We start from the raw sequence: 115,343 nt of genomic DNA, 5'->3' as shown, positions 1-115,343 counted from the left end.
TTAGTCGCTGAGGTACCAGGTCACAGTGTTCATGTGTGGGTCAGAGACGCAAAAGTCATGAACGAGTCCCTCAACGCGGAATTAGCGCGATTAATGGCGTTTAAATGATCCGTATTAGCAGCCATTTCAACGGCGCTGGCAACTATGGTTTGCTAGGCGCCGCTTGACTGGCGAATAACTAAGTCAACGGGCATTAAGTAATGCTCAACTTTTTCACCTTCGATTAATTTAAGTAAGCTGTCGACTAATATCTCGCCCGCTAAAATGGTGTCTTGCTTGACGGTAGTCAAGGCAGGTGTCGCAAAACCGGCCACAGGGACATTGTCAAAACCTACGACGGCGATTTGGTGAGGGATAGGTATATTGCTATCTCTTAATGCTCTTAACACCCCAATCGCAATAAGATCGCTAGCACATACAATCGCGTCGATATCAGGATGCTGTTTGAGTAGTGCAAGTGTCGCACTGTACCCTGAATCTTCAGTCGAAATAGCGTCTTGTTGCACTGCGCTTTGAGCGACGTCTGCCAGTGTCAGCGCCTTTTGATAACCTTGGTAGCGCGCAAAAAATTCAGGGGCGCGGGTGTCTGCTCCGCCGATAAACGCGAATTGATGACGACCCAAGCCGAGCAAATGTTGAGTCACATCAAAGCCACCTTGAAAATTATCACAACCAATGGACACACCGGGGTGTTCATCGTCTAATGCTCCCCAGCGTACAAAGTGTGTGTTTTGTGCCTCTAATTGGCTCAGCTTCGTGCGGTATTCGGTGTAGTCACCGTAGCCTAGTAAGATGATGCCATCAGCTTTATTAGAATCTTCATATTCCGCATGCCAATCATCACTAAGATTTTGAAATGAAATAAGTAAATCATAACCAGCTTTTGCCGATGCGCGTGTGATGCTGCCAAGCATAGATAAAAAAAATGGGTTTATCAGCGAGTTATCAGAGGTTGGGTCTTCAAACAATAAAAGCGCTAGGGTTTTACTGTGTTGGCGCCTCAAGTTACTGGCATTTTTATCGACTTTATAATTAAGCTCTAGGGCTATAGCTTGCACTTTTTCACGGGTTTCTTTATTGACCAATGGACTATCACGAAGAGCACGGGAAACGGTCGACTGCGATACACCAGCTTGATGAGCGATATCAAACGATGTTGCTTTTGCTTTCATTACTTCAAACCTTATTCTACAAAATTAGTACGATAGACCCTTTGTTATTAAGGTTTATACACTAGCCTGCCATTGAAATCCCTCATTTTATCAAAAGATGTTACGTTTGCCTCACTTAAAGCTACTGAAACTTAAGTAACTGATTTTCAGTATTTAAAAAGCCCAAAGGTCGAAAGTGATAAGACGGATAGATCGTTAAAATTGGCAATAAAAGAACTTTTCGGGGGCTGAATACTGGTATAATATCCGCTGTTTTCTACGTATAAGTGTTAGGGGTAAGTATTAATGGCCGAGACCGAGAGTCGTCCGACCAATTTCATTCGTCAAATCATCGATAAAGATCTGCAATCAGGTTTGCATAAGCAGATTCATACGCGTTTCCCACCTGAGCCAAATGGTTATTTGCATATAGGTCATGCTAAGTCTATCTGTTTAAACTTTGGCATTGCGCAGGATTACCAAGGTCAGTGCAACTTACGGTTTGATGACACCAACCCTGATAAAGAAGACATTGATTACGTTAATGCGATTAAAAATGACGTAACCTGGCTAGGTTTTGAATGGCAGGGTGAGGCACGATACTCGTCTAACTATTTTGATCAACTGCACGCCTATGCCGTTGAGCTAATAGAGAAAGGCTTAGCCTATGTGGACTTTTCGAACCAAGAACAAGTACGAGAAATGCGTGGTACTTTGACAACTCCAGGTACCAATAGCCCTTATCGTGATACGTCAATCGAAGAAAATATTGCTCAGTTTGCGAAAATGCGCAACGGAGAATATAAAGAAGGCGAGTGTTTGCTGCGGGCTAAAATCGATATGTCATCGCCGTTCATGTGTATGCGCGACCCAGCGTTGTATCGCGTTAAGTTTGCGCATCACCATCAGACTGGCGATAAGTGGTGCATATATCCTATGTACGATTTTACCCATTGCATTTCTGATGCGATTGAAGGCATAACCCATTCATTGTGCACGTTGGAATTTCAAGACAACCGTCGATTATATGACTGGGTGTTAGCAAACGTCACTATTGATGTGGTACCGCGCCAATATGAATTTTCTCGGCTCAACCTTGAATACACAGTGCTTAGTAAGCGCAAGCTCATCCAATTAGTGGATGAAGAATTTGTGAGTGGTTGGGATGACCCGCGTATGCCTACCATTGCGGGTCTTCGTCGCCGAGGCTTTACTGCTGCTTCGATTCGTGAATTTTGTAAACGTATTGGCGTGACCAAAATGGATAACATGGTTGAAATGAGCATGCTAGAGGCCCCTCTGCGAGACGAACTGAATGAAAATGCTCCGCGCGCTATGGCCGTGCTCGAGCCAGTTAAAATAGTGATAGAAAACTATCCACAGGATGGTGTTGAATTACTTGCGGCGCCTAATCATCCCAACCGCCCCGAATTGGGCAGTCGCGAAGTGCCCTTCGCACGGGAAATTTATATTGAAGCTGAAGACTTCAGAGAAGAAGCCAATAAGAAATTTAAACGCTTGGTACTAGGTAAAGAAGTGCGTTTACGTAATGCCTATGTCATCAAAGCGCAGCGTGTTGAAAAAGACGAGCAGGGGAACGTGACCACCATATTTTGTGAATACGATGGTGACACGTTAGGAAAAGATCCTGCAGATGGCCGCAAAGTAAAAGGGGTTATCCACTGGGTGTCAGCTGCTCATGCGGTTGCCGCTGAAATTCGCCTGTATGACAGTCTTTTTACTGTGCCTAACCCAGCAGCCGAAGACGATTTTGTGGCGTGTATTAATCCTGAATCATTAACAGTCAAACAAGGTTGGGTTGAACCCAGTCTGGCCAAAGTTGATATTGATGAAGCAAATATTCAAGCATTTCAGTTTGAGCGTACTGGGTATTTTTGTTTCGATAAAGACAGTACAACAAGTAAGTTGGTCTTTAATCGCACCGTCGGTTTGCGAGACACATGGGCTAAAATAGGTGACTAATTAGCCAAGCCATGCGCTTTTATCCGAGCGAAATAGAAAAGCCCCTGTTAATGATGATTAACAGGGGCTTTCTTTGTGATTGCTAAGATAGTTCGAGGACAATAAAGTTAGCTACTTAGGCTGCGCATGAAAGGTTTGACCTGTCTCGTGCCTGCTTTCGTCACTCATTAAATACAAGTACAGTGGCATGATGTCCGCCGGCGTTTTCAAGGTTTCAGGATCTTCACCAGGAAAGGCCTGAGCACGCATATTGGTGCGTGTTCCACCTGGATTAATGCAATTGGCGCGTATTGATGTGTTCTCATTTTCATCCGCAATGACTTCCATCATCCCTTGGGTCGCAAATTTAGAAATTGCATAGCTGCCCCAGTAAGCACGGCCTTTTAGCCCCACACTTGAGGTGGTAAAAACAATCGAAGCATTGTCTGATTTTTTTAAGACTGGGATCAACGCCTGTGTCATAAAAAATTGGCTATTCACATTCACCTGCATGACTTTGTTCCAGTCTTCTTCGCTTATCTGCTGCAAAGGCTCTAAATGCCCTAGCAGGCTAGCATTATGCAATACGCCGTCTAGGCTAGGAAACTGAGCATCAATGGTGCTAGCCATATCGCGATAATGTTGCGCCGTTGCACCCTGTAAGTCCAAAGGAATAATGGCCGGTTCCGGGCCTCCATTTTCGACTATTTTATCGTATACCGCTTCGAGCTTACTCACTGTTCTGCCCAACAGAATAACGGTAGCGCCGTACTTTGCGAATTGTAGGGCTGCTTCTTTACCTATGCCGTCGCCAGCACCCGTAACGAGAATGGTTTTTGAGGCTAATAAACCAGATATTGGTTGAAAATCGAGCATATATGTCTAATTCAAGTAAATTTTGCTGATTTTATCATTTAGATGTGAAAATATCCTACCGAATTAGTCTTGGAAGACGAGATTGTTTTACGTTACAAGTGATTAACAAACCTTTGCAAATCAATATCAAACTACATAAGATGGGTCAGGGAGTAACTGGTCTAACGTGTTATTTATACTGATAATAAATGTGCATAGGTCTAATTGATTCCGAGAACATGCAAAGCCAATTGAATAATAAAGAGGTAGGGAAATACAATGAATAAACTTTTGCTTAGTGCGAGTATCGCAGCTGTGCTGGGACTTACAGGCTGTAATGGAGACTCCGTAGCAGATATAGAGACCAATACCCCCGTCGAAAAACCATTCGCCCGGGTAGTATTTGACCCTGCAAACAGCGATCTTAATTTGCCCAACGATTTGTTAATGTTACCAAGTGGTAACTTTTTCGACTTTACATTAAATACCGAAGGCGATGCCGTATTTGATGGCGGCAACCCAGAACACGCACTAAGCGCGCTAGATGGATGGTCAACACAAAATCCATTTTCAATCAGAGTAACCCTACCTACTGGACTTGATATTGACGCAAGCAGTGTAAATGGCGCGTCCATCAAACTATTTAAAGCCACCCAAGCCCTAGAAGGCTCCTCGGCAACGTGTCAGGCCATAGCCGCAGTAGCCGCAGCACCAGGGGTACCCTGTGAACTAGGTGAAGAACTGGTGTATGGAGTCGACTTTGTCGCTTCCTACACCAATGAAGGTTCAGGCTCAATTGCTGTTATACCTCTTAAGCCGTTGGCATCTAGCCAAGGCCATATGTTGGTGGTAACTGATGCTTTGCTTGATACCGATGGTAAGAGCGTTAAAGGCTCAAGTTCGTGGGAGCTCGCACGTCAAGATATTAATACCTTACCCCTTGCCACCGAAGAGCAGCTGCAATTACAAACATTAGTTAATAGTTTGGTGGATGTGGTGATCCCCTCTGGTATAGAGCGTGAAGCGATTTCTTATGCAGCATATTTTTCTACGGTCTCTGCAGGCACCGTGATGGATTCTGTTAAAAAACTGCAAATTGCCGGTTATGCCACTGCGTTTGGCGCGACGATGGCAGCGACAGGCGGTAACGTTGCAACGGCAGCAACCGTTGCTCGTGATTACTTACCACAACTGAATGTATCGGCTGAGGGTATTACAAAAGCATTTGACGTCTTGGCTCCAGCATTGCTATCTGAAGCCGAGTTAGCACAACTAACGGCTGTGGGTTTAAATACCTGTGCCGGCCTTGTAACGAATATCATGGATACCAGCTCTGCTTTAAACGAGGTGGCTACGCAAACGTTTGAAACAGCCGGTCCTTTCTGTGCAGCCACTCGCATCGAAGGTGAGGTAAAATTACCTTATTATTTGAGCTCCACCAATCCGTTAGGTGACTGGTGGCGCGCAATGTGTACCAGTGGCGCTACGATGCAGCTAATGGGCGCTGAAACAGTGGGCTCATTAATCCAAGCTGGGGCTGTCGGGCCAAATGATGAGCTGTGCCAAGTCGCATCTCAAGGGCAATTGCGGGATTTAGATTTATCGTCTTTAGGTATCGACGACCCACGCAATTTGACCAAGTTTAATCCTTTGCCTATGGCGCAGGGAACGAATGATGATGATGAGTCAACACCATTCAACGAAGCGGGTACTGAAACGTTAGGCGTGCAGTTTACCGTACCTGATGAGTCAGTGATTGCCATGCTATCGGCGGCAACGGGGGGCGCAATTAACGTACCGACGAAACCTGAAGCTGGCTGGCCAGTCATTATCGTTCAGCACGGTATTACTGGTCAAAAAGAAAATGCGTTGGTCGTCGCAGCCGCGTTTTCTCTTGCGGGCTTTGCAACGGTAGCTATTGATCACCCATTACACGGAGCACGCGGTTTTACCTTAGCCGATGGAACGAACGTAAATGCGTCTACCAATTCGCCTACGGATTACATGAACCTTGCAAGTTTAATTACTGCTCGTGATAATTTACGTCAAAGCGCGACTGATACCCTAGGTTTGCGCCTGGCGTTGAATGCCATAAATGATGCTTCAGGGATAGTGGATGTTGATACATCTAAAGTTCATTTCATCTCTCAAAGCTTAGGCTCTATCTCTGGTATGAACACACTCGCTAACGCTAATACGCCGTTCGAGGGGGATTTTGCTCCCTTTAGCGATATGTATAATGTAGACACCGCCGTGTTAAACGTGCCATCAGGCGGCGTGGCAAATTTCTTATTTGAGTCACCTGACTTTGGGCCACTGATTAAAGGCTCTTTATTAGCCGCTTCATCAGAAGACTTTGCCGCCTTTTTAGGCCAATATGCGGCGGCCAACGGACTTACCGCAGAAGCGGCTATTCGCCCTGCCTTTACCGCATTTTATGGTGCATTAGAAGATGCACCTAAAGCAGAGATTGATGCTACTTTCAGTCAGTTTGTATTCGCGGCGCAGACAATATTAGATGCAGGTGACCCCATTAATTATGCTCAACAAATGGCGGGCAATACACCAACGCTAATGCAACTTGTCGTCGGTGGTGGAGTGAATGATGATGGCACAACGGCGTTGACAGATCAGGTTAACCCTGTTGTTACCTCATTGCCATTATCCGGCGGTATTCCCTTATCTAAAGTGATGGGCTTAGAGCAAGTGTCGGCCACAAAACAGAGTGATACTACGCAAAATGGCGTTGTGTATTTCTCGGCTGGGGCGCACCAATCTTTGTTTGTGCCAACCCCGAGTGTTGCTGCAACGGTAGAGATGCAGAATCAAGCAGCCAAATACTTCGATTCAGAAGGAAAAGATATTGTTATTTCAGATGAGTCTGTTGTGGCGAACTAAATTTCCACTGAAAGACAAAAGCTAGGCCTCGCCTAGCTTTTTTTTGCGATTTAGTCCCAATATCGCTTAAGTCAGTTATTAAGGAGTAAACAGAATTGGAATTTTTGTACGAATACGGCTTATTTATAGCCAAAGCAGTGACCATAGTAATCGCTATATTGTTAGTCGTTGGAGGCGTAGTAGGGTTGATCAGTAAACAGAAGCAACCCAAGGGAAACCTTGAAATTGACTCAATTTCAGAGCGCTTAGATGACATTAAAGACAATGTTAATCATCTCATTTGCAGCAAAGACGAGTTAAAGAAGAAAAACAAAGAGCAGAAAAAAGCGGACAAAGCCGCTAAAAAAGAGGCAAAAAACAAAGGCGACGATGATGAAAAGGGTAATCTTTATGTGATTGACTTTAACGGCTCGATGGATGCCCATGAAGTCGATAACTTAAGGGAAGAAGTAACCGCCATCATTTGCATTGCGAAGCCTAAAGATGAAGTGCTCGTTCGACTTGAAAGCGGTGGCGGGGTTGTGCATGGCTATGGTCTTGCAGCATCGCAATTACAACGCCTAAAAGACAAAGATATACCGTTAACCGTTGCTGTTGATAAAGTGGCGGCAAGTGGTGGTTATATGATGGCCTGTGTTGCAGATAACGTGTTAGCCGCAAAATTCGCCATTATTGGCTCTATTGGGGTTATTGCCCAAATTCCTAACTTTAATAAATTATTAAAGAAAAACGATATTGAGTTTGAGCAACACACAGCCGGGCAATTCAAACGCACGTTGACCATGTTTGGCGAAAACAGTGATGAAGGACGTGAAAAATTCCGTGATGAATTAGAAGACGTGCATCAAATGTTCAAAGGCTTTGTGCAAGAGCACAGACCTGCGCTGGCGATTGATACTGTCGCTACGGGTGAATATTGGTACGGCAGTAAAGCGTTAGATCTTGGATTGGTTGATACCATACAAACATCTGATGACTTTTTGCTCGACGCGAACAACGTTAAGAAAATTTATTCAGTGAAATATTCGGTCAAAAAGAATCTAGCTGAAAAATTTGGCATATCAGTCACCAAAGGCGTGGTGCAATCGTTGATTAAGGTATTGAGTAAGACCCAAGTTATTGCCAAATAGGCAATTAGACTTATGATTAATTTTTGCTTAAAAATACCGGTTTAATGCCGGTATTTTTTTGTTTAAGAAAAATCATTGTGCAATTTTTATCTATAGAATATATCGCAAAAATCAAAAAGCCTGCTTGATTACGCTGTTAAATAATATTTTAGAGTGTAAATCACTGTTAGTGACGACTAACACTATTGGACCATTTAATCTGTTTGTAAGTTCAACTTTTTATCGTTATAAATAATATGTAATTCAATGCAAACCGGACAGTTTCTACTGAGTTATTAACCGTGCAGCGCCTATCAGTTCACACTGAAAAATAATAATAAAACAGGGGCATGCATAATTAAAAAAACAAATAAAGTTGGAAATAAAATGAACACGTCATTAAACAAATTAACGAAAAGTATTCGCTACGTTATTGCTACATCGACAGCTGTTGCGGTTACCGCAATAAGCCCTGTCTATGCTCAACAAGTAAAAGACGATAGTGCGGAGGTAGAAAAAATTGCGGTGGTAGGGAGCCGCTCAGCACCTCGTTCAGTTGCAGATTCTCCAGTGCCTATCGATATCATCGGCGGCGATGAGCTCGGTAAGTCAGCCTCCACTGACATGCTTGATATGTTAGTAAGTACGGTTCCGTCGTTTACTGCTCGCGCACAGCCTATTTCTGATGCCGCAACCCTTATTCGCCCTGTTAACCTACGTGGTTTGTCTTCAGACAGTACTCTCGTATTAGTTAACGGTAAGCGGCGCCATCGTGCGTCTGTTATTGCATTCCAAGGTGGTGGCATTAATGATGGCGCTCAAGGCCCAGATATTTCAGTTATCCCTAGTTCAGCGTTAAAACAGGTCGAAGTATTACGCGACGGCGCAGCTGCTCAGTATGGCTCTGATGCCATAGCAGGTGTAATGAACTTTGTTTTAAAGGATGACGCTGACGGTGGCTCTCTATCGGTTAAACGCGGTGAGTACTACGAAGGTGACGGCGCAACAACCACTGTAGAAGGTAATGTTGGTTTACCGTTCACTAAAGATGGTTACGCTAACCTGAGTTTTCAGCTTAAAAACGCCGACGCAACCAGTCGCAGTGTACAGCGCCCCGATGCGGCTAATCTAATTGCTCAAGGTAATACTGCTGTTGGTGATCCTGCACAAATTTGGGGTAACCCTGAGATCAACGACGACATTAGCCTATTTGGTAACGTAGGGCTTGATCTTGGCGATGACAAGAAATTCTACATGTTCGGTAACTATTCTGAGCGTGATATTGTCGGCGGCTTTTACTACCGAAACCCCCACAACCGTGGTCAAGTCTATTCAAATGATGAAGGCGAAACGCTATTAGTCGGTGATGTGGCTGAGGCCGCAGGGGCAGAGCGCACTTGTGCAACAGTTGCTATTCCTAAAGTGACGCTAGCTGACGGAACGGTTGTTGACGGAAATGTGTTAGATACCGCTGCCTATCAACAGATGGTTGCCGATCCTAATTGCTTCTCAATGAATCAAATTTTCCCTGGTGGTTATACACCCGCGTTCGGCGGAAACATCACTGATACCTCTTTGGTTATTGGTGTTGAAGGCGAATTGAAAAATGGTTTCTTATCTGGCGCGTTCTTCGATTTGAGTGGTTCTGTCGGTCGCAGTGAATCATCGTTTAACTTAACAAATACCCTTAATCCTTCGCTAGGTCTTGATACCCCAACTGAGTTCGATACGGGTAAATATATCCAGTTGGAGAAAATGTTCAATTTAGATTTATCTAAGCAAATTGACGTTGACAGCATTGATTCACTTAACTTAGCAGGTGGTCTTGAATGGCGTGAAGAGTCATTTGAAATTGTTGCGGGTGAAGAGGCCTCTTGGAAAGCTGGTGATTATGCATCACAAGGGTTCAACATTGGCTCTCATGGTTTTAAAGGGTTCGGCCCTGAAGCACAAGGCACTAATACTCGTCGCAGTGTAGCGGCCTATATTGACGTAGAAGCGTATATTACCGAAGACTTGTTGCTCGGTGCTGCGGTTCGTTACGAGGACTTTACGACCTTTGGCGATACCACTAACTATAAGTTGACGGCCCAGTATTCCGTCACTGATGAGCTTTCTTTGCGTACATCAACCAGCACTGGTTTTAGAGCTCCTACTGTAGGGCAAGCGAATGTGGTTAATACACAAACGTCTATCGTTGGTGGTGATTTGATTCAAAGCTTCTTGGCGCCACCGACTGATACATTGTCAGCGTTTTATGGCGGTAAAGAGTTGTCTCCTGAAGACTCTCAAAGTTACGCAATTGGTGCGGTTTATCAAAGTGGGGACTTCTTCATGAGTGCTGACTTATACAGCATTACCGTTGAAGATCGTATTGCCCAGTCTAGTAAAATTGACGTAAACCCAGATGACTACGAAGAACTAAGAACACTAGGTGTACAAAATCCTGAGCTTATTTCTGCTGTTACGTATTTCGCTAATGACTTTGATACTAAAACCCAAGGTTTGGATTTAGTGGCTAACTACACGCATCCAATCTTTGAATCTGGTGATACCAAGTTCTCGTTAGCGTACAACTGGAATGAAACTGAAGTCGAAAAATTCAATCCTGATACAACGAGCGTAGGCAAAGTAAAATTACTTGAAGAAGGAATTCCTCACCATAGAGCGACATTCACTGTATCGCAAAGCTGGGATACAGTTAGTGCCTTTATTCGCGTTAATTATTTTGGAGAGTACTTCGCCGTTCACGCTGATGATGCTGAACCAGGTGGCTGGAATGAGGACGCCGGCAGCAGCGCAACTGTTGACGCAGAAGTAAGTTACTTTGTAACCGACCAAATTACCTTATCAGCAGGTGCTAGCAACTTGTTCGATAATGATGCTCAGGAGCTTCCAGCTAGCTCGTTTGCGGCAGTAGGTGGTCAATATTATGAAAGTGGACCTTTCGATTACAATGGCGGTTTCTACTACGTAAAAGCAAAGTATAACTTCTAGACATACAGTAGCTTATAAAAAGCCTTGTTACGATAATCCGTAACAAGGTTTTTTTTTGCATTTTTTACGAGCATATTTCACTCAAATCGTTTTTATGATGTGATGGAAAATATAGTAGGTACTATACGATAATAGAATTCTGCTATTTGAAGTGATCGTGTTTTGATCAAGTTTCGTATGTCCGTTAGAGAAATCGTTTAATTTGAATTAGAAAGGGACGGACGTGAGTGCACTAGTTTGGTTAAGAACTGATTTAAGAAGTAAGTGGAATAGCGCGATAGATTATGCAGTTGATAATCACGATAATGTGACGGCGGTTTACTTTACCACCAAGGAGCAATGGGACACTTATAATCTGTCCAGCCACAAGGTAGCCCTCATATATCAGCGTTTAGTCAATCTGCATAAAGAGTTGGCCGAACGTAACATAGAATTGCAGGTTATTGAGGGGAGTCTTTACCAAGCGATCCCCGATCGCCTCAAGGATATTTGCACCAAGAATGGCGTCACTCATGTTTATTGCAACGCTGAATATGAATGGGATGAACGCCAGCGTGACTTGGCTGTTAAGAATATTCTTAAAAAGATTGATATCCCCCTCGCCATGTTTCATGACACTTGTTTAGTGAAACCCACTGAAATAATGAACCTTAAAAATGAGCCGTATAAAGTTTTCACGCCCTATTTTAAGCGTTGGTTAGACACGACCTTACAGCAATTACCCGGTGTACCAGATAATCATAAAGCCAGTGATACTGGCCTGAGCCAATCAGCAAACGACAGCATCACAATTGATTCATTATTAAAAGCAAATGAGATAGAAATCAGTAAGGAGTTTTCGACCAATTGGCCAACCACCGCTGCTAAAATAACCAAAAAACTGAATGCATTTATCATCGAATTTTCCCCAGTATACCCAAAAAATCGGGATATTCCGTCAGTAGACGGTACCAGTAAAATTTCACCATACCTGTCTATCGGGGCCCTGAGTCCAGTGCAGTGTTTATTTCATGTATTACAAGAGTACGGAGATGATGCTTTGTCACCAGAACACGGGGCCTACACTTGGATAAAAGAAATTGCTTGGCGCGATTTCTATCGCTACGTAATGTATCACTTCCCCCATGTCAGCCGTGGGTTACCTTTTCAAAAGCATTATCAACACTTTAAATGGGAAAGTAACCAACACCATTTCGACGCATGGAAAGCAGGCAAGACAGGTTATCCGATTGTCGATGCAGCAATGATCGCGTTGCGAGAAACCGGTTGGATGCATAATCGTTTACGTATGATAGTAGCGAGCTTTTATTGTAAGCACCTTTTATTACCTTGGAAGTGGGCTGAAGACTATTTCATGAGTCAGTTGATTGACGGTGATTATGCTTCGAATAATGGTGGCTGGCAGTGGAGCGCATCGGTTGGCACTGATGCAGCGCCGTACTTTAGAATTTTCAACCCTACTACCCAAAGCGAACGATTTGACCCCAAAGGGGAGTTTATTAAAACGTGGTTGCCTGAACTTGAACATTTAAGTCCTAAGCAAATACATGAACCCAGTAAACACTGTGACGTCCAACGGATAGGCTATGCATTACCTATTGTTGAGCATAAAGCATCTGTTATGCGTACAAAAGAACAATTTAAAGGCTTTTTAGCCGCCTTAAAGTGATCTGTGTATTTGTTATTATTTCGTATTTCAAGCCCGTTACGATTACTGTTTCTTTGGGGAAATTACCCTATAATGCGCCACATTCGTACAGCACTCAGTGACTCACTAAGTCATTGAGTGCTGTCATAGTCGAACGCAATTTTGTATAGGTTTGTGATTTATGAGCATGACTAATGTGGCGTTACTTAGCTACTTAAATGAACTTTTAAAGCCCGAAAGAGTGCAAGATTTTTGTCCAAACGGATTACAAGTCGAAGGCAAAACGCAGATTCAAAAAGTAGTGTGTGGTGTGACTGCTTCACAAGCACTCATTGATAAAGCAATACAATTAAATGCCGATGCGATTTTTGTACATCATGGTTTCTTTTGGAAAGGTGAAGCGGCAAATATCTGTGGGATGAAGAAAAAGCGCATAGCAGCGTTAATTAAGAACGATATCAACCTATATGCCTACCACTTACCTCTCGATATACACGACGTATTGGGCAACAACGCTCAACTAGGAAAACTGCTGAATATGGCACACATCAGTCCGTTACTGTCTGAGTCTCCAGAGGGGATCGTTATGCAGGGACGGCTCGAACCCGCTATGTCGGCGCGAGCCTTATCCGACAAGTTGGTCAGTGTATTAGGGCGCGCACCGCTACATGAAGGTGCTGACTCTGACCTGATTAATAGTGTTGCCTGGTGCACGGGCGGTGGGCAAGGGTACATTGAAGCGGTAGCAAGTGCGGGCATTGATGCATTTATTACCGGAGAAGTCTCTGAGCAAACTATCCATAGCGCCAGAGAAATGAATATTCATTTTTATGCCGCTGGGCACCATGCCACAGAGCGCTATGGCGCAAAGGCGATAGCTGAGTATCTCGACGCCAAAACACAACTGAACGCAGAGTTTATTGATATACCCAATCCCGCTTAGCACCTAATAGATTGACCACATTTTAACGAGAATACGGATGCACAGCGAAAAGCGTGATCAAAATTTTGATGCCATTGCAGATAAGTTTGAAAAGAACATTTATGGAACAAGCAAAGGGCGCTTGCGCCACGAGTTACTTCAATATCATTTACGCAAAAATATTGATTTTTCAACATTAAGCACCGCCCTTGACGCTGGTGGTGGCACAGGTGAAATGTCACGGGTACTGCTTCAGTCGGGGGTGAATGTAACCTTGAGTGACATTTCAAATGAGGCACTAGCCATCGCTAAGCAAAAATGCAGTGAGTCTAGCGCGCTTTCAGTGATCCATAGCGATATATTAGGCTTACCTGATTGTGAATATGATTTAGTCATTTGCCATGCTGTACTCGAATGGTTAAATGATCCTTATGTTAATGTTCGAAAACTAATTTCGATGACGAAAATTGGCGGCTATTTCTCGCTAACGTTCTTTAACAAAGATGCGCAAATGCTTGGCAACTTACTCTATGGAAATTTTGATTACGTTAAACAAGGCATGAAGGTGAGGAATCGGGTACGCCTGAGTCCGAACAAACCGCTTCAACCCAGAGTTGTGATTGATTTTTTGCAGAAACAACCCATTTCGATTATATCTACGGCGGGGATCCGCTGCTTTCACGACTACTTAAAAGACCCCACAATGCAACAAAGTCACTATGAACAACTCAAAGAAGCCGAGATGGCATTCGGTGATAAAGAGCCTTATATGTGGTTAGGCAAATACTTCCACATTCTTATGCGCAGAGACGCCTGAAGAGTAAGTTACTGTTATGCGCTTAATAGCGCTTCAATGTCCTTTTTAATCTGTTCCGGCTTGGTTTTAGGCGAATAGCGCTTAACCACGTTACCGTGTGAATCGACTAAGAATTTGGTGAAATTCCATTTGATGCGGGTCGATCCAAAAATACCTGGGGCATGTTTCTTTAAGTACATGAATAAGGGGTGTGCATTAATGCCATTCACTTCAACCTTGGCAAATAGCGGAAAAGAAACAGAAAACTGAGTTGTACAAAATTGTTCAATTTCCTCATCATTACCTGGCTCTTGATGCCCAAATTGATCACACGGAAAGCCCAGCACCTCGAACCCTTGCGTGGCATAGGTTTCCTGCAATGATTGCAATCCATCATATTGCGGCGTAAATCCACACTTACTTGCTGTATTCACAATCAAGAGCACCTTACCGTGATATATATCCATTGAAAGGGCATGGCCGTTGTTGTGTTTGGCAGCAAATTGGTAAATGTTATTCACGGTTTAATTCCGGTTTTTAAAGCGATGTAATATAGTGGCATTTTTACGAAAACTATCAAGGATTTAAAGCATCATTATGACAACAAAAATAGCGTTTATTGGACTCGGTGTAATGGGCTTTCCAATGGCTGGACATCTTGCTAAAGCCGGTTATGAAGTCACGGTATACAATCGTACTCAATCAAAAGCACAGGAGTGGTTAGCGCGTTTTGATGGTCTATCACAAAGTACCCCAGCAAAAGCGGCGAAAGACGCTGACATCATATTTATATGTGTTGGTAATGACGATGATTTGCGTTCGGTAGTTTGTGGAGAAAGCGGGATTTTAGCAACCGCAAAAGAGGGGGCTATTATCGTAGATCATACAACGGCTTCAGCGGATGTGGCGCGTGAAATTGCAACATTATCGGCACACCAAGGGGTGGCATTTTTAGATGCCCCCGTTTCTGGCGGGCAAGCTGGGGCTGAAAACGGACAATTAACAATCATGCTAGGTGGTGACGAATCGAGTTTTACTCAAGTGGAGCCTATCATTGCATCCTATGCTAAATTCAGTCGATTACTCGGTTCAATAGGCAGTGGTCAACTTGCAAAAATGATGAATCAAATTTGTATCGCTGGTGTGGTACAAGGGTTAGCTGAAGCGCTTCACTTTGGTCAAAATGCCGGGCTCGATTGTGAGTCGGTCATCGATGTTATCTCTCAGGGAGCAGCTCAATCATGGCAGATGGATAATCGCTCAAAAACCATGTTAGCGGGCGAGTACGACTTTGGTTTCGCAGTAGATTGGATGCGTAAGGATTTAGGGATTGCTCTTGATGAGTCTAGAAAAAACGGAAGCACACTGCCGCTGACAGCGCTAGTTGACCAGTTTTATGCTGACGTGCAACGCCAGGGCGGGAGTCGGTTTGATACTTCGAGTTTACTGACTCGTTTGAAAAGCCATTGATAAGCTTCAACGCCAGATGATGTCGTTTTATTGTTTATCGTTAGTTAAGTCTTTTTATGGTTAGCACTCTTAACGAACACCAGCGACCGAAAGGTTAAGAAACCTAATAAAATACAAGGAATCGTTATGAAAATAAGAACTCTATTGATACTTTTGACCATTAGCGGGTTAACCGCTTGTTCGTATCCCTATGGCTATCATGCTCCTGCACCGGATACATGCGATGGGGCACCCGGATGTGCAGCTTCTGCCATCTTTTCAGGCGTAGTCAAAACAAAACCTAGAGAAGGCCAAAAGTGCGCGGATATGTTAGGTGAAAATAAACGTGAATGTGAAGCTCAGGTTGAATCTATTAAGCGCTCTATCGAAAATGCCAAGAAGCAGTCCTAATAACGTGTTTTAGTCATAAAATTATCGAAAAACGGCGCGTATAGCGCCGTTGTTTGTTAATCGCATTAGGTGGAACTGGCACAACTCATCGCTCGTTAAGTAGTGACCGCTTCACAATGCCACTGGTGTCCATGAAAACTTACATTCGCTTTTCCATACTCTCTGTCTGCTCGCCAAGTTCGATTGTTTAGCTTAACCACAACACCTGGGTAAATACGTTTATTTGCCGATACCATGATCCGTTGCTGGTAGTCGTCTTTATTTGCTGCAAGCTCAACTGCCTTACGTTCAAGCCATTGCATTAACTGGTGTTCGTTTTCGAATAGTTCTTGAGCTGCACTGACTTTGTCTCTCAGGTCATCAGGAATAAATTTGCTGTGGATAAGCTTCATGCGATCTTCGTGACGACTACAGTTTTGGCGAATTTGCCTAACCAATTCGTCCAGCGAGTCTTTACGCGCTAAAAGTGAATTAAACCCATCGCTGAAATCTAACGTTAGATTACTACCAGAAACAGCGCCAAACGTACCTGCTTGAACTCGGTTTTGACTGAAGATAGAACACGCAAATAAATTTCCATTAGGTTTATCAATCGGACCAACAAACATTTCCTGTCGACACACGACTTTACTAAACGCTAATTGACGACCAATGGTTACACCACCGTCACATTTTATATCCAGCCCTTGACCATGTTGAATATGAATACTGCCTTTTGCGCGTAACGTGGTACTGTACTCGGTTCCAGCATCATTCACTTTGCCCATTGCGCCTTCGGTAATTATGATATCGCCACCAGCACGAATAGTGGCAGACTCAACAAAACCGTTAACGGTTACATCGCCGGTTGCAATAATTTCCATTTTTTCTGTGATATCGCCATTGACCAAGACCGCACCGTCATAGTTGACATTACCTGTACCGACGTTAACGCCTTTACAGATATAGGTATCGTCTACCCACATCTTTTGATCTTTAAATTTAGGCATGCCTGAAATTTCTGCGATAAGTAGATTCTCGTCCTTATCGCTTATCATAGTGCCATCACCTGGCCTGAATGTTATCCATTCCCCCGCTTTAGGGCGGATAGTTTCACCCGTAACGGTATATCCTGAACGACCATCAGAGGGAGGCATTCTGCGCAATAATTCGGTGCCGACTTTTACACATATAATGTCGCCTAAATTGCGCATATCAACACGACCGTGATGAGATGATTGAGGACGCAATATGCGATCTAATGCATTTTGTACTAGCGGTTTTAGCTTTGATGAACGGCCTGTTTTAGGCGGCAAACCTTTGGCGATTGTCGCACTGACAGATTCTCCCGAGGCTGAGGATAGATAAGATTGATGCAATGCCTGCAGACGTTTAGTGCTCAACCCGCGTACGATATTACTTTTGTTTGCAAGTGCGACTAAGTCAGTTAGGGTTAAAAGAGGTGCACCGTAGCCTTTTGTGATCGTCATACTAGCGCTTAATTGGCCTTCTTCAACCTTACATCTAATCTCGTTATCTTGCCGTTCGCCTACGCGCTCCACGAGCGTTCCGCTGGCTTCTGTTTTAATTGCTGTTTGCGTATCGGCTAATAACGTTTGGATAGCATCATCATTCAGATAAAACTCGGCGTACTCGCTTTTCTTTATAACCTGCAACACGCTTTTAAAATCAATTTTACCGTCCAACTCTTGTGGGTTAATGTGCGCACTAAGGTGCGTATTTGTTTCATCAACCGTTAGGGTTATTCCATCCATTTTAATCACCTACATTATAAATATTGAAACACTTCATCATTACAACCCACAATCTCAAATACTTAGATAAAGTCGACATCACTGTGTTTATTATCGGTCATAATCCACAATGCATGATTATTTAGAAATATACAGTGATTAATAGCTTGCTTAAAGTTGTTCAGCGTATGTATATAACGCTTTAAGTATGGCTAATTTGTCGTTATTAGATTGATACTGTTCGCTGAGTAACTCTAAGGTTTGTACGTAATCCGTCATCGTAATACTGGACGGTGACGTATCATCCAACAAGCGGAACTTACGGTGGTTTTGCCAGCGTTGCAGTTCTTGCTCATTCAACGATGTGGGGAAATTTCGAGCTTTATAATAAAACAGCAGATTGTCTAATCTAGGATCTTCAAAGGGGAGTGTAAGGTCGGCCAATTGTTCAGGGCTACTGTGTAACACTTGATCCATCAAAGCCCGATCTTTTGGACTAAAGAATGCGCCGCTATAAAGAGCATGGTCAGCGTCCTGTTCTTTGTTATCTCTAGTCGTGCTGTGAACCGCAATCAGTTTAGCAACCAACTCAGGGTGTTGTTTGAGTACTTTTAGATTGCTTAGGCACACTTCTCGGTCAATACCGAGTCTAGCCGCGTTAGATTCATCTAACGTTTTAGCCGGAGCAATTACAGGGCTTTTGTTAACATGAATTAATTTGATTGGTAAACGTTGTTCACCTTCTTCAAGCATATTGGATGGGGTGTAGAGCTTTTCAATAATCTCGTCCACCGACAAATCAATTAAGGGCTGAATGTCTAACGCTAGATTTACCACTATAAAGGCATTTTTATTGGTAGGATGTTGAGCAACAGGGGCTATCCACGTACAACACCCGTTTATGGCTGGTAGCTTTGAGGATATATGTACCAAAGGAGTATGTGCATTGATATCGAAAAGGGCAATAACGTTTTTCTTAAACCGTAAATTAAACAAATAATCGTATAATTTTGGCTGCGCCGTTTTGACGAGTTTAGCCATACCAATCGTGGCGTGTACATCCGACATGGCATCATGGGCTGCAGCATGCTCAATGTTATTCGCTTTGCTTAAATCTTCTAATTTAAAACTAGGAGAACCATCGTCTTTTAATGGCCACTCTATACCCTCAGGTCGAAGTGCGTAACAGGCTCTAACAACATCGATAATATCCCAACGACTATTACCATTGCGCCATTCGCGGCCGTAGGGGTCGTAAAAGTTTCGATACAAAGTGTATCGTGTCACTTCGTCATCAAAACGGATATTATTGTAGCCAGCAACACAGGTTTCAGGCGCCGAAAATTCTTGATGTATCTTTTGGATAAAGTCGGGCTCTACCATGCCGTCACGCAAGCTATGTTGTGGTGTTATACCTGTGATCAAACATGCCTGTGGGTTAGGTAAATAATCATTTGGAATTTGGTTGAAAATCATCAAAGGCTGGGAAATGATGTTCAGATCCAAGTCGGTTCGAATACCAGCAAACTGACATGCAGGATCTTTTTGAGGATTAACGCCCCATGTTTCGTAATCGTGCCAATATATCGATGGTGTAGACACAGTATTCCTTATCGTTTTGATTCTCAGGGGATCTCAACAGAATTACGTTGCAAACTCAAATTAAACCCCGTTTTTTGTTCATAACTATGTAATTTAATTGAACATTGTATTTATTTATCTCGCACAAACTAAAGTACTACCTATAAAGCCTATTAAAACCGACAATTTGTGCTTAACTCTAAGTGTGTTAACAATTTGTTGTTCAAATGGTAGCTCACCTTTGGAGTATTTATGCAATCATTACGAGTTAGCGATTATATGAATTGTCGCCCTGTTACCTTTTCCTTAGAAATGTCTGTAGCCGAAGCCGTCGAACGTTTACTACAAAGTGGCCAAACGGGTGGTCCGGTTGTTGACGAAAAGAATAAAGTCGTTGGTTTCCTATCGGAGCAAGACTGTTTGGTAAGAATGATCGAATCAAGTTATTACCGAGAGCAAGTTTGTCGGGTAAAAGACATTATGCAAACGGAGGTTATCTCAATTCGTCCTTACGTCTCTGTGATTGAACAAGCGCAGAAAATGTTAGTCGCTAAACCTAAGGTTTACCCAATCGTTGACGATGACGGTTATTTATTGGGAACAATCAATCGCTCTCAACTTTTGAACGCAATAGATATGCAGCTAAGAGATGGATACCGTATAGCCGGTTAGGCTTTTTTAGGGTTTTACCCAATCGGTACTAGTATTTAAATTCTCATTCTTCTAGGATCAACACCCATTGTGGTTGTCCCTAGTATGAGCAAATTTTATTGTCTTCACATTTATCAGAAACGCAAAGCGCTCCGTTAACTTATTCCCAATTAAACGAACTGACGTCAGTGTGTATGGCGTCGGATCGGTTTCGTTTTCAACGCCGCTTTAAACAGATTCAACGATTCGATAACAAAAAGAAAAACGAAGCCCTCGCTAAGTTGAGTAAAGATATCGATAGGTCGGTGTTATTAAAAGAGCAAAGGCAAGCTAACCTTCCGAAGGTAGAATACCCAGACTTACCCGTTACTGAACAAAAACAGAAAATTTCAGATGCGATCCGCGATAATCAAGTGGTGATTATTGCAGGTGAAACGGGCTCGGGTAAAACAACTCAAATTCCGAAAATTTGTTTAGAGTTAGGGCGAGGTGTAAGTGGTTTAATCGGCCATACTCAGCCACGAAGACTCGCCGCTAGAAGCGTCGCTAACCGCATAGCAGAAGAACTACATAGCGAACTAGGAAATGAAGTCGGGTTTAAAATTCGTTTCTCAGATCAAGTGAGTGACCGTACCTATGTAAAGTTAATGACAGATGGTATTTTGCTCGCGGAAATTCAACAAGATAGATTTTTAAATCAGTATGACACCATTATTATTGATGAGGCACATGAGCGAAGCCTCAATATTGATTTTATCCTCGGTATACTGAAACAACTACTGCCTAAAAGACCGGATTTAAAGTTGATCATCACCTCAGCGACGATCGACCCTGAGCGCTTTTCAAAGCATTTTGATGATGCTCCGATTATTCAAGTGAGCGGCCGAACTTTCCCAGTCGAAATGCGTTACAGACCATTACTAGATGACGACTGTGAGAACGACAGGGACCAAGCGCAAGCGATAATTGATGCGGTGAATGAACTGGGTAACCATAGCCAAGGAGACATTTTAGTCTTTCTGAGTGGTGAGAGAGACATTCGCGACATGGCAGATGCACTGACACGTCAACAATTCCGGCACACTGAAGTAGTGCCACTTTACGCTAGGCTGTCTGCAGCAGAACAAAACAAGATATTTCAATCTCACTCGGGTCGACGCATCGTGCTTGCCACCAACGTCGCTGAAACATCATTAACAGTGCCTGGGATTAAATACGTTATTGACCCAGGTACGGCCCGTATCTCACGGTACAGTGTGCGCAGTAAAGTACAGCGATTACCAATTGAGCCGATTTCTCAAGCTTCCGCCAATCAAAGGGCAGGGCGTTGTGGTCGCGTATCAGATGGTATCTGTATTCGTTTGTACAGTGAAGATGACTATAACAATCGCAATGAGTTTACTGATCCTGAAATACTAAGAACGAATTTAGCCTCTGTCATCTTACAGATGATGGCGCTAGGCCTTGGCAAAATTGACGAGTTCCCCTTTGTGCAGATGCCAGACTCACGCAGTATCAATGATGGTTTTAATCTGCTCGAAGAGCTTGGTGGAGTCGAGAAAAATACAGGGCGGTTAAACTTAACCACCATCGGCCGGCAAATGGCGCGTTTACCCATTGATCCTCGCTATGCACGGATGATTGTCGAAGCAGAAAAACTCAATAGTATGCGAGACGTATCTATTATTACTGCTGGTTTAAGCATTCAAGACCCGCGAGAGCGCCCACAAGATAAACGGCAAGCGGCTGATGAGAAACACCAAGCATTTGCCAATAAAGAGTCTGACTTTTTAGCCTTATTAACGCTTTGGTTAGAATTTAAAGCAAAACAAGTCGAGCTGACCAACAATCAATTACGCAAGTGGTGCAAGCAAAACTTCATTAACTATTTACGCATGCGAGAGTGGCAAGACATTGTAAGCCAGTTGAAAAAATCTATCGCAGAGCTTGGGTTTAGTATCAGCCAGGCAGATGCGGATTATCAAGCTATTCACCAAGCGATGGCTGCTGGATTGCTATCTCATATCGGCAATAAAGATAAAGACAAGGAATACCTTGGCGCACGTAACGGCAAGTTCATGTTATTTCCTGGGTCAGGAATTGCCAAAGCGAGTCCTAAATGGGTGATGGTTGCTGAGCTTGTGGATACATCCCGACTATTTGGTCGAATGGGCGCAAAAATTGAACCTCAATGGCTGGAGTCACTCGCGCCTCATTTAATTAAACGTAATTACAGTGAGCCACATTGGTCGAAGAAGCAAGGAGTTGTCCAAGCGTTTGAAAGTGTGACTTTGTACGGCTTACCTTTAGTTTCTAAACGTCGCGTTGTTTACAGCCAAATAGACCCAGTTATCAGTCGTGAAATATTCATACGAGAGGCCTTGGTTAATCAAGATACTAAGTTAAATGACGATTTTTTAACTGAAAACCAGTTAGAAGTGGATGAAATTAAAGGGTTAGAGGATAAGACACGCCGCCGCGACTTGTTGGTGGATGAAGAGGCGTTGGTTGATTTTTATGCTCAGCTTATTCCTACACATGTATGCAGCGAGGCCAGTTTTAAGAAATGGTGGGGCAAAACTAAAAACACCCAGCCCGACTTGCTAACCTATTCAAAGCAAATGCTGCTTAAGAACTCACCGACAAAGTCACATGCATATGATTTCCCTGAAACGTGGCAGCAAGGCAATTTAACTCTGCGTCTAGATTATCACTTCAACCCCACGGATATAGATGATGGTGTCAATTTATTGGTGCCGCTTTCCCTATTAAACCAGTTGTCTGTTGTGGGGTTTGATTGGTTAGTGCCTGGGCTACGTCACGAGCTTATCGTCACTCTTATTAAATCATTACCAAAACGTCTTCGACGAAACTTTGTACCCGCACCTAACTACGCGGATGCTTGTTTGTCCGATATCTCTGCGATAGATAAGAAAGGCCAACCTATCGCTTTTCTAAGTGCAATCAGCCAAAAGTTAAAGCGCATGACTGGCGTAGAAGTTGAATTAGAAGAATGGCAGGTAGATAGCCTACCTTCTCATCTGCGGTTTAATTTTAAAGTGCTAGACGATAATAACAAGGTCGTGCAACAAGGTAGGGATCTGCAAGCGTTACAGCACCAGTTACAGGGAAAAGTTAAGCAGAGCCTGAGTAAAATGGCGAAACCTGGTTTAGAAAGGTCAGGCATAACCCAGTGGGATTTTGAGCAGTTACCCACCGAATATGTCAGTAAGCAAAGTGGTTTTAATGTAAAAGCGTACCCCGCATTGGTGTCTGAAAAAAATGCAGTAGCGATAAAACTGTTTGATAAGCCGCATATGGCACTCGAAGCGCATCAGCTAGGATTACGACAGTTAATTTTGTTATCGATTCCATCTCCTATTAAATATCTGCATGAAAAACTGCCTAATAAAGCTAAGCTCGGTTTGTACTTTAACCCATTCGGGAAGGTTGCTGCCCTGATTGATGATGTCATCGCGGCCGCAACAGACGAGCTGATAGAAAGCTACCGTGACCTTCACGGTGACATTCGCACGCCAGAAGCCTTTCACGCCTGTAGCGAGCATGTTCGCAGCGAAATAAATGATAGCGTGTTAACCATCGCCCAGAAAGTTGAAACCGGCCTAACCAAAGCGCACCAAATCAAGAAGAAAATGAAGGGTAATGTGCCGATGGCGATGATCAATGCTTATGGGGATATAAAGCAGCATTTAGACAGCCTAGTATTCAACGGGTTTGTAAGTGATATCGGTGCTCGACGTTTGAGCGATTGGCAACGCTACATTGAAGGGATCGCCAGACGAATCGAAAAACTACCTATCGACCCAACAAAAGACCGCTTGCATCAATTGAACGTAGAAAAAGTGCACGGTGAGTATACAAAGCGGTTGCAGAAAATCCCTGCCGGCGTACCTATACCTGATGAATTAAAAGAAGTTCGCTGGATGATAGAAGAGCTTAGAGTGTCATTCTTTGCCCAGCAATTAGGCACAGCTATGCCGATATCAACCAAACGGATTATCAGCCAATTAGACGCTAATTAGCTCATTTAGAGGCAATCTATATATTTAACTGAGTGGATTAAGAAAAGTCCGTTGACATTGCTTAATCCGCACCCTATAAACACAGAGTAGGCAATAAACTAGGACGGAATTTTTGATGTTAGGCTACAACGACAAACGTAATTTTTTTCGCATGATGGTCAATTCAGCTTGCGAGATTGTGGTTAACGACGATGAGTCGAGTCGTACGTTGCACGCAGTATGTAAGGATATAAGTGCTACAGGCATGTCATTTGAAGTGGAAGAGCAATCCGTAGAAATCGGTACCGCTGTTGACGTTTATATTGAATCAACAAACAGCCAAATCCCTTCCTTGTCAGCCAAAGCACGCGTGGTGCGCTCTGAGTGCAATGAAGACAGCACCTGCGTAATTGGCGTCGAAATTACTGAGATGAATTAGCCTTAGACATAACGGGCTGTTAATCTCAGTTATAAAGGTCTAGGACGCTGAGCAAAGCGTAGGAAAATAAACAAGCGCTAACCTTAGAAGTAGCGCTTGTTAAGTATTTCTATAACGCCTCACAATAGTACCTCACAGCACTTTGCAGATTAATCCCTTCAAGTAAAACCCCTCAGGGTAGTTTGTTGAGACCGGATGATCAGGCGCTTGTGATAAGCGCTGGATTATTTGTACTTCTCGGCCAGCATCTAATGCAGCATCCGCTACGACTTTTTGAAACAAATCGAAGGGCATTAAACCTGAACAGCTAAATGTGGCTAGAATGCCGCCAGGGGCCATGATCTGCATTGCCAGCATGTTGATATCTTTGTATCCACGACAGGCTCTATTTAGCGAAGCCTTAGAGTCTACGAATTTAGGTGGGTCGAGTATAATTTGGGAAAACTGTTTAGACTGTGCTTTGTAATCACGTAATGCTTGAAATACATCATGATTAATAAACTCACATTTTGAACTATCTAGCTGGTTAATATCCACGTTGCGTTTAGCCGTTTCAAGGGCAAGGTCAGATACATCTAAACTAGTAACGCTACACGCACCAGCAGCAAGTGCATAACTACCGAATGTGCCTGTGTAGCAAAAGCAGTTTAATACGTCACGATCTTTGGCATATTGAGCGGCGATAGCGCGGTTATCGCGCTGATCTAAATAGAAACCCGTTTTATGACCTTGTTTCACATTGACGATGATTTTTACACCATTTTCTTCAATGATGACTTCATCCGGTATGTCGCCAGCAAGCACTTGGGTGATTTCTTCTAATCCCTCTTTTTTGCGCACTGCTACATCACTTCGCTCATATATGCCATGCTCAGGAAATTGTGCTTTTAGCGCCCAAACTATTTTTTCTCTATGTTTATCAGCCCCTGCTGAGAGCAGTTGGCAGACGATAACATTGGCATAAACATCGATGGTCACCCCTGGTAGGCCATCTGATTCAGCGGCAATCAAACGGTATCCGGTTAAACCATGTCGCTCAATTAGCTCTTCTCTGGATTGTTGGGCTCTAGCGATACGACGTTGAAAAAAACCGTTGTCGACACTTTCATTTTGCGTAAACGTCCATATTCTAACTTGTATCTGAGAATGTGGTGAGTAGGCTCCGCGGCCTAGCCATACGTCTTCGTGACTATAAACATCGACGGTATCGCCGAGATTCATTCGGCCTTTAGTGCTCTCAATTGCACTGGCAAATATCCAAGGGTGACGACGTAATAAAGACTTTTCTCGACCGGGGTGAAGTGTAACGCGTGATGACATAGTGTGGTGGTTTCCAGCATACAAATTGAAAGTAGATGAGCGTGGCGCAAAATCACATTATCAATGGTACAAATTAAACAAAAAATTCAATGGAGAATTCATGCAATTTATCGATTATGAAGAAGGGACGGCAACGGACACGCTTTTTGTTAATGATACTACAAAACCTACCCTCAAACAGGGGCAAGTGTTAGTTAAGGTACACAGCTTTGGTATTAACCGCGCTGATACATTACAGCGCCAAGGTAAATACCCAGCACCAAGAGGGGAAAGTCCAATTCTTGGTCTTGAGGTATCAGGGGAAATTGTAAGTCTTGGTATGTCTGCTGATAACGAGTCTTCCCGTTGGCAAATAGGCGATGAAGTCTTTGCGCTTGTGGCTGGCGGCGGTTATGCCCAATATGTGGCGGTCAATTCTGAACACTTAATGCCTAAGCCTAAAAACGTGGATATGCCGAGTGCCGCTGGTATCGCCGAGGTTTTCTTAACGGCATACCAAAGTTTGTTTCAAGTGGGCGGATTAAAAACTGGGCAGCGGGTTCTTATACATGCTGGAGCGAGTGCTGTGGGTCTTGCCGCGATTCAATTAGCAAAAGCGGATGGTTGTCATGTCAGTGTTACCGCATCAACTGAGAAAAAACTTGCGGTATGCGAAAAGTATGGCGCCGATCGACTGATAAATTACAAAACTCAAAATTTTGCTGAATGTTTCGAGCAAGGCGGAGTCGACGTTATTATTGATTTTGTTGCAGGGGATTATTTGAATCGAAACTTAAAAATCCTCAACGCTGATGGAACGATAGTGTACTTAGCTATGTTGGCCGGTCGCTATGCCGACAAAGTAGACATGGCCCTGATGCTTGCGAAACGCGCCACCATCACAGGCTCTACGCTGCGAAGCCGGAGCGACGAATACAAAAGCGTTTTAATACATGACTTTTGTCACAGGTTTTTGGCTGATTTTGACAATGGTGCTTTAAGACCTGTTATCGACACCCAATATAACGTAAAAGATATTGCATTGACGCACGAACGCCTCGAACGAAATGACACCATGGGTAAATTGGTTGTTAGTTGGAATTAATCTATCTCGCTACAAGGTTGCTTACTTGGCGCGATGTTAAATGTCTTAAAAGAGGTCTGGCGCACGTCTCGTGACGAACTGTTTGGAAGGTAGGTCACAGATTTATCATCGATTGTTTGAAAATATAGACTATGAAATGGAAGGTTAGAGACAATAAACAGCCTCTAACCTCATTTTATCGATTACAACGTCGATAAGAATTATTGCTGTTGAAGCACACTGAACTCCTCTTTAGAGACAAATCCATCCTTGTTGCTATCTAATTCGTTGAATATAGTGGCCAAAGTAGTATCAATACTGGCTTCTTTTGCACTTAACATATTGTCTTCGTTTACATCTAAAGCAGCAAAAATATCCGTTGCGGCAAATGCGCCTACTGACGTTAGGGCGAGAACACCCGCTGTAATAATTTTTTTCATTCGTTTCTCCACGTTATTTAAGAATGTCGTTTACTTTGTAAGGCGCTAGGACTGTTTTAACGTTACGCTGATTTCAATAGGCTACAATCTTGCGACCAAGGCAATAAGGGTTTAGTTCTCTAACTCACTGGCGCTAAGGTAACCATCTTTGTTCACATCTAACTCGGTAAAAACCGAAGACAGGGCCGCATCTGAGGAGGCTTCTTCTAGGCTAATGCGACCGTCATTATCCGTGTCTAACGCGTCCATTATATCGTCTTGTGCCAATACACAGTTTGAGGCGAAAAGTAGGCTAGTAATAACAATTAACTTTTTCATCTTATCGATTCCTTATGGCTAAACATTTAGCTAGGTTTTCGTAGCTATACCTGATTCTATTGAATCCGGTCTGACAAATTTAAAGAGCGGACTTGCTCGGCGGTTCAGATCGGGTAGAAGCATTTATATATATGCCGAACTCGCTCCTAAACTCAGCTAAACGGTTACACGCTTCATGCCAACTAAGAATAGTGCATAATTTTCAATGAGTTATAAGGGGGTGAGCGGCCTAGATACAAAGCGGACGTTGATAATTTAATGTTATAGTGCTAAAACAGTTACACAAATTCCGAGTTGAAACAAAAATTGTTAAATATCAATTATTTAAATGGAGTTAAATTGGTTACGCGTAGCGAAAAAGCAACAAAATAAAGGAAACATATAGTGCGCATTGCCTCATTTATTTTGCCGCCAAAGGTAAGAAGGATTTGGCTATTTAACGTTTAGGTAAGTTGCTGATCCACATCGTTTGATATGGTGCTAGTTCAATGAAACTGTCTGCAGCATAAATGGGTTGCTGCGTCATTAAGTCTATCCACTCGTCGGTACCTACTAAGTTAATATCACTTAAGTGTATTTCTTGTATCTCATCACAAATATTACTGATACAAAATATGCTTTGTCTTCTATCGATACTCTGACGCCAGAAACCAAATACTTTACTTCCTAACTGCAAGGTAAATTGTGTAGCGTTAGGGTGAAATGCCACCTGCTGGCGGCGTATGGTGAGTAGCTCACCCATGGCCTTCAATACGCGTTGGTGTTGGGAGTAGGGCGATGCTAATTGCTTCTGTAATTCAGTATATTGCCATTTGTGACGATTTATAGCGCGGTTATGACTGGTATTTTTAACCCGTTCGTAATCATTACCTGTAGCCAATAAACTGTGAATATAGATCCCAGGGATCCCTTCTAAACCAAGCATAATCGCATGGGCGCACATAAAACGCTGGAAGCCCCATTTATCCGTTCCCTTTGTTGTACCCTGAAGAGCGTCATATAATGCAATATTAATTTCATACGCTTTTTGCTGCCCATTTTCAGAAGCACGCCACGAAATCCTACCGCCAAAATTCTGCATAGTGTTTACGAGTACCGTGAGCTCCTCGTCTTCTAATAAGCCTTCAGCTGGTCGTAGGCCGATTCCATCATGGGATGCAATAAAATTAAAATAGGTAGTGCCGTTTTGCGCGGGGGGCATGCTCATTAACCATGACTTCAGGTAATGACAATCACCCGTAATGAGAGTATTTACCAACAATGGGGGCAAAGAGAAATTGTAGATCGCATGAGCTTCATTGGCATTGCCAAGGTAAGCTAAGTTTTCTCTATTTGGTATATTCGTTTCTGTGATAATAATCACATCTGGCTGCGCATGTTCAATAAGTGTGCGCAGTAATCTTACCACTTCATGGGTTTGTTCTAAGTTGATACAAGGTGTGCCAAGTTTTTTCCATAAAAAAGCCACGGCATCCAGCCTGAACAGCCTGACGCCATTATCCAAATATTGACGAATGATTGAAACGAAAGTTTCTAACACTTTGGGATTACGAAAATCAAAATCAACTTGATCGTGACTGAATGTGCACCAAACATGCTCGATACCTTTTGCTGTTTCAGTCTCACGTAATAGAGGAGACGTACGAGGCCTGACCACATTTGATAGGTCTTCATCTGGACTTGCCGTGTAGAAGAAGTCGCTGCCTGGTCCTTCACCCTTAATGAAGTTATCAAACCAAGCGCTTCGCGAAGAACAATGGTTAATTACCACATCTGACATTAACCTAAAGTCTGTCGCGATCCGTTTGATGTCTTCCCAATCGCCTAATGCTTCGTTCACACTAGAATAGTCGATCACAGAAAAGCCATCATCTGAACTGTAAGGAAAAAACGGTAATATATGCACGCTGTTCAAGTTCTTCGCACAGCATTCATTTAAAAAGGTGTAAAGGGTCGTTAATGGCTTCTCCCCAGGCGATTCAATTGAATCGCCATAAGTGATCAGCACGGCATCTTCTTGCGTCCAATTATTGTGGTGGCGTAAAGGAGGTGCGATTGATACGTCCTTTTCAAACCCCATCGTAGTCAACAGATCTTGGGCGAATGTTTGATAGGTAACACTCAGCTCAACCTCATTGTAAATAACAGCCAAATGATGTTCGACTAACTCGGCTAATTGGTCATAAGTACTTTGCATTGCTTCACCATTCATTATTGTTGTTCTAAAGGGATTCTTTACACTCGTTATAATCTTGTTCAACAGCGTCTTTTAGCCGCTCCAATACATTAGGCATAGCACTTACCACACGGTTCCAGCTTGGGATGAATGGGGTTTCCATTGGATTATCTAAGAAACTTTCGCCTGCCTTCATAATGTTCTGGGCAAACAACTCAACCGCTTTTTCTTCGTTGTGAATATCCAGTGACAAGCCATTCATGATGGCATCGTTATGATAGGTTTCGACAAAATCTAAAGCGATTCGGTAATACGTCGCTTTGATAGAACGGAACGTTTCCATGTTGAATGTTTCACCCTGAGTCGCTAGCTTTCTAAACATGGCCTTGGTAATGTCGATAGACATTTTCGACAAACCACCTGCGTCATTGTCAGCTGAAAGATCTTGATGCTTATGATCATATGTTTTGGCAATATCTGCTTGGCACAGGCGATTGCTTGAATAGTTTCTGTGCATTTCTGATAACACACCAATCTCAAGACCCCAGTCGCTAGGAATACGAATATCATTTAAAACGTCGCGTCTGAAGGAGAATTCGCCGGCTAGGGGGTAGCGGAAGCTGTCCATAAAATCGAGATAATCGGTGTTGCCAATCACACGCTTTAAAGCTCTGAGCATGGGGGTGACGAGCAATCGTGATACACGACCATTAATTTTGCCGTTAGCAACACGGGCGTAATAGCCTTTACAAAACTCATAGTTAAATTGTGGATTCGCTACTGGATAAATCAATCGCGCTAGCAGACTTCTGTCATAGGTTAATATATCGCAATCATGTAACGCGACTGATTCAGCCGTGCCTGTGGCAAGAATGTAACCCATGCAGTACCAAACATTACGGCCCTTTCCTAACTCTTTTGGCGCAAGGCCCATTTGAGCTAGCTCTTCGTCCAACGCTTTGAGACGAGGTCCGTCATTCCACAAGATACGGTGGTTCTGTCCAAGTTTGTCGAAAAAGCCCAGTGCATGCCTATATTGTTCTTTATCTGCTCGGTCTAAGCCGATAACGACTTGAGAAAGGTAGGGGACTTTAGAAATCTCTGAAACAATATGCGGTAACGCCTCTCCTTCTAGCTCAGAAAACAATGAAGGTAATATGAGCGCCATCGGACGCCTCCTAGCAAAACTCACTAGTTCTTTTTCTAAATCTTCAACGGGTCTTTCAGATAAGTTATGTAATGTGGTAACAATGCCGTTTTGATAAAAGTCAGCCATGATGATTCCTTTGGTTCTAGGATAAAAATAATAAGTAAATTAATAAAAGTTGAGCTTTATACTAACTTTCATTGATCAGAATTTTAGATAAACATTCAGTCCAGCCTGAAGGTCCTTCTAATGTACTATCGTAGACACCTGTTGTTCTCTCAAGTGGTGGAAACGAATGGGTGGGTGATTTAATACGTACCGCAATGTTACTGGCTTCCAGCATAGCCACATCATTGTTGCTATCGCCTAACGCGACACTCAAAGTTGCACTGTGCCCAATATGACGTTGGAATGCCGTGACTAACCATTGCAAGGCAATTCCTTTATCGCATAGTCCTGACACACCAAGAAAGCGACCGCCTTGCAACACGGTAGCACCCAGTTGCTGCAACTGAGTGACAAACTCGCGCTTTCTATCTGGCGACCCGAGCCATTTAACGGGCTCACTAAACATACGGGTGTTGGCCAGCTTTGCATTATTAGGGCTAAGTCCGGTGTGCTCTATGAGTTGTTGCTCGCCCATGGTAGAAAACTGCAAAAACTCTCCTGAAAAGTCACTTTCAACACTGGCAATTAATGCCAGCCAATGCGAGCGAGGTTGAGCAAATTCTTTGACCCAAAAGCCTTCTATGCTCTTTGTACCTTCGGGCTGTGTCTTCATTAAATGCTGAGGGATAAAAACCGCAGCGCCGTTTTCTACGATAAGTGGACCATTAAGTTTTAGCTCTGCCATAAGAGAGTCTAATTCTGCTTTGGTTTTGCTTGTGGTAGGGATGACTGGAATGTGTTTGCTTCTAAGGATATCCAGCATGTTCAGTGCTGGCGCATAACTGTAAGTGTTATGATCCAACAATGTGCCATCCATATCGGTAAACACGAGTAACTGTTTAAGCATGAACACCTCTTCGTGTAAGTGCAGTGATTCTGCGCGCTGAATTTAAACTGAACACGAGGTCACATTTTTGTGGCAGCGTTGATAAACCATGTTCAGTTAGGCGTTGATAATATTGTATGAAGGCTAACACTTGCTCATCGCTCATTACTTTGCTTCCAGTACTAGAATCTGCGGTCGAGAGGGAGGCATGTAATTTGTGCTCTTGTTCCAATCGCCACGCATAGACGCTCTCAAAAGAAGGTGCCTTGAGCATCACCCAATAATCCATGTTCGCATAAAGTGGTACGTAGTTTTGCGCCAATTGTTTATTAACGAATCGGCGCCACACACCCGTCTCATCTTGTTCGTCTTCAAGGGCATTGATGGGAGCGATAAGTTGTGCCTCATTCTGTGCTTCAACGCCCCAGCACCAACCTTCAAAAATAACCACATCTACCTGTTCGTCAATCTGTTGCCATTGACTCACCGGAGCGGGATTGTCATCGGCTTTATTAAACCGAGGGATTGATGTGGCAACGCCGCTGTGTAGCGATGAAAGTACCTGTGACGCTAATGCTATATCGTGTGTGCCTGGCACACCGCGTGTTTTGAATAGTGGGTGCACCTTGACGGCAATAGCATTGCGCTGGGATTGATCTAGATAAAAGTCGTCAAGTGACATGACAACCACTTTTAAACCATGCTCTTGTGTAAGGTAACTGGCCAGAAACTCGGATAATGTTGATTTACCAGACCCTTGGCATCCATTGATGCCTAAAAAATAGGGCGCGCATGCACCAGATTGGTGCTTGGCGATGTTTTCAGCAAGCGGTATGTACCATTTTCTTGCATCGTGTAAAAAGTCCTTACTTAACTGATGTTTATCAGTAAATTCGGTTAACATATTTACGTTCTCTCCCTTGTTATGCACCAATGTTGCTGCTCATTAACCATATTTAATATGCTATGACACATCTAAGCAATCAACATACATGCCAATCACTATCAATGAGTATGCTTGGCTGCTATTTCTGGGCTAAGCGGCATGAATTTTAAGATGTGAAAAGCGCAGTGAGTCTCTATTGCGTTAATATAGTGAGGTAGGGATATAACGCTAAAAAACGCACGCGCTAAACAGACTTCGTCTTTGCGCCGGGGTGATGAGTGTCACATACATATTTGTACACAACTATTATGCTGGTTAAACTCAGCGCTAATAGCTTTAAGCGCCCTAAGTGTGGTAAAAATAGTGGGTCGAAATTAATAAAGTAGATATACAGGTGGTTTAACTCCGAGCCTTCATACCTAAATCAGAAGACAAGGTATGTTGGCCGCGAAGTGCGTTCGCAAGAATGTGTCATTCGCCAGGGTTGTGAGAGAAATCAAACAGCCTCCCCGTAAGTGCCAAGGCGATAAGGCCCGGCAACTTCAATTTGGAAAGGTGTTAGTGAATATGTTGCAAGATAAATTTGGTCGCCGGTTTCATTACCTGCGGCTGTCCATTACTGATGTGTGTAATTTTAGTTGTGAGTACTGTCTACCTGATGGGTATCAGTGCGATACCGACAGGGATTTCTTGTCTCTGATTGAAATTAAACGCATTGCAGGTGCCTTTGCGAAACTAGGCACCAGCAAAATTCGTATAACGGGTGGCGAGCCTTCGCTACGAAAAGATTTGCCAGAAGCCATTCGTGCCTGCGCAAATACCCCGGGCATCAAGCAGGTCGCGATCACGACGAATGGTTATAAATTACCTGATCATATCGACAGCTGGGTAGAAGCTGGCCTGACACAAATGAATGTCAGTATTGACAGCTTGGACCCCCGTATGTTCGCGTCTATCACTGGCCACGATAAACTAGATGTTATTCTGCGCGGAATTGATAGAGCCTTAGAGCTTGGGGTGACAGTGAAAGTCAATGCTGTTTTGATGCGCCACTTTAACCAGCATGAGTTATCCGCGTTCTTAAAGTGGATCAAAACAACCCCAATTACGTTGCGCTTTATAGAATTAATGCAAACCGGTGATAATCAATTGTTTTTTGATAAGAACCACGCCTCTGGTTTGCCCATTAAAGAGCAACTTATCAGTGAGGGATGGCAGCAAATTATTCGCGATAAAGCCGCGGGGCCAGCGCAAGAGTTTGCTCACCCTGACTATAAGGGGCGTATTGGTCTTATTATGCCCTATAGCAAAGACTTCTGCGCGAGCTGTAACCGCCTTAGAATTTCAGCCTTGGGTAAACTGCACCTGTGTTTGTTCAGTGAACAGGGCCTTGATATACGTGAGTATATTGCTGACGATGATACCCAGCGTTTACAAGAAGAGTTAAGGACACTCCTAGGAGATAAAAAATCCACTCACTTCCTGCATGATGGTTATACTGGCGCCACTAAGCACCTTGCAATGCTGGGCGGCTAACACTTGAACCGCTTATTTCATGTACGTTAATCAAGTTAACACGACGATTGATGTGAGCGAAAGCTCATCAACGTCGGTATCGCCTGATGACTACAGCATTGGCATCTTTGGCTTGGTGCTCGCGGGCGGTTTGTCATCGCGCATGGGGCAAGATAAAAGCCTGCTTCGGCTTAAAGACACAAATCAAACCTTACTCAGTCATGCACAAGATCTATTAACCCATGCCGGAGTAGGGACTGTATTAGTGAGTGGCAAAGAGCCTGAGCATATCCATGATATTTATCCAGATTGTGGCCCTTTAGCGGGGGTTCACGCTGGGATGAGCTATCTCGCTGAGCGACATCCTGGGCAAGTTACCGAACGTAGTGGTGATGATGTGCAACAGGCCATGGGACTATTAGTGTTGCCGGTAGACATGCCAAATGTCACTCCAAACACATTGAAAGCATTGGTATCTGTGGGCACGCAAAGCGACGTGATCGTGCATTTCACAGGGTTTAATTTACCTGTTTACATCCCATGTAAAACTGACTTATTTACATCTTTAGAATGTGTATTGCGCGAAGGTAAATCATTGTCTTTATTTAATATGTTTGAAAAAAATCACGCCAATGCAATAGCTATTCCTGGTGATATTCATCCAAACGAGTTTGATAATATTAACTCGCCAGAGCAGTGGCTTGAATTAAATCGAAGCTTTACTTCGGGCTAAATACCTTGACTCAGTGCTTAACGATAACCAGCGGTGCAGTAAACGTTGCGGACTATTCGCTACTAAACAATTTTGTACGTTGCTCAAAACGTACTCCAAAAATCTAGGATATTTATGGGACACACGAACAATTCAGATGTTATCTCACTCAATATTGCGGTACTGACTGTGTCAGATACGCGAGATGAAGATACGGATACATCCGGTGCTTACTTAGTGAGTGCATTAGAAGCCGACGGACATCGGTTAGTAGATAAGCGTATTGTAAAAGATGATAAGTACCAGCTCAGAGCGAGGGTATCTAACTGGATCGCCTCAACTGATGTACAAGTAGTACTGGTCACGGGTGGCACAGGCTTTACGGCTAGGGATACTACACCAGAAGCCTTATCGGTATTATTTGATAAGGAAATTGAAGGGTTTGGTGAACTATTTAGGTACATATCCTATACGGAGATTGGTACCTCTACAGTGCAATCCCGCGCTTTAGCAGGCATGGCCAATGGTACTGCAATATTTTGTATGCCTGGCTCCACTGGAGCATGTCGAACCGCGTGGACAGGCATATTGCAGCAACAACTCAACTCAACTCACAGGCCTTGTAATTTCATCGTGCATTTGAAAGACGTTAATGCAACACCTTGTGAAACTCGGGGGTAACGGATGGCGCAAGATAAAATGTTGTCCCACGTTAATCAGCAAGGCGAAGCGAACATGGTGGATGTCACCGATAAGTCAGTTACGCAGCGCGTTGCTTATGCTCAAGGCAGAGTATTGATGTCGCCACAAACATTGTCTCTCATTAACAACAAGCAACACGCCAAAGGAGACGTCTTTGCTGTTGCGCGTATCGCAGGTATTCAGGGCGCTAAAAAGTGCAGTGATTTAATTCCATTGTGCCATCCGCTGATGCTAACCAAAGTGCAAATAGACTTTACAAACCTTGAAGATAACAGTGGCATCGAAATTACGGCTATGTGCAAACTAGCGGGACAAACAGGGGTAGAAATGGAAGCTCTTACCGCGGTTTCTGTCGCCGCGCTGACCTTATTTGATATGTGTAAAGCGGTGGACCCATCAATGACCATCGACGGAATTAAAGTGCTCGAAAAGCAAGGGGGCAAGAGCGGTCTTTGGCAACGAAAAGAGGTTGCAACGTCATGATCAAGGTTCTCTTTTTCGGTCAATTGAAAGATCAAGTGCAAACTGGCTCAACAGAAGTCGCCGAGTCCGTGGGGGATGTCGCTAACCTGAAGCAGACTTTGGTGTTACATCACCCTCACTGGGGCGAGTATCTATCCGCTGATGCCACTCTGGTTGCCGTTAACCAGGCAATTGGAAATGAAAACACGTCACTGGTTGATGGGGATGAAGTCGCGTTTTTCCCGCCCGTAACGGGAGGATAGAAAGTGAGTGATATCATAGCGGTTCAAACAGAAGATTTCGATCATGGTGTACTTTACAACGCCCTCAGACAAGACAGTCTAAGCAATGGCGCTATCGTGACCTTTAGTGGTTTAGTGCGAGATTTTAATCAAGGGCTGGCAGTGGGGGACTTGTTTTTAGAACACTATCCGGCCATGACCCAAATCAGTTTGCAGCAGATTGTGTCGCAGGCTCGCGCTCGGTGGGGTCTTGGTAAAATCATACTTATTCACCGTGTGGGGCATTTGGCTCAGGGAGACCAGATTGTTTTCGTGGGTGTGACATCGATGCATCGTAAAGATGCCTTTGAAGCTGCGCAATTCATAATGGATTATTTGAAAACAGAGGCTCCCTTTTGGAAAAAAGAATCAACAGCGTTAGGGGAAAAGTGGGTTCAGGCAAATATCAGTGATACCGCAGCCCGTCAGCGATGGACTAGCGATGAGTAAGATCAGCTGCGTATTCGTGTTTATAATGACAGCATGTATGAGTATGAGCGTAGTTGCAGATGTAAAAGTAGCGGTTGCAGCGAATTTTAAGCCGACCCTAACGTTGCTCATTGAACAGTTTACGTTAGAACATCCAAGCATAAAAGTCAGTATTTCAAGCGCTTCCACTGGGGTTTTATACGCCCAAATAGAAAGAGGCGCGCCCTTCGACCTATTTTTATCCGCTGATAGCGAACGCCCGAGGCGACTTGAACAAAAATCGTTAGTGGAAAAAAACACACGCAAAAATTATGCGTTAGGCCAGCTTGTATTATGGATCAAGGGCCAAACAAATGTTGCCCCTAGCTCACTGGATACGTTGACGGGTAAGCTTGCTATTGCGAACCCTAAGCTTGCACCTTTTGGTTTAGCCGCTGAGCAAGCGTTAAAAAAGCTCGAAAAGTATGATCAGTTGAGGCTTAGTATCGTGATGGGGAATAACGTTTCCCAAACGGCACATTATATACAAACAGGGGCCGCTCAAGCCGGATTTGTCGCGCTCAGTCAAGTATTAAGTATTATAAGTGCCACCGAAGAGTACTGGTTACTGCCCAGTCACCTTTACTCACCGATAAACCAACAAATGGTCATTATCAAGCAACAGGGGCGCACTGAACAACAAACAAAAGAGACCCTCGCACTGTACCAATATATTCTCGGTACAAAAGGGCAAGGGCTTATAGCAAAAAGGGGTTATCAGAGTAGTGAGATGCAAACTGATTCGGGAGTAAAGCCTGATGCTCAGTAATTTTGTAAGCAGTGAGATATGGCTCGCCACGTTACTAACGTTGAAACTCGCGAGTGCAACGACCTTGGTGCTACTGGTTATTTCAATTCCTTTGGGATGGTGGTTAAGCCAATCGAACAATCCCGTAAAACCCGTTATTGAAGCATGCGTGACTTTACCGTTAATTTTGCCACCTACTGTGCTAGGTTTTTATCTTCTTGTGTTGTTTTCTCCACAGCATCTTTTAGGAGGCGCGTGGGTCTCGGCATTCGACACAACGTTGGTTTTCTCTTTTTACGGCTTACTCTTAGGCTCTATTTTGTATAGTTTGCCATTTATGGTGCAACCAATACGAGACGCATTTTTAAAAGTGGATCGCGACCTCTTAGACGCCAGTCATACCTTAGGAGCGAGTAAAACCAGCACATTCAGGCGTATCATTTTACCTTTAAGCAAACATGGTATTACCACAGGTTGTATTTTAGCGTTCGCCCATACGGTGGGTGAATTTGGTGTGGTACTGCTTATTGGCGGCAATATAGAAAGTGAAACGCGTGTTTTATCTATCCTGCTTTACGATTTAATTGAAACCAATCAAATGGACGCCGCAAATAATGTGGCGTTAATGTTAGTTGGCTTTGCTTTTGTGGTTTTGTTGTCTTTGAGTATGATGAGGCGCAGGGGAAAATATACAATTTTATGATAACGCTGTGAATTTATCACCAGACACAGTGCTTCATTTAATCTCAAAGGGTGGGGTACAACATGGCTAATGTTGTTTTCGTACCAGGGTTAGATACTTGCTCGCCAGCACAACTCAAACCATCACGTTGAAAAGCAAATATGTATAGACGTGATGTGATGTGTTAGCAGTGGAGAAAATGAATAAAGGAAAAGCTGGGGGATAAAAAGCCAAGATAGAATATACATTTTGGGTGATATCTATCTTGGCTATTGTTGTACGCATCTATATTAGATTAGCGTCTCAACGGGTATATTGTGCAAAGACTATTTACTCGTCGTTGCCACAATCATCTTGACACTCACCGTACAGATAAAGGCTGTGATGAATAAGCGTCATGTTGTGGCGTTTAGCAACTTCTTCTTGACGCTTTTCAATTACTTCATCTTCGAACTCAATAACCTTACCGCAATTTAAACATACGAGGTGGTCATGGTGTTTCTTATGACTGATTTCAAAAACAGATTTACCGCCTTCAAAATGGTGACGGTTTAGAATGCCAGCGTCATCAAATTGGTTTAAAACACGATATACCGTGGCCAAACCGATTTCTTCGTCTTGTTCGATGAGGATCTTGTAAACATCTTCAGCACTGATATGTTGATTGTTCGGATCTTGTAGTATTTCGAGGATTTTTAAACGAGGTAATGTGACTTTTAATCCCGCTTTTTTGAGTTCTTTATTTTGGTCCATAGATCCAACTTAGCATTTGATGTAAACAACGTAATCATAAACTGTACCGATTATAGCGTCGGTTATCCAGTCATATCATCGCTTACGAATTCAACAGTTCAATTAAAGGGCGTTTTACTTAATTTAATATTCAAAACCGACCCCAAAATACGTTTTGATTTCTCTTTAATCATAAAAAAGGAGCTCACGCTCCTTTCATAACGAAGGGTGTTACTGCCGAAATTATTGCAGTTCAGCTAAGCACATTTCTTCGTGTATTTGTTTGCACCAAGCCTTTACTCGGCTTTCGGTCAATTCAGGTTGTCTATCTTCATCAATACCAAGGCCGACAAAGTGGTCATCATCAGCCATGCCTTTTGATGCTTCAAAATCGTATCCCTCGGTAGGCCACTGACCAATCAAAATAGCCCCTTTAGCTTCAACGATATCCCTGACCATACCCATAGCGTCTAAGAAGTACTCAGCGTAATCCTCTTGGTCGCCACAACCAAAAATCGCGACCAGTTTATCGGCGAAATCGATTTCTTCTAACTCTGGGAAGAAGTCATCCCAATCACATTGCGCTTCGCCGTAATACCAAGTAGGAATACCAAACATGAGTAAATCAAACTCGGCAATATCCTCTTTACTGCTTTTGGCAATATCGTGTACGTCGATTAGGCCTTTGCCCAATTCTTTTTGAATCATCTTGGCAATATGTTCAGTGTTACCTGTGTCACTACCAAAAAATAGGCCTACGCTCGCCATCGTATTGAATACCTCAAAATCTAGTTATACATGTCTGGTCATTCACCAGAGCCATTAATTCGCTTGCCAGAAAAATTGCACCACGCCCTTAAACAAAAAGCCTGCGGCACCTAAAAACAAGACTAAATAAACAACAACTCTACCTATCATAGGTACGTTATTCTTCTTCAAAACATCATGTACCGCAAAGCCCATGAGTAAGAATAAACCAACCAATGCCAAATCTAAGGCGATGGCTTCAATTTGTTCATAATTTTCGCTTAACATGGGAACTCGCTACATTTCATTGCGGCGCTACTTTAGCATATTGAGGCAGCCTTGAAAAAAACTAATTTCGTAAAAATGTGAGTATGTGATCCGCACACTCTGCCGGTTTTTCAGCGTGCAACCAATGACCAGTCCCTGAAACGACTTTAACGCGGCTTTTGGGGAATAAATCCGTTGTTTGTTTGGTGTATTCTGCGACTAAGTAATCAGACAGTTCACCTTTAAGAAATAAAACGGGTTTGGTGTATTGACTGTCACTGCTAATCGCTTGTGATAACAATGAATAGTCTCTATGCAATAGAGGTAAATTAAAGCGCCAATGCCAAAAGTGTGTTTTGGTATCTTGGTATAAGCTTTTTAATAAAAACTGCCTAACAGAAGCCTCATTGACAAATTTGCTCATCATTTTATCAGCGTCTTTGCGGTCTTGAATGCTTTCAAGCTTTACATTTAGTAAAGATTTAAAAACGTTACTGTGTCTTGGCTCATACGCTACTGGTGCTATGTCAAGCACCGTAAGTGTCGAAATAATTTCTGGATAAGTCAGCGCCATTTGCATAGCGACTTTTCCACCTAAAGAGTGGCCCACTGCATTTACACGTGAAATGTTTAACTGAGCTAAAAGAGCAATAATAGAATCCGCGTAACCAGTAAAACTAAACTGCGCAGAGTGCTCTGACTTTCCATGATCCGGCAAATCAATAGATAGAATATTGAAATCTTGGCTTAATTTACGGCGCAACATAGCGAGGTTATCTAAACTGCCGAATAGACCATGTATTAATAATAACCAAGGCTGATTTTTTTCACCGTGGTCGATTCTGTGGTTAATATTTAAAATAGAAATAATGACCCCTATTAATCAATAAGGTTAGTGGTACTGCGAAGAGAAGAGGGGAGAGCGGCCATAATTCAATGACCACTCATTCACTTAGTCTATTAGATAAGAATCTAGTGATTTACCATTATCAAGTTCAGCTTTGAAAACTTTAGGCATACGACCAATACCAGTCCATTTATGCTCATTACCTGCGCTGTCTTTTAAAATATATTTTACTGGACGTTTTTTGCCCACTTTAGTTGATTTTTTCGCGGGTTCAGCTTTTTGTAAATCGTTGACATCAAGTCCTGCTGCTTCTAATTGCGCTAGGATCTCATTTAGCTTTTCGTTTTTCTCTTTGGCCGCTTCTTGCTGCTCTAATTCTTTCGCTTTACGGTTATCAATAATCGAATTGAGTTTATCTGCGACTGTTTCTAATTCTTCTACCGATAATTCCTTTACCGCTCCTTGTAATCGACGTCCATGAGTCAAAATGCTAATAAAATCACTCATAATTACCCTTCTTATTTAAATGTATATTTTGTTTGAACATATATTTTTACGTGATAGTTAGCAATAAGTTTATCGGAATTTATGATTTTTCATAGTTTTAAAACTTAAATATTCGAATGTTTTAAAATTGAAAAGAAAAAAAGGCGAAATAAAATTCGCCTTTTAGATTCATTAAAACTAATTACATATTTGGGTAATTAGGACCGCCTGCACCCTCTGGTACTACCCATTGGATATTCTGTGTAGGGTCTTTTATATCGCAGGTTTTACAATGTACGCAGTTCTGGGCATTAATCTGCAATGCCTTTTCACCTTGCTCATTATCTATGATTTCATATACCCCGGCCGGGCAGTAACGCTGAGCGGGTTCATCATACAAAGGTAAATTCACGGTAATTGGAACAGCATTATCCTTTAATTTAAGATGACAAGGTTGATCCTCTTCATGATTGGTGTTTGACAAAAATACAGAGGACAACTTATCGAAACTCAGCACACTGTCATATTTTGGATAATCTATTTTCTGGCAGTCTTTGGCCTGCTTAAGTTGTTCATGATCTTTCTCGTTATCAGACAAATTAAAGAACATGTTGCCATTAAAGATATTCTGCTCGAGGGTGTTATAAGCACCGCCGCCAAACGTGCCAAATTTATGTAGCGCAGCACCAAAATTACGCGACCTGAATAGCTCATCGTAGACCCAAGAGTCCTCGAACCGCTTACTGTAATCGACTAAATCCTTACCGCCAGCGTCTTCAGATCCTAATGCGTTAATCAATGTTTCAGCAGCCAACATGCCGGATTTCATGGCCGTGTGATTGCCTTTAATCTTTGCAAAATTCAATGTACCCGCATCGCAACCTACCACTAAGGCACCCGGCAAGGACATCTTAGGTAATGAATTATACCCGCCCTTGGCAATGGCCCTTGCGCCATAGCTCACGCGTTTGCCACCTTCTAAGTATTGTTTAAATACGGGGTGGTGTTTCATGCGCTGGAATTCATCGAACGGGCTCAAGTGCGTATTGCTATAGTTGAGGTCAACGATTAATCCGACAAATACTTGGTTATTTTCAGCATGATATAAATAAGAACCGCCTGACGCTTCGGTTAACGGCCACCCCGCACTGTGAACAACTAAGCCTTCTTGATGCTTACTTGGTTCAATATCCCAAATTTCTTTAAAACCAATAGCATAATGCTGTGGGGACTTGCCTTTATCCAGTTCAAATTTCGCGATGAGTTCTTTGCCTAGATGACCACGGCAGCCTTCTGCGAACACTGTGTATTTGGCACGAAGTTCCATACCAGGCATATAACCATCTTTATGCTCACCATTATGCCCTATGCCCATATCACCGGTTAGCACCCCACCAACACTGCCATCATCATTGTAGATAACTTCTGCTGCTGCGAATCCCGGAAACACTTCAACGCCAAGGGACTCTGCTTGCTCAGCTAACCAGCGAGTGACATTACCCATACTGACAATATAATTGCCTTCGTTGTGCATGGTTTTCGGCGTCATGATATTGGGTAATTTAGTGGCCTTTTCTTCGCTGCGTAAATAATAAATATGATCTTCTTTGACTGGGGTCGTAATAGGCGCCCCCATTGATTGCCAATCTGGAAACAACTCATCCATGGCACGTGTTTCAAATACTGCACCAGATAATATGTGTGCGCCCACTTCAGAGCCTTTTTCAACAACACAGACCATAAGTTCTTGGTCTTTTTCCTGTGCCAATTGCATCAATTTACATGCGGTAGAGAGCCCAGCTGGACCAGCACCGACTATCACAACATCAAACTCCATCGATTCTCGTTCCACCAGTATCTCCTTCTTTATAAATATGTATTAATTAAAAAAATGCGTTTGTGTTTACTCGTCACACAAATTTTACAATTTAGTTGGCAGATGTTTTACGTATAGCGCCGACAAAGCGCAACTTATTTGTATATATATTTTCTATAAGCCACGTTTATGCGGCCTTACGGCTCGGGCCACAGACTACAAATACTGAATGCTGTAGAAACCCTTTTACTTCAAAACCAATCTTTCAACTGCCTATTTTACAATCTAAGTGTTGGCTAAATCATCCTCATTGTCTTTCAAAAGGGGGATATATTGCTTTAGATCATTTGTTCGACAAAGGGGCGGGTTGACGTGTACGTCAACAGAACGTAAATTGAATGTATTCCGTAAATGTAATGTTAATTACATTTTTGTTGCTTAAACGCCTGTCAAATGAGGTGAAAATGAAAATATTAGTGCCGGTAAAACGCGCAATCGATTACAACGTGAAAGTGCGAGTTAAAGCCGATCACAGTGCAGTTGATTTAACCAACGCCAAAATGTCCATCAACCCATTCTGTGAAATCGCGGTTGAAGAAGCAGTCAGACTGAAAGAAAAAGGTGTTGCAACTGAAATAGTGGTTGTTTCCATCGGTGATAAGTCTTGCCAAGAACAAATTAGAACCGCTCTTGCGCTCGGTGCCGATCGCGGTCTGCAAATTGATACCAACGAGTCTTTGGATTCATTGCAAATAGCAAAACTACTTAAGAAGGTGGTTGAAGAAGAGGCCCCTGACTTAGTTATTCTAGGTAAGCAGTCTATTGACTCAGATAATAACCAAACAGGTCAGATGTTAGCAGCGCTTACTGGTATGCCTCAGGGCACGTTTGCATCAGAAGTGAATATCGATGCAGGTAAGGTGAAAGTAACCCGCGAAATTGACGGCGGTCTACAGACAGTAGAGCTTAACTTACCAGCGGTTGTTACCACTGATTTGCGCTTAAATGAACCGCGCTACGCGTCTTTGCCTAATATTATGAAAGCCAAGCGTAAACCCCTTGAAGTAAAAGTAGCCGCTGATTTCGGCGTTGAATTAAGCTCGAATGTGAAGGTGCTCAAAGTGGAGCCACCTGCACAACGTTCTGGTGGCGTGAAAGTAGCTGATGTAGCTGAATTGGTTGATAAATTGAAAAACGAAGCGAAGGTGATCTAATGGCAATTCTTATTTATGCTGAGCACGACAACAGCCAGTTGAAGTCTGAAACACTCAAACTTGCCAATGCTGCGAGCAAGATGGGAGATGAACTCCATCTTTTGGTTGTTGGGTCTAACTGTGCTGATGTGGCTAATCAAGCAAGTGAAGTAGATGGCATCACAAAAGTACTACTAGCAGACAACGCCGCCTATGAGCATCAACTAGCAGAAAATGTCGCTGACTTGGTTGCCGAAATGGGTAAAGACTACAGCCACATTGTTTGTGCCGCGACCACAACGGGCAAAAACTTTATGCCTCGTGTTGCCGCCTTGCTCGACGTAGCACAATTATCAGATGTTATTGGTGTACAAAGTAGTGATACGTTTGTACGTCCTATCTATGCGGGTAATGCGATCGCGACAGTGCAATCAAGTGATAACATAAAAGTGCTAACAGTGCGTACTTCAACATTTGATGCAAATGCTACGGGCAATTCTGCACCGATAGAAGCTATAGACTTAGTGAAGTCATCAAGCATTTCTTCCTTTGTTAGTGCTGAATTAACCAAATCTGAGCGTCCAGAGCTCACAGCTGCTGACGTTGTTATCTCGGGCGGGCGTGGTATGCAAAACGGTGATAACTTCAAATTGCTTGATGGCATAGCAGATAAACTTGGTGCAGCGATGGGCGCATCACGAGCTGCGGTTGATGCTGGGTTTGTGCCAAACGATATGCAAGTTGGTCAAACGGGTAAAATTGTCGCACCCCAGCTTTATATCGCTGTTGGCATATCTGGTGCAATCCAGCATTTAGCCGGTATGAAAGACTCTAAAGTCATCGTTGCTATTAATAAAGACGAAGAAGCACCAATATTCCAGGTGGCTGATTACGGTTTAGTCGGTGATTTGTTTGACGTTCTTCCTGAACTAGAAGCAGCGTTGTAAGCAATACCCTTTATCATTCGAATGCCGCTTTATATAAGCGGCATTTTTTTATCTGCTGTTCGTGGATGTCTTCGTTACATTACTGCTTTGCAGTCCTTCGTAGAATGACCACTAAAGGTCATGCTTATTAAATAGCAATAAGCTCGCTTACTTACATTCATTATCCTGAATACCTGAGTTCACTCTAAACATGAGCAAGCATTTAGGCGTTAGGTTAATTAATCATCGAACAAAGGTACAAGACAAAAAATTCTTTGCGTTGAGTACGACAAGTGTTTAATTTCCTCAAATCATATTTATCATACAAATAAAATTATGGAGGCGTCACTATGGTCGCAACATCAAACAACGTTCTTGCACTAGGAGTGTGCGACTATCCGGAGCACGTTCCGGCTAGTGAATGGAAAACCCATGCAGAACAACAAAAGGCTATGGGCTTGCAATATGTACGTCTAGCAGAGTTTTCGTGGGCTAAAATTGAACCTAGCGACGGCATATTTGATTGGCAATGGCTTGATGATGCGATTGAGATTTATGTTTCACAGGGCCTGAAAATTGTTATGTGCACGCCAACTGCAACTCCCCCTGCATGGTTAGTTCAGAAGTATCCGGAAATGCTAGCAGTTGATGCGCAAGGCCAAACCATGAAGTTTGGCTCTCGTCGCCATTATGACCATGCCAGCGATATTTATCGCCAAGAATGTAAACGTATTACAACCCTTATGGCTCAGCGTTATGGTCAGCACACTGATGTGATTGGTTGGCAAACTGACAATGAACTTGGCCACGAAGGGACAGCAGTATCTTACGGTGGTGCGAGTGCTGAGCGTTTCCCAAAATGGCTTGAAGCTCGATATGAAACCTTAGATGCATTGAATGAGGCATGGGGTTGTGCATTTTGGAGCCAAGACTACTCACAGTGGCAACAGATTTGTCCGCCTAATTTGACTGCTGTACGTCAACCAAATCCATCTCAAGCATTGGATTATCAACGCTTTTGCTCTGATATGATTGAAGAATTTCAACAAGTTCAAATCGATGTACTTAGAGCACTTTCTCCTCATCGCTTTTTGACTCACAATTTTGTCATTTTCGCTCAAGAGTTCGATTTATACAAAGTCGCCAAAAATTTGGATTTTGTCGCTTGGGATAGTTACCCGATCGGCATGTTAGAATTTTTTGCCACGTGGGAAACTGAACAAACAAAGTCGGAGTTTGCTCGGACCGGTCACCCTGATCTAGTGAGTTTTAATCATGATCTATATCGCGGAATTAAAGGCGGCAGAGATTTCTGGGTAATGGAACAACAGTGCGGTCATGCCAACTGGGCGCAGTATAATCCGTTGCCGGCTAAAGGGGCAGTGCAGCTTTGGACCGCCCAAGCCTGGGCCCATGGTGCGAGTTCAGTGACCTATTTTAGATGGCGCGCAAGCCATATGGCACAAGAAATTATGCATTCAGGTTTATTACAACAAGATGGGCGGGCTGACCGGGGGTACCAAGAAGTTAAAGACTTCGATACTGCTCAGTTTGCACTGGAGAAAGTGAACGCTCGAGTTGCTGTGCTTCATGATTACAACAGCTTGTGGGCTTACAACCTTCAACCTCACAATAAAGATCTAAATTATTGGCATCAGTTTATGATGTTTTACAGCGCACTTCGTGAGTTAGGGGTAGACGTAGACATTATTCATCCTGAACAACTTGCGGACAAGGAGTATGCTTTAGTTGTTGCGCCTGCGCTGACTATCATGACATCAGAAATAGCGTCTTATTTGAGCCAAAGTGCTAAAAATAGCCCTATTATTTTTGGGCCTCGCACCGCATTTCGTAATGATACAGGCCGAGTAGCAGAAAAAGGACAATTTCAATTAATAGAAGATTTGGTAGGTATCAAATTAGCAAATTTTGATTCATTGCGCCCAACGCTTTCCCAATCAATTGAACAGAGTGAAACGAGTGCGGAATTTTTTGCAAAACTTTGGTGTGAGAGCTATGAATTAACCGGTGCGGATGCCACACACACGTATGTAAACGGTCCCATGGCAGGACTTGCTGCGGTGACCAAAAAAGATAATGTGAGCGTTATTGGCGCTTTATCAGGGGCTTTAATAAAGAGTATTTTCAAGTCGGCATTAGGTGAAGTAGGTATTGAAACCTTCACATTGCCTAAAGGCATGAGATTGAGTCGACGTGGTGAAACAACCCTTGTGCTGAACTTTAATCAGCAAGACGTAGAATGGAGTGGTACAACCTACCCAGGCGTATCTTTTACAACACTCGACTAAATCTTTAAAATTGGGGGCTCTGCAAATCATTCAAAATGCAGAGCACCCAAGCCATTTTAAAGCTTGATAACCGAGTTTTCTTCATTAGACATCGGAGACATGGCATAAGCATCAGCCTGCCAGTCATTCTCATACGCTTTACCGTCTAACAAGTAACGAAACTGATATTCTTTCTCAATGGGCAGGTCCATGGCTGCAGAGAAACTACCATTCTTAAGCTTCTTCATAACAGTAGCTTTCTTATCCCAACCATTGAAGTCACCCACGATACTGACAGAATCTGCTGCTTTAGCCTCTTCCTTGCTGATTTTAAATGTGACCTTACAAACGGGTTTCGATTTTAAATATTGTTTCTTAAAAGCCATAATTTCCTCTCAAACGTAATTAAAGAACAGATTTTGTGCATTTATACACCAATTAGCCGTAATTTTATAATAATTTGTAATAAAACTACGAAATAATCCTAAAATTCTTAAACTCTTATAGTGTTTGACTAAACTATTAAACTTCGTCATCGCGCATTATTACCGCAGCGGAATAGCGTGTTATTTAATAGCACATCCTAAACCACTATCATCTTCAAATAGCTCGTTATGACAATCCTTACTAGAGACTAAAACGCGCATTTTAGATATGCATCTCTATTTTAGCGCACATAACTTGCCCTAAATTGATGCATATCATTTGTTTTTCTTATTTTAGCCATTGACGACATAAGGACAAAAATTCAGCACCACTCTTGTAACTATTTGATGCGCATGATTTTCTTTAGTTTAACAGCGCATTATTTGGCAAATCAGCTAGGTATTGTGTTTAATACTCAGCTCAATAGCTTTTACTAAGCATAAACTGTGCTCAATATGATTTACGTTAGCTAATTCACCGTTGCTAAGCTTTATGATGTGAAATATACCCTGATAGTTATCAGCTGTTAAACGTACAGGCTCAACGTCTAAATTTCTTCCCGTATTGGCTGGGAGACAAACCAGTGTGTTTTTTGAAAAGTCGGGTGAATGAGCTCAAATCATCGTAACCCACGAGATTCACAATGCGCTCTACGCTATGAGCAGATGCTTCTAAATGCTTTTTCGCTGCTTCAACTCTCACACCTTGCAAGTAGGCTAGGGGGGATTGTTCCGTTGCGCGCTTAAAGCGGCGAACAAAAGTACGAGATGTTAAATTTACTTTTTCGCACAAGGTGTCTACCACAATTTTTTGCGCGAAATTCTCCTCAAGCCATTGTTGTACAGCGAGAATTTCCACATCCTGATGGTATTTCTTAGTGCGCAAAGAAGCGTAAGCAGATTGGTCCCCACGAGATAAATCGATAACGTGAGCCTTGGCTGTTGTGGTCGCGATATCATGGCCAGCGTAACGCTCGATCAATAAGAGTGCTAAATCAAACCACGCCATTCCTCCGCCTGAACAAAAAATGTTGTCTTGCTCGGTGATCATTCTATCGATTTGCAAATTAACATTGGGATATAGCTGCCTAAATAAGTCTGCGTAGCCCCAATGTGTTGTTGCCATACGCTTGTCAAGTATTCCTGCCTGAGCTAAAAAAAAAGCGCCACTGCAGTTACTCGCGATATCTGCTCCTAAAGCGTGGTGTTTTCTTATATGGGCTAAGAGTTCAACATTATTTTTAAGGACATCAATGGGATCACCACCAATGGTAGGAATAAGGAGGAGATCAGTTTTGTCTACACTTTCTATTGACACATGGGCATTCAATTCAAGCTGATTAATACATTTAACCTGCTTTTGGCATAACGAGGCTATTTGAACATCAAACAGCGGTTTGATGGGTAATCCCTGCATCCGCTGCCAAGTAATACCTGCTAAACCAAATATATCTAGCACCCCAGTGATAGCACTAGCGTAGGCTTGATCGAATCCCAAAATAGTCACTTTGTACACTAATTCGCCCTCTCTATAAACCCGTGTTTTTAGCGCGTATCACGGAGCGTTATATCTGTCATATACGACCATTATTATGTCATATATGACAATTAATCGCCTGACTTTTATCTGCGAAGCTAAGCACCGTTAAAAGAATGTTGCCTTTATAAGAGTCGAAACATATCAACAAATACTTATATGTTTGGCGTAAGCGGCAAGTTAATCAGAGAAGGTGTGGGTAAAATGAGTGAAGAATTAGTCAGTCGTAAAGAACTAGCATTTCAATTGTACGAGTTGCTCGATACAGAGTCCTTGTGTGATAAAGAGCGATTCAGTGAACACAACAAAGATACGTTCGATGCAGTCATGGACACCGCGGAGAAAATCGCACGGGAAAAGTTTGCACCACATAATCGAAAGGCTGACCTCAATGAGCCGACCTTTGATGGTGAGAAAGTTCACATGATCCCTGAAGTAAAGGAGGCGTTCGATGCCTACGCAGAATCAGGGTTAATTGCCGGCCGTTTCGATTTTGATGATGGCGGTATGCAACTGCCAGAAACTATTATGATGGCGTGTTCAAGTTACTTTACCGCGTCGAACCCCTCCAGCACATCTTACTCATTCTTGACAGTTGCAGCAGCCAACGTGATCAAGAACTTTGCTGAGCAGAGTATTAAAGATAAGTTTATGCCGCGTATGCTTACAGGTGAGTTTACTGGGACTATGGCGTTAACTGAGCCACATGCCGGTTCTTCTCTTGCTGATATAACCACAAATGCAAAGCCGGCTGATGATGGTACGTATCGTATTAAGGGCAGTAAGATGTTCATTTCGGCGGGTGATCATGAATTATCTGACAACATTGTGCATTTGGTGCTAGCAAAGATTCAAGGCGCGCCTGCGGGTGTTAAGGGTATTTCACTTTTTGTGGTGCCAAAATTTCGTCTCGATGAAAACGGCGAGCCAGCACAGCGTAATGATGTCTCATTGGCAGGACTTATTCATAAGATGGGGTATCGAGGCACTACTTCTACCGTCTTATCGTTCGGCGAAAAAGACGATTGCCACGGCTACTTAGTAGGCGAAGCGCATCAAGGCCTTAAGTATATGTTCTTGATGATGAACGAAGCGCGAATTGGTGTTGGTTTTGGTGCCGCTATGCTTGGGTATTCAGGCTATCGTTACTCGTTGGGCTACGCTAAAGAAAGAACACAGGGGCGTGTTGCGCCAAACAACAAACCGACCGACAAACCAGCCACTATCATTAAACATGGTGATGTAAAGCGCATGCTATTAGCGCAAAAGTCATATGTCGAAGGTGCTATGTCATTGTGTTTTTATGCTTCCAGACTAGTTGACGAACTGCATATAGCAGAAACACCAGAGGCGAAACAGAGGACAGCTGAGCTGCTTGATCTGTTAACCCCTGTGGTGAAAGCATGGCCCAGCGAATTCGGCCCGAAAGCTAATGATTTAGCAATTCAAATTCTGGGCGGCTCAGGCTATACCAGAGAATATCCAGTAGAGCAGTGCTGGCGCGATAACCGTTTAAATCCGATTCATGAGGGGACGAACGGTATTCAAGCGTTAGATCTGATGACACGTAAATTGTGGCAGGCAGATGGCGCTGGTTTAGTGCAATTACAAAAAGTCATGGGCGAAGACTTCGCTAAAGCTCAACACCCAGTGAGCAAACAGCTTATCGCTGAGCTTCAACCTTACTTATTAAAACTGCAAAAGCTTATTCCTGTCATAGGCGCGGAGTTAGCAGGTGAAAACCAAAATGCACTGCTAGCCAATGCGAGTTGCTTCTTAACCATATTTGGCCAAGTAGTTGTCAGTTGGATGTGGATTAGGCAGGCAATTACGTCAGAAGAAGCACTTAATAAAAATGCGGTATCACAGGATGATGAAGCATTTTATCGCGGAAAATTACAAGCTGCGAAGTATTTCCTTGATTGGGAATTACCATTGACGGACCGGGATTTTAAAGTGTTAAGCAGCATGAGTGACAGCTGCAGTGCGATGCAAGAAACTTGGTTTTAAATTATATTAATTAGGGATGGGTAGCAGCGTTTAATATGGAATAAGAGCGCTTTAATTGGCGAAGCGCGGATCCAATTATCTATCCCTATTTCTGAATTGCGCTTGTTAAAAACCCCAGAGGTACAAACGAATTTGAGTATAAGGTGGAATACAGCTAATGAGTGACAACAGTGTTGCTGGAAAGCATATATTAATTACAGGTGGGGCCTCAGGAATTGGGGCCGAGTCTGCTTTGTTACTGAGTAAACGAGGGGCCAGTATCACACTGGGAGATCTAAACGACGTCGATGGCAATGCTCTGGTTCAACGCATCTGTGATGAAGGCGGTCAAGCGCGTTTTGTTAAAGTAGATGTCAGCGAAAGTGCATCCGTTGCGGCACTTTTTGATTCGGCCATTGATGAATTAGGTAATATCGATGTGTTGATAAACAATGCTGGCATTGATCACGATCCTAAATTTATGCTGGAAATAGACGACGCTACCTTTCATAAAAACATCGCGGTGAATGTGAATGGTGTGTGGTTTTGCATGAAACAGGCATTGGCTCATATGATGCAAAATGGCGGTGGCCATGTGATCAATATCTCATCTGTGGCAGGTATTCGCGCCGCTCCCACGCTATCGGCCTATAGCGCAGCGAAACATGCAGTGGTGGGTTTAACCAAGTCAGCAGCGGTGGAATATGCCCGGCACAATATACGTTTTAATGCTGTCTGCCCCAGCTTCATTCGCACCCCTATGGTGGAAAATGTTTTGTCTAAATTAGATGAACGTGGGCAAAAAGCACTCGTCAAGGCTAATCCAATGAAACGCCTTGGAGAGCCACAAGAAGTGGCTGGCGCGATTGCTTGGTTATGTACAGCAGAGTCAAGTTTTATGACCGGCCATACCGTAGTACTCGACGGTGGTATGACTGCGTAACGTGTTATTAATACTTAAGGACAATAAATGAAAACAGAATTATTTGATCTAACTGGCAAAGTTGCCCTGGTAACCGGTGCAAGCCGGGGTATCGGTGAGTCTATTGCTAGATTACTGGCCACCTACGGCGCACATGTGATTGTATCAAGCCGCAAGTTAGACGGTTGTGAAGCGGTTGCTAAAAGCATTCGCGATTCAGGTGGTAAAGCTACTGCGATGGCATGTCATGTAGGTGAAATGGCGCAAATAGACGCCACGTTTGACGCTATCAAGAAAGACTTTGGGCAATTGGATATATTAGTGAATAACGCTGCAGCTAATCCATATTTCGGTCATATATTAGATACTGACTTGGCGGCTTATGAAAAGACGGTAGATGTGAACATTAGAGGCTATTTCTTTATGTCTATCGCCGCCGGAAACATAATGAAAGAGCAGGGTGGCGGGGTTATCCTCAATACAGCATCGATCAACGGTATTTCTCCAGGCAATATGCAGGGAATTTATTCTGTAACGAAAGCTGCGGTGATCAGCATGACTAAGGCATTTGCAAAAGAGTGCGGCTCGCTAAACATTCGAGTGAACGCATTACTGCCTGGTTTAACCGAAACGAAATTCGCATCGGCTTTGACATCCAATGACAAAATTCTTAAACAAGCTTTGATGACGATCCCATTAGGACGTGTTGCTCAGCCTGACGAAATGGCTGGAACCGTATTGTACCTGGTATCTGATGCATCTTCATACACGACAGGTACAACAGTCACAGTGGACGGAGGGTACTTAGCCTAAACTATTTAAAAGCGTGTTGCCCGTAAATAGAAATGAAGCCGTCAGTGTAACGAATACACTGGCGGCTTTTTATGCTGAATCAATGAGATTTGTTATTTACGGCTTTTTAACCCATGCACCGTTAACCAACACAAAATGCCCAGTGTCGGTTTTTTCATAGGCTTTCTTCGCAGCTAATTTTTCAACTTGCTCAAGAGTAAGGTTATTCTTAGTGGCTAATTGCGCATACTTTTGCTTTCGTTTGTCGTTTACTTCTTTGATCAAAGAAATCACGTCAGGCTTACTGACTACTGCGCCAAGATAACCGTCTGTTTGCTCGCCAACCAAACCTTGTGCTTTAGCGTCATCCAATTCTATTGCAAAGCTCATACTGGCGAATAGTAAGGACGATGCTGCTAGCAATGTAGGTAATAGGTTCGTTTTCATGTTCACTCCTTAAAATAATTCACTGTCATCGCTGAATAAGTCATCTAACTCTTTATCAACTTTCACACGTATTTCGTGATCTATCTTTACATTAATGTTGATAGTAATGGGTTCTTTCGTTTCTACTTGCACTTTATGAGTACAAGCGCTCAACGGTAACAAGGCCGCCATTAGCCAATACATTTTCACTCTTCACCACCTTTTTTAATGTTATGTTCAATTTGACTCTGTACCGAGTCAGTTAATCTTAAAGAACGCATCAAGGTTAGAATATTTTCCTCGTGGTGGTAATTAAAATTAACTGCTTGTTGTTGCGTTGGATTTTTTCCTAATATAGAGAAATCCAAAAGCAATAATCCATCGGAATTTAACTTCACTTTACTACTTAGTTTTTCAAACTCTAGATCTTTCAAATAAAGCAACTCGGTTTGTTGTTGGGCAATGGAATCAAATGCGGGGTTGCCATCAATTTTAAGGGCACCAGCACTGTCACTCTTTAAAAGGCCGTTATCGATATTCACTTTGCCGTCTTCTAACGTCAAAGGCAATATCCCACTAACAGAGCCAGTCACATCAATACCACTTTGTTGCTGTAATTCAACAATTTCGGCTAAGTCAATATTGTTCATGGTGAGCTGAGCGTTTTGGTTGCGCTTGTCTAACCAGAAACCGCCTAATATGAAGTTACCACCTAATACGTTACCCGTCGCTTTGTCGACTTTAAGACTGTTGTTTTTGATTGAGTAGTCCAAAGCAATATTACAGATAGGTACCCCAGTATTCGCATTCAGTATAGTTAACCTAGCGTCATCAAGCTGAAGACCCGCTGAATCAGAATATACGTTACTGTGAGTTGCAATACCGCTGGCACTGAAGTCTGCGTATTTTATCTCTGCGTTAACAAGTTCGATAGATGCCTGTAAATCTTGACCATCTGACTTCATCTGAGCATCAATATCCAATGTACCATCTTGCAGTATAAGCTTCGGCAAAAACCGGCTAGCGACTGCTTGCAAGCTGTCTATGGATTGCTGGCGCATCATTAGATTAAGCTGCTGTCCAGATTGGCCGAGTTTAAACTGCAAGGACTTTTCTATTGACACATCATGCTGGCTATTTAATGTGCTAGAGCTGCGCTGTGCTGTAATGTCATGTCGTACATCAATGCTCGAAAAAGTTAGATACTGCTTCGCAGATACATTAATAGCGATGCCACTGAGTATCGAGTCACCGCTAAAGTCAAGACGATTAAAATCAGATACATTACCGGTTAGATGATTCGTTAGTTTGTTTACCAATACAGCATCTCGTTTGATTTGCGACGAGGTGACATCAGACATCACAGAAACATTGTTTATAGTTTCCCCGGATAGGGTGAGGGCGGCCTGAACTGATTTTATCGTGATAGGGATGCTCGCCTCCTCTGGACTCAAATAACGTAAACCATTTGCATTTGCTGTTAATTGCAATGCAATTCCTCTTCGCGAAGACACAGATCCACTGGCGCTCATCGAAAACGTATTATTGGTAAAACCTGCCTGTGAAAAATTTTCGGCCTCAATGACTCCATCAATTTGACTTAATGACCAATCTCGGCCATTTACTTCTACGTACGCACTATGAGATAGCGTTATTGGTGGCAGAGGTGATTGCTTGGCTAAATTTTCACTCGGTTTTACGTGTTTTTTTAAATTCAGTTGCCCTTTTAGGGTAAGCCTACTTTCAATATGAATGGGCGATTTTTCATTTGGAAACGAAATGCCTGTATCAATTAGCGTTAGCGCTAATGCTTTGTTTTCATCAGTGAGTGACAAGAAAGGAACCACTGCATCATTGAGTGTGACTAACATAGGTGTTGATGATGTGAGTGAAAACACGTTAGGTAACTTAATCGGCACCTGCGGCAGCAATGCCAGACAGTCGTCACCGAATACAATACGGTTGTCTAAAGCAGAAACATCTAAACTGAGTTGTTGGGTTAACAGTGAAATATCAGCAACCACAAGCCCATCGATTTCAGACTGTATTGAACACGAATTGTGATTGTAATGAAAAGAGGTATTAAGACTATGTTTTGAGGAAAGCTGGTTACCGTCAAATCTGAGATGAGTACTGATCTGAGTATTCATAAAAGAAGTTTGATTTAGCAAAGGCTTGAGATCCGCCAGTTGCGTTTCATTAAGGCTAACGAGACCGATGACTTCAGATAGCACCCATTCGATATCAGCCGTAATAGCGCTTTGCTCACTTTCATCATCAGTTGTTGTCAAATAAAGCGTTGCTTGAATATCACCTTCGAATTTCAAAGAATCGGGTGTTGGTTGAATAAGGCTAAAGGTCAGTGACTCTTTTAGTACATCGCTGTTAATCGTGACTTCATCAATGGTTACTTTGGGGAAGTTAACTGGTAGTTTCCAGCTGGTTATGTCTATGGGTGCGATATTAGATGAGGGTTTATCAGCGCTTTTACTCGAAATGTGATGAACAATCAGCGATGAAGTATAAAGTGTATTTTTTGGGTACGAGAATAGCGCGTCCTCGATTTTAGCTTTTATCCCCGGAGCTTGTAAGCACAACTCTTCCAATTCGATATTCAATTGGCTATCAATATCAAACGATAGGCAGTTCACAGTGATGTGTTGATCACGAGCGTAGTGCTCTATGAAAAAGATGCTAATTGCGTTTCTGAAAAAATACGTTGTAGCGACAATGATGAACAATATAACAAAAGAAAGGAGCGGAACAGCGTAGCGCTTTTGAGAAAACAGTTTACCCACTGAGAACAGCCTAGCAAGAAGCGAATCAAGGCTAGTACAGTAACAAAAAATGCAGATATTAATCTAAGAAAAATTTCTGCGCTTTACCCGAAACACGATAAAACGCAGAGGATGAATACTCTATTTAACGATTAAGACGCTGAGCGGCGAGGGCTGGCATTTTTAGGCCCATTACCCCGGCGGTTACCAGAGTGGTGCCCACGAGCATTATCACCAGAACGTTGGCCATCTCGGTGTTGTACTCGAGGCTTTTTAGGCTTTTTAGGTTTAATGGGGCGCGAATCTAATCTTGATTCAGGTAATGCATGAGCAGGCTCAAACCCTTCAATCCCCTTGCGTGGAATGATTTGCTTAGTAAAACGTTCAATATCAGCCAGCAAGGAAAACTCATCCGCGGTGACAAGTGAAATAGCTTGTCCACTTGCACCAGCACGCCCTGTGCGACCGATACGGTGAACGTAATCTTCTGCTACATTGGGTAGGTCATAGTTGACTACCTGGGGTAATTGACTGATATCTAGACCACGAGCGGCAATATCGGTCGCCACTAATGCACGCACTTTACCGCTTTTAAACTCGGCCAGCGCTTTTGTACGAGCGCCTTGGCTTTTGTTACCGTGAATAGCGGCTGAGGTGATTCCACGCGCTTCAAGTTGCTTGGCGATCCGATTCGCACCATGTTTGGTGCGGCTAAATACCAACACTTGTTGCCAATCATTGTCTTTAATCATGCGAATCAAAGCGGGTGTCTTTTGATTCTTATCAACGGGGCACACAAACTGTTCCACGGCTTCTACTGTTGTATTAGGCGGGGAAACAGATACTTCGACTGGGTTATTCACAAGCCCTTTCGCTAATGCACGTATATCATCTGAAAAGGTGGCTGAAAAAAGTAAGTTTTGACGTTTCGTTGGTAGCAGCTTTAGCACTTTTTTGATGTCGTGAATAAAGCCCATATCTAGCATACGGTCCGCTTCATCCAGCACCAAAATTTCTAAATCGTCAAATCTAACCGCATTCTGGTTATACAGGTCAAGCAAGCGCCCCGGTGTGGCGACTAGAATATCGACGCCTTTGCGCAACTTAATCATCTGTGGGTTGATGCCAACACCACCAAACACAACAGCTGAGCGCAATGGAAGATCCTTGCCATAGTCAACCACACTAGCAGCGACTTGCGCTGCAAGTTCACGCGTAGGAGTTAACACTAATGCACGAGCTTGGTTTCCACGTGCATGTGTTCCACGATTCAGCAATTCGAGTAAAGGCAGAGTAAAGCCCGCTGTTTTACCTGTACCGGTTTGTGCTGCTGCCATGATGTCCTTGCCTTCTAATATGGCAGGTATGGCTTGTGCTTGAATTGGAGATGGGTCTGTGTAGCCTTTCGCTGTAACGGCAGACAAAATTGCGGGGGATAAGCCTAAATCGGCAAAACTCATATTTTACTCGCTGGTCGTGAATTAATTATCAAATTCTATGCTGCTTTTTCAAGCATTATAGAGAGGGCGGGAGGATACAGTATATCCCGTGATTAGCAATCGAGAATATAAAAAAACCGCTGTTAGCTATGCTGACAGCGGTTTTATATTGACACTATTGAACGCTTACGCGTCTGACAATTTTAGTCTTGTGATGCGGGTCTCGTAGCCGGTGCCCCGGAACGAGTTGATGCAGCCACCATAGCAGCTGATCTTCCAGAAGCATTTACAGACGGTCGTGCATCATCACTTAGCGAACCAATGTTTAACGTGTTGAACTCATGCTCAACACTGGCTGGCGTAGCCATTGGGTGTGAAGCACGTGCCTTAGTATCGCTAGCGCTAACCTGAGTTGATTTTGCCACCGCTTTTTTCGCTTTTGGCTTATTCGTAGGTTTAGATTTCTCTTCACGCTTTTCTGGAGCTGACGGTGTCGTTTTCACAATGACTTCATCTGCTTCAGGGGCAATTGCAACCGCGTCTACTTCGGGTGCTGCAGTTTCAACCTTTGCGTATTCAACAGGTGCGTTACTTTCCACGCTAGTATCGTTTGCGATGACAGGTTGCTCATCAATAGATTGAACTGCCGTGACCTCAGGCGCTTCAGCGACTTCTTCACCTTTGGAAATAGTGTCCTCTGGTTGAGTTAACAAGTCGCCTTGAGCCGGTGCTTGTTGAGTCACATCAGCACTGATAGCAACCTCAGAAACTGTGTCCGTTACAGGCACAGCATTTTCTTTGATGGCTTGTTCAGTTTGCACTGGCGCTGCTTCAGCCTGTGGTGCATCAAATTGTAACTCATCTTGCTTAGCGCTTTGCTCGTTATCGGTCACCTGTGTTGCCTGAGCTTCCTCATCTTTACGACGCTTTTGGCCTGCAGCACGAATGTGACGAGGTGAACGACGACTGCGTGTACGCTGAGTCGAGTTTTCACCTTTATCGTTACCGGTGTTATCCATTGACTCTGGTTTAGCTGGGTCTTCATGGGTCTCGTGAGAAGACTCTTGAGCGCGCTTCTCTTCCGCCTTCATCTTAGACTTTTTCGGTGATTCAATATCTTGTGCAGATACGGCAACAGGAGCCTGAGTTTCCGCGGTAGCAGGAGTGTCCTGTGTAGCGGTTTGCTCAATGACTGCGGCAACTTTGCTGTCGACTTCAACGGCAGCTTGAGCGTTATGATTGTTGGTCGCAGCGATATCAGCATTGTTAGTGTGAGTTTTAGCCTTAGCTGTTTGCTCTTTACTATCATCTACACGCACGCTACGTCTGTTATCACGACGTTTACGACGCTCAGCAACCTTGTGCTCTTTTACTTCTTTTTGAGGAGCTGCTGGCTTTTGATCTTTCTTTTGCTCAGTGGTGGTGTTAGTTGCCTCTTTTGGCGACTTGTTATCATTTCGAGGTTTACGAGTATCATTGCGACGAGGCTTACGATTATTCGGCTTTTCATTGCCATCGCGGTTGTCTGAACGATTGTCGTCCTTGCTTGAAGAGCGGTTGTCATCGCGATTATCTGAACGATTGTCACCTTGCTTACTGCGGCGAGGATTGTTTCTATTGCGACGTTGTTGCGGCTTACGCTGAGGTTTAACTTCAGGCTCTGGCTCAGGTTGTGGCGCTGGCGCGAATAACGACTTCAACCAACTAGCAATTTTTGAGAGCAACGACACGCTTTCAACATCAGCCTTTTTGGGTGTTTCAGGTTGAACAGCTGCAGCCTTAGCAGGCGAGACGAAGCTCTGTAGCATAGGTTGTTCCTTAACAGGTGTGGCCGTTACGGCTTTATCTGCTTCGGTATCTTCGTTTTTCATTAACTCAACGTTATAGCTCATGTCATGAATAGCATCATCAGGGCGACGACGAGCAACGTTGTAGTGAGGGGTTTCCATGTTCGGATTTGGAATAATGACCAATTGCACTTTATGACGTTTTTCAACGCCAGCAACCGCGCCACGTTTTTCATTCAACAGGTAAGTGGCCACATTAACAGGTAACTGGGCTTCGATTTGCCCTGTGTTGTCCTTAATGCTTTCCTCTTCCATGATACGCAGTACTGATAATGCTAACGATTCAGTCCCACGCACGGTACCGTGACCACTACAACGTGGGCACACATTGTGGGCAGAGTCCCCTAGTGATGGGCGTAAGCGTTGACGTGACATTTCAAGTAAACCGAAACGAGAAATGCGACCCAATTGCACTCGAGCACGGTCGTGTCTTACCGCGTCTTTCATGCGGTTTTCCACTTCACGTTGGTGACGTACAGGCGTCATGTCAATAAAGTCAATGACCACCAAACCACCTAAATCACGCAAACGTAACTGACGGGCAATTTCATCAGCGGCTTCAAGGTTGGTATTAAATGCAGTCTCTTCGATATCACTGCCTTTGGTAGCGCGGGCAGAGTTAATATCAATTGAGGTAAGGGCTTCGGTTGGGTCAATTACGATTGAGCCACCTGATGGCAAGCGCACTTCACGCTGAAAAGCAGATTCAATTTGGCTTTCAATTTGATAATGGCTGAATAAAGGCACATCACCACGATATAGCTTCACACGATTCGCGAAATCAGGGCGAACCAACTCGATGTGCTTCATGGCTTGCTCGTAAATACTGGTTTTATCAATCAGTATTTCGCCAATATCACGACGCAGGTAGTCGCGAATTGCGCGTACAATAACATTGCTTTCTTGGTGAATTAGGAAAGGAGCAGGGCGAGAATCCGCCGCTTCAGAAATAGCGGTCCAATGGGTTAATAAAACACTCAAATCCCATTGTAATTCTTCAGCTGATTTACCAACACCAGCGGTACGAACAATTAAACCCATTCCATCAGGTAACGTAAGGTTGCTTAGGGCTTGTTTAAGATCCGTACGTTCATCACCTTCGATGCGACGAGAGATACCACCGGCTCTTGGGTTATTAGGCATCAATACTAGGTAGCTACCTGCCAAACTGATAAAAGTGGTTAACGCAGCGCCTTTCTGGCCGCGCTCTTCTTTATCGATTTGAATAATAACTTCCTGGCCTTCTTTGATGACGTCTTTAATATTCGGACGGCCTTCAAATTTATAACCTTGAGGAAAATAGGTGCGGGCGATTTCTTTAAGAGGTAGGAACCCGTGACGCTCTGCGCCGTAATCCACGAAAGCTGCTTCTAGACTAGGCTCTACGCGGGTAATTGTACCTTTATATATATTGGCTTTTTTCTGTTCGTGACCAGGGCTTTCAATGTCTAAATCGTAAAGCTTTTGACCATCGACGAGGGCAACACGCAATTCTTCTTGCTGCGTTGCATTGATTAACATTCTTTTCATTCTTATTGACTCGGTGGTGTACCGATCGCCACGGATGAAAGACATGCGTTGAGTTTCGACAATTTTCTGTCATGCAGCCTCGCGGCTGTATCTAACTAATTTTAAGTTTCTGCCTAAGTACCTTATGCGTTATTTAACGCATATATGTATTAAATACTTCCCATTTGGGTGTCAGTTTCGGCATTTCCTGACTTATATAAATTCGTTTCTTAAAACGGTTAATACTCGGTGGTTATGCGTTGAAAAAAATGGGCATAACAAACCCAGTATGTTGTCAATTCAATTACATTCTTTACATCGGCCGCGATCAAATAGTTATTTATCATCGCTGATGTCTTGGTTCTGTTTTATCTAATCCACGAAAAGTTACTCACTTCGCGATTGATAGGGCAGTATTTAACGACTTATTTGTATCGCACTGCTACCAGAACGGATTATTACATCTGTTTGTCTTGTTCGGCGTGTGCCTATAGCAAGACTGGCGCATTATCACATTAAAATCTAAACGCTGGCAAGCGAATAAAGTGCTGGTCATACATGGGGGGCTTCCAGTTATAATACTCTAATGATCACAGATACTACATTTCAGAAAGTCCAGTTTATCGATATCGAGCCCGACCTAGAGGGTCAGCGCATCGATAATTTTTTACGTACCTTACTCAAAGGGGTACCTAAGAGCCTTATTTATCGCATCGTGCGTAAGGGCGAAATTAGGGTTAATAAAAAGCGCGTTAAGCCTGAATATAAGCTTCAAGCCCATGACCAATTACGCATTCCGCCCATACGTGTGTCTGAGCCCAATGAGGCGCCTTCCACTAAATTGGACAAAGTGGCTTCCCTTGAGTCTCATATTTTGTTCGAAGATGATTTACTTATCGTGTTAAACAAACCGTCAGGAATGGCAGTGCATGGAGGCAGTGGTTTGAGCTTCGGGGTGATTGAAGCGCTTCGTGCATTGCGCCCTCAAGCGCGATTCTTAGAATTAGTTCATCGTTTAGACCGAGACACATCAGGTTGTTTAGTGATTGCTAAGAAACGCTCAGCACTTAAAAACTTGCATGAGCAACTTCGTGATAAAAAAATGGATAAGCGCTATCAAGCATTAGTAGTAGGTGAGTGGCCCGAAAATCGTTATAAAGTCAATGCACCATTGTTAAAAAACATTCTTAAATCGGGTGAACGTTTAGTGTCGGTAGATACTGAAGGTAAACCGTCTGAAACACGTTTTCGAGTGCTCGATAGATTTGTAGGCGCCACACTTGTTGAAGCCTCACCTATTACAGGCCGTACCCACCAAATACGTGTGCATTGCTTGCATGCAGGTCATCCCATTGCTTGCGATGACAAATATGGTGATGCAGAGTTTACTGGGCTGATGAATCAAAAAGGGTTGAAGCGTTTATTCTTGCATGCGTACTCCTTAGCGTTTATTCACCCTAAGACTGAAGACAGAGTCAGTTTTCAAGCCCCACTCGATAAGCAATTAAACAGAGCGTTAAGCGTGTTGGAAATGCGTAGTTAAAAACAAAGACAAGATGTCTATTTTAGAATTAAAAAAAGGGTTTAGTTTTACATGAAAATACTCGTTACCGGTGGAGCCGGCTTTATCGGCAGTGCTGTCGTCAGGCATCTATTAGCCAACACGCAAGACAGTGTGATTAATGTTGATGTATTGACGTACGCAGGAAACACAGAGTCCATTCCCCAAGAATTACACAGCGACAGATATCGTTTTGAGCAAGTAGATATTTGTGATGCAGCAGAAATTAAACGTGTATTCAATATACACCAACCTGATGCGGTGATGCATTTAGCAGCCGAATCACACGTTGACCGCTCTATTGATGGGCCGGGTGCCTTTATTCAAACCAATGTGGTCGGCACTTATACACTATTAGACGCCGCTCGCGCGTATTGGCAGGATTTGCCAGAAGAGCGCAAAGGGCAGTTTATTTTTCATCATATTTCTACCGATGAAGTCTATGGAGACTTACCTCACCCGGACGAAGTCTCTGGAGGCGGTGAATTGCCTTTATTTACAGAAAACACCCCCTATGCACCCAGCTCTCCTTATTCGGCAAGTAAAGCGAGTTCAGATCATTTGGTCAGAAGCTGGCAGCGCACTTATGGTTTACCGACGGTAATCACAAATTGCTCTAATAATTACGGCCCTTATCATTTTCCCGAAAAGTTAGTCCCACATGTCATTCTAAATGCGCTGGCCGGTAAACCTCTACCTGTATATGGTGATGGCAGTCAAATTCGTGACTGGTTGTTTGTTGAAGATCACGCCCGTGCGTTATGTCTAGTGGTTAAATCTGGGAGAGTAGGAGAGACGTTCAATATAGGCGGCCATAATGAAAAGCGTAATTTAGATGTAGTACGTACTATTTGTGCGTTGCTTGATGAGTTAGCCCCGCAACAAAGAGCAGCAGATATTTCAGCCTACGCTGATTTAATTACATTTGTGAAAGACCGGCCAGGGCACGATGCTCGTTATGCCATCGATGCGAGTCATATTCAAAAAGCGTTAGGGTGGAAACCAGAAGAAGACTTCGTATCAGGTATGCGAAAGACGGTGCAATGGTATCTTTCCAATGAATCATGGTGGCAGCGAGTGTTATCAGGGAAGTATAAACTAGGCCGTTTAGGCGAAGGGGAGTAAACATGGCTAATCACATTCCTAAATATAAAGGTATCATTTTGGCTGGGGGCTCAGGCTCCCGCTTACATCCCATTACGCAAGGGACATCAAAGCAGCTAATGCCTATTTATGACAAGCCAATGATTTACTATCCTCTTTCGGTATTAATGCTCGCAGGTATTCGGGAAGTAATGATCATCACCACTCCCGAAGATAAAGCAAACTTTCAACGTTTGTTAGGAGATGGCAGTCGCTATGGCGTTGAAATCGAATATGCCGTGCAGCCGAGTCCAGATGGCCTTGCTCAAGCATTTATTATTGCAGAGGATTTTATCGGAGATGCGAATGTCAGTTTAGTATTGGGGGATAACATTTTTTATGGTCAGCATTTCTCTGATAAGTTGAAAGACGCCACCCAAGTGACAAAAGGGGCCACCGTATTTGGTTATCACGTCACTGACCCAGAACGCTTTGGTGTGGTTGAATTTGATAAAGATAAAAAAGCCATCAGTATTGAAGAGAAGCCCCTAGCGCCAAAATCACAATATGCAGTAACAGGTTTGTATTTTTATGACAATGATGTCATCCAAATTGCAAAAAATATCAAACCGTCTGTGCGTGGTGAATTGGAAATCACCGATGTGAATTTAGCGTACCTTGAAAGAGGGGATTTACACGTGTCGTTATTGGGTCGTGGTTTCGCTTGGCTTGATACAGGTACCCACGACTCGCTCCTTGACGCTGGGCAGTTCGTACAAACCGTTGAGCACCGCCAAGGCTTGAAAGTGGCGTGTTTAGAAGAAATTGCCTATCGCAATAAATGGATAGACAAAGCGCAGTTGACGGAACAAGGCAACAGTTTGGCCAAAACAGGTTACGGCCAATATTTGCTCAAAGTCGCAAATGGTTACGAGTAATCCCAATTAATTTTCTGAGTTTATAATATGCAAATCACCCAAACACCACTCAATGACGTTCTCATATTCGAGCCAAAAGTATTTGGCGATGAGCGAGGTTTCTTTATGGAGACCTTCCGCGCGGACTTATTCACCGAGGCAACAGGTGTTAAAGCACTGGTGCAAGATAATCACAGTAAATCCCGCCAAGGTATATTACGCGGCTTACATTATCAGTTAGAGCACACCCAAGGTAAGTTAGTACGAGTTACCCAAGGCAGTGTATATGATGTGGTCGTAGATTTACGCCAATCCTCTTCCACTTTTGGTCAATCATATGGTATCGAATTGTCAGCGCAGAATAATAAACAACTGTGGGTCCCAGCGGGCTTTGCCCATGGTTTTTATGTCACCAGCGAAACAGCTGAGTTTGTATATAAATGCAGTGATTACTATCACCCACAATCTGAAGTGTCTATTTTGTGGAATGATCCTGCCCTTAGCATCCAGTGGCCATTAGTGAACGGAGAAGCGCCAGCATTATCAGAAAAAGATAAAGTGGGTTGTTTATTCAACGATGCCCCAAAATTTGCTTAACAGTGCGCTGATGCACATTTAATCTAAATTTAGATACGGAAATATTGTGAAAGTACTTATCACTGGAAAAAAGGGTCAACTAGGGTGGGAGCTTTCTAACCGCGCTCCCGAACCTACTGTTGAGGTGTTCGCTTTTGATAGCGCAGAGCTCGATATAACTGATGCTAAAAAAGTTGCTGAAATTTTTGCATCTATTCAACCTAACGTGGTTATTAATTGCGCAGCTTATACCGCAGTGGATAAAGCGGAGACAGATGAAGCCACCGCCTTCTTAGTAAATGAAGAAGGTGCTAAGAATATCGCTAACGGCTGTAAAGAAGTCGGTGCAAGGTTGTTACACATATCAACTGATTTTGTTTTTGATGGAACTAAGTGTTCACCTTATATTGTATCTGATAGACCTAACCCGCTTGGAGTGTATGGCGCGTCAAAATTAGCAGGTGAGTTAGCCATTCAAAACATGCTGCCTGAGGCGATTATTGTGCGAACGGCCTGGGTATATTCTAGCCATGGTAATAACTTCGTTAAAACCATGCTGCGGTTAATGCAAGAGAAACCCCAGCTAGGTATTGTCTCAGACCAAATTGGTACACCCACTTACGCTGCTGGGCTAGCTGATTGGCTTTGGGCGGTGGTCGACAAGCCTGATATTAAAGGCATGTACCATTGGACAGATGCAGGCGTGGCCAGTTGGTATGACTTTGCTATCGCTATCCAAGAGCTAGGACTAGAAAAGGGACTGTTGCATAAAGCGATCCCAGTGCAGCCAATCTATGCGGCCCAGTACCCGACGCCGGCTAAACGGCCCGCATTTTCTGTTATCGACAAAACCGCGGCAGAACAGGATTCAGGTGTCCAAACTGTCCACTGGCGCAAGCAATTATCTAATATGCTCGATAATCTTTAGGTAAACAGATATCCATTTGGTATTTGAGAAACGTCGCTCAACAGCATAGTTGAACGATGTTTCATCTACTGCATATGCTCAAATACATCAATTTCAAACTTTTTTAGCATCGCCACTAGTGCAATTAGAGGAAGACCAATAAGGGTATTAGGGTCGCGACCGTCTAATGATGAAAATAACGCTATCCCCAAACCTTCGCTTTTAAAGCTACCAGCACAATCATATGGCTCTTCAAGTTCAAGATATCGTCTAATTTGTTTAGCACTAAGTGATTTAAATATTACATCAATCGTTTCAACAATCGTTTCCTGACGCTGTGTTTTACTATCAAGTAAGGACAACCCGGTAAAAAAAGTAACAGTTTTTCCGCTTAGCTGTGTAAGTTGGTCAAATGCCTTGAGCTTATTACCAGGTTTACCGAGAATAACACCGTCAACACAAGCGACTTGATCAGAGCCTATAATAAGCCCCTTTTGAGTTACCCCTACAGATATTGCCTTTTCTGCTGCTAATCGCGCCACTAAAGTGTTGGCAGACTCATTATTCATCGGCGTTTCATCCACGCTGGGTGAGGCACATGAAAAGGGGATACACAGCTTTTCAAGAATATTTTTTCGATATGGGGAGGTTGAAGCAAGAATTAGTTTCATCAATTTGACGACCTGTATTATTATTGACGGCCGACATAAAAGCATAAATTGCTTAATTTACATAGGACTTAAGATTATATTTTCTTTGACTAAACCCTTTTCAGCCTTTATGATGCGCGCGCTATGCAGAAAGTAAAATTACCTAAACAACTCGACCCAATCAAAAGTGCAACAAAACGCTCTGAATATCAGGGGGTAATGTTAACGGCTGATATGCCGAGATTGCTAAGTACAGTTGCTGGCGTAGACGACGAAGTTGATATCGAAGTGAAGTTTTTAAAAGACGAGCAGGGTCTTTCATACTTCGAAGGTCAAATTCGTTGTGAAACATCACTTGTCTGTCAAAGATGTAATGGTGTTTTTACTCATCCTTTAGACGTGTCGTTTTGTTTCAGTCCTGTGCAGGGACTTGATGATGAAAAGGCCGATGAGTTACCGGATATTTACGACCCGGTAGAGGTCAATGACCACGGAGAAGTCAATTTACTTCAAATTTTTGAAGACGAAATGATCATCTCTTTGCCAATTGTCGCCCTTCATGCAGAGGAGGATTGTGACATAAAAGCAGAGGACATGACGTTCGGAAAAATTGAACCGGTCGATGAACGTCCAAACCCGTTCGCGGTTTTGAAAGAACTTAAGCGAGACTAGGAGCAAACTAATGGCAGTACAAAAGAATCGTAAAACTCGTTCTAAGCGTGGCATGCGTCGTTCGCATGATGCGTTGGGAACTGCGACTATGTCTGTAGATTCAACATCAGGTGAGACGCACGTTCGTCATCACGTTACAGCTGATGGTTACTACAAAGGCAAAAAAGTTCTCTCATTATAATTTGAGATAGCTTTGCGTCATCTAACCTTAGCGTTAGATATTATGGGGGGCGACAACGGCCCCCATATTATTCTATCTGCAGCTTTAAAAGCACTGAATGAATTCCCCCACCTAAATTTAATTTTTTGCGGAGACGAAGATGTTATTACATCTTGGTTAAACCAGCACTCCTCTTCCTTATCCAATCGATATTCAATAGTTCATTGCAACCAACAGGTTTTGATGGATGACAACCCTGTTAAAGCGCTTCGTCATAAAAAAGACTCGTCTATGGCCTGTGCTATTAAGCACGTTCACAATGAGCAAGCGGATGCATGTGTAAGTGCGGGTAATACAGGCGCTTTGCTGGCAATGGCATGCTCTCAACTGAAAACTCTCTCTGGTGTTAACCGTCCTGCTTTGGTATCAAGCTTACCCACTGCTAAAGGTCGTAAAGTCTATCTTTTGGATTTAGGCGCGACGGTACAAAGCGACGCACAAACATTGCTACAAAATGCTGTGATGGGATCTGTATTAGCTGAGCAAATTGCAGGAATTGAACGCCCGAGAGTGGCTATTTTAAACGTGGGTGAGGAGCAAATCAAAGGCCCTGCGAATATCAAAGAGGCGAGTCAATTATTAGCCGCCAGCGACCACTTAAACTATATTGGGTTCGTTGAAGGTGACGATATATTTAACGATATTGCCGATGTCATTGTCACCGACGGCTTCTCAGGAAACATCGCTTTAAAATCCTGCGAAGGACTGGTTAAGTTATTGATAGAGCAAGTAAAGCGTGATGCTAAGCGAAATATATTGAGTAAAATCATGGCAAAACTGGCCATGCCCCTATTACGTCGTCTCTATTTGCGAGTGAACCCCGACCAGTATAACGGTGCGAGTCTGATAGGATTGCGCGGAATTGTGGTCAAAAGCCACGGAAATGCCTCGGATGAGGCTTTTTTGTATGCGATCCGCGAAGCGGTTCAAGAAGCCGAAAGGCAAGTTCCCACAAAAATTAAAGATAAGATTGAAAACCTCTTGATGGAGCGATCGTAATAAATGAATTCTAGAATAATTGGTACTGGTAGTTATTATCCAAGCGACGTGCGCACGAACGCCGACTTATCCCTCATGGTGGATACGTCAGACGAATGGATAACAGATCGCACTGGTATCAAAGAGCGCCGCATTATCGGGGAGCATGAAACCGCTGCCACTATGGGCTTTGAGGCAAGTAAAAAAGCACTGGAAGCAGCCGGTATAGACGCCAAGTCATTAGACATGATTGTATGTGCCACAACCAGCGGACGTTACTCGCTACCCAGTACAGCCTGTGAGATCCAAAAAGCGTTAGACGTCGATGGCATTCCTGCATTTGACGTAGCAGCTGCTTGCGCCGGTTATTGCTATGCATTAAGCGTGGCTGATCAGTACATTAAATCAGGCATGGCAAAACGCATTTTGGTCGTAGGAACTGATTGCCTAAGTCGCATGATCAGCCCAGAAGACCGCACTATGGTAATTTTATTTGGTGACGCTGCAGGTGCAACAATTATTGAAGCGAGCGAAGAGCCTGGCATATTATCCACCCATATCCATGCTGCAGGGTCATACGGTGATTTATTGGCCATTGGTAACCCAACTCGTGGGGATGAATCATCCATCCACGAAAACTGGGGCTCTATGAAAGGCAATGAAGTATTCCGCGTTGCTGTGACAAAGTTAAGTGAAATCGTTGAAGAAACCTTAGCCGCCAATAATATGCAGAAATCTGATTTAGATTGGCTCGTTCCTCACCAGGCTAACTTCCGAATAATTAAAGCCACGGCGAAAAAATTAGATATGTCGCTTGATCAAGTGGTTATAACACTTGAGCGCTACGGTAATACGTCAGCGGCGACGGTGCCAACGGCGTTAGATGAAGCAATTCGAGATGGGCGTATCAAGAGAGGGCAAAACCTCCTATTAGAAGCCTTTGGTGGTGGTTTCGCCTGGGCATCTGCTTTAGTGCGATATTAAAGACCAGCATCATTAATATGGTGGTAACGATTATTTTAGTGATCAAATGAAAGGAAGTTTTATGTCAAAACGCGCGTGGGTGTTCCCAGGTCAGGGTTCACAAACAGTGGGCATGTTGAAAGACTTAGCGGCTCATCATCCGCTAGTAGAAGAAACATTTAGCCGGGCAAGCAAGGTCTTAGGTTACGACCTTTGGGACGTAGTGCAAAACGACAGTGGGCAAACATTAGGACAAACGCAGGTGACACAGCCTGCGTTGTTAGCTGCTAGTTTCGCTATATTCCAAGTTTTAAAAGCACAAAGCGCTAATTTACCGCACTATCTTGCAGGTCATAGCTTGGGAGAATACTCAGCCCTTGTGTGTGCTGGTGTTCTATCATTTGAAGATGGCGTCAAATTAGTAGAAGCGCGCGGCCAGTTTATGCAGCAGGCTGTCCCTGAAGGGGTAGGAGCGATGTATGCGATCATTGGTCTTGATGATGCGAAAGTCATTCAAGCATGCGAACAAGCGCAAAACGAAACACAGCAAATCGTATCTGCAGTAAACTTTAATTCACCAGGCCAAGTCGTTATTGCAGGCAATGCAGAAGCTGCTGAAAAATCAGCTGAGCTGTGCAAAGAAGCGGGCGCTAAACGCGCTCTACCTCTAGCAGTAAGTGTGCCTTCTCACTGTGCTTTGATGAAACCCGCTGCAGATAAACTTGCTGAGCTATTTGAAACTATTGAGTTTAAAACCCCTTCTATAGGGGTGGTAAACAATGTTGATGTCGCGATTGAATCTAATGTAGAAGATATTAAATCTGCACTTTTGCGCCAGTTATATAGCCCTGTGCGTTGGACTGAAACCATTCAAAAGCTGTCCGCTTTGGGTGTAAGCCAGATTCATGAAATTGGCCCAGGTAAGGTGTTAACTGGCTTGATAAAACGCATAGATAAATCATTGAGCTGTGATGCGGTAAACAACGCAGAAACAGTATCGACAATTCAATAATATAGAGAATATATATGTCTGGATTAGACGGAAAAATAGCACTTGTAACGGGCGCTAGTCGCGGTATCGGTAAAGCGATCGCTGAACAATTAGTCAACGATGGAGCGACGGTCATTGGTACAGCTACATCTGAAGCTGGCGCTAACGCTATCAGTGAGTATTTGGCGGACAATGGTAAAGGCATGGTACTCAACGTATCAGAGCCAGAATCGATGACTCGCTTGTTAGCTGACATCGCTGAACAATTTGGTGTGATCGATATTTTGGTCAATAATGCCGGTATCACCCGGGATAACCTGCTCATGCGAATGAAAGATGAAGAATGGCAAGATATCATTAATACCAACCTCACATCCGTGTTTAACATGTCTAAAGCAGTTTTACGTGGCATGATGAAAAAACGTTGTGGTAGAATCATCAATATTGGTTCTGTTGTTGGCAGTTCAGGTAATGCAGGTCAAGCAAACTATGCTGCAGCGAAAGCTGGCGTTATAGGTTTTACTAAATCAATGGCACGTGAAGTCGCTTCTCGTGGAATTACAGTCAATGTAGTTGCTCCAGGTTTCATTGATACTGATATGACCAAGGCACTGAACGACGACCAACGTGAGGCCATTTTTAAAGATATTCCAGCAAATCGTTTAGGCTCTGTTCAAGAAGTTGCCTCAGCGGTTGGCTTTTTAGCTAGTAATAGCGCCGCATACATAACAGGGGAAACCTTGCATGTAAACGGTGGAATGTATATGGGGTAGTATGTTTATTTAATAACCTAGGTTATTAAAACATTGCTTGCCTGTTAATTTTTTGTTGATTATTATATAGTTTTTAGTGGTTCGACCAGTAAAAAACTTCAATGTCTTGCTTGCAAGGCGGTGGGTTGGTGAATACACTACTCGAAATTTATATCTAGCGACTTTTAAGGGAAAACTAGAATTATGAGTGACATCGAAGAACGCGTTAAAAAAATCATTATTGAACAACTTGGTGTTAAAGAAGAAGAAGTAAAATCAGAAGCCTCGTTTGTTGATGATTTAGGTGCGGATTCTCTAGACACAGTTGAATTGGTTATGGCTTTAGAAGAGGAATTTGATACTGAAATTCCTGATGAAGAAGCAGAAAAAATTACAACAGTTCAATCTGCTATTGACTACGTTAACGCTCACAAAGACGCGTAAACAGTTTTTAAAAACGGCTCTTCCTGAGCCGTTTCTCTTATCTAACACACCAAATTTATATTACGTTCGGAGGCCAAAGTGGCTAAACGTCGGGTTGTAGTAACCGGTCTTGGCGTACTCTCTCCTGTGGGCAATGATTATGCTTCCACGTGGCAGAATATCGTCGGCGGTAAAAGTGGCATAGGCCCTATCACGGTTTTTGATGCATCTGAATACACCACGCATTTCGCAGGGGAAGTGAAAGACTTCAACGTTGAAGATTACATCGCCAAGAAAGAAACCAAAAAAATGGACAAGTTTATCCAGTTTGGTATTGCAGCTGGAAAGCAAGCCTTAGTGGACTCAGGTTTAGCCATTACTGAAAAGAATGCATCTCGAGTTGGCGTAGCCATTGGGTCAGGTATTGGCGGTTTAAGTTTGATTGAAGAAAATCATACTAAATTAGTTAACTCTGGGCCTAAGCGTATCTCGCCCTTTTTCGTTCCTGCTACTATCACCAATATGATTTCAGGCTTCCTGTCCATCATGGAAGGTTTAAAAGGCCCTAATTTAAATATTGTGACTGCCTGTACTACAGGTGTTCATAATATGGGGATCGCTGCACGTACCATTGCTTACGGCGATGCTGATGCGATGTTAGCTGGCGGTGCGGAAGCGTCTATTTGCCCATTGGGCTTAGGTGGCTTTGCGGCTGCTAGAGCGTTATCAACTCGCAACGATAACCCACAAATAGCCAGCCGTCCGTGGGACAAAGACCGAGACGGCTTTGTTATGGGCGAGGGTGCCGGTGTCGTTATGCTAGAAGAGTATGAGTCAGCTAAAGCTCGCGGCGCAAAAATTTATGCAGAGCTCGTTGGTTTCGGCATGAGTGGCGATGCTCATCACATGACATCACCGCCTGAAAATGGTGAAGGTGCAGCCGCTGCAATGCACAATGCACTCAATGACGCCTCAGTGAATGCGCATCAAGTAGGCTATATCAACGCTCATGGTACATCTACACCGGCGGGTGATGTGGCGGAAGTTGCTGCAGTGAAGACTATTTTTCAGGACAGCGCCAAAAAGGTACTTGTTAGTTCAACAAAATCCATGACCGGCCATTTATTAGGTGCCGCTGGTGCAGTTGAGGCTATCTTCACTATCTTAGCGTTGAAAGACCAAATAGCCCCACCGACTATTAATTTAGATAATCCAGGTGAAGGGTGCGATCTTGACTTTGTTGCACACGAAGCCCGCTCTATCAAAATGGAGTACGGCTTGTGTAATTCATTTGGATTTGGCGGTACTAACGGTTCGTTGCTATTTAAAAAAGTGTAATTTATCACGCACGAATAGTATCTAAACGAAGCCTGTAATATCATTGCTATTACAGGCTTTTTTGCATCAGATTACTCTCTTTATTCTAAGACATGATTTTTTCAAAGACTCACATATGATTGTAAATGGTTCATCCGCGACACAACTCGCTATCACAGATAGAGCGACCCAATATGGCGATGGGTGCTTCACCACCATGTTAGTTAGAGACGGAAAGGTCGAGTACTGGGATGCGCACCTAACACGCTTACAATCAACCTGTGAACGTTTGTTAATTTCTTCGATAAATTGGGATGAGTTAGCGCTACATGTCTCAGCTCTGGCAGAACAAAAAACGCTTGGTGTGTTGAAAGTGTTAATTTCACGAGGCTCCGGTGGACGTGGTTATAGCCCTGAGGGGGCGAATACCCCTGTTTACATCGTTAGTCAACATCCATTTCCTGCTCACTACCAAGACTGGCAGCAAAAGGGTATCGAACTTAATGTCAGCAGTATTACCTTGGCCAAGCAGCCATTACTTGCGGGTTTGAAACATTTAAACCGCTTAGAGCAAGTATTGATAAAGCATGAATTAGCTAATGATGCCTTTCATGATTGCTTGGTTCTCGATACTGATGATGTGATTGTTGAAACCTCGGTGGGAAACATATTTTGGTATTGCGAAAATGCTTGGCATACACCTTCGCTTAATTTTAGTGGCGTCGAAGGCGTTATGCGTAACCAAGTAATGGCATACTTATTGGCTAATCAAGTACCCATCCATCAGTGTAGAGAAGGACTCAATAGCATACAATCTGCCTCAGAGGTTTTCGTGTGCAATAGCCTGATGGGCATTGTCCCGGTATCAGCAATTGAGTTTAGTGATGGTCACAGGGCATATTTTTTAAATGAGAAAACACGCGATTTACAAAACGGAGTAATGAATTATTAGTATTAAAGAACAAGGAACGAAGACTTGAGAATCAACGTAATCAAAGTGTCCTCGTTATTGGTGACTCTAGTGATTGTTACGTTAATGACAGGCTTGCATTATCTAAAGCAACAAGCAGAAAGACCATTAACGCTTAATGAGCCACTTTTACTTACTGTCGAGAAAGGGCAATTCTCTAACAGCATTTTAAAGCAGCTGAAAGAACAATCACTGATTGATGACACCCTCGGTCTTAAAGTGATGCTCAAAGTAATGCCGGAGATCGCTAATGTAAAAGCAGGCACTTACGAAATCGAGCCAGGCATGAACGGTATCGATGTTTTCCAACTTATTGCCAGTGGTAAGGAGAAGCAATTCGCCCTTACATTGGTAGAAGGCCTTAGGTGGCAAGATTGGGAAAAGCAGCTTACGAGTCATCCCTACGTTAAGGTGGGTGATGACTTTAGCGAAAATGTAAAAAGCTTTAGCCACGACATTGAAGGCCAATCTCTAGAGGGATGGCTGATGCCGGACACCTATCATTTTGTGGCAGGCACCAGTGCATTTACCATCGTAAAATGGGCATACAGCGCAATGCAAAAGGAACTCGCACTGCAATGGCAACATCGCGACCAGAATGTGCCTTATGCAACGCCTTACGAAGCGCTTATTATGGCGTCCATTATTGAAAAAGAAACCGCATTAGGCGAAGAGCGAAGTCGTATAGCAGGCGTATTTGTTAATCGCCTGCGGTTAAATATGCGTTTACAAACCGATCCGACTGTTATTTATGGCATTGAAGATTTCGACGGTAATATCAGGCGTAAAGACTTAAGACAAGCTACGCCTTATAATACCTACCTGATTAAAGGTTTAACACCAACCCCCATCGCCATGCCCAGTAAGCTAGCGATAAATGCAGCCCTCAACCCGTTGGCCACTGACGAGCTGTATTTTGTGTCTAAAGGGGATGGCAGTCATCACTTTTCAGAAACGTTACAAGAACATAATCGTGCCGTACGGCAGTACCAATTAAATCGTTAATTTGGTTAACGCAGGCTACTTAAGAACACCCTACAAACACGCACAGTGAGCATAAAGGAAATGAAGTTTGATACACCCAGGTAAATTTATTGTCATTGAAGGATTAGAAGGAGCGGGCAAAAGCACCGCTGTCAGTATCGTGAAATCCTGCATAGAGCAAGCTGGGCATAGTTTAACCTGCACTCGTGAGCCAGGTGGAACGGCTATGGCTGAGGCCATTCGTGAATGTGTTAAAAAAGATTGGCCAAACGAAACGGTAACCACAGAAGCTGAACTGTTACTTATGTATGCTGCCCGCGCTCAGCTGCTGCACAATGTTATTCACCCTGCATTAACGTCAGGATCTTGGGTGCTGGGCGATCGACATGATATGTCATCCCAAGCCTATCAAGGCGGAGGGCGTGAAATACCCCAAACATTGATTCAACCTCTGCGTGATATTACCTTGAAGGGGTTCGTGCCTGACTTCACCTTATACTTAGATGTTGAACCAAGTATAGGCTTAGCACGTGCACGAGGCCGTGGTGAGTTGGATCGCATAGAACAGCTTGATATATCCTTTTTTGAGCGTACCCGTGCACGTTATCTCAGCTTGGCTGAGCAAGATGAGAACTGTGTTGTCATAGATACAATGCAGTCAATCGAGCAAGTGCACCACGATATTCAACACGCCATGCAACAGTTTTTGGCGGTGTAAAGTGTATTCTTGGTTACACGCTTCTTTACAGCAATTGTCCCAGCGCGCGGCGACGTTGTCGTTGCATCATGCGTTATTGCTAAAAGGTGAAAAAGGCATAGGTAAAACGGAATTTGCACAACAGCTAGGGCGGTTTTTACTGTGTGCGAATAAACCTGCTCTCTCGAAAGATAACTTAGGTCCTTGTGGTCACTGCCAGTCGTGCTTATTGTCAGCGGCTGGGAATCATCCAGATTTATACGAAATTCGTTCTGACAAGCAAATTGGTGTCGATGCTATTCGCGACGCAATTAAAAAGCTTTCAGGCTCGGCTCAACTGTCAGGCGCTAAAGTGCTGCTTATTCATGACGCACACACTATGACAGAGTCTAGTGCCAACGCATTATTAAAAACCCTAGAAGAGCCTACAAACAACACATTCTTGCTCTTATTAAGCAGTCACCCTGAGCGCTTACTACCGACCATTTTAAGTCGCTGCGAAAAGGTAGCGTTATTCAGTCCCACTCAACAAGAGTGTATTGATTGGTTGAATAAGGAAGGTTATGCAAATGTTGATGACGCTTTGTTGCGTTTATACGGTACGTCTCCTTTAGTACTGATTGAGCACTTAAAAACACCGCCCAAAGTCAATTATCAAGAACTAGTTGAAAATCTAGGTTATTTGAAGGTGGGTACGGCGGACCCAGCCGCGCTGGCAACGAAATGGCAAGACGAAGCCATTACAATTGTAAAGTGGTTACAGGTATGGCTTGTAAACCAACTTAAAACTGGCCAGCCCAACACCGAACACTTATGGCAGATGCACGCGCGATGCGTCAACGCTAACGAGCAATTACGTAACCCAGGCGTTAATAAAACCCTGGTGCTTGTCAACATTTTACAGTCGATGGCATTAAAGGCCTGAAAGCCTATTTTGCTTGATACTAGATTAACGATTTAAAGTAGGAATATTCTTTGTTTGTAGATTCACATTGTCACTTAGACCGATTAGATAAAAGCCCAGAAGAATTAGCGGAAGTCATCCATTTTGCACAGCAGCGCGGTGTCGAGCATTTCCTGTGTGTTTGCGTGTCTGTCAATGACTTTCCAACTATGATGCAATCCATTAAACCCTTCAATAACGTTTCAGCATCCTGTGGTGTACACCCACTTCACCAAGATGAGGCTTGCACTTATGAAGAGTTACTCACAATGGCCAAGTCCGAGAATATCGTCGCGATAGGTGAAACAGGCTTGGATTATTTTTACAGTGCAGATACAAAAGAAGTGCAGTTAACATCTTTTGTCGATCACATAAAAGTAGCCAACGAATTGAATAAGCCTTTGATCATTCATACACGAGATGCGCGCCAAGACACCATTTCCTTATTGAAAGAATACAAAGCGCCTCACACACGTGGTGTGTTGCACTGCTTTACAGAAGACTGGGAAATGGCTCAAGCGGCTATAGAATTAGGGTTTTACATTTCTATTTCAGGGATTGTCACCTTCAAGAGTGCCCAAGAATTACAAGACGTGGTTAAGAAAATTCCACTGGAAAACCTACTGATTGAAACAGACTCCCCTTGGCTCGCGCCTGTTCCCTATCGAGGTAAGCAGAACCAACCCGGTTACGTACGAGAAGTAGGGGAGTTCATTGCTCAGCTAAAAGGAGTTTCCGTGGATGAGCTGGCCAAAGCCACCACTGAAAACTTTTATACCTTATTTAATATCCCCAGAACCATCTAGTGATTGGTTGTTTATTTGATTTAGTCGTACCGCATAATGCGCGGCATCGTTAGATCAATCGGATATTCTAGCCGTAGTTAAAAGTATTACCCTCGATGTCTGGTCTGGGCTGCGTTCATACCCATTGTGATAAATCACGGCGTTGAGTGGCCAGTTATTTACTGGAGCGGTATTACAAACTCGTTGATATTGACTCAGCTGAGGTACTCAGAACGTTATAGCCTTTTTCGGTTTTTTCATGAGAAGGGCTGTTCACCACCACAACCCATTTTCCGGCTGAGGTCGCATCACGAGTTTGATTAACGACTGCGTCCTGATCTGGTCTTAGCGAAGCCAACCCAGCGATCATCAGGCCTACAAAAAAGCCTAAGATGGCTAATGCAATAACAGTCAATACTGGGCTGGTTTGGGTGTAAGCGGGCCCATAAAACCCTAACAGTACACCGCAGAAAACGCCTAACACCACACCCATGAGGGCTAACCCCATATGGGCTTTTAGCATAAACAGTCCGACTTTCTTGTCGTCGTTCTCTAATTTCTCACCAAAATGTGGATCATGGGGTGCCACGATACTCACTTCATCATGTAACAGGCCTGTTGACTGCATCACTGCTGATGCTGCATTTTTAGCAGCCACCTCGTCACCATAAATGGCACTTACTTTACCTCTGATTTCTTGGCTCATTTCGATTTCCTTTTAAATTATTCATCTTCTCACAGCAAAATGGATGTGCTTTCAGTGGTAAGAGCGCTGCAAAACTCATACCTCTAAACATAGTGATAAGCACGCGGCTCGACTCATCGCAAATTAACGCTGTCCAGCGTATTTTGTGGAGCAATTAACAAATTGTTTGGGTTTATATAGGGGATTGATAGACGACAAAATTACTCTTTCAGTGAAAATTTTACTCATCTGAATGCGGTATTAGCCGTTTAAGAAATTTGCTGTAAGTTTTATGTTTGAACGAATAACGGTTAAATAAGACCAACAAAATCAATAAGCCGACCGCAAATCTATTTCACAAACTAAAAATCCACCAAGTTGGCGCGTATTCCGCTTAGTGCACAGTTCTTCTATTTCCTTTATCGAGACCTTTTATGTCAAAAGAACGCATTGCATCCATGGGATTATTCAAATCAGATAAAGGCTATGAAGTCGCGCTATGGGCGCCCAACGCCAAAGCCGTAGCTATCCGCGGTGAGTTTGATGATTGGAGTGAGAAGGGCGTTGCTCTTACGCTTGAAAATGATGGTGTATGGATTGGTCAAATTCCCCAGTTAAAGAATCATCAAAAATACCAATTTAGTATTACCACGCAATCTGGTGATGTGCTTAAACGCAACGACCCTAGAGCGCGATTACTAACGAACAGTGTGGGCGCATCAGTCGTTTATGATGACGATTACCAGTGGCCCGCCCCCCCCTTTCAAATGCCAGAAAGAAGCGCTCTTGTTATTTATGAACTCCACATAGGAACGTTTAACTGCAAAGCTATCGGTGAAACCGGCGAAGCAAATGAGCCTGGTACCTTTAAAAGTACCATCGAAAAATTAGACTACCTCGCAAAGCTAGGCATTAACTGTATTGAAGTCATGCCGGTAAATGAATTTGCGGGTGACTTCAGTTGGGGTTACAACCCGGCATACCCATTTGCGGTGGAGGAGGCTTACGGCGGGCCTGATGGTTTAAAAGATCTGGTACGCGAGGCTCACGCTAGAGGCATCGCTGTTGTGCTTGATGTGGTCTACAACCATTTTGGACCAAGCGACCTTCATTTATGGCAATTTGATGGATGGTCTGAAAATAACAAAGGTGGGATCTACTTTTATAACGATTGGCGCAGTGATACGCCATGGGGTGACACAAGACCCGATTATGGCCGACCAGAAGTACGCCAGTACATATACGATAACGCAATGATGTGGCTGGAAGAGTTCCGTCTTGATGGATTGCGCATGGACATGATCCCCTACATGCGCTCAGTCAGTGGCTCTGAGGATCCGGACGATGCAATTGAAGAAGCATACGATTTAATTCGTTGGTTAAATAGCGAAATTCAACGTCGTCACCCCGGGAAAATCGTTGTCGCAGAGGACCTACATGGAAACGATTTTGTAACAGATAAAACTGAACATGGTGGGTTAGGATATACCGCGCAATGGGATGCAGACTTTGTTCATCCAATAAGAGATGTACTAACACAACCTGAAGATGATAGCCGAGATCTAAATTTGGTCGAAAAAGCATTAACCAGGCAATACTCTGGTGATCCATTAAGTCGTGTGGTGTATGTTGAATCTCATGATGAAGTGGCTAATGGCAGCGCACGGTTGGCGGAAGAAATAGCCCCCGGTAATGTTGATAAAGACTATTTTGCACGCCAGCGCTCTGCTATTGGTGCTGCGCTAACACTCACGGCCCCTGGCACCCCTATGTTGTTTCAAGGCCAAGAGTTGCTTGAAGATTTATGGTTTGATGACAAAGATCCCATCGATTGGTCTCGTAAACAACAATTCCCGCAACTTCATAAGGCGTATACAAGACTAATAGCCTTGCGTACAGAGCATCCCTCATTGCAAAGTGTACATCTTAATATCACTCATATGGACCACCAGAACAAAGTACTGGCGTATCAGCGCGGTGAACGAAAAGAAGGAGTCGAGCCTTTGCTGGTGATTATAAACTTTAAGAATCAGCGCTTTGATAATTATAAATTAAGCCATTTTGATAATGCCCAATGGCAATGTTTGTTCAATTGGCAAAATGGTTATCATGAACCGAATGAATTTCATTTTGAGCATGGTGAGGATAACGCCACTCAGTTGAATATTGGTGAATACCAAGTGTTGATCTTCGAGGCGAAACGGTAATGACCATTAAATGTGCTCAAGCTGGTGCATTTGAATAAAGATGTGCTCATTAAGCCTTTCATCTAAATTTTATTGGTAATTATTACCCCCGCGTTGAAATTATTACATTTCAGGCGGGTACTTTTTCCCTGTGCCTCCCAATTTCTGGCTCATCAAGTGTGGTGCATGCTTTGCACCACCTGCCTTGATTGAAGTCATAAAATAAGCAATTTGTGCCGTCTTACTACAATGTCGCACGTCAGTTTTCGACATTCAGTCACTCTTTTAATTATCTCAAAAAGGAAAACGCTAAATGTCTTCTTCTTCAAACCGACGCATATCTAATTGGCCGCTGCGAATGTTTTCAGTGGTTAGCTTTCTCATCGGACTCTATTTAGCAATAGGTGGCGTTTGGTTAGTCGCCGAAAACGGCTCTTATTACTACGCTATCGCAGGCGGAACTTTAATATTAAGTAGTTCCTTACTCTACTTTAAGCAACGTTTAGGCTTGTGGGTTTTTACTCTGCTTTTTTTCGGTACGCTAGGGTGGACTATTTGGGAGTCAGGCACAGATTATTGGCGATGGGTTCCTCGTATGGGCGTGCCCGTAGTCCTTTGTTTTGTTCTCGCGTTCTTACTGCCTAGTCTGGGGTTTTCGAAACGCGCGAGCCTTTCTCTTGCAGGGGCATTCGCGGTAATTTTTGTTGGCGCGTTTAGTATGGCTTTCGTACCCACAGGCTGGACTCACAATGCCACGGCTCCTCAAGCAGGAAGTAGCTTGATCAAGCTTGGAAACCAAAACGGCATAAACGATATTAGTGCTGATGACTGGCCCGTGTATGGTCGAGATAACCATGCCAGTAGGTATTCACCTGTGACCGATATAACACCTGAAAACGTCACATCTTTAAAAAAAGCATGGCAATACAGGACAAAAGACATCCCCTCTAAACGCTACGGCGCTGAAACGACACCTATTAAAATTGATGACAAACTTTACTTGTGTACCGCAAGGAATAAATTAATCGCCTTGAATGCACAGAATGGCAAAGAGATATGGCGCTATGATCCCAAAGTAGCTGACGAAGACATACCCTATACTGCAGCATGCCGAGGTGTAGCTTATTATAAAGTACCTCCCACTGAGGAAGTTCATATTGAGAAACGAAACGAAAACAGTACGAACGTCATTACAGACGGCTTACTAGCGTGTCGCGAAAGGATCATTAGTGGCACGTTAGACGGGAGGATCATAGAAGTAGATGCGCAAACAGGTAAACCTTGTTCTAACTTCGGGAATAAAGGTGAAGTTGATATCAAGGAACATATGGGCAAAACCCCCAGTGGCTTTGTTGCTATTACGGGTGTTCCAGTGATTGTTAAAGGTGTGATCATCACTGGGCACCAAGTTTTAGATGGACAAAAACGTTACGCACCATCAGGCGTGATCAAAGGATTTGACGTACAAACCGGAGAACTTCGTTGGGCGTGGGACATGGTCAAACCTAATATTGATAAGTTACCCCCTGCAGGAGAAACATATACACGAGGCACACCCAATATGTGGACCTCAGCTACAGGTGATAACGATTTAGGGTTAGCGTATTTACCCATGGGTAATTCATCTGCCGATTACTGGAGTAGTTCACGCACTAAAGCAGAACTAAAATATGCCACGTCCCTTGTTGCCATGGACGTAAATACCGGTAAACCAGCGTGGTCATTTCAAACAGTACACAAAGACGTTTGGGACTACGACTTAGGCTCACAAGTTAGCTTAATTAATTACCCTACCAATAATGGTCAGGTTCCAGCATTAGTGCTAACGAGCAAACAAGGGGACATTTACATACTCAATCGTGAAACCGGCGAAGTGCTAACGGGTGTTGAGGAGCGCACAGTACCTTCCGGGGGAGTGGTACCGGAGTTGCGATCTGACACGCAGCCATTTTCAACATTTCATACTCTACGTAAGCCAGATCTCACCGCTAAAGATATGTGGGGGGTCACTATGTTCGATCAACTGGCATGCCGTATTCAATTTCAAACCGCTAGTTATCATGGTATTTACACGCCACCAACCACAGAACAGCATTGGATTGAATACCCAGGATATAACGGCGGATCAGACTGGGGAAGTGTTGCCATCGACCCGCAAAGAGGTGTGTTGATTGCAAATTACAATGATATGCCAAACTACAACCGACTCGTTTCGCGTGAGGAAGCCAATAAAAAAGGGTGGAAACCGAGAGACGAAATGGATCATGATGATGGAGGAGCCGAAGGTGCTGGAGACCCTCAGCAAGGAACCCCCTACGCAGTTGATGTGAATGCAGGGTGGCGTTTGCCTTTGACTGGACTACTGTGCAAACAACCACCCTACGGTGGGATACGCGCTATCAACCTAGAAAATGGAAAAACCTTATGGGATCGACCTCTGGGAACCGCTCGCAACAATGGTCCCTTCGGTATTGCATCAGGATTACCAATAACCATAGGCACGCCGAACAATGGTGGCAGCGTTGTGACTAAAAGCGGTTTGATATTCATAGCGGCAGCGACGGATAACCTTATCCGCGCTATTGACATCAATACCGGGCAAACAGTGTGGCAAGACGAGTTACCCGCTGGCGGTCAAGCGAACCCAATGATGTACCGAGAAAATGGTAAAAGTTACTTGGTTATCGTTGCTGCGGGGCATCATTTTATGGAAACGCCTCCAGGGGATTATGTCATCGCTTACGCACTAGATGAATAAACGAGGCTGGCTTCAAAACAAGCGCTATATTTAAAAGCCCAAGCTTTCTTGGGCTTACTCTTTAAAAAAGTACGCCCGTGAGAGTAAAAATTGCTTTTATAATTTACGTGGCACTGTTGCCTCAGCTTGTTGTTGAATATCCGTAGAGATGTAAATTGAAAGCGTGGATAAGTCAGCATGCCCCGCGTTTTTCATCACCACTTGTAGCGGCGTCCCCGCAGTAATCGAGGTGGTAATTCCTGTATGGCGTAACGAATGAACGCTAAATTGTCTAAGCTCATGAGCTTCTTGAGGTGCCGTTTCCTCTAAGTTATCTGCTGTAGTATCAAACACGAAGCGCACAATACTACGTATAGATTCGATACCTAGCTGTGCGGTTAAAATGCCTGTTTCGCGCCCGTGAGTCCCGGCTTTGTGACGCACAAACAAGGGAACTTGTTCATTAGGTAAAGGCAAATCACTGAGTCCTATATAACGTCGATAGTGACTCAAGCATTGAATTAACTCATCAGGGCAGGGGATCATACGGCTTTTGCCACCTTTACTACGTGGAATTTTAAACACCCAATGCCCGCTTCTGTGGCGTATAAAGCTGCTCATCATAGGCGTATAGCCAGGCCTAGCGGCTATTTCAGAGACCCTCGGATAGAGCAAGTACAACATGGCGAAAAGTAGGCGGGTGCGTTGGTGTTTTTCTGGTTGAGTATCCGCAAGATGATTAACCTGCTGCCAGACACTCTGCCATTGCAATTCACTCAACGCTTTTTCATCATCAGAAGACTCGATAACGTGCGTATTATTTACGTTCAGCCTGCGCAACAACACAGCCGCAGGATTCTTATCACAGTATTCCATGTCACTTAAAAATAAAAAGAACCCGCTTAATAAAGACAGCTGTGCTTTCAAGGTGGATGTTTTTCGCACATAGCGTGCTGCGTCTCGTAATACGAACGGCCGCCATTTCGGATTAGGCTCAATTGTGCCGTCTTGCTTGTGCGCGACAAAGAACGGGTATGACGCATGTGTGATGAGTTCTGATGGCGGCTGATTACAAAAATCCACGAATTTACGTAATTGTACTCTGTCTATTTCAGCAATAGAGAGCTGTTTCACCCGCCACGCCCAGTTAAATAAAAGATTTAGTTCACTACGGATCGACTTAAAGTTGTTAGCGTTAAAACGGTTCTCACTCAAATACTCAATGGCTAACTCGTAACTGTAGGCGGCGTCCTTTATTGATAGGTCAAAGTCCATCACTTGTTGATTAATATAAGCAACCCCCACGTCCAGTTGTTCAGCATGAGGAAATAGCGGCATAAATATAATTGACATGAATTAACAGTAAGCAATGTTTACGAATTACGGCATATTAACTGTATATTAATACAGTTAATAGGGCTTGATACAAAATTAGCGGCGAAATCATGCTCGGGGTGATTAATTACGGGCTAAATTTAACGTTAAAACAATTTTTTCGCTCTTGTAACTGGCGTCTTAACAGCAGTAAATGTCATACTCTTCAACCGTAGCCTAGTAAGATAACCTGAAACCTTCTTATAGTAATGTTGATCACGGCGGGTTGGTCGTCACCAAGTTGTCGAATAAAACGTCGTTCGGTGATGAGAGATTATTCAAATTACGCGGTTACTCATCGAAACACTGAACTGATTGGGCACAGAGCGAAAGTTGACCTTGATAAATTGCGCTTTTGCCCCCAGTAATCATGCAGTGTTTATAAGCCAATCAGATTTAATAGCCATGCCTTGTTTTAGCAATAATGGTATGCGTTTTTTTACTCAGTACACGTTATTAAGGAATGTGAAATGAAAAGCAAGTCGGACATCGGTTTAGTCGGTTTAGCCGTAATGGGTGAGAATTTGATCCTTAATATGGAATCAAAAGGTTTCACTGTAACTGCCTATAACAGAAGTTATTCAAAGGTTGAAAAATTTATTGGCGGGCGCGCTAAAGGTAAAAATATCCGCGGTGCAGACAGCGTACAATCCTTAGTGGAATCTCTTGCCACTCCACGTAAAGTGATGCTGATGGTCAAAGCAGGCCAAGCTGTAGATGATTTCATCGAACAGCTTATTCCTTTTCTGGACGAAGGCGACATCATCATTGACGGTGGCAATACACACTTCCCAGATTCAAATCGCAGAACTGAGTATTTAGAGAGCAAAGGCTTATTGTATATCGGTACGGGTGTGTCTGGTGGCGAAGAGGGGGCTTTAAAGGGTCCTTCTATTATGCCTGGCGGCTCAAAAAAAGCGTGGCCATTAGTTAAGGATATTTTCCAAGCTATCTCAGCCAAAGTGGCTGATGAAAATGGTAACGAAGTTGTTCCTTGCTGTGATTGGGTCGGCGATGCTGGCGCGGGTCATTTTGTAAAAATGGTGCACAACGGCATCGAATACGGTGACATGCAACTCATCTGCGAAGCCTACCAATTAATGAAAGTAGTACTTGGCTTAAACTCTGATGAGATCCAAAAAGTATTTGCGCATTGGAATACCACCGAATTAGACAGCTACCTTATCGACATCACCAAAGACATCTTTGCCTTTAAAGATGAAGACGGTGAACCTCTGGTTGAAAAAATCCTCGATACAGCAGGACAAAAGGGCACGGGTAAATGGACTGGGGTGACCGCACTGGATTTGGGCGTACCGTTGACGTTAATCGCTGATTCTGTATTTGCTCGTTGTATTTCTGCAAAGAAAGAGCAGCGTGTAGAAGCATCCAAGGTTGTGACTGGACCTGAGGTTAACTTCACCGGAGATAAAGAAGCCTTTATCGAAAACCTTCGCCAAGCAGTGCTTGCTGCTAAAATCGTATCCTATGCTCAAGGTTATATGCTAATGCAAGAAGCCGCAAAAGAGTTCGGCTGGGAGCTTAACTATGGCGGTATCGCGCTAATGTGGCGTGGCGGTTGTATCATCCGTTCAGCGTTTTTAGGCAAGATAAAAGAAGCTTATGATACCAATCCAAAGCTAGAAAATTTATTGCTAACGCCTTATTTCAAAGACACCGTGGAATCTGCTCAAGCAGGGTGGAGGAATGTGGTTGGCACTGCAGTAATGAATGGTATTGCCATTCCTTGCTTAAGCTCAGCATTAACCTATTTTGATGGGTTTAGAACTGCGCGCCTTCCAGCGAATTTGTTGCAAGCCCAACGCGACTATTTCGGTGCCCACACGTATGAGCGCACTGACAAGCCAAGAGGTGAGTTTTTCCACACCAATTGGACGGGTCGTGGTGGCGATACAGCCTCAACCACTTACGACGTATAGTGTTTAACTAACGTTTAGTTCCTAACTAACGTCAACCAATATAATGAGTTAAGGGCAGGGGACATGCTGCTCTTAACTCATTTAATATTGAGTGATGTATCCCATTCGGATCGCGATTTCAGCAAGCCTATTCATCTAATAACTTCAAATTTATCTTAGTTTTATCATCACGTTATTCAACATTTTTCTTAAAGCGTTCTGCAGGCATATTAAGCATTAATAATAGCTTATTTACGCTGCGCTCCAACTAGGCATCTGGTGTGTAGTGCAAGAAATAGCCTATCCGTTTATGTAGTCTGGATAAATTAATCACACTCAAAATTTCGCTTTAATAAAACGATAGATACAAAGGGCTTACTATCGATCTTCATACCCGTATAACGCTAATTATATGGGTGTAATACACATTGCAATCATTCATTGCCGTCTCAGAATTCATCCTGTGGGTTGCCGCTGACATGGAGATAAAGTCGAGAATAGTGATACAATTTACCGATATTCAAGTGTAATCCACAGCAGTCAGTCAATTTAGAATGCCAATTGGCGCTATACCTGTGTTTTAGCTAATTTCTCTCAATGTATTATCACAAACAGTAAGGGCCCACTTTTGTCATCAATCACATTCGGTTCTTTCGCGCTTCCTGTATCTCCTATTATTCTGCTGGTTAGCCTCATGGTAGGGCTGTTAGTGGTGGCTATTTTAGGCAGAAAACAAAGTATTTCCGTTGGTGACTCCCTGGTCAGCATTGTCATTTACAGTTTGGTGGTAGGCAGGATTGTATTTGTCATTAAGTTTTTCGATAGTTACGACTCGCTATGGCAAGTGTTAGATATACGTGACCGTGGTTTTGATATGTTTTCCAGCTTCATTGCAGGTCTTCTCATCCTGTTGTTACAAATACACCGGCACCCGCAGCAACGAAAAATACTGATAGCGGGTGCAGCGACAACGGTCCTGCTATTTACCAGTATTCAAGGAGTTATCAACGCTGGCAATGAACAATCAGCACTTCCTAATTTAGCCTTCAATACACCACAGGGCGCTTCAGTTAATTTGCAACACGTCTCGAATCAAAATATAACAGTGATTAATCTTTGGGCTTCTTGGTGTGGACCTTGTAGACGCGAAATGCCGGTGCTTTACAGCGCTGAACAACGTTTCCCAAGCGTCAAGTTTATTATGTTAAATCAAAGAGAGCCCGCGGATGTGGTCACCGAGTTTCTAGCAGAGATCGATTTACATTTTAATCATGTCTTACTCGACACTAAAGGAGATATCGCCACAATGATGGGGGCTCATGGTTTACCCATGACCTTATTTTACGATGCAAGTAGCGAGATGATTTCCAGCCACTTTGGCGAGGTATCTGCAGCGAGCTTACAGGCTGAGTTGCAAAATTTAACCCAAAAGAGTACTCAGTAACGCTACTGTTATTTCCCAGAGCGTACTTTGTATTGGGACATACAATAACCGCGGGTCACTAACGGATTGCGTATTTTCTGATGTTTAGTTTTACGTCCCGAGACACGGGCTCGCCAGTTTTTAAATGCCCTGTGATGTAAGTTAGCACGCATCAGCTTAATGGTTTGTGACTCACTGAAACCATACTCCCGATGAATAGCCTCAAACGGTGTGCGGTCTTCCCAGGCCATCTCGATAATGCGTGATATCTCTGGTGACATTGAGTTGTGTTCATCCAAGTTCATATTGCCTCTATTAAAGCGCACCGTGTGATAGTGCATTTTTCATAGCGACTGTATACGACAATCAGCGACAGCTAAGATCACTTTGATACGCTAAGTTATGCTTATGGTGAGTGCGCAAGTACGCGAAATACATTGGTCTGTTTATAGCGAACAGCTGTCTTTAGTGAATAAGTCTGATGCCATGAGTATGCTGGGCAGTAAACCGAACAACTTATAATAAGATTAAAAATTCTATTTTCGAAGGGCACGCTTTTCGCTCGCTGTTGAGTACCAGCTTGTTTAGCGCTTAATATAGTTAATTTAACATAATATACATTATACGAATATTAATATTATTATCTGTGCTAGCATTTGGGCTCACTGCAGATTCATCATTTTTATAATCTGAACTAGTCGTGCACGCTTTCACGTTTACCGGCGTAAGCAGCTATCGCATTACATAGCATTTTCATTTGTGCTGATGTTTGGCCTAAGATGCGAATTACAGTGTCGACTTAGCACAGCACTATTTATTACCTATCCGCTTGCGTAATATCTTCGAGCAGTCTGTGCATCATTCCAATAGTCGTTAGCGCCTGCTTTTTCGGCCTTATGGAATGCCCCCCAAATTTGTATAATTCAAGTAATACTGTTAAAAATCTTGTCATCGTTGCTAACACGCGAAAATATCAATTCCCGTAGAAGCAGCTTCTTATGAAAATCACATTTTTTGAAAATCACATTTCTAAAATGAATCTAAACCCTCATGCATAGCGACCAATTCTTGGTATGAGCCATCAGCAGATATGACGTAAATCGGTTTGCGCAATGATATGAGACATCGAAGCGCTCAATGACGTATTACTCGATTGACGCCCTTATATTTACGCAACAATATACCTTTGCAATAACTACCACTTTAAATTGCCGCCTTAATATCGTATATTTACGAATAACGATATTTATAACCTGGTTTATCTAAATATGAACACTAATTTGATTCTACAGGCCTTTTTAGGCGGCGGTTTAATTGGCTTAGGTGCTTTTGCGCTGATGCTGTTTAATGGCAGAATTGCCGGTATTTCCGGTATCACCTTCGGCGCTATTTTTAGTCAGAATAGTGGTGGTAAAAATAACAATAGCGAGAGCAACAAATGGCGTTGGTTCTTCATTCTTGGGTTAGTGATTGCGCCATTGATCACAAGTGTGTTTGGCTTTTCATTGCCTGATACCTTTCCCAATGCTTTTAGTGCGAGTAGCAACAATGTCATCAATATATCATTGATGGTAATTGGCGGTTTGTTAGTGGGTTTTGGTACTAACTTGGGTTCAGGCTGCACCAGCGGCCATGGTATATGCGGTATTAGTCGATTATCTGGTCGCTCAATTACCGCAACCTGTGTGTTTATGGTTTCCGCCATTATCACGGTTGCAATGATTAAACACCTGTTTGGAGGTGCATAATGCAAGTGACTAATGCCCGTAACAATGCGGTTACATCACAGGTTTCTACGTCGACGTATAATCTAGTTGCTTTGTTGTCGGGGATTTTATTTGGCGCCGGTTTAACAATTTCAACTATGGTTGACCCTTCTCGTGTCATTGGCTTTCTTGATGTATTTGGTGCATGGGAGCCAACCCTCGCCTTTGTGATGATGGGTGGAATATCCGTGTACATGCCTTTGTATTGGGCATTCGTTAAACCCAAAAATAGAACGGTACTTGGTAGCTCACTTCATCTGCCAACAAAAACTGACATCGATAAACCGCTGATCTTCGGTGCATTGCTGTTTGGTATCGGGTGGGGAATATCCGGAATATGCCCAGGGCCTGCATTAACCAACATAACCAGTGGCGATATGGGTATATATGCTTTCATACTCTCTATGGTAGTTGGTATGATTAGCGCCTCTAAAATGAGCAAAAAATTAGGATAACCCATATGACACTTGATGATATGCGCGACAACGCAGATAAAGCCGCAGCGCTCTTGAAGGCAATGGCTAATCAGCATAGGTTAATGTTGTTGTGCTTATTGAATAACGGTGAAATGTCAGTTTCCTCGTTAAATCAACAAGTGGCGATCCCCCAATCTAGTTTATCTCAGCACTTGGCGGCGTTGAGACGCGAAAAATTAGTGGTGACCAGACGTGACGCCCAAACGATCTATTATTCTTTGGCCAGTGATGAAGTAAAAGCGGTTATTAATACCTTGTATACTTTGTACTGCGCGCCCCAAGATTAAAACGCGCGACTACCTCGTTCATGGTCATTAATTGAGGCCTTTTGAATTTTCACTAAGTGGCTCTAATTATTTTCTGATATTGGTATCTGGGAAATTAACGTTGAGGTGCCTGATAAACCGACAATGTCCACTTAGTGACTTTTTCTTGCATAATGTCTTCGTTGACGGGTTTTGTTAAGTAGTCATCCATGCCTGCACTTAAGCACTTATTTCGCTCGCCTAACATTGCGTTAGCTGTCATGGCAATAATAGGAATATTTTTATACAGCTCCCCTACTTCGCCTTTCCGAATACGCTGACTGGCCTCATATCCATTCATGATGGGCATTTGGCAATCCATTAGTACGCAGTGAATGACTTCATTCCTGCGCTCGGCCAATATCAGTTGTTGTAAGGCTTCTTTGCCATTTGTCGCTTGAAGCAAGGTCACAGGCAATCTCGACAGCACGCCTTTGGCCACTTCAACATTTATTTCGTTGTCATCCACCACCAGTACACGAGCCCCTTTTATTTTCTCAAAATCACCGGGAGGGTTTTCAATCTGGCCGTTAATCTCTGGGGGGCGGTTTGCACTTGCAGCCTCAATATTCGAAGAATCGGTATTTAACCGTGTTACTTTTTGCAGAAATTCAGTGCGCAAAATCGGCTTAGTCAGCACGGTTGGCTTGATATTTTTCAACCACGCGGTGGGCTCACCGTCACGTTTAAGTAAGACCACTTTAGCGCTTCCATCATCTATGGCGATACATTCTAACCACTTATCATCCAGCGCCATTAAGTCAGGATGTTGCTGGTCAATCACAATATAATCTACTCGCGGCTCTGACCAAGTGCTAGGCATCTCAGCCGCAAACATTTTATCGAAACTCTCAGCTGGGGTTATCGTTCCACCCAAGGCCTCGATCATCTGGCAAGTGCTTTGATATAGCGCTTTATGCTCAATAAACACCGCAGTGCTGGTATTCGCTAAGCAAGTGGAAGGTGGTGATAATTGACACAAATTGGCATCTGCGCTGATAGAAAAATAAAATACGCTTCCCTGGTTTTTCTGTGACGTAAAATTCACCTCACCTTTTAATAAAGTGACTAATTGCCGGCAAATAGATAATCCTAACCCCGTGCCCCCGTGCTTCGAGGCAACGCTACTGTCTGCTTGCGAAAAAGCGCTGAAAAGTTTGTCCTGGTTTTCTTTAGCGATTCCTTCTCCTGAATCCGCGATAGCGCAATGCAAATGTACCTTGTCCTTAACAAGTTCAGTATGAGCGGATACTTTTATGTATCCCGTTTCAGTAAATTTAATCGCGTTGTTGACTAAATTAGTCAAAATTTGTGAAAAGCGATGAGGATCGCTAACCATTGACTGGTAATTTAGGGCTGACACATCAATGATAAATTCTAGGCCTTTTTCTTGGGCTTTGACCGCCATACTGCCGCACAGACTCTCAATTAAATTCACTGGATTGAAAGGCTTAATATCTAAATCTAACTTGCCCGCTTCAATTTTTGACAGGTCTAGAACATCATTTACCAGCGACGATAACGTATTGACACTGACTTCCGTCATCTCAATATATCGCTGCTGGTTTTCAGATAAGTGCTCACGTTTAACCAAGTTTAATGTGCCTATGATCCCATTGAGGGGCGTTCGCATTTCATGGCTAATGTTAGAAATAAACGCACTTTTGATGCCGCTGGCTTTTTGCAATTCTACTGTGCGAAGGGCGACTTTTTCCTCAAGTTCAGCGTTAGCCTGTTTTATTTTTTCATCTGCAATGCGCTCTTGAGTTACATCCCGGGCAATAATAGCGATGCCTTCGATCCGGTCTTCGCTATTCGCAATAGGAGAAAATGAAAGCGCTAAAAATATTGGTGAATTTTCTTGTGATTCAATTTGCGTTTCAGTATTCAATTGGCGGTGTTTATTCGACAGCCGGTCAAATATATCGCTCAATTCAATGTCATCAAATACCCGAAGTTCCATCAAGGTTTTGCCAATCACATCAACAGCACTTAAGCTAAGTAACCCCTTGGCCGCATTGTTCCAGCTCTTTACCCTACCCGTCAGATCAACACTGATAATCGCATCTTTAGAGGCGCTGACGATCGCAGCTGACTCGGCGCGAGCATCTGCTAGCTGTTTGCTTTTGTTTGCACTGCGATTAAAAAAGGCGAGCACAATCAACATGACAATTGTCGCGCTGAATAAAAAAGCATAAACCGTGGTTCTTCTGGTTGTTTCTATGGCGTGAACGAAACGCGCTGGTGCAATCAACTTAGCTTGAAGAAAGCCACCATCCACATCGTCATTGAGCGTCACTTTCTGATCTAATACGTAAAAAACATCACCTTCTTTATTGCGATAGCGGATTTGTGCAAATCGATGTGATATGTTTTCTGTAACACTAAATACTGAGTTCCAGTTAAATTCCGGCGAGAGGTCGCGACTGTACTGATATTGTTCATCGGGAGTGATAAGAAAAAATCCATCACTGTCAGTTAACGTTAGAAAGTTTGGCGAGTCCAACGTATTGCTCAACGAGCTAAACAGCGGCAAGGTATTAATGTTAACAATAAGGAAACCAAAGCGTTTACCACTATCGTCGAATATCGGCAGCGATAATCGCAACATAGGTCGATATGGATAATCCAGTTTGCCATACTCTTTGTTAAGCGAAATGCGCGACATGTAAATTTCACCTTCTGACAAAGCTGCGCTCTTTTGGGCGTACTCACTGGCCCGTTTACTTTGCAATTGCTCTGGTGACACTACTTCAATATTACCGGCCACTCTATCAACCCTCACTAACTCCATGGCGGACTTATCAGCGCTTATCACCCTTATTTGATCGTACTCAGGGTTACTGGTTAAAAAAGCAGAAAAGATCATTTCCAAGCGTTGACGCCATTGGGCAGATGTAGTGTTGTCGAGCGGATCAACACCGTTGTGTTCCAATGCTCTGGGTAACCCACTGACTGGTGGAGTCGCGTGCAGAAAGCGTAAATCTTGTCGATAATTTTCGATGTCCTCTTGAGCCTGTGCATTGATTTGATCGCCCGCTGCAGACAGAGTGCTCTTTAACTCATCTGTAACAGACTGGCTTAGTTGAAATTCGAAAACCGCCACTGCGCTGGCCAATAGGAGCAAAATAGCCACTAACGTTATGGGTAGTACATGCTTATGAAATTTAAATTGACTACGAAGAGGAGGAATCGCCTGCGCCATTAATAATCCTTAGTTAGCCCTGAGTCTTACAACATTGGCGAAATACCAAACATTCAGGACGTACAGACTATATACTTTAGTATAATAAGACCAGTGGGACGGCAGTCTTTTTTTGCTTCAATGAGAGTGTTTTTATTACCCTTCTATATTTTAGTAGAAAGCGATTTTTTTTCCTGACGTCATCATCTGGCGCGTAATTTCGGTCATAGGGGCGTTATATTGTCTCTTCGTTTATGTGGTTTTCCGCGTGAATTCACATCCGAAATGCGTATGCTGTTCAGCCCATCATTTAGTTGTCGCTTTCGTTTAAAAACTTGTTTTAGCACAATATTTTGGTATAAAAATTAAAATAGTATGATAATAGAGCAGTTACTAAAGCAATTGTAAGTTGCCTTTACAACCAAGGAGTTCCCCAGTGAATGTTAAGCGTATTTTAGTTATCGCCGATCGTAAGGATTCTTCGCAACAAGCCTTAGCCCATGCAACTTTGATGGCTAAACAGTTTAATGCATCAATTCATGTAGCCGGTTTTTGTTACGAACGCTTGTCCGTGCTAGATGAAAGCATGTCTAAAAGTGACATCGATACTGCTAAGCAAAAGATCGTCCACGCCAGCCAAGCGTGGTTAGATGAAACCGTGTCTGAATCGTCATTACCAGTATCAACGACAGACGAAATGGTGTGGAGTAAAGACATTGCCGCTTGGGTCACTAAACATTGCTCAACTCACCAATATGATTTAATTATCAAAACTGGGCATCGCAGCGAACACGCGTTCTATGTACCTACTGACTGGCAACTATTACGCAGCGGTAATGTTCCATTGCTCTTAGTGGCTGAAAAGAAATGGCGCAAAAAGCAATCGATCATGCTCACTCTTGACATGGCTTCGACTAAAAAGACCAAGCAAGCACTTAATCAAAAAGTGATCGATGCGGGGAAAGTGCTAGCCAACGCGAACAATATGCCAATACATGTATGTTTTAGTCTCGCCTTGTCACCTGTTCTCAAAGATTTAGGCATCATCGATAAGCGTAAATCGTTAAAAGAGGCTAAAAAGAAATACATACCCAAAATACAGGCCATGTTTGGCAGCCAAGGTATCTTAGAAGAAAACATACATATTAAAGTAGGTAACGCCGATAAAGTGGTACCCAGTGTTGCATCAGATGTGGGAGCGGCGTTGGTCATTATGGGCAGTGTTGGCCGCAAGGGCCTTAAAGCGAAAGTGTTAGGCAACACAGCAGAAAGCGTTTTGACCTTGCTGAAAACCGATGTGCTGATCATTCAACCCTAGGTTAGTACCCATATTGGTATTGCCATTTACCCGAAGGTGTGGGGATGGCAGTCCAGACCGTTTGCAAATCTGAGCTTAATTTAATTTTGTATATACTATGAAAGAATATCGGCATCACTGCACATGCAAATCCGATATTAAATAAAGGCACTGCTAAGCTCCCCCCTGCGCCCAATTGTCGCGATAAAAACCACAGCCCCCTTTAGAACCCCTTTAATCGATAACAACAAGGCTAACGATTAAAGGGACATAAAGGCTGATAATATTGAACTTTATAGGGTCAATGAGTAAATAACTTGATGGGCATCATCTCGATCTCGCTTTTCACTCATGTTCAGTTCGCGCGCTAACGCTCGCATATCTTGGTTATCTGCCAATTCGATGGCGTATAAAGAGCCGATATTATGTACTTTTGCATAGTCAATTAAATGTTCGGTCAATAGTTTACCCAAGCCTTTGTGTTGCCAAGCATCACTGATGGTTATTGCAATCTCATGTGCGTCTTCATCGCCCGTATAGGCATAACGGCTCTCACCAATTTCTTTTTCAGTCCCAGTAATAGGATCGTGCTCTGTGGCGATAAATGCCATCGAATCTTCACCATCGATGGTACACAAGGTTTTTAACATAGACTCAGATAATGTGTTAATGCCGCCTAAGAAGCGATAATGTTTGGTCTGAGCAGATAGATTTTTAACGAAATCTGCCTCTAATGCTTTATCTTTTAGATTGATAGGCCTAATGGTAATTTTTTTACCATCCAAAATATGATGGCACAACTCGCCAGGCACATGAGACGGATTGATAGTTGATGCAGCGCTATCTGCATGCCCTGTACTTTGCATAGTATCTTTCATTTTTAATCACTCACTCTCTTCATTGATTTATGTAAGAGATTAAAGATGATTCAACCTCTTGCCGGTTTATTCCTATCTACGTTAATTGATAAAGAAACAGAGAATTTGACGCCGATCAATTAACCAGTAAGGCAAGTCAACAATCTGTCTGTAAGGGCAAAAGATAGCGGCAAACTCGTAACAATTATTCTTCATAGAGCGGCTAATACCAGTGAAAATAACGCCAACGATGCTTACACCAACACAATTTTCAGCAATCTTGATCAGCATCAATAAGGCTTTAGATAGGTACTTCCTTTTTATGCCCGGCTTGGTTATTTTTTATGCGTAAGAGCAACATTAATCGCTGATTTTAAAAGGTGCTAACATGAAGAATTTATTGTTTATCAGTTTAATCACTCTGGTGATGTTTTTAGCTGGATGCGGCAAAGGAGCTGATTCACCTAAGGGCTTTAGTCTACCTAAAGGGAATGTAGAAAACGGAGAACTAGTATTTAACAAGTACCAGTGTTTGGCGTGTCACACCCTTGAAGGTTATGACGATGCGGCCTTGGGCAAAGTATTTGCTGATCCGATCCCACTTGGTGGCACATCAGCCAAAGTGAAAACTTATGCTCAGCTTGTGACTTCGATCATAAACCCCTCACATGAGCTTGCGCCGCGCTCGCGCGCGTTAGTGCCTGTCGTTGATGAAAATGGACAGTCAAAAATGACCGTATTTAACGACGTTATGACGGTTACAGAGATGATAGACGTGGTGGCTTTTTTACAACCAAAATATAAAGTTAAACCGATTCAATATACTAATTACCTACAATATCAAGTGCCCTAAGAAGCTGTAACACAGAAAATTCATACTAAACAATACAAGGTTAAACGCGGTAGAGCCGCGCTTTTCATCAGACATAATTAGTATATATCGCAATACTTGTATGCCTAAAGTTCGTGCGCATTGCGCACCTCAGGCATGATTACCACGAGATAGATAATGGAATTTAAAGATTACTATGCCATCCTTGGTGTTGCCAAAGACGCCGAGCTTAAAGAGATTAAAAAAGCGTACCGTAAACTTGCGCTTGAATTCCATCCTGATATGAATGCCGCAGACGATGCCGAAGAAAAGTTTAAAGAAGTTGCTGAAGCATACGAAGTCCTCAAAGATACTGAAAAACGCGCAGAATATGATGAGCTTCGCAAATATGGCGCGGGACAAAAGCAAGGCTTTACGCCTCCGCCAGGTTGGCAAAGTGGATCACAAAATACCCATTGGGATGGCAATAGTGAGGACTTTTCAGATTTTTTTAATTCTGTATTTTCAGCTCGTCGTTCTCGCCAGCAGCCTCACAATGACCCATTTAGTCAAGGGTACACTCGGGCTGATTATCCAATGACGGGGCAAGATGCTGAGCTTGAGGTGCCTATATTTTTAGAAGATACCCTGCATTCATCTGCTAAAACTGTCGAGTTTATGCAATCTGAAGTGATTAACGCTCAATTGGTCAAGAAAAAGAAAACCCTGAAAGTAAAAATACCGCAAGGGGTAGTAGATGGCCAGCGCATACGTCTTAAAGGGCAAGGTGGTAAAGGTAGTCAAGGCGGTGAAAACGGCGATTTGTATTTACATATTCGTTTGGTCCCCCACCCACTTTTCGATGTGCAAGGTCATGACTTAACGATTACGCTGCCACTTGCCCCATGGGAAGCAATATTGGGTACAGAAATCACTATTCCTACACTGGACGGCAAAGTCAAAATGACCGTGCAACCTAACAGCCAAACAGGTCAAAAATTACGAATTAAAGGAAAAGGTTTGAAACGTAAATCCGGCAACGGCGATCTTTTTGCCGTGCTCAAAATTGTTAATCCGCCTGAACCTGACGAACGAACGTTAACCCTATGGAATGAACTTGCTAAAACAAGTGCTTTCGATCCCAGAAAAGAATGGAGTTAGCAATATGAACGAGTCAATACTCAGCGTTTCCATTGAAGAGCTATGTAAAAGTGATGACATTGACCAGACTATGGTAATAGAGGTGGTGGAATTTGGCATTGCTCGGCCTGTAGAGGGAAATACAATTCAAGACTGGAAGTTTGACACTTCCACAGTGCATTGGTTAAAAAAAGCGATTCGTCTTAACCGACAGTTAGAAATTGACTGGGTAGGTGTGGCGATGGTGATTGAGCTTTTGAAGCAACGAGAAGCACTCGAATATGAAAACCACACCCTGCAACGGCAACTCGCGCGATTCTTAGAAACATAATCAGTCTGCAGGGCAAAAATTAGCTATCAAGCATCAAGTTTCATGATCAGTTAGGCTGTGTCTTGGCTCTATGTGTACTAACACATCTTGAATATTAAATTTTTTGGCTAATACCCGTTCAATTTCATCAGCGATGAGATGTGAATCTGCCGTGCTGAGTTCTGGGTCAACTGTGACGACAAGATCCGCCACCCGTCCATTCGGTACTTTTCTTGAGCGCACGCGAATAACTGAGTCGACGCTATCCAAGCGATTAATTTCAGCTGAAACAGCGCCAGGGTCTACATCGCTATAATCGACCAATATTGGGATAGCGCGCTGAAAAAGTTTGAAGGCCAAATAAAAAATGAGTAAAGACACCAGAATAGCAAAAGCAGTATCTAGCCAATAGTAACCGCGCGCAGCAAGCTGCCAGCCGACTATTACTACAATTGTGGTTAATACGTCACTTAAGGTATGGCTAGCGTCAGCCTGTAACAAGTCTGACGCTAACTTTTTTGCCCAGTACCTCTGCCATATCGTTAGCAAGATGTTAACAACAAGCGTACCGGTCAGCACGATAAGCCCTAAGTAGTTCTGCTCCACCGCCTGACCGAAGCGGTTGTAGGCATTAATTAACATTTCAAATGCGACGATACTCAACAAAGAAGCAAGACCAAACACTGCTAACTGTTCAAATTTCTGATGACCATATTGGTGGTCCTTATCGGCAGGCGAATTAGCAATATTGGTCGCCATCCACGCCATGATGTTATTCACCACATCCGTAAAAGAATGTACCGCATCAGCAATGACAGCGGCTGAATTAGCGCTGATCCCCACGACTAACTTAACGCAACATATAAATAAGTTTACGCAACCTTCTATTAGTAAAACTCGCTTCACGTTCATTACTTATGATCCCTTTGAAAAGCCCAGTCGCTGCACTCTTACCTGTCTATAAACGCCCAAAATACGCAGATAAAGAGAAGTTTACCTTTCCTAAGATAATAATTTTGGGTATTTTAAAATCTAGAGCTAATGATTGTCGAATAATATTTGGCAGCGAGATTTAACCTAAGCATTAGGCTTAACATGATTGCCTTGGAGCACTGTGGACAGCATAAATAAGCGACCTACCCCTGATCAGGATGAAGCGGATGCCCTCGCCAAATTAAACGCATTACTTAACGCGGCTGTCGATGCAATGATCATTATCGACCATACCGGCACGATTGAATTATTTAATGCAGCGGCCCAAAGAATGTTTGGCTACTCAGTGCATGAGGTAATTGGCCAAAATATTAAGATGCTAATGCCTGAACCCTATCGTAAAGAGCATGACCAATATTTAGACAACTATATGAGAACCAACCAAGCACGGATTATTGGTATTGGGCGTGAGGTAAAGGCGTGCAAGAAAGACGGTGAGATATTTCCTATCGAGCTTTCTGTTGGCGAAGTAAAAGAGTCAAGCCATAAACAGTTTGTTGGTATTATTCGTGATATTTCCGATCAAGTGCAAGCGCGCTCTGATGCTATTGCTAATCGAGAAAGATTGGCTCACGTAACCAGGCTTAGTACTATGGGAGAAATGGCTGCAGGGATTGCCCATGAAATCAATCAACCCTTATCAGCCGTAAGTAGTTATGCCCAAGCGTGCAAGAATTTATTGCAGCGCGAAAACAGCTTAGCCAATGCATCTCAAAAACAAAAATTAACTGATACGCTAGAAAAAATCAGTAACCAAGCCCTAAGAGCCGGTGAAGTTATTCGGCGCCTACGAGAATTTGTCAAAAAGCGCAATACAGAAAGAGAGTACATTAACTTTAATGACCTTATTCAAGACACTATTGATTTAGCGAAAGTTGATACTCGCCTACTCGACCATGGCATAAAACTAACGTTATGTAACGCTCCCGCCCCGTGCTTGCTCGTAGACCAAGTACAGTTACAACAAGTCCTCTTTAACCTTATTCGTAACGCGATTGACGCCATGGAAGATAAACCCTCGGCGCCTGTAATGATCCACACAAAATGGATAAACGAACAATATCTGGAAGTGTCTATTTGCGATACTGGCTATGGCATAACAGAAGAAAATAGGGCGCGACTCTTTCACCCTTTTTTCACTACTAAAACGTCTGGTATGGGCATGGGGCTGCCTATTTGTCAGTCCATCATACAGTCGCACGGAGGTGAACTAAAGCATAGCCCTGGTAGCCCTCAAGGAAGTGTTTTTTCGTTTACCCTGCCGGCTAAACCTATCGTTAATCACAAAACCGATGAAGTAACCAACAATGAAGAATAAAAGCACGTCGTTTGAAACAGAACAAATCGTACATATTATTGATGATGACGAGGCAGTACTTGACTCTCTCAGTATGTTGTTGGATTCCGTTGGTGTGCACAACGCCATTTATGCTAACGCACAAGCATTCTTAAACAGCTTTTCATCAGACGATATTAGTATGCTAAGTGGCTGCATTGTTTTGGATATCCGCATGCCTGGTATGAGTGGAATGGAATGCCAACAGCGCTTAGAAGCGCTCAAATGTCCTTTACCCATCATATTTATTACCGGACATGGCGATGTACCAATGGCTGTCGAAGCGATGAAAAAAGGCGCGATAGAGTTTATTCAGAAACCGTTTCGTGAACAGGTTCTGCTCGACTGCATACAGCACGCTTTACAGGTCAACCGAGACAACCAACAGCGCACCCTACACGCATTAGAGGTAGAAAAAAGATGCCAATCTCTTACTGAGCGAGAAACTGAAGTGATGCATAGAGTGATTGCCGGTCAAGCAAATAAAGTGATAGCCAGTGAGCTAAATTTAAGTCAACGCACGGTTGAGATCCACCGTGCAAATGTTATGGACAAAATGCAGGTAAGGTCTTTAGCTGAACTTGTTACCCTGGTGGTGGCTAAAGAATAATCAATACTCATCATCTATAATTCATATCTTTAATTCAGATCGTCTAATGTGGCGGTAATTTGATCTAGCGCAACATCCTTTTTGGCGTGGGATATATCTTTACTTAGAATATCTTTAATCGTGCGTCGAATATCTCTATGATTAGTACTCTTGTAACCAAAAATCACCATCCAATCATCTATTTGGTAGATCACCAGAAGGATGCTTGGGCGGCGCTTTCAAAATTACTTTCCCCCCTGGATGTAACGATTCAATGTTTTGCCAGTGCTGAAAGTTTTATGCGTCAGCAAATCAGTGATGACGCAATCGGCATGATCATTGAAGCGCATCTCGAGGATAAAAAAGACAGTGGCATAGAGCTACTAGAAACACTCGTCAAACGTGGTTTTCATTTACCGACTATTGTTATGGCAAGTTCCAGTGACATACCCACTGCGGTAAGAGCTATGCGAGCTAGCGCTGCTGATTTTATTGAAAAACCCTTTATAGAGCATGTATTGGTGCATGATGTACAACAAATAATAAATGGCGCAAAGCCGCATTGAGTTTTGCGTCATTCAAAACATATAGCGCTATAAACTATCCTTCATTTCTAATTACTTAATACACTTCTCAATACACTTAATAGTACTTAATAGCACTAGCCAAGGTTGTAGCACGTCTCGCCACGTTTAGCTGTGCCCATTCTAACATGGCGCTACGCTCTATTTTTAAGTTCAGTACCCTACACTTTTACCGCCAAAACATCACATTTTACCCCATGCAGTACACCGTTAGCGGTGGATCCTAACAGCAGTTTTAGCCCACTTTGGCCATGCGTACCCATAACAATCAAGTCAGCTTCAATGCGCTCTGCATATCGGTGTATTTCATCAGCAGGAGAGCCCACCGCAACGTGCGTGTTTTCTTTCGGTATCCCTGATGTCACGGCAATTTCTTCTAGTCTGCGTTCAGATTGTGCTTGCAGATTTATTAGTTCGTCATTTTCAAACGCAATACCATAGGGTTCGAAATACGTTTGTGCAAACGTGACATATAACAGATTCAGCTTCGAGGGTGAATCAGCCACTGCGAGCGCTTTGCTCATCACTAAGTTCCCAGGACTGTTAATATCTAACGCAACCAATATCTTTTGATAACCGAGCATTGTTTTCTCCTCATTATATTAATGTCAAAGGTGACATTTTCATACCGCATATGGATTTATTAACACTAATCTCACAATATAATTAAAGTCGATTTGAGAAAAAGAAGCTTGATCCATGTCAACCCAAGTCCGAATAAAACGAACGTAGCCAGCAGGCGCAAGTAACACCACTGTCGGAACATGCTCCATAGCAAATGAGGCCAACAAACATAACGTGGTAGCATGAGGGTTAACTAACTTTGAATGTGCTGTAAAAGGAGAGGCTTGATACGCAGAAGTTATCAAAGCTTAATTTGGCGTATCGCGAACGGTGAAGTTGTTTAATCAACGCCTATATCAGTATAGTCAACTGAGCAATACCCATCGATATAGGCGCTTTTTAAAGGTGAGGTGTTATTAAATCGGCATGGGTGAAGCTAATCTTGCACTATTAGTGCGAGAAGCGATGAGGTTGGTCTTCATCATTCCACTTAGACTTATACCTGTTGACCTGTAAAGGTTTATGCAAAGAGCGAGACGTTCTGTTTAGCTTTCGAAACGTACCATCAATATAATTTTCGATAGACTCAATGTCTGCGTGTAGGTTGTATCTGTCTTGGAATGTTTTCATTGTGACTCTCCTTGCTGGCTATATCAGTGGTGTAACGTATTTTTGCTATCCGTTATCACGTGCATTTGTTAAAACAAGTTGTCTTGTCAATGTAATAGCAATGGATATGCCAGCCTTATTGTCATCAACAAAGCGCCCCTATCCCAAAGGATTCAAGGCAAAGAGCGCTAAGTTCGTAGATGGAAACATATACTTAAGGGCATTAGGAAAGTAAATGCCACCATGAAGATGAAATAATTACACGTAACTCTAACTCGCCCTCAATCATCACCCTGCGATGAGCTTTCCCTTATACATTTGCATCTGGCAGTGAAAGTCGTATTGGCCTTCACTTAGCGCAGGTAGCTCAATACGGTTACTTTGTCCCATTTTTAACGCCAAGCTTAAGTCCAATTGGGGGAAAATCACTGTTTCAGCGCAAGGTGCAGGATCCTGACGGTCAAAATCCAACGTTATCTTCGTATCCGCGCTCACCGTTATATTGCTAGGTTGGTAAACCCCATTATTGACTAAAATCTTAATTTGGTTACTGGTAGATTGCGCACGCTTAGGCGTATAAAGCCAAAACCACCACACGATAGCCACGATAAGCAGTGCACCTAGTAGGTTTATGAACAACATCTGTTAACTCCAAACATGTCTTAAGGAAATACGCTCTAAGCTGATTTATTAGCCTTAAAAAAACGTAATCGATTTGCATTACTCACCACGGTTAACGACGACAATGCCATGGCCGCGCCTGCGACAACAGGATTAAGTAAAATGCCAAAAAATGGAAATAACACGCCGGCGGCAATAGGAATTCCAGCAACGTTATACATAAACGCGCCGACCAGATTTTGTTTTATATTGGTAATGGTGGCTTGACTTATTGCCAACGCATCAGCCAAACCATGCAGGGAACCGCGCATTAACGTCACATCTGCACTTTCAATCGCGACATCTGTGCCTGTCCCTATCGCAAACCCCACATCAGCTTGCGCAAGTGCCGGGGCATCATTGATGCCATCCCCTGTCATACCAACAACTTCTCCGTGTTTTTGACGCTTGATTACTTCCTCCACCTTGTCTTGGGGCATAACCTGGGCGATGTAATCATCAATGCCCACTCGTTTTGCTACTGCTTTCGCTGTAGCGTCGTTATCACCGGTGAGCATGACAAGGTGAATACCTTTGTTTTGTAACCGTTTTATGGCAGCTAAAGAATCGCTTTTAATCGGGTCTGATACCGCGATCAAAGCACTCAGTTTTTGGTCGACCGCAAAATACATAGGCGTTTTAGCATCATTTGCTAGCGTCCCTGCTTGTTCAACAGCAACGCTAACGTCTATCCCAAATTGATGCATTAGTGCTTCATTACCAAATAACAAATGCTCACCGTTTAGGTAGCCTGTCACCCCTTTACCGGTGATCGCGTCAAACTTGGTGACTGCATTAAGCGGGTAATCGCGCTGTTTCGCATACCCCACAATTGCTTGGGCTAAGGGGTGCTCAGATTGACTCTCTAAACTGGCTACTAACGCCATGACACAAGACTCTTGACGTTGTTCAAACGTTGATATGTCGGTTACTTCGGGCTGGCCTTGGGTAATTGTTCCTGTTTTGTCCAGCAGCATAGTGGTGATTTTTGAGGCGCTTTGTAATGCCTCGCCATTCCTGATCAGTACTCCAGCCTCGGCCGCTTTACCAATTCCTACCATAACAGACATAGGTGTCGCTAAGCCGAGCGCACAAGGACAAGCAATAATTAGCACGGTAGTCATAGCCGTTATGGCATAGGCAATGGCTGGCTGAGGCCCAAAGTTGAGCCAGGCCAAACCTGATATCACTGCCAAAATCATGACAATTGGTACAAAGTAACCAGAAATCACATCTGCTAAGCGCCCTATTGACGGCTTCGAATTTTGCGCCTTTTTAACCATATTAATAATATGAGATAGAGTGGTGTCTTTGCCCACATGGGTCGCACTAAACAACATACTCCCGGTCTTATTAATACTGCCGGCAACCACCTTGTCACCCACGGTCTTGCTAATCGGCATGGGCTCACCGGTTAACATCGATTCATCCACTGTGCTTTGCCCATCTGTCAGTTCGCCGTCCACAGGGATTTTTTCACCGGGTCGCACGCGCACGATATCGTTAAGTTGAACTTGTGCTATGTCAACGTCTTCCTCTTCCCCATTTCTCACGACTCGTGCGGTATTGGGTTGCAAGCCAATCAGTCTTTTAATCGCCTCAGATGTGCGCCCTCTTGCCTTGACTTCAAACGCTAGCCCGAGATTAATAAGCCCTATGATCATTGCTGATGCTTCAAAGTAGACGTGTCTCGCCATTTCAGGTAACAGGTTGGGTACAAGTATGACCAACATAGAGTAAGCCCAAGCAGTGCCCGTCCCAAGTGCTATCAAGGTATCCATATTTGCTGAGTGATGTTTGAAGGACTGCCAAGCACCAATATAAAAGTGTTTTCCTGTGCCTATCATTACGCTTAACGTAACAAGCCCTACAATCGCCCATCCGATGCGCTGATTAAACGTGTTAACACTCATATCGCCAATAAATAAGCCATACAGCATTAAAGGGATACCTAGGCCCAAAGCAATTACCATATTGCGCATCAATTTGTTGTAGTGCGCTTCATCGGCTTGGTTTTTTTCAGCTAATGCATCCTGCTCTGAGGCCGAATTCATCGGTGTGGCGTTATAACCAATATCCGTCACAGAATGGATTAATGCATGACTGTTTGCATCGCCGTCAATCGTGACGGTTCGTTGTGCAAAATTCATTTCTACACCGGTCACTCCCTCTACATTTGCTAACGCTTTCTCAATCTTACTCACACAACTTGCGCAGCTTGCTCCCTCAATCATAAAGGATTGTGTTTTTACTTTGCTTTTACTGCTCATTTTGGGCCTCCGTCGCTATGGGGTCGACAAACGATTCAATCAAACTACACACCTGTTCTGCACTGGCTCCATCAGGTGCCTGGTCCCATTGTGCTACAGCTGATTGCATGCGATTACGCAGCGCTAACGTTTCGTTAAACAGCACCTCAGTTTCAGCTAGTCGTTGGGTAATGAGCTTTCTTGTTAACGGGCACGGACAATTGCCCAGCTCCGATTCGCTGATAATGCTGTGTATGTCTTTTACCGAAAATCCCAATTGCCTTGCACTTAAAATAAAACGCAAGCGGCGTAAATCGCTAGCGCCATATGAGTGATAGCCATTCGTGTCACTAATGGCAGGGTTTAGTAGCTTCACCCGAGTGTAATAGCGCACTGTGTCGGATGTTACACCGACAAGATCTGCTAATTGCTTGACCAACATATTGTGCTCCTCTGAGTAGGCTGACTTTGAGCGAGTGAATGCATGTTAAACCTATGTGCCACTCACAGGTCAAGTACAAAGTGTTGGACGACAATCAGATCTATGCTGGAAGCCTAATGCACTGAGCCCCTCGAAGGTAAGACAGTGTGAGTGTGCTTGATTTAACAGGCCAGAATGCTTGAGACAACAAACGAGAATGAATAGCAGTGAAATGGTGAAGTCTTATACGACCTTGTTACGCCCTGTGTGTTTGGCTTTATATAGGTTTTTATCTGCTATAGAAATAAGATCACTAGAATAATTCTGGTCTGGCAAAATAGTAGATACACCTATACTGACCGTCAAAATTTGATGCGGTGACAGCCGATGAGAGATTTTAAGTTGGTCAACAGCCTGTTGAATCTTTTTAGCAACATGCTTTGCGCCGCGTTCGTCTGTGTTAGGTAACACGCACGTGAATTCTTCACCGCCATATCTTGCCGCAATATCAGTTGGGCGATTTAAACTGCTCCTTACCGTTAAGGCCACAAGTTTCAACTGGTCGTCGGCCACTAGATGGCCGTATTCGTCGTTGTACTGCTTGAACAGATCAACGTCGACCATGAGTAAAGAAATTGGCTGATTAGTCCGTTTTGCTTGCGCTACCTGCTTCGCCAAATACTCGTCCAAATAGCGCCGGTTGTACACCCCAGTTAGGCCATCCAGATAGGCTAGCTTCTTAAGAACATCAGCTTGAAATTTTAATGTGAGGTGCGCCCTAACACGGTTTTTCAACGGCAACGGATTCACCGGCTTGGTCATATAATCAATGCCACCGGCTTGCCAGCACGCGTTTTCTTCTTCTGAGCGCTGCAATGAGGTAATAAATACAATAGGAATGTCACTTATTTCAGGATCGTTCTTAATAATTCTACAGGTGGTAAGGCCATCTAAATTCGGCATAATAACGTCCATCAGGATCAGATCCGGTGCGTCACGCAAGCAAATATCTAACGCTTCTTGGCCCGTTTTAGCGAAGTTTAATTGGTAGCTATCCCCCAGTATCTGGTTGATCACCTGAATATTAATAGGTTGATCGTCCACCACTAAAATTTTTGCATTCGCTAACGAGTCGTTAGTCAGGAATGTAGTGGGTTGATTCAAAAGTAAACTCCTTTCTAGTGAATAATAAACATCAGTTTTGCTTTTCAATAGTAACCATTAAGCAAAATCCATTCCTAAACTTGGGAACAAAATAACACGGCAGTGGCTTATAAAAAATATCACGTTAATTGAATAAAAATCGCTGCAAGATACGCTAAAAGCGACGAGCAATTCATATTGTCGATGCTCTATTTGAGTAAGTTAATCTAAATATTATATAGATAAATCTTAAAAAAAATTATAATAAAAAGGATGAGTAAAGAAATGAGAAAATTGCTCACTATCAATTTGTCCGAACAAACAATGAGTACAATATTTTTTTGCTAACGGGTATCACGCTTAAGGAACAAATTGATGAAAATTGCTTTTTATAATACCAAAGCCTACGACCGAGAATATTTTACGCAAGAAAACAAAGAGCATCATCACGACATTCGCTATTTTGAACCGCATTTAAATGCTCAGACGGTAAACTTGATAACCGACGAAGTAGCAGTGTGTGCCTTCATTAACGATTGCCTAAATGCCGAGGTGCTTAGCGCGTTAAAAGACAAAGGCATTCAATTAATAGCACTTCGCTCTGCGGGCTTTAACCATGTTGATTTAGCATCTGCAGAACAGCTAGGTTTAAGCGTGGTTCGCGTACCAGCATACTCACCTTACGCCGTTGCTGAACATGCTGTCGCTTTACTGATGACCCTTAACCGGCGGGTTCATAGAGCCTATAACCGCGTACGAGAAGGTGACTTTTCACTCAATAATTTAATGGGTTATGACATTCATGGCAAAACGGTAGGCGTTATTGGCACAGGCAAAATTGGCCAAATTTTCAGCAAAATAATGCTTGGCTTTGGCTGTCGTGTTATCGCCTATGATGTGCAAAAAAATGACTCATGTATCGATGAAGGCGTTGAGTACGTGTCGCTAGAAACACTGTTTCAACGAAGTGATATTATTTCACTGCACTGCCCCCTTAATGATTCGACTCATCATTTGATTGATGAAGCAGCATTAACAAAAATGAAACCTAACGTAACGATTATCAACACGAGCCGTGGTAAGTTAATTGATACTAAGGCGGCGATTAAAGTGCTTAAAGCAGGCAAAATCGGCTTATTAGGATTAGACGTTTACGAGGAAGAAGAAGCACTCTTTTTTGAAGACTTATCAGACAGCGTCATTCAAGATGACGTGTTTTCGCGCTTGACTACCTTTCCAAATGTACTCGTGACTTGTCATCAAGCTTTTTTCACCAAAGAAGCAATGACAAAAATCGCACAGGTCACCTTAGATAATATCGATCAGTTTGAACACAATGGAGCCGTCGTTAATGGCGTTACTAACCCACAATAACCTGCGCGTTGGAATATTGACCGGCGGTGGCGACTGTCCTGGTCTAAACGCGGCGATACGTAGTGTCGCGAAAACACTTATGCTGACATCAAACGCTGAAATCGTAGGCATTGAAGATGGATTTTTAGGCTTTATTGAGCGTCGTAGTCGACCCATAAGCTATCAAGATTGCAGTGGAATCTTTGCGTTAGGCGGTACGATAATCGGTACCTGTAACCGTGCAGATCCCTTTAACTATAAAGGCAAAGACTGCTCTGGTGAGGTTAAAGCCTATTACGATCTACTGCAATTAGATGCTCTGGTTATCATAGGCGGAGATGGTACGTTAAGTATTGGCTATGAGCTGAGCAAATTAGGCATCAATGTCGTTGGCGTCCCTAAAACCATAGATAACGACTTGATGTGTACTGAGCGAACATTTGGTTTTGACACAGCGGTTAGTATTGTTACCGATGCTATTGACCGTTTACGCACCACAGGACAATCTCATAAGCGGATCATGATTGTTGAAACAATGGGACGTAACGCCGGTTGGATAGCCCTGCATGCAGGAGTTGCTGGGGGTGCAGATAGCATTCTTATACCTGAATATCCTTACGATATACAACGTGTTGCCAAAGCGTGCACTGAACGTATGGGCTCCCATCACTTTTCTATCGTGGTGGTTGCAGAGGGAGCAAGGCCAGTCAATGGCCAAGTAAGCGTAAGAGAAAATATTGCGGATAGTCCTGAGCCTTCCCGATTAGGGGGGATCGGAGAACAATTGAAGGTGCAATTAGGCGAGTTCATGGATGCAGAGATACGAGCAACCACCTTAGGCCATATTCAGCGTGGCGGCTCCCCTACATCTTTCGATAGAGTATTTGCCACTAATTTGGGCAGTTATGCCGCCAAATTAGTGGAAAGTAAACAATTCAACCGCGCTGTGATCCAAAAAGGCAATAGACTTTCCCACGTCGCACTTGAGAGCGTGGCAAACAAGACGCGTAATGTACCCGCTGATGACTTAACACTTCAAACCGCTATCGCGATGGGAATTTGCTTCGGCACCCCGGACTTGACGCCCAACACAAGCCGAGACTTAATATTGGACTAAACGCCTTTTCCTCAAATGATCAAGCATGGGCCTGAATGATATTTTTTAATTCTCCAGTCACTACATAGAGATGGGTATATCCTACTCGGTGCAATTGCTCCGCACTCAGTGCTGCGCGCACCGCACTGGCACAATGTAAATATATAGGCCGGGATCTATTCGGCTCTAAAGTGAGCATTTTCATTTCTAATATGCCACGAGGAATATTTATTGCCCCTGTGACACTTTCTGTTTCATGCTCTGATGGCTCACGAACATCAATCAGTAAACCATTGTCTTTTGCTCGATTGGCTGCAGCCGTATCGCAATCAAAATGTGGGATATGCTGTTTAATTTCTTCAACTATTTCTAATAATGTTTTAGCCATATCTAACCTTAAATTCATTGAAAATGATCTGATTAGCTTAACCCAACGTCTTTAGTGAGTCATTGATGGTTTTGGGTATTACTGGATCATGGCTTGCGAAGTATACGAATTCGCATGTAATAACGCCGTATTGGATTGCATAAATAGTGAATCGTTTTCTTCTACTTCAAAACGACTCAATGCTTGTAATTGAGGTATATCCAACAAGGTAACTTGGCGTCTTTGAACTTGAATTAGGCCTTGTTGTTGCATCGTCGTAAGCAAACGACTAATGGTTTCGATTGCCATGCCAAGGTAATTAGCAATATCGATACGTGTCATACTTAACGTTAGCTGGTTGCTAGACAGCCCTCTTTTAGCGAGTCGAGCTGAGAGATCTAGTAAAAATCCTGCCACGCGCTGTGCAGATGTCATACAGTGATAGCTCATGGTTTGTTGTTGTTGCATCAGTAAGCTTCGGCTCATATTACCCAAAAGCTGTTGACGACCCTGCTCGGAATTCGCCAGCAAAGCATTCACTGAATGCAGACTGATATAGCACACACTGCTAGTTTCTAAAAATGTGACCGTTTGCGCGTGTTGCAGTTGTGCAAAGCCATCAGTACCTACTAAATCGCCCGGAAAGCAGAAGTCAACGATTTGCTCTTCAGCATCCATAGATGAAATACTCGCTTTAGCTGAGCCAGAGCGCACAATATATAAAGCGTTAAACGCATCACCAGCACAAAACAGTTTGTCACCCTTATGGTAAATTTTGTGGGTCAAAACCGGATTATTTGATTTATTTGCTAGTTGTTCCGCTTTTTCTGTACAGTTTCTTGATAGAGCGCAATGTTCACACGTTGGGCCTTGTATAGAATGAGACTGGGTCATAGTGAATTCCTTATAAACGTTCTGGCTAAGCAGGTAGTGTTTATTATAATAACCACCTGCTCAGCTATTCGATATGCGGTGTTGTGCGTAATCGGTTTCGGTTTATACCTATAGACTTAAGCGACGACTCTTTTAAACCCGCATAGTTCGATTTTATAAGGTATTACACGCCCAACTTTCGGCCTTCTATAGACCATAAAATGACCACTTAAGAATGAAGTTGTTTAGGCTGTGAATAACGTTGAATCGCATGCTCCCAAGGCGCTTGTTCCCGCAGGTTTTCAAGCATGTTCTGGGTAACCAATACAATGCCATTCGGACTTACCCTAAAGCCACGTGCTTGATCTTCATCGTGATCAAACCCAATGTTCATCCCACTAGGAACACTGCAATTAGCAGCAATAATGGCGCGATGAATATTCACATCACGACCAATCTCTACGTTGGGCAAGATGACTGACTCTGTTATTTTGCTGTAGGAATGAACACGCACATCTACAAAAAGCAAAGAGCGGTCAATAGTCGCCCCCGAGATAACACAACCGCCCGAGACCATTGAGTCAGTTGCACTACCTCGTCGATTGTCATTGTTAAACACAAATTTTGCTGGGGGGGATTGTTTTTGATAAGTCCAGATAGGCCACGAATCATCATAAATATCTAATTTCGGTGTCACCTCAATTAAATCGATATTTGCCTGCCAGAAAGCATCCAATGTACCAACATCTTTCCAATAAGGTTTGAGTCCGTAAAGAGAGTCAGTGAAGCGAAACGCATGCACTTCGTAATCGGCAATACATTGAGGAACGATATCATTACCAAAGTCATGCTCCGAGGTTAAGGAATGAGCATCTTTTTGTAATTCGTTGAGCAGAAATTCAGTATTAAACACATATATACCCATTGACGCCAATGCCAAGGCGGGATCCTCGGGCAAAGGCGACGGCGAGTCAGGCTTTTCATCAAAAGACACAACACGCCCTGACTTATTTATTTGCATCACACCAAAAGCATTCGCCGCCTCATGGACAGGTACTTCAATCCCCCCTATTGTAACGTCCGCACCGCTTTGCACATGCTGAGCTAACATGTCTGCATAATCCATCTTGTAGATATGATCACCCGCAAGCACCAATACATATTTGGGGGACTGCTCTTTGATGAATTCGATATTTTGAAACAAGGCGTCTGCAGTGCCTTGGTACCAACGCGATGAACATTGCTGACTAGCTGGCAACAATTCTACGAATTCACCCATGTCACGATTAAGGTGGCTCCAGCCTTGTGACAAATGACGTAATAGTGAGTGCGATTTATATTGGGTGGCAATACCAATTTGCCGAATGCCTGAGTTAACACAATTTGACAAAGTGAAATCTATGACACGGAATTTGCCCCCGAAATGCAATGCGGGTTTTGACTGATGCTCAGTTAACTCTTTTAACCGCGTGCCCTTGCCACCGGCAAGCACCAATGCAAGCGTATCTTTCGTTAACTGACTAACATATCTCGATGCGGCATAAACCATGATTTAACCTCCTTTAATGAGCAATAAACACATGGCAGAATAAGCAGCCAACAGTATGCGCCTCTTCATCTTAAAGTAAAACGACACGACACATTCCCCTGCCCGGTAGCATTCTACCTATATAAAAACAACGTTTTAATGCCAAATGCTGAACAAATCGTCTGTTCAATGTTATACCTAGTGAAGTTTATTTACCATTCATTTACTGCAATTTAATGCGCAGACCGTTAATGCTTGAATATGTACTACGTAGGTGTTCTTAACCCAAAGCGTGAAACATACGCCTAAAGTACAAGTGACTATTTTGCGTAAAAGATTACTCTGAACATAAGTAGATAGAAGTAGGTAATGTTATGCAGAGCTTAATAACAGTGTGTGTCGCTTTAATTGTTTTGAGTTTCCCTGCATCAGCAGATGATCACGGTAAGCATCGTGTTTCAATCAGGCAGATCAGCCATCAACTTAACCAGCAGTTCCCATTTGCATTGGATTTTAATGGCATTAAAGCCGCCTTTTTTGCCCCAAAATTAGTATTAAACGTTTTAGAACAACACGTGACCGTTGAGTTTTCGATGCTTGCTCAGCGCCATGGTGAGAGCATCAATATTCCGTTTAAATTAACCGGCAATATTGTGTTTGATCCAATCAATAGACAGCTAATTTTAAACGGCCTGTTATTCGACAATGCGCTAGCGAGGAGCGAACTGGTAAGTCAATCTTCCAAAGTAGTAGAGATGATTGAGCAAACCATTGTGGAGCATTTTCCTGATATCACGCTGGCTGATTTTAATTTTTTAGGCGCCTCACTGGCCCCCGAGACAGCGATTGGATTACTTATTCAGCCCCGTCACGTGCAGCTCAGTTATTAGCACTGACTGAGCGGTAATCAGCTCGACAACCCGACTACTGACGCCACTTGGATGACATATTTTGAATATTGAACACATTGTTAAACAAAAGATTAGGCGTTGCTATGTCATTTACGCAGTCGTGAGCTTGATATTACTTTGTCTGCCTTGGTTGTATGCTTATTCCAGCGCACAAGATAGAGCTAAAGCGAGTGAGTTTGTTCAATTATCCTCTCAGCAGTCACTGCTTGTTCGTGACATCACGCTAAATTTATATCGTTTTGAACAGCCGCTCGCCATTAAAGAAAAGCGCGTTTTGAGACGTCAGAGTATCGTTTTGATGAAGCAATTTAGTGATAATCACAGTTACTTTTTAATTGCTGACTTACCACGGAATGTCTTTCAAGGAGGTAATCACTCCGTTCATGATCTATATTTTTCTAACTCAGCTAACATCGATAGCTTGTCAAAAGCATTTTTTGCTTATGTTGAACAGATTATTACATCAGGATTGATCGAAACCCGAAACAACCAAGCCATTGAATCCAACAAGTATAATCCTCTAGTAGATCATTTAGATCAGGCAGAAGCACAATTTACTGAAAATGAAAAACAAGCCCGTCGACATATGGTTAACGTTAGCATTCTTGCTAGCATTATCAGTTTGATTGTCTTTGCAATAACGATCGTGGCCCTAATCTATCCTATCGAACAAATGCTTTTTAAACTGATAAATCGATTTTCTCTTAATACCAAGCGCGCATATCGAGTAAAGCGAGATGCCGGTTTGGACCAACAAACAAAGAATCAATTTCTGTCAAATATGAGCCACAAACTACGCTCTCCTATTAGTGGCATGTTTGGCATGCTTGAGCTAGCCAGCCAAGAAACAGATATAGATAATCAAAAAGCTTACATTCAAAAAGCGCAAAAAGCGGGCAATCAACTTTTGTCCCTCGTGGATGAGTTATTAGACATATCACGCATCGAAGCAAAAGTACTAACCTTTGACAAAATTGATTTTGAACTGCTGACCGTATTAGATTCAGTTATCGCCCCTACTGCTTCTAGTGCTGAAACGAAAGGCTTAACCTTTTCCTACAATGCGGCTTCCGCCCTTCCTCAATTCGCTATAGGAGACCCACTTAGGCTCACTCAAGCATTAAAGAGCCTGCTAGATAATGCAGTAAAATTTACGGTAAACGGTGGAATTTCAGTCAACGTTAAACTCAGTATCGTTAACAAGCATTACATGCTGGACGTTTTTATAAATGATACTGGCGTTGGCATAGAGCAAGACAAGCAAGATCAAATTTTTAATAAATTTTTCCAAGTCGACAAAACAAAAAACATTGCGATGAGCGGTGCGGGGTTGGGATTAACCATTGCGAAAGAATTTGCACAAGGAATGGGCGGGGATCTTGCGTTAAGCAGTACTTTGGGAAGAGGCAGTACGTTTACACTTTCTGTACCACTTGGGCGAAGTGAAAAGTGTGTTGGGTCAAATACGCCACTGAACCTTAATCCTAAAGCGAAGTTCGCCGTAATTGATGATCTAGAAACTAGCCGTTTACACATTTCACATATACTGCAAGAAGATGGTTTCACGGTAGATTTGTTTGACTCCGCTACCCAATTCTTGCTTATGAAAGACGAAATTTTAGATTATGCAGGGTTAATTATTGATATTCATATGCCTGGGTATAACGGCTATGAATTAGCGGAAACTATCCATGCGATGTTTGGT

Annotated in this window: 106 protein-coding genes and 1 riboswitch (2 of these 107 cut by a window edge); of the genes, 64 read left to right on the top strand and 42 right to left on the bottom strand. The window is 43.2% G+C overall.

Annotation, left to right across the window (positions count from 1 at the left end):
* On the top strand, nt 1-108 hold the 3' end of the coding sequence (locus AC0L6N_RS08955; protein ID WP_473480624.1) for an alpha-amylase family glycosyl hydrolase. The gene continues 1,623 nt to the left of window position 1, outside the view; the window shows 108 of its 1,731 coding nt (coding positions 1,624-1,731); the start codon falls outside the window, past its left edge; its stop codon occupies nt 106-108.
* A gap of 44 nt (nt 109-152) precedes the next feature.
* Here AC0L6N_RS08955 and AC0L6N_RS08950 read toward each other — a convergent pair whose 3' ends face one another.
* Entirely contained in the window at nt 153-1,172 is a 1,020-nt protein-coding gene (locus AC0L6N_RS08950) for a LacI family DNA-binding transcriptional regulator (protein ID WP_473480621.1), read from the bottom strand.
* 285 nt (nt 1,173-1,457) lie between these two features.
* On the opposite strand from AC0L6N_RS08950, the gene glnS reads away from it, so the two are divergent.
* Nucleotides 1,458-3,134 (top strand): glutamine--tRNA ligase, encoded by a 1,677-nt coding sequence (glnS, locus tag AC0L6N_RS08945; RefSeq protein ID WP_473480619.1) that lies wholly within the window; start codon nt 1,458-1,460, stop codon nt 3,132-3,134.
* A 111-nt stretch (nt 3,135-3,245) separates the two neighbouring features.
* Here glnS and AC0L6N_RS08940 read toward each other — a convergent pair whose 3' ends face one another.
* Entirely contained in the window at nt 3,246-3,989 is a 744-nt protein-coding gene (locus AC0L6N_RS08940; protein WP_473480617.1) for a YciK family oxidoreductase, read from the bottom strand.
* A gap of 258 nt (nt 3,990-4,247) precedes the next feature.
* Here AC0L6N_RS08940 and AC0L6N_RS08935 point away from each other — a divergent pair, with 258 nt between their 5' ends.
* From AC0L6N_RS08935 to AC0L6N_RS08910, 6 genes are all read left to right on the top strand, one after another.
* Nucleotides 4,248-6,866 carry a VolA/Pla-1 family phospholipase gene (locus AC0L6N_RS08935; protein ID WP_473480615.1) on the top strand — a complete coding sequence of 873 codons (2,619 nt, stop codon included), beginning with the start codon at nt 4,248-4,250 and terminating at the stop codon, nt 6,864-6,866.
* Nucleotides 6,867-6,961: 95 nt separating this feature from the next.
* Complete coding sequence (sohB, locus tag AC0L6N_RS08930; RefSeq protein ID WP_473480613.1) at nt 6,962-7,996, top strand: protease SohB; 1,035 nt, start codon at nt 6,962-6,964, stop codon at nt 7,994-7,996.
* A 366-nt stretch (nt 7,997-8,362) separates the two neighbouring features.
* Nucleotides 8,363-10,972, top strand: coding sequence for a TonB-dependent receptor plug domain-containing protein (locus AC0L6N_RS08925; RefSeq protein ID WP_473480611.1), 2,610 nt, complete (start codon nt 8,363-8,365; stop codon nt 10,970-10,972).
* 223 nt (nt 10,973-11,195) lie between these two features.
* On the top strand, nt 11,196-12,641 hold the full coding sequence (locus tag AC0L6N_RS08920) for a cryptochrome/photolyase family protein (RefSeq protein WP_473480609.1): 1,446 nt from the start codon (nt 11,196-11,198) through the stop codon (nt 12,639-12,641).
* Nucleotides 12,642-12,801: 160 nt separating this feature from the next.
* A complete protein-coding gene (locus tag AC0L6N_RS08915) occupies nt 12,802-13,563 on the top strand; it encodes a Nif3-like dinuclear metal center hexameric protein (protein WP_473480607.1) in 762 nt (253 codons plus the stop codon).
* Between the two features lie 37 nt (nt 13,564-13,600).
* Complete coding sequence (locus AC0L6N_RS08910) at nt 13,601-14,359, top strand: methyltransferase domain-containing protein (protein WP_473480605.1); 759 nt, start codon at nt 13,601-13,603, stop codon at nt 14,357-14,359.
* A gap of 14 nt (nt 14,360-14,373) precedes the next feature.
* Here the strand turns inward: AC0L6N_RS08910 and AC0L6N_RS08905 are convergent, their stop codons facing one another.
* Entirely contained in the window at nt 14,374-14,859 is a 486-nt protein-coding gene (locus AC0L6N_RS08905; protein ID WP_473480602.1) for a glutathione peroxidase, read from the bottom strand.
* A gap of 76 nt (nt 14,860-14,935) precedes the next feature.
* Here AC0L6N_RS08905 and AC0L6N_RS08900 point away from each other — a divergent pair, with 76 nt between their 5' ends.
* Together AC0L6N_RS08900 and AC0L6N_RS08895 are read left to right on the top strand one after the other, a co-directional pair.
* Complete coding sequence (locus AC0L6N_RS08900; protein WP_473480600.1) at nt 14,936-15,808, top strand: NAD(P)-dependent oxidoreductase; 873 nt, start codon at nt 14,936-14,938, stop codon at nt 15,806-15,808.
* Between the two features lie 126 nt (nt 15,809-15,934).
* Entirely contained in the window at nt 15,935-16,198 is a 264-nt protein-coding gene (locus AC0L6N_RS08895; RefSeq protein WP_041713709.1) for a hypothetical protein, read from the top strand.
* Between the two features lie 95 nt (nt 16,199-16,293).
* On the opposite strand, the gene AC0L6N_RS08890 is transcribed toward AC0L6N_RS08895, so the two are convergent.
* Nucleotides 16,294-17,952 carry a DUF342 domain-containing protein gene (locus tag AC0L6N_RS08890; RefSeq protein ID WP_473480598.1) on the bottom strand — a complete coding sequence of 553 codons (1,659 nt, stop codon included), beginning with the start codon at nt 17,950-17,952 and terminating at the stop codon, nt 16,294-16,296.
* Between the two features lie 150 nt (nt 17,953-18,102).
* Nucleotides 18,103-19,533, bottom strand: a complete 1,431-nt coding sequence (gene sbcB, locus AC0L6N_RS08885; protein WP_473480596.1) for an exodeoxyribonuclease I — start codon at nt 19,531-19,533, stop codon at nt 18,103-18,105.
* Nucleotides 19,534-19,764: 231 nt separating this feature from the next.
* On the opposite strand from sbcB, the gene AC0L6N_RS08880 reads away from it, so the two are divergent.
* The 3 genes from AC0L6N_RS08880 (at nt 19,765) to AC0L6N_RS08870 (ending at nt 24,624) form a co-directional block, all read left to right on the top strand.
* Nucleotides 19,765-20,184: a CBS domain-containing protein gene (locus tag AC0L6N_RS08880; RefSeq protein ID WP_011574973.1), complete on the top strand. Its 420-nt coding sequence runs from the start codon at nt 19,765-19,767 to the stop codon at nt 20,182-20,184.
* Nucleotides 20,185-20,282: 98 nt separating this feature from the next.
* Nucleotides 20,283-24,206 (top strand): ATP-dependent RNA helicase HrpA, encoded by a 3,924-nt coding sequence (gene hrpA, locus AC0L6N_RS08875; RefSeq protein WP_473480594.1) that lies wholly within the window; start codon nt 20,283-20,285, stop codon nt 24,204-24,206.
* Nucleotides 24,207-24,321: 115 nt separating this feature from the next.
* Nucleotides 24,322-24,624 (top strand): PilZ domain-containing protein, encoded by a 303-nt coding sequence (locus AC0L6N_RS08870; RefSeq protein ID WP_006993337.1) that lies wholly within the window; start codon nt 24,322-24,324, stop codon nt 24,622-24,624.
* A gap of 132 nt (nt 24,625-24,756) precedes the next feature.
* On the opposite strand, the gene AC0L6N_RS08865 is transcribed toward AC0L6N_RS08870, so the two are convergent.
* Complete coding sequence (locus tag AC0L6N_RS08865) at nt 24,757-25,944, bottom strand: class I SAM-dependent rRNA methyltransferase (protein WP_011574971.1); 1,188 nt, start codon at nt 25,942-25,944, stop codon at nt 24,757-24,759.
* A gap of 100 nt (nt 25,945-26,044) precedes the next feature.
* On the opposite strand from AC0L6N_RS08865, the gene AC0L6N_RS08860 reads away from it, so the two are divergent.
* Complete coding sequence (locus AC0L6N_RS08860; RefSeq protein ID WP_473480591.1) at nt 26,045-27,028, top strand: NAD(P)H-quinone oxidoreductase; 984 nt, start codon at nt 26,045-26,047, stop codon at nt 27,026-27,028.
* Between the two features lie 200 nt (nt 27,029-27,228).
* Here the strand turns inward: AC0L6N_RS08860 and AC0L6N_RS08855 are convergent, their stop codons facing one another.
* The 6 genes from AC0L6N_RS08855 to AC0L6N_RS08830 all read right to left on the bottom strand — a co-directional run bounded on the left by AC0L6N_RS08855 (nt 27,229) and on the right by AC0L6N_RS08830 (nt 32,986).
* Nucleotides 27,229-27,447 (bottom strand): EF-hand domain-containing protein, encoded by a 219-nt coding sequence (locus AC0L6N_RS08855; protein ID WP_473480589.1) that lies wholly within the window; start codon nt 27,445-27,447, stop codon nt 27,229-27,231.
* Nucleotides 27,448-27,558: 111 nt separating this feature from the next.
* Nucleotides 27,559-27,765: an EF-hand domain-containing protein gene (locus AC0L6N_RS08850; protein ID WP_011574968.1), complete on the bottom strand. Its 207-nt coding sequence runs from the start codon at nt 27,763-27,765 to the stop codon at nt 27,559-27,561.
* A gap of 436 nt (nt 27,766-28,201) precedes the next feature.
* Nucleotides 28,202-29,962 (bottom strand): sugar phosphorylase, encoded by a 1,761-nt coding sequence (locus AC0L6N_RS08845; RefSeq protein ID WP_011574967.1) that lies wholly within the window; start codon nt 29,960-29,962, stop codon nt 28,202-28,204.
* Nucleotides 29,963-29,987: 25 nt separating this feature from the next.
* Entirely contained in the window at nt 29,988-31,217 is a 1,230-nt protein-coding gene (locus tag AC0L6N_RS08840; RefSeq protein ID WP_473480586.1) for a glycosyltransferase family protein, read from the bottom strand.
* A 61-nt stretch (nt 31,218-31,278) separates the two neighbouring features.
* Nucleotides 31,279-32,103: an HAD-IIB family hydrolase gene (locus tag AC0L6N_RS08835; protein WP_473480584.1), complete on the bottom strand. Its 825-nt coding sequence runs from the start codon at nt 32,101-32,103 to the stop codon at nt 31,279-31,281.
* The gene (locus AC0L6N_RS08830) at nt 32,096-32,986 is read right to left on the bottom strand and encodes a kinase (protein ID WP_473480582.1); all 891 of its coding nucleotides are present in this window, start codon (nt 32,984-32,986) and stop codon (nt 32,096-32,098) included. The genes AC0L6N_RS08835 and AC0L6N_RS08830 overlap by 8 nt, the downstream gene beginning before the upstream one ends.
* 373 nt (nt 32,987-33,359) lie before the next feature.
* A riboswitch (molybdenum cofactor riboswitch) is annotated at nt 33,360-33,542 on the top strand.
* On the opposite strand from AC0L6N_RS08830, the gene moaA reads away from it, so the two are divergent.
* The 8 genes from moaA to modB all read left to right on the top strand — a co-directional run bounded on the left by moaA (nt 33,536) and on the right by modB (nt 38,559).
* Entirely contained in the window at nt 33,536-34,504 is a 969-nt protein-coding gene (gene moaA, locus AC0L6N_RS08825; RefSeq protein WP_473480580.1) for a GTP 3',8-cyclase MoaA, read from the top strand. Its footprint overlaps the riboswitch before it by 7 nt.
* Before the next feature lie 19 nt (nt 34,505-34,523).
* Nucleotides 34,524-35,216 (top strand): molybdenum cofactor guanylyltransferase, encoded by a 693-nt coding sequence (locus AC0L6N_RS08820; RefSeq protein ID WP_473480578.1) that lies wholly within the window; start codon nt 34,524-34,526, stop codon nt 35,214-35,216.
* Nucleotides 35,217-35,330: 114 nt separating this feature from the next.
* Nucleotides 35,331-35,876, top strand: a complete 546-nt coding sequence (moaB, locus tag AC0L6N_RS08815) for a molybdenum cofactor biosynthesis protein B (protein ID WP_011574962.1) — start codon at nt 35,331-35,333, stop codon at nt 35,874-35,876.
* A 3-nt stretch (nt 35,877-35,879) separates the two neighbouring features.
* A complete protein-coding gene (gene moaC, locus AC0L6N_RS08810) occupies nt 35,880-36,380 on the top strand; it encodes a cyclic pyranopterin monophosphate synthase MoaC (RefSeq protein WP_473480576.1) in 501 nt (166 codons plus the stop codon).
* Nucleotides 36,377-36,622 (top strand): MoaD/ThiS family protein, encoded by a 246-nt coding sequence (locus AC0L6N_RS08805; protein WP_473480574.1) that lies wholly within the window; start codon nt 36,377-36,379, stop codon nt 36,620-36,622. Before moaC ends, AC0L6N_RS08805 begins: the two co-directional genes overlap by 4 nt.
* A gap of 3 nt (nt 36,623-36,625) precedes the next feature.
* Nucleotides 36,626-37,090, top strand: a complete 465-nt coding sequence (gene moaE / locus AC0L6N_RS08800; protein ID WP_473480572.1) for a molybdopterin synthase catalytic subunit MoaE — start codon at nt 36,626-36,628, stop codon at nt 37,088-37,090.
* Nucleotides 37,091-37,127: 37 nt separating this feature from the next.
* A complete protein-coding gene (gene modA, locus AC0L6N_RS08795; RefSeq protein WP_473480570.1) occupies nt 37,128-37,877 on the top strand; it encodes a molybdate ABC transporter substrate-binding protein in 750 nt (249 codons plus the stop codon).
* Nucleotides 37,867-38,559: a molybdate ABC transporter permease subunit gene (modB, locus tag AC0L6N_RS08790; protein ID WP_473480567.1), complete on the top strand. Its 693-nt coding sequence runs from the start codon at nt 37,867-37,869 to the stop codon at nt 38,557-38,559. The genes modA and modB overlap by 11 nt, the downstream gene beginning before the upstream one ends.
* A gap of 309 nt (nt 38,560-38,868) precedes the next feature.
* Here the strand turns inward: modB and fur are convergent, their stop codons facing one another.
* From fur to AC0L6N_RS08760, 6 genes are all read right to left on the bottom strand, one after another.
* On the bottom strand, nt 38,869-39,291 hold the full coding sequence (gene fur / locus AC0L6N_RS08785) for a ferric iron uptake transcriptional regulator (RefSeq protein WP_011574956.1): 423 nt from the start codon (nt 39,289-39,291) through the stop codon (nt 38,869-38,871).
* A gap of 222 nt (nt 39,292-39,513) precedes the next feature.
* Nucleotides 39,514-40,038, bottom strand: coding sequence for a flavodoxin FldA (gene fldA / locus AC0L6N_RS08780; protein ID WP_011574955.1), 525 nt, complete (start codon nt 40,036-40,038; stop codon nt 39,514-39,516).
* A 54-nt stretch (nt 40,039-40,092) separates the two neighbouring features.
* Entirely contained in the window at nt 40,093-40,305 is a 213-nt protein-coding gene (locus tag AC0L6N_RS08775; protein ID WP_006993318.1) for a DUF2788 domain-containing protein, read from the bottom strand.
* Nucleotides 40,306-40,366: 61 nt separating this feature from the next.
* Nucleotides 40,367-41,125, bottom strand: a complete 759-nt coding sequence (locus AC0L6N_RS08770; protein WP_473481294.1) for an alpha/beta fold hydrolase — start codon at nt 41,123-41,125, stop codon at nt 40,367-40,369.
* 111 nt (nt 41,126-41,236) lie between these two features.
* Nucleotides 41,237-41,638 (bottom strand): H-NS histone family protein, encoded by a 402-nt coding sequence (locus tag AC0L6N_RS08765; protein WP_473480565.1) that lies wholly within the window; start codon nt 41,636-41,638, stop codon nt 41,237-41,239.
* A 181-nt stretch (nt 41,639-41,819) separates the two neighbouring features.
* Nucleotides 41,820-43,469 carry an electron transfer flavoprotein-ubiquinone oxidoreductase gene (locus AC0L6N_RS08760; protein WP_473480563.1) on the bottom strand — a complete coding sequence of 550 codons (1,650 nt, stop codon included), beginning with the start codon at nt 43,467-43,469 and terminating at the stop codon, nt 41,820-41,822.
* A gap of 428 nt (nt 43,470-43,897) precedes the next feature.
* On the opposite strand from AC0L6N_RS08760, the gene AC0L6N_RS08755 reads away from it, so the two are divergent.
* The 3 genes from AC0L6N_RS08755 to AC0L6N_RS08745 all read left to right on the top strand — a co-directional run bounded on the left by AC0L6N_RS08755 (nt 43,898) and on the right by AC0L6N_RS08745 (nt 47,861).
* Nucleotides 43,898-44,647 (top strand): electron transfer flavoprotein subunit beta/FixA family protein, encoded by a 750-nt coding sequence (locus AC0L6N_RS08755; RefSeq protein ID WP_473480561.1) that lies wholly within the window; start codon nt 43,898-43,900, stop codon nt 44,645-44,647.
* Nucleotides 44,647-45,573 (top strand): electron transfer flavoprotein subunit alpha/FixB family protein, encoded by a 927-nt coding sequence (locus tag AC0L6N_RS08750; RefSeq protein WP_473480559.1) that lies wholly within the window; start codon nt 44,647-44,649, stop codon nt 45,571-45,573. The genes AC0L6N_RS08755 and AC0L6N_RS08750 overlap by 1 nt, the downstream gene beginning before the upstream one ends.
* A 329-nt stretch (nt 45,574-45,902) precedes the next feature.
* Entirely contained in the window at nt 45,903-47,861 is a 1,959-nt protein-coding gene (locus AC0L6N_RS08745) for a beta-galactosidase (RefSeq protein WP_473480557.1), read from the top strand.
* Between the two features lie 56 nt (nt 47,862-47,917).
* Here the strand turns inward: AC0L6N_RS08745 and AC0L6N_RS08740 are convergent, their stop codons facing one another.
* Both AC0L6N_RS08740 and AC0L6N_RS08735 read right to left on the bottom strand, forming a co-directional pair.
* The gene (locus tag AC0L6N_RS08740; RefSeq protein ID WP_473480555.1) at nt 47,918-48,226 is read right to left on the bottom strand and encodes an isoamylase early set domain-containing protein; all 309 of its coding nucleotides are present in this window, start codon (nt 48,224-48,226) and stop codon (nt 47,918-47,920) included.
* 580 nt (nt 48,227-48,806) lie between these two features.
* The gene (locus tag AC0L6N_RS08735; protein WP_473480553.1) at nt 48,807-49,781 is read right to left on the bottom strand and encodes a GlxA family transcriptional regulator; all 975 of its coding nucleotides are present in this window, start codon (nt 49,779-49,781) and stop codon (nt 48,807-48,809) included.
* 225 nt (nt 49,782-50,006) lie between these two features.
* Here AC0L6N_RS08735 and AC0L6N_RS08730 point away from each other — a divergent pair, with 225 nt between their 5' ends.
* From AC0L6N_RS08730 to AC0L6N_RS08720, 3 genes are all read left to right on the top strand, one after another.
* Nucleotides 50,007-51,812 (top strand): acyl-CoA dehydrogenase, encoded by a 1,806-nt coding sequence (locus AC0L6N_RS08730; protein WP_473480551.1) that lies wholly within the window; start codon nt 50,007-50,009, stop codon nt 51,810-51,812.
* Between the two features lie 157 nt (nt 51,813-51,969).
* Nucleotides 51,970-52,734, top strand: a complete 765-nt coding sequence (locus AC0L6N_RS08725) for an SDR family NAD(P)-dependent oxidoreductase (RefSeq protein WP_473480549.1) — start codon at nt 51,970-51,972, stop codon at nt 52,732-52,734.
* Nucleotides 52,735-52,761: 27 nt separating this feature from the next.
* The gene (locus AC0L6N_RS08720; RefSeq protein ID WP_011574944.1) at nt 52,762-53,526 is read left to right on the top strand and encodes an SDR family oxidoreductase; all 765 of its coding nucleotides are present in this window, start codon (nt 52,762-52,764) and stop codon (nt 53,524-53,526) included.
* Nucleotides 53,527-53,622: 96 nt separating this feature from the next.
* Here the strand turns inward: AC0L6N_RS08720 and AC0L6N_RS08715 are convergent, their stop codons facing one another.
* The 5 genes from AC0L6N_RS08715 to rne form a co-directional block, all read right to left on the bottom strand.
* Nucleotides 53,623-53,952 (bottom strand): YdbL family probable chaperone protein, encoded by a 330-nt coding sequence (locus AC0L6N_RS08715; RefSeq protein ID WP_473480547.1) that lies wholly within the window; start codon nt 53,950-53,952, stop codon nt 53,623-53,625.
* A gap of 9 nt (nt 53,953-53,961) precedes the next feature.
* Nucleotides 53,962-54,135, bottom strand: coding sequence for a YnbE family lipoprotein (locus AC0L6N_RS08710; RefSeq protein WP_011574942.1), 174 nt, complete (start codon nt 54,133-54,135; stop codon nt 53,962-53,964).
* Between the two features lie 2 nt (nt 54,136-54,137).
* Nucleotides 54,138-56,729 (bottom strand): intermembrane phospholipid transport YdbH family protein, encoded by a 2,592-nt coding sequence (locus tag AC0L6N_RS08705; RefSeq protein ID WP_473480545.1) that lies wholly within the window; start codon nt 56,727-56,729, stop codon nt 54,138-54,140.
* A 131-nt stretch (nt 56,730-56,860) separates the two neighbouring features.
* On the bottom strand, nt 56,861-58,168 hold the full coding sequence (locus AC0L6N_RS08700) for a DEAD/DEAH box helicase (RefSeq protein WP_473480543.1): 1,308 nt from the start codon (nt 58,166-58,168) through the stop codon (nt 56,861-56,863).
* Between the two features lie 182 nt (nt 58,169-58,350).
* Nucleotides 58,351-61,515, bottom strand: a complete 3,165-nt coding sequence (gene rne, locus AC0L6N_RS08695; protein ID WP_473481292.1) for a ribonuclease E — start codon at nt 61,513-61,515, stop codon at nt 58,351-58,353.
* A gap of 574 nt (nt 61,516-62,089) precedes the next feature.
* On the opposite strand from rne, the gene rluC reads away from it, so the two are divergent.
* From rluC to rfbD, 5 genes are read left to right on the top strand one after another with little or no spacing between them, the layout of a single operon-like run.
* Nucleotides 62,090-63,046: a 23S rRNA pseudouridine(955/2504/2580) synthase RluC gene (rluC, locus tag AC0L6N_RS08690; protein ID WP_473480541.1), complete on the top strand. Its 957-nt coding sequence runs from the start codon at nt 62,090-62,092 to the stop codon at nt 63,044-63,046.
* Between the two features lie 51 nt (nt 63,047-63,097).
* A complete protein-coding gene (gene rfbB, locus AC0L6N_RS08685) occupies nt 63,098-64,189 on the top strand; it encodes a dTDP-glucose 4,6-dehydratase (RefSeq protein WP_473480539.1) in 1,092 nt (363 codons plus the stop codon).
* A gap of 2 nt (nt 64,190-64,191) precedes the next feature.
* Nucleotides 64,192-65,085, top strand: a complete 894-nt coding sequence (gene rfbA, locus AC0L6N_RS08680) for a glucose-1-phosphate thymidylyltransferase RfbA (protein WP_473480537.1) — start codon at nt 64,192-64,194, stop codon at nt 65,083-65,085.
* A gap of 27 nt (nt 65,086-65,112) precedes the next feature.
* Complete coding sequence (gene rfbC, locus AC0L6N_RS08675; protein WP_473480535.1) at nt 65,113-65,661, top strand: dTDP-4-dehydrorhamnose 3,5-epimerase; 549 nt, start codon at nt 65,113-65,115, stop codon at nt 65,659-65,661.
* 46 nt (nt 65,662-65,707) lie between these two features.
* Entirely contained in the window at nt 65,708-66,568 is an 861-nt protein-coding gene (gene rfbD, locus AC0L6N_RS08670; RefSeq protein WP_473480533.1) for a dTDP-4-dehydrorhamnose reductase, read from the top strand.
* A gap of 65 nt (nt 66,569-66,633) precedes the next feature.
* On the opposite strand, the gene AC0L6N_RS08665 is transcribed toward rfbD, so the two are convergent.
* Nucleotides 66,634-67,218 (bottom strand): Maf family protein, encoded by a 585-nt coding sequence (locus AC0L6N_RS08665; RefSeq protein WP_473480531.1) that lies wholly within the window; start codon nt 67,216-67,218, stop codon nt 66,634-66,636.
* 123 nt (nt 67,219-67,341) lie between these two features.
* On the opposite strand from AC0L6N_RS08665, the gene yceD reads away from it, so the two are divergent.
* From yceD to AC0L6N_RS08600, 13 genes are all read left to right on the top strand, one after another.
* Nucleotides 67,342-67,869 (top strand): 23S rRNA accumulation protein YceD, encoded by a 528-nt coding sequence (yceD, locus tag AC0L6N_RS08660; protein ID WP_006993865.1) that lies wholly within the window; start codon nt 67,342-67,344, stop codon nt 67,867-67,869.
* 10 nt (nt 67,870-67,879) lie between these two features.
* Nucleotides 67,880-68,050, top strand: coding sequence for a 50S ribosomal protein L32 (gene rpmF, locus AC0L6N_RS08655; protein WP_011574931.1), 171 nt, complete (start codon nt 67,880-67,882; stop codon nt 68,048-68,050).
* A 12-nt stretch (nt 68,051-68,062) separates the two neighbouring features.
* Nucleotides 68,063-69,088 (top strand): phosphate acyltransferase PlsX, encoded by a 1,026-nt coding sequence (gene plsX, locus AC0L6N_RS08650; RefSeq protein WP_473480529.1) that lies wholly within the window; start codon nt 68,063-68,065, stop codon nt 69,086-69,088.
* Between the two features lie 3 nt (nt 69,089-69,091).
* Complete coding sequence (locus AC0L6N_RS08645; protein ID WP_011574929.1) at nt 69,092-70,051, top strand: beta-ketoacyl-ACP synthase III; 960 nt, start codon at nt 69,092-69,094, stop codon at nt 70,049-70,051.
* 61 nt (nt 70,052-70,112) lie between these two features.
* Nucleotides 70,113-71,042, top strand: coding sequence for an ACP S-malonyltransferase (fabD, locus tag AC0L6N_RS08640; protein WP_473480527.1), 930 nt, complete (start codon nt 70,113-70,115; stop codon nt 71,040-71,042).
* A 14-nt stretch (nt 71,043-71,056) separates the two neighbouring features.
* The gene (gene fabG, locus AC0L6N_RS08635) at nt 71,057-71,794 is read left to right on the top strand and encodes a 3-oxoacyl-ACP reductase FabG (RefSeq protein WP_011574927.1); all 738 of its coding nucleotides are present in this window, start codon (nt 71,057-71,059) and stop codon (nt 71,792-71,794) included.
* A 183-nt stretch (nt 71,795-71,977) separates the two neighbouring features.
* Nucleotides 71,978-72,217: an acyl carrier protein gene (acpP, locus tag AC0L6N_RS08630; RefSeq protein ID WP_006993870.1), complete on the top strand. Its 240-nt coding sequence runs from the start codon at nt 71,978-71,980 to the stop codon at nt 72,215-72,217.
* A 78-nt stretch (nt 72,218-72,295) separates the two neighbouring features.
* Complete coding sequence (gene fabF, locus AC0L6N_RS08625; protein ID WP_473480525.1) at nt 72,296-73,534, top strand: beta-ketoacyl-ACP synthase II; 1,239 nt, start codon at nt 72,296-72,298, stop codon at nt 73,532-73,534.
* Between the two features lie 115 nt (nt 73,535-73,649).
* Nucleotides 73,650-74,465, top strand: a complete 816-nt coding sequence (gene pabC / locus AC0L6N_RS08620; protein WP_473480522.1) for an aminodeoxychorismate lyase — start codon at nt 73,650-73,652, stop codon at nt 74,463-74,465.
* An 84-nt stretch (nt 74,466-74,549) separates the two neighbouring features.
* Entirely contained in the window at nt 74,550-75,488 is a 939-nt protein-coding gene (gene mltG, locus AC0L6N_RS08615) for an endolytic transglycosylase MltG (protein ID WP_473481290.1), read from the top strand.
* Between the two features lie 67 nt (nt 75,489-75,555).
* Complete coding sequence (tmk, locus tag AC0L6N_RS08610; RefSeq protein ID WP_011574923.1) at nt 75,556-76,185, top strand: dTMP kinase; 630 nt, start codon at nt 75,556-75,558, stop codon at nt 76,183-76,185.
* A gap of 1 nt (nt 76,186) precedes the next feature.
* Nucleotides 76,187-77,089 carry a DNA polymerase III subunit delta' gene (holB, locus tag AC0L6N_RS08605; RefSeq protein ID WP_473480520.1) on the top strand — a complete coding sequence of 301 codons (903 nt, stop codon included), beginning with the start codon at nt 76,187-76,189 and terminating at the stop codon, nt 77,087-77,089.
* A gap of 50 nt (nt 77,090-77,139) precedes the next feature.
* On the top strand, nt 77,140-77,913 hold the full coding sequence (locus AC0L6N_RS08600; RefSeq protein ID WP_473480518.1) for a TatD family hydrolase: 774 nt from the start codon (nt 77,140-77,142) through the stop codon (nt 77,911-77,913).
* 172 nt (nt 77,914-78,085) lie between these two features.
* Here AC0L6N_RS08600 and AC0L6N_RS08595 read toward each other — a convergent pair whose 3' ends face one another.
* Complete coding sequence (locus AC0L6N_RS08595) at nt 78,086-78,598, bottom strand: hypothetical protein (RefSeq protein WP_473480516.1); 513 nt, start codon at nt 78,596-78,598, stop codon at nt 78,086-78,088.
* Nucleotides 78,599-79,011: 413 nt separating this feature from the next.
* Between AC0L6N_RS08595 and AC0L6N_RS08590 the strand changes: the two genes are divergently transcribed.
* Complete coding sequence (locus tag AC0L6N_RS08590) at nt 79,012-80,784, top strand: alpha-amylase family glycosyl hydrolase (protein WP_473480514.1); 1,773 nt, start codon at nt 79,012-79,014, stop codon at nt 80,782-80,784.
* A gap of 102 nt (nt 80,785-80,886) precedes the next feature.
* Here the strand turns inward: AC0L6N_RS08590 and AC0L6N_RS08585 are convergent, their stop codons facing one another.
* Nucleotides 80,887-81,036, bottom strand: coding sequence for a hypothetical protein (locus tag AC0L6N_RS08585; protein WP_473480512.1), 150 nt, complete (start codon nt 81,034-81,036; stop codon nt 80,887-80,889).
* Between the two features lie 40 nt (nt 81,037-81,076).
* Between AC0L6N_RS08585 and AC0L6N_RS08580 the strand changes: the two genes are divergently transcribed.
* Entirely contained in the window at nt 81,077-83,521 is a 2,445-nt protein-coding gene (locus AC0L6N_RS08580; protein ID WP_473480510.1) for a membrane-bound PQQ-dependent dehydrogenase, glucose/quinate/shikimate family, read from the top strand.
* Nucleotides 83,522-83,617: 96 nt separating this feature from the next.
* Here AC0L6N_RS08580 and AC0L6N_RS08575 read toward each other — a convergent pair whose 3' ends face one another.
* Nucleotides 83,618-84,853: a tyrosine-type recombinase/integrase gene (locus tag AC0L6N_RS08575; RefSeq protein ID WP_473480508.1), complete on the bottom strand. Its 1,236-nt coding sequence runs from the start codon at nt 84,851-84,853 to the stop codon at nt 83,618-83,620.
* Between the two features lie 491 nt (nt 84,854-85,344).
* Here AC0L6N_RS08575 and gnd point away from each other — a divergent pair, with 491 nt between their 5' ends.
* Complete coding sequence (gene gnd, locus AC0L6N_RS08570) at nt 85,345-86,814, top strand: decarboxylating NADP(+)-dependent phosphogluconate dehydrogenase (protein WP_473480506.1); 1,470 nt, start codon at nt 85,345-85,347, stop codon at nt 86,812-86,814.
* Between the two features lie 607 nt (nt 86,815-87,421).
* Entirely contained in the window at nt 87,422-88,237 is an 816-nt protein-coding gene (locus AC0L6N_RS08565; protein ID WP_473480504.1) for a TlpA family protein disulfide reductase, read from the top strand.
* Nucleotides 88,238-88,245: 8 nt separating this feature from the next.
* On the opposite strand, the gene AC0L6N_RS08560 is transcribed toward AC0L6N_RS08565, so the two are convergent.
* Entirely contained in the window at nt 88,246-88,521 is a 276-nt protein-coding gene (locus AC0L6N_RS08560) for a TIGR03643 family protein (RefSeq protein WP_473480502.1), read from the bottom strand.
* 963 nt (nt 88,522-89,484) lie between these two features.
* Here AC0L6N_RS08560 and AC0L6N_RS08555 point away from each other — a divergent pair.
* The 3 genes from AC0L6N_RS08555 to AC0L6N_RS08545 are packed head-to-tail and all read left to right on the top strand — an operon-like array spanning nt 89,485 to nt 90,745.
* Complete coding sequence (locus AC0L6N_RS08555) at nt 89,485-89,964, top strand: YeeE/YedE family protein (protein WP_473480500.1); 480 nt, start codon at nt 89,485-89,487, stop codon at nt 89,962-89,964.
* Nucleotides 89,964-90,437 carry a DUF6691 family protein gene (locus AC0L6N_RS08550; protein ID WP_473480498.1) on the top strand — a complete coding sequence of 158 codons (474 nt, stop codon included), beginning with the start codon at nt 89,964-89,966 and terminating at the stop codon, nt 90,435-90,437. The genes AC0L6N_RS08555 and AC0L6N_RS08550 overlap by 1 nt, the downstream gene beginning before the upstream one ends.
* Before the next feature lie 5 nt (nt 90,438-90,442).
* Nucleotides 90,443-90,745 (top strand): ArsR/SmtB family transcription factor, encoded by a 303-nt coding sequence (locus AC0L6N_RS08545; protein ID WP_011574911.1) that lies wholly within the window; start codon nt 90,443-90,445, stop codon nt 90,743-90,745.
* 94 nt (nt 90,746-90,839) lie between these two features.
* On the opposite strand, the gene AC0L6N_RS08540 is transcribed toward AC0L6N_RS08545, so the two are convergent.
* On the bottom strand, nt 90,840-93,968 hold the full coding sequence (locus tag AC0L6N_RS08540) for an ATP-binding protein (protein ID WP_473480496.1): 3,129 nt from the start codon (nt 93,966-93,968) through the stop codon (nt 90,840-90,842).
* Nucleotides 93,969-94,383: 415 nt separating this feature from the next.
* Here AC0L6N_RS08540 and AC0L6N_RS08535 point away from each other — a divergent pair, with 415 nt between their 5' ends.
* Entirely contained in the window at nt 94,384-95,265 is an 882-nt protein-coding gene (locus AC0L6N_RS08535) for a universal stress protein (protein ID WP_473480494.1), read from the top strand.
* Between the two features lie 272 nt (nt 95,266-95,537).
* On the opposite strand, the gene AC0L6N_RS08530 is transcribed toward AC0L6N_RS08535, so the two are convergent.
* Complete coding sequence (locus AC0L6N_RS08530) at nt 95,538-96,122, bottom strand: GNAT family N-acetyltransferase (RefSeq protein WP_473480492.1); 585 nt, start codon at nt 96,120-96,122, stop codon at nt 95,538-95,540.
* Between the two features lie 367 nt (nt 96,123-96,489).
* On the opposite strand from AC0L6N_RS08530, the gene AC0L6N_RS08525 reads away from it, so the two are divergent.
* The 3 genes from AC0L6N_RS08525 (at nt 96,490) to AC0L6N_RS08515 (ending at nt 98,383) form a co-directional block, all read left to right on the top strand.
* Nucleotides 96,490-96,954, top strand: coding sequence for a c-type cytochrome (locus tag AC0L6N_RS08525; protein ID WP_473480490.1), 465 nt, complete (start codon nt 96,490-96,492; stop codon nt 96,952-96,954).
* Nucleotides 96,955-97,110: 156 nt separating this feature from the next.
* Complete coding sequence (locus tag AC0L6N_RS08520) at nt 97,111-98,073, top strand: DnaJ C-terminal domain-containing protein (protein ID WP_011574906.1); 963 nt, start codon at nt 97,111-97,113, stop codon at nt 98,071-98,073.
* A 4-nt stretch (nt 98,074-98,077) separates the two neighbouring features.
* Nucleotides 98,078-98,383, top strand: coding sequence for a chaperone modulator CbpM (locus tag AC0L6N_RS08515; protein ID WP_473480488.1), 306 nt, complete (start codon nt 98,078-98,080; stop codon nt 98,381-98,383).
* Nucleotides 98,384-98,416: 33 nt separating this feature from the next.
* Here AC0L6N_RS08515 and AC0L6N_RS08510 read toward each other — a convergent pair whose 3' ends face one another.
* Complete coding sequence (locus AC0L6N_RS08510) at nt 98,417-99,274, bottom strand: cation diffusion facilitator family transporter (RefSeq protein WP_473480486.1); 858 nt, start codon at nt 99,272-99,274, stop codon at nt 98,417-98,419.
* 202 nt (nt 99,275-99,476) lie between these two features.
* Here AC0L6N_RS08510 and AC0L6N_RS08505 point away from each other — a divergent pair, with 202 nt between their 5' ends.
* The 3 genes from AC0L6N_RS08505 (at nt 99,477) to AC0L6N_RS08495 (ending at nt 101,846) form a co-directional block, all read left to right on the top strand.
* The gene (locus AC0L6N_RS08505; RefSeq protein ID WP_473480484.1) at nt 99,477-100,673 is read left to right on the top strand and encodes a two-component system sensor histidine kinase NtrB; all 1,197 of its coding nucleotides are present in this window, start codon (nt 99,477-99,479) and stop codon (nt 100,671-100,673) included.
* Nucleotides 100,663-101,301 carry a response regulator transcription factor gene (locus AC0L6N_RS08500; protein WP_011574902.1) on the top strand — a complete coding sequence of 213 codons (639 nt, stop codon included), beginning with the start codon at nt 100,663-100,665 and terminating at the stop codon, nt 101,299-101,301. Before AC0L6N_RS08505 ends, AC0L6N_RS08500 begins: the two co-directional genes overlap by 11 nt.
* Before the next feature lie 137 nt (nt 101,302-101,438).
* Entirely contained in the window at nt 101,439-101,846 is a 408-nt protein-coding gene (locus AC0L6N_RS08495) for a response regulator transcription factor (protein ID WP_473480482.1), read from the top strand.
* Between the two features lie 179 nt (nt 101,847-102,025).
* Here AC0L6N_RS08495 and AC0L6N_RS08490 read toward each other — a convergent pair whose 3' ends face one another.
* The 6 genes from AC0L6N_RS08490 to AC0L6N_RS08465 all read right to left on the bottom strand — a co-directional run bounded on the left by AC0L6N_RS08490 (nt 102,026) and on the right by AC0L6N_RS08465 (nt 107,531).
* A complete protein-coding gene (locus tag AC0L6N_RS08490; protein ID WP_473480480.1) occupies nt 102,026-102,448 on the bottom strand; it encodes a universal stress protein in 423 nt (140 codons plus the stop codon).
* 430 nt (nt 102,449-102,878) lie between these two features.
* Entirely contained in the window at nt 102,879-103,058 is a 180-nt protein-coding gene (locus AC0L6N_RS08485; RefSeq protein WP_473480478.1) for a hypothetical protein, read from the bottom strand.
* 267 nt (nt 103,059-103,325) lie between these two features.
* Nucleotides 103,326-103,679, bottom strand: coding sequence for a cupredoxin domain-containing protein (locus AC0L6N_RS08480; protein WP_473480477.1), 354 nt, complete (start codon nt 103,677-103,679; stop codon nt 103,326-103,328).
* Between the two features lie 35 nt (nt 103,680-103,714).
* Complete coding sequence (locus tag AC0L6N_RS08475) at nt 103,715-105,967, bottom strand: heavy metal translocating P-type ATPase (RefSeq protein WP_473480475.1); 2,253 nt, start codon at nt 105,965-105,967, stop codon at nt 103,715-103,717.
* Nucleotides 105,957-106,388, bottom strand: a complete 432-nt coding sequence (locus AC0L6N_RS08470) for a MerR family transcriptional regulator (RefSeq protein WP_473480473.1) — start codon at nt 106,386-106,388, stop codon at nt 105,957-105,959. Before AC0L6N_RS08470 ends, AC0L6N_RS08475 begins: the two co-directional genes overlap by 11 nt.
* A 222-nt stretch (nt 106,389-106,610) precedes the next feature.
* A complete protein-coding gene (locus AC0L6N_RS08465) occupies nt 106,611-107,531 on the bottom strand; it encodes a diguanylate cyclase (RefSeq protein WP_011574895.1) in 921 nt (306 codons plus the stop codon).
* A gap of 354 nt (nt 107,532-107,885) precedes the next feature.
* On the opposite strand from AC0L6N_RS08465, the gene AC0L6N_RS08460 reads away from it, so the two are divergent.
* Together AC0L6N_RS08460 and AC0L6N_RS08455 are read left to right on the top strand one after the other, a co-directional pair.
* Nucleotides 107,886-108,884 (top strand): 2-hydroxyacid dehydrogenase, encoded by a 999-nt coding sequence (locus AC0L6N_RS08460; protein WP_473480472.1) that lies wholly within the window; start codon nt 107,886-107,888, stop codon nt 108,882-108,884.
* Nucleotides 108,862-109,980, top strand: a complete 1,119-nt coding sequence (locus tag AC0L6N_RS08455; RefSeq protein ID WP_473480471.1) for a 6-phosphofructokinase — start codon at nt 108,862-108,864, stop codon at nt 109,978-109,980. The genes AC0L6N_RS08460 and AC0L6N_RS08455 overlap by 23 nt, the downstream gene beginning before the upstream one ends.
* Nucleotides 109,981-109,999: 19 nt before the next feature.
* On the opposite strand, the gene AC0L6N_RS08450 is transcribed toward AC0L6N_RS08455, so the two are convergent.
* The 3 genes from AC0L6N_RS08450 to glgC all read right to left on the bottom strand — a co-directional run bounded on the left by AC0L6N_RS08450 (nt 110,000) and on the right by glgC (nt 112,748).
* The gene (locus AC0L6N_RS08450; protein ID WP_473480469.1) at nt 110,000-110,347 is read right to left on the bottom strand and encodes a rhodanese-like domain-containing protein; all 348 of its coding nucleotides are present in this window, start codon (nt 110,345-110,347) and stop codon (nt 110,000-110,002) included.
* 78 nt (nt 110,348-110,425) lie between these two features.
* Nucleotides 110,426-111,220: a helix-turn-helix domain-containing protein gene (locus tag AC0L6N_RS08445; protein ID WP_473480468.1), complete on the bottom strand. Its 795-nt coding sequence runs from the start codon at nt 111,218-111,220 to the stop codon at nt 110,426-110,428.
* Between the two features lie 208 nt (nt 111,221-111,428).
* Nucleotides 111,429-112,748, bottom strand: coding sequence for a glucose-1-phosphate adenylyltransferase (gene glgC, locus AC0L6N_RS08440; RefSeq protein ID WP_473480466.1), 1,320 nt, complete (start codon nt 112,746-112,748; stop codon nt 111,429-111,431).
* 353 nt (nt 112,749-113,101) lie between these two features.
* Between glgC and AC0L6N_RS08435 the strand changes: the two genes are divergently transcribed.
* Together AC0L6N_RS08435 and AC0L6N_RS08430 are read left to right on the top strand one after the other, a co-directional pair.
* Nucleotides 113,102-113,617: a protein-tyrosine phosphatase family protein gene (locus tag AC0L6N_RS08435; RefSeq protein ID WP_011574889.1), complete on the top strand. Its 516-nt coding sequence runs from the start codon at nt 113,102-113,104 to the stop codon at nt 113,615-113,617.
* Between the two features lie 61 nt (nt 113,618-113,678).
* Nucleotides 113,679-115,343, top strand: the 5' portion of a protein-coding gene (locus AC0L6N_RS08430; RefSeq protein WP_473480464.1) for a response regulator. 540 nt of this gene lie beyond the right edge of the window; 1,665 of the gene's 2,205 nt are visible here — the first part of the coding sequence; its start codon is at nt 113,679-113,681; its stop codon lies beyond the right edge, outside the window.

It is taken from the genome of Paraglaciecola sp. G1-13 (genome assembly GCF_055809255.1).
This window is presented reverse-complemented; position numbering and strand designations above follow the sequence as displayed.

Coding starts and splice junctions, on each gene's coding strand:
- fabD (WP_473480527.1), top strand. CDS start 70,113: ATGTCAAAACGCGCGTGGGTGTTCCCAGGTCAGGGTTCACAAACAGTG.
- AC0L6N_RS08495 (WP_473480482.1), top strand. CDS start 101,439: ATGATTAGTACTCTTGTAACCAAAAATCACCATCCAATCATCTATTTG.
- AC0L6N_RS08950 (WP_473480621.1), bottom strand. CDS start 1,172: ATGAAAGCAAAAGCAACATCGTTTGATATCGCTCATCAAGCTGGTGTA.
- AC0L6N_RS08665 (WP_473480531.1), bottom strand. CDS start 67,218: ATGAAACTAATTCTTGCTTCAACCTCCCCATATCGAAAAAATATTCTT.
- AC0L6N_RS08575 (WP_473480508.1), bottom strand. CDS start 84,853: ATGTCAATTATATTTATGCCGCTATTTCCTCATGCTGAACAACTGGAC.
- AC0L6N_RS08475 (WP_473480475.1), bottom strand. CDS start 105,967: ATGAGCAGTAAAAGCAAAGTAAAAACACAATCCTTTATGATTGAGGGA.
- fabG (WP_011574927.1), top strand. CDS start 71,057: ATGTCTGGATTAGACGGAAAAATAGCACTTGTAACGGGCGCTAGTCGC.
- moaB (WP_011574962.1), top strand. CDS start 35,331: ATGGGACACACGAACAATTCAGATGTTATCTCACTCAATATTGCGGTA.
- AC0L6N_RS08740 (WP_473480555.1), bottom strand. CDS start 48,226: ATGGCTTTTAAGAAACAATATTTAAAATCGAAACCCGTTTGTAAGGTC.
- AC0L6N_RS08730 (WP_473480551.1), top strand. CDS start 50,007: ATGAGTGAAGAATTAGTCAGTCGTAAAGAACTAGCATTTCAATTGTAC.
- AC0L6N_RS08890 (WP_473480598.1), bottom strand. CDS start 17,952: ATGGATGGAATAACCCTAACGGTTGATGAAACAAATACGCACCTTAGT.
- AC0L6N_RS08765 (WP_473480565.1), bottom strand. CDS start 41,638: ATGAGTGATTTTATTAGCATTTTGACTCATGGACGTCGATTACAAGGA.
- AC0L6N_RS08560 (WP_473480502.1), bottom strand. CDS start 88,521: ATGAACTTGGATGAACACAACTCAATGTCACCAGAGATATCACGCATT.
- acpP (WP_006993870.1), top strand. CDS start 71,978: ATGAGTGACATCGAAGAACGCGTTAAAAAAATCATTATTGAACAACTT.
- AC0L6N_RS08435 (WP_011574889.1), top strand. CDS start 113,102: ATGCAGAGCTTAATAACAGTGTGTGTCGCTTTAATTGTTTTGAGTTTC.
- AC0L6N_RS08720 (WP_011574944.1), top strand. CDS start 52,762: ATGAAAACAGAATTATTTGATCTAACTGGCAAAGTTGCCCTGGTAACC.
- modA (WP_473480570.1), top strand. CDS start 37,128: ATGAGTATGAGCGTAGTTGCAGATGTAAAAGTAGCGGTTGCAGCGAAT.
- AC0L6N_RS08460 (WP_473480472.1), top strand. CDS start 107,886: ATGAAAATTGCTTTTTATAATACCAAAGCCTACGACCGAGAATATTTT.
- AC0L6N_RS08510 (WP_473480486.1), bottom strand. CDS start 99,274: ATGAACGTGAAGCGAGTTTTACTAATAGAAGGTTGCGTAAACTTATTT.
- rne (WP_473481292.1), bottom strand. CDS start 61,515: ATGTTAATCAATGCAACGCAGCAAGAAGAATTGCGTGTTGCCCTCGTC.
- AC0L6N_RS08910 (WP_473480605.1), top strand. CDS start 13,601: ATGCACAGCGAAAAGCGTGATCAAAATTTTGATGCCATTGCAGATAAG.
- AC0L6N_RS08725 (WP_473480549.1), top strand. CDS start 51,970: ATGAGTGACAACAGTGTTGCTGGAAAGCATATATTAATTACAGGTGGG.
- AC0L6N_RS08525 (WP_473480490.1), top strand. CDS start 96,490: ATGAAGAATTTATTGTTTATCAGTTTAATCACTCTGGTGATGTTTTTA.
- AC0L6N_RS08850 (WP_011574968.1), bottom strand. CDS start 27,765: ATGAAAAAGTTAATTGTTATTACTAGCCTACTTTTCGCCTCAAACTGT.
- AC0L6N_RS08870 (WP_006993337.1), top strand. CDS start 24,322: ATGTTAGGCTACAACGACAAACGTAATTTTTTTCGCATGATGGTCAAT.
- moaC (WP_473480576.1), top strand. CDS start 35,880: ATGGCGCAAGATAAAATGTTGTCCCACGTTAATCAGCAAGGCGAAGCG.
- AC0L6N_RS08840 (WP_473480586.1), bottom strand. CDS start 31,217: ATGGCTGACTTTTATCAAAACGGCATTGTTACCACATTACATAACTTA.
- AC0L6N_RS08540 (WP_473480496.1), bottom strand. CDS start 93,968: ATGGCGCAGGCGATTCCTCCTCTTCGTAGTCAATTTAAATTTCATAAG.
- AC0L6N_RS08860 (WP_473480591.1), top strand. CDS start 26,045: ATGCAATTTATCGATTATGAAGAAGGGACGGCAACGGACACGCTTTTT.
- fldA (WP_011574955.1), bottom strand. CDS start 40,038: ATGGCGAGCGTAGGCCTATTTTTTGGTAGTGACACAGGTAACACTGAA.
- AC0L6N_RS08745 (WP_473480557.1), top strand. CDS start 45,903: ATGGTCGCAACATCAAACAACGTTCTTGCACTAGGAGTGTGCGACTAT.
- AC0L6N_RS08470 (WP_473480473.1), bottom strand. CDS start 106,388: ATGTTGGTCAAGCAATTAGCAGATCTTGTCGGTGTAACATCCGACACA.
- AC0L6N_RS08880 (WP_011574973.1), top strand. CDS start 19,765: ATGCAATCATTACGAGTTAGCGATTATATGAATTGTCGCCCTGTTACC.
- AC0L6N_RS08580 (WP_473480510.1), top strand. CDS start 81,077: ATGTCTTCTTCTTCAAACCGACGCATATCTAATTGGCCGCTGCGAATG.
- glgC (WP_473480466.1), bottom strand. CDS start 112,748: ATGGTTTATGCCGCATCGAGATATGTTAGTCAGTTAACGAAAGATACG.
- gnd (WP_473480506.1), top strand. CDS start 85,345: ATGAAAAGCAAGTCGGACATCGGTTTAGTCGGTTTAGCCGTAATGGGT.
- AC0L6N_RS08645 (WP_011574929.1), top strand. CDS start 69,092: ATGAATTCTAGAATAATTGGTACTGGTAGTTATTATCCAAGCGACGTG.
- rfbC (WP_473480535.1), top strand. CDS start 65,113: ATGCAAATCACCCAAACACCACTCAATGACGTTCTCATATTCGAGCCA.
- AC0L6N_RS08775 (WP_006993318.1), bottom strand. CDS start 40,305: ATGTTAAGCGAAAATTATGAACAAATTGAAGCCATCGCCTTAGATTTG.
- AC0L6N_RS08895 (WP_041713709.1), top strand. CDS start 15,935: ATGAAAATAAGAACTCTATTGATACTTTTGACCATTAGCGGGTTAACC.
- yceD (WP_006993865.1), top strand. CDS start 67,342: ATGCAGAAAGTAAAATTACCTAAACAACTCGACCCAATCAAAAGTGCA.
- pabC (WP_473480522.1), top strand. CDS start 73,650: ATGATTGTAAATGGTTCATCCGCGACACAACTCGCTATCACAGATAGA.
- AC0L6N_RS08940 (WP_473480617.1), bottom strand. CDS start 3,989: ATGCTCGATTTTCAACCAATATCTGGTTTATTAGCCTCAAAAACCATT.
- AC0L6N_RS08515 (WP_473480488.1), top strand. CDS start 98,078: ATGAACGAGTCAATACTCAGCGTTTCCATTGAAGAGCTATGTAAAAGT.
- AC0L6N_RS08500 (WP_011574902.1), top strand. CDS start 100,663: ATGAAGAATAAAAGCACGTCGTTTGAAACAGAACAAATCGTACATATT.
- AC0L6N_RS08490 (WP_473480480.1), bottom strand. CDS start 102,448: ATGCTCGGTTATCAAAAGATATTGGTTGCGTTAGATATTAACAGTCCT.
- AC0L6N_RS08450 (WP_473480469.1), bottom strand. CDS start 110,347: ATGGCTAAAACATTATTAGAAATAGTTGAAGAAATTAAACAGCATATC.
- mltG (WP_473481290.1), top strand. CDS start 74,550: ATGACAGGCTTGCATTATCTAAAGCAACAAGCAGAAAGACCATTAACG.
- AC0L6N_RS08590 (WP_473480514.1), top strand. CDS start 79,012: ATGTCAAAAGAACGCATTGCATCCATGGGATTATTCAAATCAGATAAA.
- rluC (WP_473480541.1), top strand. CDS start 62,090: ATGATCACAGATACTACATTTCAGAAAGTCCAGTTTATCGATATCGAG.
- fur (WP_011574956.1), bottom strand. CDS start 39,291: ATGGACCAAAATAAAGAACTCAAAAAAGCGGGATTAAAAGTCACATTA.
- glnS (WP_473480619.1), top strand. CDS start 1,458: ATGGCCGAGACCGAGAGTCGTCCGACCAATTTCATTCGTCAAATCATC.
- modB (WP_473480567.1), top strand. CDS start 37,867: ATGCTCAGTAATTTTGTAAGCAGTGAGATATGGCTCGCCACGTTACTA.
- AC0L6N_RS08805 (WP_473480574.1), top strand. CDS start 36,377: ATGATCAAGGTTCTCTTTTTCGGTCAATTGAAAGATCAAGTGCAAACT.
- AC0L6N_RS08595 (WP_473480516.1), bottom strand. CDS start 78,598: ATGAGCCAAGAAATCAGAGGTAAAGTAAGTGCCATTTATGGTGACGAG.
- AC0L6N_RS08545 (WP_011574911.1), top strand. CDS start 90,443: ATGACACTTGATGATATGCGCGACAACGCAGATAAAGCCGCAGCGCTC.
- AC0L6N_RS08835 (WP_473480584.1), bottom strand. CDS start 32,103: ATGCTTAAACAGTTACTCGTGTTTACCGATATGGATGGCACATTGTTG.
- AC0L6N_RS08830 (WP_473480582.1), bottom strand. CDS start 32,986: ATGTTAACCGAATTTACTGATAAACATCAGTTAAGTAAGGACTTTTTA.
- AC0L6N_RS08900 (WP_473480600.1), top strand. CDS start 14,936: ATGACAACAAAAATAGCGTTTATTGGACTCGGTGTAATGGGCTTTCCA.
- AC0L6N_RS08445 (WP_473480468.1), bottom strand. CDS start 111,220: ATGACCCAGTCTCATTCTATACAAGGCCCAACGTGTGAACATTGCGCT.
- AC0L6N_RS08485 (WP_473480478.1), bottom strand. CDS start 103,058: ATGAAAACATTCCAAGACAGATACAACCTACACGCAGACATTGAGTCT.
- AC0L6N_RS08935 (WP_473480615.1), top strand. CDS start 4,248: ATGAATAAACTTTTGCTTAGTGCGAGTATCGCAGCTGTGCTGGGACTT.
- moaA (WP_473480580.1), top strand. CDS start 33,536: ATGTTGCAAGATAAATTTGGTCGCCGGTTTCATTACCTGCGGCTGTCC.
- AC0L6N_RS08925 (WP_473480611.1), top strand. CDS start 8,363: ATGAACACGTCATTAAACAAATTAACGAAAAGTATTCGCTACGTTATT.
- AC0L6N_RS08855 (WP_473480589.1), bottom strand. CDS start 27,447: ATGAAAAAAATTATTACAGCGGGTGTTCTCGCCCTAACGTCAGTAGGC.
- AC0L6N_RS08845 (WP_011574967.1), bottom strand. CDS start 29,962: ATGCAAAGTACTTATGACCAATTAGCCGAGTTAGTCGAACATCATTTG.
- rfbB (WP_473480539.1), top strand. CDS start 63,098: ATGAAAATACTCGTTACCGGTGGAGCCGGCTTTATCGGCAGTGCTGTC.
- AC0L6N_RS08710 (WP_011574942.1), bottom strand. CDS start 54,135: ATGTATTGGCTAATGGCGGCCTTGTTACCGTTGAGCGCTTGTACTCAT.
- AC0L6N_RS08480 (WP_473480477.1), bottom strand. CDS start 103,679: ATGTTGTTCATAAACCTACTAGGTGCACTGCTTATCGTGGCTATCGTG.
- rfbA (WP_473480537.1), top strand. CDS start 64,192: ATGGCTAATCACATTCCTAAATATAAAGGTATCATTTTGGCTGGGGGC.
- AC0L6N_RS08530 (WP_473480492.1), bottom strand. CDS start 96,122: ATGAAAGATACTATGCAAAGTACAGGGCATGCAGATAGCGCTGCATCA.
- AC0L6N_RS08915 (WP_473480607.1), top strand. CDS start 12,802: ATGAGCATGACTAATGTGGCGTTACTTAGCTACTTAAATGAACTTTTA.
- rpmF (WP_011574931.1), top strand. CDS start 67,880: ATGGCAGTACAAAAGAATCGTAAAACTCGTTCTAAGCGTGGCATGCGT.
- AC0L6N_RS08750 (WP_473480559.1), top strand. CDS start 44,647: ATGGCAATTCTTATTTATGCTGAGCACGACAACAGCCAGTTGAAGTCT.
- AC0L6N_RS08455 (WP_473480471.1), top strand. CDS start 108,862: ATGGCGTTACTAACCCACAATAACCTGCGCGTTGGAATATTGACCGGC.
- AC0L6N_RS08700 (WP_473480543.1), bottom strand. CDS start 58,168: ATGAGTTTTGCCGATTTAGGCTTATCCCCCGCAATTTTGTCTGCCGTT.
- AC0L6N_RS08585 (WP_473480512.1), bottom strand. CDS start 81,036: ATGTCGAAAACTGACGTGCGACATTGTAGTAAGACGGCACAAATTGCT.
- AC0L6N_RS08550 (WP_473480498.1), top strand. CDS start 89,964: ATGCAAGTGACTAATGCCCGTAACAATGCGGTTACATCACAGGTTTCT.
- AC0L6N_RS08520 (WP_011574906.1), top strand. CDS start 97,111: ATGGAATTTAAAGATTACTATGCCATCCTTGGTGTTGCCAAAGACGCC.
- AC0L6N_RS08820 (WP_473480578.1), top strand. CDS start 34,524: ATGTACGTTAATCAAGTTAACACGACGATTGATGTGAGCGAAAGCTCA.
- AC0L6N_RS08715 (WP_473480547.1), bottom strand. CDS start 53,952: ATGAAAACGAACCTATTACCTACATTGCTAGCAGCATCGTCCTTACTA.
- AC0L6N_RS08755 (WP_473480561.1), top strand. CDS start 43,898: ATGAAAATATTAGTGCCGGTAAAACGCGCAATCGATTACAACGTGAAA.
- AC0L6N_RS08865 (WP_011574971.1), bottom strand. CDS start 25,944: ATGTCATCACGCGTTACACTTCACCCCGGTCGAGAAAAGTCTTTATTA.
- AC0L6N_RS08555 (WP_473480500.1), top strand. CDS start 89,485: ATGAACACTAATTTGATTCTACAGGCCTTTTTAGGCGGCGGTTTAATT.